Source organism: Streptomyces sp. NPDC085931, assembly GCF_044540565.1.
Lineage (GTDB): Bacteria > Actinomycetota > Actinomycetes > Streptomycetales > Streptomycetaceae > Streptomyces.
This window is the reverse complement of sequence record NZ_JBITSK010000016.1, coordinates 1-111,983: the sequence shown is the minus strand read 5'-3', so window position 1 is coordinate 111,983 and position 111,983 is coordinate 1. Positions and strand designations below refer to the sequence as shown.

The 111,983-nt window shown below is 74.2% G+C and carries 100 protein-coding genes and 4 pseudogenes (1 of these 104 running past the window's edge); 50 read left to right on the top strand and 54 right to left on the bottom strand.

All coding sequences use genetic code 11. The features are described from left to right. On the top strand, positions 1–1,708 hold the 3' portion of the coding sequence (locus ACIGAN_RS29330) for a hypothetical protein (protein ID WP_399862093.1). It extends 638 nt beyond the left edge of the window; 1,708 of the gene's 2,346 nt are visible here — the last part of the coding sequence; its start codon lies beyond the left edge, outside the window; the stop codon is at positions 1,706–1,708. 6 nt (positions 1,709–1,714) lie between these two features. Here ACIGAN_RS29330 and ACIGAN_RS29325 read toward each other — a convergent pair whose 3' ends face one another. The 4 genes from ACIGAN_RS29325 to ACIGAN_RS29310 form a co-directional block, all read right to left on the bottom strand. Further along, positions 1,715–4,159 carry a right-handed parallel beta-helix repeat-containing protein gene (locus tag ACIGAN_RS29325; protein WP_399862091.1) on the bottom strand — a complete coding sequence of 815 codons (2,445 nt, stop codon included), beginning with the start codon at positions 4,157–4,159 and terminating at the stop codon, positions 1,715–1,717. Between the two features lie 226 nt (positions 4,160–4,385). Beyond that, positions 4,386–4,991: an Rv1733c family protein gene (locus ACIGAN_RS29320; RefSeq protein WP_365740281.1), complete on the bottom strand. Its 606-nt coding sequence runs from the start codon at positions 4,989–4,991 to the stop codon at positions 4,386–4,388. A 205-nt stretch (positions 4,992–5,196) separates the two neighbouring features. Next, the gene (locus tag ACIGAN_RS29315) at positions 5,197–6,024 is read right to left on the bottom strand and encodes an MOSC domain-containing protein (RefSeq protein ID WP_399862089.1); all 828 of its coding nucleotides are present in this window, start codon (positions 6,022–6,024) and stop codon (positions 5,197–5,199) included. 43 nt (positions 6,025–6,067) lie between these two features. Then, a complete protein-coding gene (locus tag ACIGAN_RS29310) occupies positions 6,068–6,496 on the bottom strand; it encodes a DUF6643 family protein (protein WP_365094853.1) in 429 nt (142 codons plus the stop codon). Between the two features lie 265 nt (positions 6,497–6,761). Between ACIGAN_RS29310 and ACIGAN_RS29305 the strand changes: the two genes are divergently transcribed. Continuing rightward, positions 6,762–8,045: a TerD family protein gene (locus ACIGAN_RS29305; protein ID WP_399862183.1), complete on the top strand. Its 1,284-nt coding sequence runs from the start codon at positions 6,762–6,764 to the stop codon at positions 8,043–8,045. 13 nt (positions 8,046–8,058) lie between these two features. On the opposite strand, the gene ACIGAN_RS29300 is transcribed toward ACIGAN_RS29305, so the two are convergent. Then, entirely contained in the window at positions 8,059–9,252 is a 1,194-nt protein-coding gene (locus tag ACIGAN_RS29300) for a glycosyltransferase (protein ID WP_399862087.1), read from the bottom strand. 39 nt (positions 9,253–9,291) lie between these two features. Here ACIGAN_RS29300 and ACIGAN_RS29295 point away from each other — a divergent pair, with 39 nt between their 5' ends. Continuing rightward, positions 9,292–10,077, top strand: coding sequence for a glutamate racemase (locus tag ACIGAN_RS29295; protein ID WP_399862085.1), 786 nt, complete (start codon positions 9,292–9,294; stop codon positions 10,075–10,077). A 100-nt stretch (positions 10,078–10,177) separates the two neighbouring features. Beyond that, positions 10,178–10,732, top strand: a complete 555-nt coding sequence (locus tag ACIGAN_RS29290) for a hypothetical protein (RefSeq protein WP_399862084.1) — start codon at positions 10,178–10,180, stop codon at positions 10,730–10,732. A 77-nt stretch (positions 10,733–10,809) separates the two neighbouring features. Here the strand turns inward: ACIGAN_RS29290 and ACIGAN_RS29285 are convergent, their stop codons facing one another. Continuing rightward, positions 10,810–11,883 carry an O-antigen ligase family protein gene (locus tag ACIGAN_RS29285; protein WP_399862082.1) on the bottom strand — a complete coding sequence of 358 codons (1,074 nt, stop codon included), beginning with the start codon at positions 11,881–11,883 and terminating at the stop codon, positions 10,810–10,812. A 215-nt stretch (positions 11,884–12,098) separates the two neighbouring features. Between ACIGAN_RS29285 and lnt the strand changes: the two genes are divergently transcribed. From lnt to ACIGAN_RS29265, 4 genes are all read left to right on the top strand, one after another. Beyond that, entirely contained in the window at positions 12,099–13,706 is a 1,608-nt protein-coding gene (gene lnt, locus ACIGAN_RS29280) for an apolipoprotein N-acyltransferase (RefSeq protein WP_399862080.1), read from the top strand. A gap of 68 nt (positions 13,707–13,774) precedes the next feature. Beyond that, positions 13,775–14,254: an NUDIX hydrolase gene (locus tag ACIGAN_RS29275; protein ID WP_399862078.1), complete on the top strand. Its 480-nt coding sequence runs from the start codon at positions 13,775–13,777 to the stop codon at positions 14,252–14,254. A 54-nt stretch (positions 14,255–14,308) separates the two neighbouring features. Beyond that, positions 14,309–15,109, top strand: a complete 801-nt coding sequence (locus ACIGAN_RS29270) for a 3-hydroxybutyrate dehydrogenase (RefSeq protein WP_365094871.1) — start codon at positions 14,309–14,311, stop codon at positions 15,107–15,109. 68 nt (positions 15,110–15,177) lie between these two features. Beyond that, on the top strand, positions 15,178–17,121 hold the full coding sequence (locus ACIGAN_RS29265; RefSeq protein ID WP_365740291.1) for a helix-turn-helix domain-containing protein: 1,944 nt from the start codon (positions 15,178–15,180) through the stop codon (positions 17,119–17,121). 123 nt (positions 17,122–17,244) lie between these two features. On the opposite strand, the gene ACIGAN_RS29260 is transcribed toward ACIGAN_RS29265, so the two are convergent. The 6 genes from ACIGAN_RS29260 to ACIGAN_RS29235 all read right to left on the bottom strand — a co-directional run bounded on the left by ACIGAN_RS29260 (position 17,245) and on the right by ACIGAN_RS29235 (position 23,386). Further along, positions 17,245–18,633, bottom strand: coding sequence for an MFS transporter (locus ACIGAN_RS29260; RefSeq protein WP_399862075.1), 1,389 nt, complete (start codon positions 18,631–18,633; stop codon positions 17,245–17,247). A gap of 145 nt (positions 18,634–18,778) precedes the next feature. Next, positions 18,779–20,053, bottom strand: coding sequence for an ABC transporter ATP-binding protein (locus ACIGAN_RS29255; protein ID WP_399862073.1), 1,275 nt, complete (start codon positions 20,051–20,053; stop codon positions 18,779–18,781). Between the two features lie 5 nt (positions 20,054–20,058). Next, entirely contained in the window at positions 20,059–20,994 is a 936-nt protein-coding gene (gene modB / locus ACIGAN_RS29250) for a molybdate ABC transporter permease subunit (protein ID WP_399862071.1), read from the bottom strand. Further along, a complete protein-coding gene (gene modA / locus ACIGAN_RS29245; RefSeq protein WP_365740295.1) occupies positions 20,991–21,803 on the bottom strand; it encodes a molybdate ABC transporter substrate-binding protein in 813 nt (270 codons plus the stop codon). The genes modB and modA overlap by 4 nt, the downstream gene beginning before the upstream one ends. A 174-nt stretch (positions 21,804–21,977) precedes the next feature. Then, entirely contained in the window at positions 21,978–22,376 is a 399-nt protein-coding gene (locus ACIGAN_RS29240) for a TOBE domain-containing protein (RefSeq protein WP_365094888.1), read from the bottom strand. Between the two features lie 215 nt (positions 22,377–22,591). Then, complete coding sequence (locus ACIGAN_RS29235; protein WP_399862069.1) at positions 22,592–23,386, bottom strand: ribonuclease BN; 795 nt, start codon at positions 23,384–23,386, stop codon at positions 22,592–22,594. Positions 23,387–23,603: 217 nt separating this feature from the next. Here ACIGAN_RS29235 and ACIGAN_RS29230 point away from each other — a divergent pair, with 217 nt between their 5' ends. Then, positions 23,604–24,815 carry a glycoside hydrolase family 88 protein gene (locus ACIGAN_RS29230; RefSeq protein ID WP_399862067.1) on the top strand — a complete coding sequence of 404 codons (1,212 nt, stop codon included), beginning with the start codon at positions 23,604–23,606 and terminating at the stop codon, positions 24,813–24,815. Between the two features lie 15 nt (positions 24,816–24,830). Here the strand turns inward: ACIGAN_RS29230 and ACIGAN_RS29225 are convergent, their stop codons facing one another. Together ACIGAN_RS29225 and ACIGAN_RS29220 are read right to left on the bottom strand one after the other, a co-directional pair. After that, a complete protein-coding gene (locus tag ACIGAN_RS29225) occupies positions 24,831–26,108 on the bottom strand; it encodes an alginate lyase family protein (RefSeq protein WP_399862065.1) in 1,278 nt (425 codons plus the stop codon). A gap of 161 nt (positions 26,109–26,269) precedes the next feature. Continuing rightward, positions 26,270–27,946 carry an NAD-dependent malic enzyme gene (locus ACIGAN_RS29220; protein WP_399862063.1) on the bottom strand — a complete coding sequence of 559 codons (1,677 nt, stop codon included), beginning with the start codon at positions 27,944–27,946 and terminating at the stop codon, positions 26,270–26,272. A gap of 170 nt (positions 27,947–28,116) precedes the next feature. On the opposite strand from ACIGAN_RS29220, the gene ACIGAN_RS29215 reads away from it, so the two are divergent. Further along, positions 28,117–28,587, top strand: a complete 471-nt coding sequence (locus tag ACIGAN_RS29215; protein ID WP_365740299.1) for a DUF6069 family protein — start codon at positions 28,117–28,119, stop codon at positions 28,585–28,587. 398 nt (positions 28,588–28,985) lie between these two features. Here the strand turns inward: ACIGAN_RS29215 and ACIGAN_RS29210 are convergent, their stop codons facing one another. From ACIGAN_RS29210 to paaI, 3 genes are all read right to left on the bottom strand, one after another. Continuing rightward, positions 28,986–30,734: an enoyl-CoA hydratase-related protein gene (locus ACIGAN_RS29210; RefSeq protein WP_399862060.1), complete on the bottom strand. Its 1,749-nt coding sequence runs from the start codon at positions 30,732–30,734 to the stop codon at positions 28,986–28,988. Between the two features lie 150 nt (positions 30,735–30,884). After that, positions 30,885–32,237, bottom strand: coding sequence for a phenylacetate--CoA ligase PaaK (gene paaK, locus ACIGAN_RS29205; RefSeq protein WP_399862058.1), 1,353 nt, complete (start codon positions 32,235–32,237; stop codon positions 30,885–30,887). Next, on the bottom strand, positions 32,234–32,623 hold the full coding sequence (gene paaI / locus ACIGAN_RS29200) for a hydroxyphenylacetyl-CoA thioesterase PaaI (protein ID WP_365094934.1): 390 nt from the start codon (positions 32,621–32,623) through the stop codon (positions 32,234–32,236). The genes paaK and paaI overlap by 4 nt, the downstream gene beginning before the upstream one ends. 213 nt (positions 32,624–32,836) lie before the next feature. Here paaI and paaA point away from each other — a divergent pair, with 213 nt between their 5' ends. The 8 genes from paaA to ACIGAN_RS29160 all read left to right on the top strand — a co-directional run bounded on the left by paaA (position 32,837) and on the right by ACIGAN_RS29160 (position 40,119). Then, positions 32,837–33,823 carry a 1,2-phenylacetyl-CoA epoxidase subunit PaaA gene (paaA, locus tag ACIGAN_RS29195; protein ID WP_399862056.1) on the top strand — a complete coding sequence of 329 codons (987 nt, stop codon included), beginning with the start codon at positions 32,837–32,839 and terminating at the stop codon, positions 33,821–33,823. Continuing rightward, entirely contained in the window at positions 33,820–34,113 is a 294-nt protein-coding gene (paaB, locus tag ACIGAN_RS29190) for a 1,2-phenylacetyl-CoA epoxidase subunit PaaB (RefSeq protein ID WP_094051976.1), read from the top strand. The genes paaA and paaB overlap by 4 nt, the downstream gene beginning before the upstream one ends. Before the next feature lie 10 nt (positions 34,114–34,123). Continuing rightward, a complete protein-coding gene (gene paaC, locus ACIGAN_RS29185; RefSeq protein WP_365740303.1) occupies positions 34,124–34,951 on the top strand; it encodes a 1,2-phenylacetyl-CoA epoxidase subunit PaaC in 828 nt (275 codons plus the stop codon). Continuing rightward, positions 34,945–35,460 carry a 1,2-phenylacetyl-CoA epoxidase subunit PaaD gene (gene paaD, locus ACIGAN_RS29180; RefSeq protein WP_399862053.1) on the top strand — a complete coding sequence of 172 codons (516 nt, stop codon included), beginning with the start codon at positions 34,945–34,947 and terminating at the stop codon, positions 35,458–35,460. Before paaC ends, paaD begins: the two co-directional genes overlap by 7 nt. Further along, entirely contained in the window at positions 35,460–36,575 is a 1,116-nt protein-coding gene (gene paaE, locus ACIGAN_RS29175; protein ID WP_365740305.1) for a 1,2-phenylacetyl-CoA epoxidase subunit PaaE, read from the top strand. The genes paaD and paaE overlap by 1 nt, the downstream gene beginning before the upstream one ends. A gap of 134 nt (positions 36,576–36,709) precedes the next feature. After that, the gene (locus ACIGAN_RS29170; protein WP_399862051.1) at positions 36,710–38,677 is read left to right on the top strand and encodes a heavy metal translocating P-type ATPase; all 1,968 of its coding nucleotides are present in this window, start codon (positions 36,710–36,712) and stop codon (positions 38,675–38,677) included. Between the two features lie 257 nt (positions 38,678–38,934). Beyond that, positions 38,935–39,582, top strand: a complete 648-nt coding sequence (locus ACIGAN_RS29165; RefSeq protein ID WP_399862049.1) for a maltokinase N-terminal cap-like domain-containing protein — start codon at positions 38,935–38,937, stop codon at positions 39,580–39,582. 135 nt (positions 39,583–39,717) lie between these two features. Continuing rightward, positions 39,718–40,119, top strand: a complete 402-nt coding sequence (locus ACIGAN_RS29160) for an SseB family protein (RefSeq protein ID WP_365740308.1) — start codon at positions 39,718–39,720, stop codon at positions 40,117–40,119. A gap of 33 nt (positions 40,120–40,152) precedes the next feature. On the opposite strand, the gene ACIGAN_RS29155 is transcribed toward ACIGAN_RS29160, so the two are convergent. The 5 genes from ACIGAN_RS29155 to ACIGAN_RS29135 are packed head-to-tail and all read right to left on the bottom strand — an operon-like array spanning position 40,153 to position 44,791. Continuing rightward, positions 40,153–40,542 carry a MarR family winged helix-turn-helix transcriptional regulator gene (locus ACIGAN_RS29155; RefSeq protein WP_365098416.1) on the bottom strand — a complete coding sequence of 130 codons (390 nt, stop codon included), beginning with the start codon at positions 40,540–40,542 and terminating at the stop codon, positions 40,153–40,155. Between the two features lie 55 nt (positions 40,543–40,597). Further along, entirely contained in the window at positions 40,598–41,647 is a 1,050-nt protein-coding gene (locus ACIGAN_RS29150; RefSeq protein ID WP_399862046.1) for a LacI family DNA-binding transcriptional regulator, read from the bottom strand. Continuing rightward, on the bottom strand, positions 41,644–42,552 hold the full coding sequence (locus ACIGAN_RS29145; RefSeq protein ID WP_399862044.1) for a carbohydrate ABC transporter permease: 909 nt from the start codon (positions 42,550–42,552) through the stop codon (positions 41,644–41,646). The genes ACIGAN_RS29150 and ACIGAN_RS29145 overlap by 4 nt, the downstream gene beginning before the upstream one ends. Continuing rightward, complete coding sequence (locus ACIGAN_RS29140) at positions 42,549–43,475, bottom strand: carbohydrate ABC transporter permease (RefSeq protein WP_365740311.1); 927 nt, start codon at positions 43,473–43,475, stop codon at positions 42,549–42,551. Before ACIGAN_RS29140 ends, ACIGAN_RS29145 begins: the two co-directional genes overlap by 4 nt. Next, the gene (locus ACIGAN_RS29135; protein WP_365740312.1) at positions 43,472–44,791 is read right to left on the bottom strand and encodes an ABC transporter substrate-binding protein; all 1,320 of its coding nucleotides are present in this window, start codon (positions 44,789–44,791) and stop codon (positions 43,472–43,474) included. The genes ACIGAN_RS29140 and ACIGAN_RS29135 overlap by 4 nt, the downstream gene beginning before the upstream one ends. Before the next feature lie 184 nt (positions 44,792–44,975). Here ACIGAN_RS29135 and ACIGAN_RS29130 point away from each other — a divergent pair, with 184 nt between their 5' ends. The 8 genes from ACIGAN_RS29130 (at position 44,976) to aspA (ending at position 55,088) form a co-directional block, all read left to right on the top strand. Further along, entirely contained in the window at positions 44,976–46,997 is a 2,022-nt protein-coding gene (locus tag ACIGAN_RS29130; protein ID WP_399862042.1) for a beta-galactosidase, read from the top strand. A 110-nt stretch (positions 46,998–47,107) separates the two neighbouring features. Next, positions 47,108–48,667, top strand: a complete 1,560-nt coding sequence (locus tag ACIGAN_RS29125; protein ID WP_399862040.1) for an arabinogalactan endo-beta-1,4-galactanase — start codon at positions 47,108–47,110, stop codon at positions 48,665–48,667. Positions 48,668–48,876: 209 nt separating this feature from the next. Then, positions 48,877–49,134, top strand: coding sequence for an ArsR/SmtB family transcription factor (locus ACIGAN_RS29120; protein WP_365098402.1), 258 nt, complete (start codon positions 48,877–48,879; stop codon positions 49,132–49,134). Positions 49,135–49,324: 190 nt separating this feature from the next. Continuing rightward, complete coding sequence (locus ACIGAN_RS29115) at positions 49,325–50,161, top strand: undecaprenyl-diphosphate phosphatase (protein WP_399862038.1); 837 nt, start codon at positions 49,325–49,327, stop codon at positions 50,159–50,161. A gap of 180 nt (positions 50,162–50,341) precedes the next feature. Further along, positions 50,342–51,055 (top strand): FadR/GntR family transcriptional regulator, encoded by a 714-nt coding sequence (locus tag ACIGAN_RS29110; RefSeq protein WP_399862181.1) that lies wholly within the window; start codon positions 50,342–50,344, stop codon positions 51,053–51,055. Further along, positions 51,052–52,494 carry an amino acid permease gene (locus ACIGAN_RS29105; RefSeq protein ID WP_399862036.1) on the top strand — a complete coding sequence of 481 codons (1,443 nt, stop codon included), beginning with the start codon at positions 51,052–51,054 and terminating at the stop codon, positions 52,492–52,494. Before ACIGAN_RS29110 ends, ACIGAN_RS29105 begins: the two co-directional genes overlap by 4 nt. A 32-nt stretch (positions 52,495–52,526) precedes the next feature. Continuing rightward, positions 52,527–53,543: an asparaginase gene (locus tag ACIGAN_RS29100; RefSeq protein WP_399862034.1), complete on the top strand. Its 1,017-nt coding sequence runs from the start codon at positions 52,527–52,529 to the stop codon at positions 53,541–53,543. Between the two features lie 123 nt (positions 53,544–53,666). Beyond that, positions 53,667–55,088: an aspartate ammonia-lyase gene (gene aspA, locus ACIGAN_RS29095; RefSeq protein WP_399862032.1), complete on the top strand. Its 1,422-nt coding sequence runs from the start codon at positions 53,667–53,669 to the stop codon at positions 55,086–55,088. A gap of 49 nt (positions 55,089–55,137) precedes the next feature. Here the strand turns inward: aspA and ACIGAN_RS29090 are convergent, their stop codons facing one another. Continuing rightward, positions 55,138–56,439, bottom strand: a complete 1,302-nt coding sequence (locus ACIGAN_RS29090; protein ID WP_399862179.1) for an MFS transporter — start codon at positions 56,437–56,439, stop codon at positions 55,138–55,140. A gap of 306 nt (positions 56,440–56,745) precedes the next feature. Between ACIGAN_RS29090 and ACIGAN_RS29085 the strand changes: the two genes are divergently transcribed. The 3 genes from ACIGAN_RS29085 (at position 56,746) to ACIGAN_RS29075 (ending at position 60,595) form a co-directional block, all read left to right on the top strand. Further along, positions 56,746–57,678 (top strand): glutaminase, encoded by a 933-nt coding sequence (locus ACIGAN_RS29085; RefSeq protein WP_365740318.1) that lies wholly within the window; start codon positions 56,746–56,748, stop codon positions 57,676–57,678. Between the two features lie 164 nt (positions 57,679–57,842). Continuing rightward, complete coding sequence (gene mptB, locus ACIGAN_RS29080) at positions 57,843–59,237, top strand: polyprenol phosphomannose-dependent alpha 1,6 mannosyltransferase MptB (protein WP_399862177.1); 1,395 nt, start codon at positions 57,843–57,845, stop codon at positions 59,235–59,237. After that, on the top strand, positions 59,234–60,595 hold the full coding sequence (locus tag ACIGAN_RS29075) for a glycosyltransferase 87 family protein (protein ID WP_399862030.1): 1,362 nt from the start codon (positions 59,234–59,236) through the stop codon (positions 60,593–60,595). Before mptB ends, ACIGAN_RS29075 begins: the two co-directional genes overlap by 4 nt. 83 nt (positions 60,596–60,678) lie before the next feature. On the opposite strand, the pseudogene ACIGAN_RS29070 reads toward ACIGAN_RS29075, so the two are convergent. The 4 genes and pseudogenes from ACIGAN_RS29070 to ACIGAN_RS29055 all read right to left on the bottom strand — a co-directional run. After that, positions 60,679–61,443: pseudogene (locus ACIGAN_RS29070) on the bottom strand (D-alanyl-D-alanine carboxypeptidase family protein); the annotation flags it as partial. Between the two features lie 159 nt (positions 61,444–61,602). Continuing rightward, positions 61,603–62,745 (bottom strand): transcription termination factor Rho, encoded by a 1,143-nt coding sequence (gene rho / locus ACIGAN_RS29065; RefSeq protein WP_399862028.1) that lies wholly within the window; start codon positions 62,743–62,745, stop codon positions 61,603–61,605. Between the two features lie 256 nt (positions 62,746–63,001). Beyond that, positions 63,002–63,829: a class I SAM-dependent methyltransferase gene (locus ACIGAN_RS29060; RefSeq protein WP_399862026.1), complete on the bottom strand. Its 828-nt coding sequence runs from the start codon at positions 63,827–63,829 to the stop codon at positions 63,002–63,004. Positions 63,830–63,957: 128 nt separating this feature from the next. Next, on the bottom strand, positions 63,958–64,356 hold the full coding sequence (locus tag ACIGAN_RS29055; RefSeq protein WP_365098384.1) for a nuclear transport factor 2 family protein: 399 nt from the start codon (positions 64,354–64,356) through the stop codon (positions 63,958–63,960). Positions 64,357–64,425: 69 nt separating this feature from the next. Here ACIGAN_RS29055 and ACIGAN_RS29050 point away from each other — a divergent pair, with 69 nt between their 5' ends. Both ACIGAN_RS29050 and ACIGAN_RS29045 read left to right on the top strand, forming a co-directional pair. Then, positions 64,426–65,025, top strand: coding sequence for a PadR family transcriptional regulator (locus ACIGAN_RS29050; RefSeq protein WP_399862024.1), 600 nt, complete (start codon positions 64,426–64,428; stop codon positions 65,023–65,025). 35 nt (positions 65,026–65,060) lie between these two features. Then, positions 65,061–65,834 (top strand): class I SAM-dependent methyltransferase, encoded by a 774-nt coding sequence (locus ACIGAN_RS29045; RefSeq protein ID WP_365740323.1) that lies wholly within the window; start codon positions 65,061–65,063, stop codon positions 65,832–65,834. Here ACIGAN_RS29045 and ACIGAN_RS29040 read toward each other — a convergent pair. Further along, positions 65,800–66,621, bottom strand: coding sequence for an alpha/beta fold hydrolase (locus ACIGAN_RS29040; protein ID WP_365740324.1), 822 nt, complete (start codon positions 66,619–66,621; stop codon positions 65,800–65,802). The genes ACIGAN_RS29045 and ACIGAN_RS29040 overlap by 35 nt on opposite strands. Before the next feature lie 32 nt (positions 66,622–66,653). Then, entirely contained in the window at positions 66,654–67,487 is an 834-nt protein-coding gene (locus ACIGAN_RS29035; protein ID WP_399862022.1) for an alpha/beta hydrolase, read from the bottom strand. 157 nt (positions 67,488–67,644) lie between these two features. Here ACIGAN_RS29035 and ACIGAN_RS29030 point away from each other — a divergent pair, with 157 nt between their 5' ends. Next, positions 67,645–68,604, top strand: a complete 960-nt coding sequence (locus tag ACIGAN_RS29030; protein WP_399862020.1) for a helix-turn-helix domain-containing protein — start codon at positions 67,645–67,647, stop codon at positions 68,602–68,604. Here ACIGAN_RS29030 and ACIGAN_RS29025 read toward each other — a convergent pair. The 3 genes from ACIGAN_RS29025 to ACIGAN_RS29015 all read right to left on the bottom strand — a co-directional run bounded on the left by ACIGAN_RS29025 (position 68,540) and on the right by ACIGAN_RS29015 (position 72,077). Continuing rightward, entirely contained in the window at positions 68,540–69,343 is an 804-nt protein-coding gene (locus ACIGAN_RS29025; RefSeq protein WP_399862018.1) for a GntR family transcriptional regulator, read from the bottom strand. The two genes, ACIGAN_RS29030 and ACIGAN_RS29025, sit on opposite strands and share 65 nt — an antisense overlap. A gap of 367 nt (positions 69,344–69,710) precedes the next feature. Then, on the bottom strand, positions 69,711–70,943 hold the full coding sequence (locus ACIGAN_RS29020) for a serine hydrolase domain-containing protein (protein WP_399862175.1): 1,233 nt from the start codon (positions 70,941–70,943) through the stop codon (positions 69,711–69,713). A gap of 165 nt (positions 70,944–71,108) precedes the next feature. Continuing rightward, positions 71,109–72,077, bottom strand: coding sequence for an acetylxylan esterase (locus ACIGAN_RS29015; RefSeq protein WP_399862016.1), 969 nt, complete (start codon positions 72,075–72,077; stop codon positions 71,109–71,111). A 381-nt stretch (positions 72,078–72,458) separates the two neighbouring features. On the opposite strand from ACIGAN_RS29015, the gene ACIGAN_RS29010 reads away from it, so the two are divergent. Then, positions 72,459–73,076, top strand: a complete 618-nt coding sequence (locus ACIGAN_RS29010; protein WP_399862014.1) for a hypothetical protein — start codon at positions 72,459–72,461, stop codon at positions 73,074–73,076. 159 nt (positions 73,077–73,235) lie between these two features. Here ACIGAN_RS29010 and ACIGAN_RS29005 read toward each other — a convergent pair whose 3' ends face one another. The 3 genes from ACIGAN_RS29005 to ACIGAN_RS28995 all read right to left on the bottom strand — a co-directional run bounded on the left by ACIGAN_RS29005 (position 73,236) and on the right by ACIGAN_RS28995 (position 75,172). Beyond that, positions 73,236–73,976, bottom strand: a complete 741-nt coding sequence (locus ACIGAN_RS29005) for a ferredoxin reductase (RefSeq protein ID WP_365740348.1) — start codon at positions 73,974–73,976, stop codon at positions 73,236–73,238. A 55-nt stretch (positions 73,977–74,031) separates the two neighbouring features. Further along, positions 74,032–74,637 carry a sulfite oxidase-like oxidoreductase gene (locus tag ACIGAN_RS29000; protein ID WP_365740330.1) on the bottom strand — a complete coding sequence of 202 codons (606 nt, stop codon included), beginning with the start codon at positions 74,635–74,637 and terminating at the stop codon, positions 74,032–74,034. Between the two features lie 97 nt (positions 74,638–74,734). Then, a complete protein-coding gene (locus ACIGAN_RS28995) occupies positions 74,735–75,172 on the bottom strand; it encodes a MarR family winged helix-turn-helix transcriptional regulator (protein ID WP_399862011.1) in 438 nt (145 codons plus the stop codon). A gap of 265 nt (positions 75,173–75,437) precedes the next feature. Here ACIGAN_RS28995 and ACIGAN_RS28990 point away from each other — a divergent pair, with 265 nt between their 5' ends. Continuing rightward, positions 75,438–76,241 (top strand): putative protein N(5)-glutamine methyltransferase, encoded by an 804-nt coding sequence (locus ACIGAN_RS28990; protein WP_399862009.1) that lies wholly within the window; start codon positions 75,438–75,440, stop codon positions 76,239–76,241. 58 nt (positions 76,242–76,299) lie between these two features. Here the strand turns inward: ACIGAN_RS28990 and ACIGAN_RS28985 are convergent, their stop codons facing one another. Next, positions 76,300–78,378, bottom strand: a complete 2,079-nt coding sequence (locus ACIGAN_RS28985) for a SpoIIE family protein phosphatase (protein WP_365098358.1) — start codon at positions 78,376–78,378, stop codon at positions 76,300–76,302. Between the two features lie 253 nt (positions 78,379–78,631). Between ACIGAN_RS28985 and ACIGAN_RS28980 the strand changes: the two genes are divergently transcribed. From ACIGAN_RS28980 to ACIGAN_RS28970, 3 genes are all read left to right on the top strand, one after another. After that, positions 78,632–79,003, top strand: coding sequence for a hypothetical protein (locus tag ACIGAN_RS28980; RefSeq protein WP_365098422.1), 372 nt, complete (start codon positions 78,632–78,634; stop codon positions 79,001–79,003). Between the two features lie 171 nt (positions 79,004–79,174). Further along, positions 79,175–81,190 carry an oxidoreductase gene (locus ACIGAN_RS28975; RefSeq protein ID WP_399862007.1) on the top strand — a complete coding sequence of 672 codons (2,016 nt, stop codon included), beginning with the start codon at positions 79,175–79,177 and terminating at the stop codon, positions 81,188–81,190. 28 nt (positions 81,191–81,218) lie between these two features. Further along, positions 81,219–81,779, top strand: coding sequence for a PadR family transcriptional regulator (locus tag ACIGAN_RS28970; protein ID WP_365098354.1), 561 nt, complete (start codon positions 81,219–81,221; stop codon positions 81,777–81,779). Between the two features lie 277 nt (positions 81,780–82,056). Here the strand turns inward: ACIGAN_RS28970 and ACIGAN_RS28965 are convergent, their stop codons facing one another. Together ACIGAN_RS28965 and ACIGAN_RS28960 are read right to left on the bottom strand one after the other, a co-directional pair. Continuing rightward, positions 82,057–82,596, bottom strand: a complete 540-nt coding sequence (locus ACIGAN_RS28965; protein WP_365098352.1) for a hypothetical protein — start codon at positions 82,594–82,596, stop codon at positions 82,057–82,059. 189 nt (positions 82,597–82,785) lie between these two features. Continuing rightward, positions 82,786–83,763, bottom strand: coding sequence for a fibronectin type III domain-containing protein (locus tag ACIGAN_RS28960; protein ID WP_399862004.1), 978 nt, complete (start codon positions 83,761–83,763; stop codon positions 82,786–82,788). Between the two features lie 398 nt (positions 83,764–84,161). On the opposite strand from ACIGAN_RS28960, the gene ACIGAN_RS28955 reads away from it, so the two are divergent. Next, positions 84,162–84,860, top strand: coding sequence for a glycoside hydrolase family 75 protein (locus ACIGAN_RS28955; protein ID WP_399862002.1), 699 nt, complete (start codon positions 84,162–84,164; stop codon positions 84,858–84,860). Between the two features lie 72 nt (positions 84,861–84,932). Here ACIGAN_RS28955 and ACIGAN_RS28950 read toward each other — a convergent pair whose 3' ends face one another. From ACIGAN_RS28950 to dhaK, 3 genes are read right to left on the bottom strand one after another with little or no spacing between them, the layout of a single operon-like run. Beyond that, positions 84,933–85,343, bottom strand: a complete 411-nt coding sequence (locus ACIGAN_RS28950) for a PTS-dependent dihydroxyacetone kinase phosphotransferase subunit DhaM (RefSeq protein WP_365740337.1) — start codon at positions 85,341–85,343, stop codon at positions 84,933–84,935. Further along, positions 85,336–85,935 carry a dihydroxyacetone kinase subunit DhaL gene (gene dhaL / locus ACIGAN_RS28945; protein ID WP_399862000.1) on the bottom strand — a complete coding sequence of 200 codons (600 nt, stop codon included), beginning with the start codon at positions 85,933–85,935 and terminating at the stop codon, positions 85,336–85,338. Before dhaL ends, ACIGAN_RS28950 begins: the two co-directional genes overlap by 8 nt. A 46-nt stretch (positions 85,936–85,981) precedes the next feature. Continuing rightward, positions 85,982–86,974, bottom strand: a complete 993-nt coding sequence (dhaK, locus tag ACIGAN_RS28940) for a dihydroxyacetone kinase subunit DhaK (protein WP_365098342.1) — start codon at positions 86,972–86,974, stop codon at positions 85,982–85,984. 112 nt (positions 86,975–87,086) lie between these two features. On the opposite strand from dhaK, the gene ACIGAN_RS28935 reads away from it, so the two are divergent. Then, positions 87,087–87,989, top strand: a complete 903-nt coding sequence (locus ACIGAN_RS28935; RefSeq protein ID WP_399861998.1) for a bifunctional helix-turn-helix transcriptional regulator/GNAT family N-acetyltransferase — start codon at positions 87,087–87,089, stop codon at positions 87,987–87,989. 31 nt (positions 87,990–88,020) lie between these two features. Here ACIGAN_RS28935 and ACIGAN_RS28930 read toward each other — a convergent pair. After that, a pseudogene (locus ACIGAN_RS28930) lies at positions 88,021–88,692 on the bottom strand (hypothetical protein); the annotation flags it as partial. Between the two features lie 2 nt (positions 88,693–88,694). Next, positions 88,695–88,898: pseudogene (locus tag ACIGAN_RS28925) on the bottom strand (glycosyltransferase); the annotation flags it as partial. A gap of 122 nt (positions 88,899–89,020) precedes the next feature. Between ACIGAN_RS28925 and ACIGAN_RS28920 the strand changes: the two are divergent. Together ACIGAN_RS28920 and ACIGAN_RS28915 are read left to right on the top strand one after the other, a co-directional pair. Then, complete coding sequence (locus ACIGAN_RS28920) at positions 89,021–89,752, top strand: response regulator transcription factor (RefSeq protein ID WP_399861996.1); 732 nt, start codon at positions 89,021–89,023, stop codon at positions 89,750–89,752. Then, complete coding sequence (locus ACIGAN_RS28915; protein ID WP_399861994.1) at positions 89,749–90,861, top strand: sensor histidine kinase; 1,113 nt, start codon at positions 89,749–89,751, stop codon at positions 90,859–90,861. The genes ACIGAN_RS28920 and ACIGAN_RS28915 overlap by 4 nt, the downstream gene beginning before the upstream one ends. 204 nt (positions 90,862–91,065) lie before the next feature. On the opposite strand, the pseudogene ACIGAN_RS28910 reads toward ACIGAN_RS28915, so the two are convergent. From ACIGAN_RS28910 to ACIGAN_RS28895, 4 genes and pseudogenes are all read right to left on the bottom strand, one after another. Continuing rightward, a pseudogene (locus tag ACIGAN_RS28910) lies at positions 91,066–92,066 on the bottom strand (NAD-dependent epimerase/dehydratase family protein). Positions 92,067–92,166: 100 nt separating this feature from the next. Beyond that, the gene (locus ACIGAN_RS28905) at positions 92,167–92,541 is read right to left on the bottom strand and encodes a fluoride efflux transporter FluC (RefSeq protein WP_399861992.1); all 375 of its coding nucleotides are present in this window, start codon (positions 92,539–92,541) and stop codon (positions 92,167–92,169) included. Next, the gene (locus tag ACIGAN_RS28900; protein ID WP_399861990.1) at positions 92,538–93,038 is read right to left on the bottom strand and encodes a fluoride efflux transporter FluC; all 501 of its coding nucleotides are present in this window, start codon (positions 93,036–93,038) and stop codon (positions 92,538–92,540) included. The genes ACIGAN_RS28905 and ACIGAN_RS28900 overlap by 4 nt, the downstream gene beginning before the upstream one ends. A gap of 330 nt (positions 93,039–93,368) precedes the next feature. Next, a complete protein-coding gene (locus ACIGAN_RS28895; RefSeq protein WP_399861988.1) occupies positions 93,369–93,962 on the bottom strand; it encodes a hypothetical protein in 594 nt (197 codons plus the stop codon). Between the two features lie 127 nt (positions 93,963–94,089). Here ACIGAN_RS28895 and ACIGAN_RS28890 point away from each other — a divergent pair, with 127 nt between their 5' ends. The 5 genes from ACIGAN_RS28890 (at position 94,090) to ACIGAN_RS28870 (ending at position 99,862) form a co-directional block, all read left to right on the top strand. Then, a complete protein-coding gene (locus tag ACIGAN_RS28890; RefSeq protein ID WP_399861986.1) occupies positions 94,090–94,686 on the top strand; it encodes a TetR/AcrR family transcriptional regulator in 597 nt (198 codons plus the stop codon). 147 nt (positions 94,687–94,833) lie between these two features. Continuing rightward, entirely contained in the window at positions 94,834–95,508 is a 675-nt protein-coding gene (locus ACIGAN_RS28885) for a helix-turn-helix domain-containing protein (RefSeq protein ID WP_365744549.1), read from the top strand. 338 nt (positions 95,509–95,846) lie between these two features. After that, positions 95,847–96,446, top strand: a complete 600-nt coding sequence (locus ACIGAN_RS28880; RefSeq protein WP_399861984.1) for an Rv1733c family protein — start codon at positions 95,847–95,849, stop codon at positions 96,444–96,446. 142 nt (positions 96,447–96,588) lie between these two features. Next, the gene (locus tag ACIGAN_RS28875; RefSeq protein WP_399861982.1) at positions 96,589–97,467 is read left to right on the top strand and encodes a universal stress protein; all 879 of its coding nucleotides are present in this window, start codon (positions 96,589–96,591) and stop codon (positions 97,465–97,467) included. Between the two features lie 13 nt (positions 97,468–97,480). Further along, positions 97,481–99,862, top strand: a complete 2,382-nt coding sequence (locus ACIGAN_RS28870) for a glycoside hydrolase family 65 protein (protein ID WP_399861980.1) — start codon at positions 97,481–97,483, stop codon at positions 99,860–99,862. Positions 99,863–100,054: 192 nt separating this feature from the next. Here the strand turns inward: ACIGAN_RS28870 and ACIGAN_RS28865 are convergent, their stop codons facing one another. The 3 genes from ACIGAN_RS28865 to ctaD form a co-directional block, all read right to left on the bottom strand. After that, complete coding sequence (locus tag ACIGAN_RS28865; protein ID WP_399861978.1) at positions 100,055–100,780, bottom strand: SDR family NAD(P)-dependent oxidoreductase; 726 nt, start codon at positions 100,778–100,780, stop codon at positions 100,055–100,057. A 64-nt stretch (positions 100,781–100,844) separates the two neighbouring features. After that, positions 100,845–101,219 carry a hypothetical protein gene (locus tag ACIGAN_RS28860; protein WP_399861976.1) on the bottom strand — a complete coding sequence of 125 codons (375 nt, stop codon included), beginning with the start codon at positions 101,217–101,219 and terminating at the stop codon, positions 100,845–100,847. Continuing rightward, entirely contained in the window at positions 101,216–102,850 is a 1,635-nt protein-coding gene (gene ctaD, locus ACIGAN_RS28855) for an aa3-type cytochrome oxidase subunit I (RefSeq protein ID WP_399861974.1), read from the bottom strand. The genes ACIGAN_RS28860 and ctaD overlap by 4 nt, the downstream gene beginning before the upstream one ends. 324 nt (positions 102,851–103,174) lie before the next feature. Here ctaD and ACIGAN_RS28850 point away from each other — a divergent pair, with 324 nt between their 5' ends. Continuing rightward, positions 103,175–104,269, top strand: coding sequence for a carboxylate-amine ligase (locus tag ACIGAN_RS28850; protein ID WP_365744540.1), 1,095 nt, complete (start codon positions 103,175–103,177; stop codon positions 104,267–104,269). A 21-nt stretch (positions 104,270–104,290) separates the two neighbouring features. On the opposite strand, the gene ACIGAN_RS28845 is transcribed toward ACIGAN_RS28850, so the two are convergent. After that, positions 104,291–104,641, bottom strand: coding sequence for a hypothetical protein (locus ACIGAN_RS28845; protein WP_365099029.1), 351 nt, complete (start codon positions 104,639–104,641; stop codon positions 104,291–104,293). Positions 104,642–104,915: 274 nt separating this feature from the next. Here ACIGAN_RS28845 and ACIGAN_RS28840 point away from each other — a divergent pair, with 274 nt between their 5' ends. Then, the gene (locus tag ACIGAN_RS28840) at positions 104,916–106,172 is read left to right on the top strand and encodes a PP2C family protein-serine/threonine phosphatase (protein WP_399861972.1); all 1,257 of its coding nucleotides are present in this window, start codon (positions 104,916–104,918) and stop codon (positions 106,170–106,172) included. Here ACIGAN_RS28840 and ACIGAN_RS28835 read toward each other — a convergent pair. After that, positions 106,148–106,642, bottom strand: a complete 495-nt coding sequence (locus tag ACIGAN_RS28835; RefSeq protein ID WP_399861970.1) for a DUF6174 domain-containing protein — start codon at positions 106,640–106,642, stop codon at positions 106,148–106,150. The genes ACIGAN_RS28840 and ACIGAN_RS28835 overlap by 25 nt on opposite strands. 90 nt (positions 106,643–106,732) lie before the next feature. Beyond that, positions 106,733–107,962, bottom strand: coding sequence for an acyl-CoA dehydrogenase family protein (locus ACIGAN_RS28830; RefSeq protein WP_399861968.1), 1,230 nt, complete (start codon positions 107,960–107,962; stop codon positions 106,733–106,735). A 258-nt stretch (positions 107,963–108,220) separates the two neighbouring features. On the opposite strand from ACIGAN_RS28830, the gene ACIGAN_RS28825 reads away from it, so the two are divergent. Together ACIGAN_RS28825 and ACIGAN_RS28820 are read left to right on the top strand one after the other, a co-directional pair. Then, complete coding sequence (locus ACIGAN_RS28825; RefSeq protein WP_399861966.1) at positions 108,221–109,384, top strand: winged helix DNA-binding domain-containing protein; 1,164 nt, start codon at positions 108,221–108,223, stop codon at positions 109,382–109,384. A 100-nt stretch (positions 109,385–109,484) separates the two neighbouring features. Beyond that, a complete protein-coding gene (locus ACIGAN_RS28820) occupies positions 109,485–111,182 on the top strand; it encodes a RecQ family ATP-dependent DNA helicase (protein WP_399861964.1) in 1,698 nt (565 codons plus the stop codon). 142 nt (positions 111,183–111,324) lie between these two features. On the opposite strand, the gene ACIGAN_RS28815 is transcribed toward ACIGAN_RS28820, so the two are convergent. Next, positions 111,325–111,780: a hypothetical protein gene (locus ACIGAN_RS28815; RefSeq protein ID WP_399861962.1), complete on the bottom strand. Its 456-nt coding sequence runs from the start codon at positions 111,778–111,780 to the stop codon at positions 111,325–111,327. Positions 111,781–111,983 lie beyond the last annotated feature (203 nt).

The following is a 111,983-nucleotide window of genomic DNA, read 5'->3' as shown; positions in this document are numbered from 1 at the left end:
CACCTGGAGCGACTACGAGTCCCAGCAGCCGATCGCCCGCGACCCCGAGCCCGACGAGGACCCCGGACCGACCGCGCTCGGCCGTCCCGGGTTCTGGTACGGGCGCCGGCTGGTGGCCCGGCTGCGCGCCGCGCACACCGCCGCCGGACTGCTGACCGTCGCCGCGGCGGTCGCCGGCGCCGCCGCCCGCCGGGACCGCGCACCCGGCGGACCGGCCGTCCTGGACACCCTCGGCGTGCTGCTGCAGGCGTCCCTCGCGGCCTGCGCGGCCGCCGTCGTCTGGGTGGTGTGCCGCCGGGGCCGCAGCGAGAAGCGCATCGACCGGGAACTCGACGAGCGGTACGTACGGCGCCTGCCGGCCATCGCCCTCGTCCTGCTCGCCCTCACCCTGCTGTACGCGGGGTGGGACCGCCCGGGCTGGGAGTCGGGCGGCCGGCTGCCGGGCGACACCGCCTTCGGGGGGATCGTCCTGGTGCAGGGCCTGCTCGTGGTGGTCCTCGCGGTCGTCGCCCACACCCTGCACCGCACCGACCCCGACCGGCGGGCCGTGCTGCGGGGCCTGGGCGGACCGGCCGTCGCCATGCTGGCCTGCGCCCTCGGCGGCGTGATGTCCGGCGGCGTCGCGCAGCGCGTCTCCGACTGGCTGGACGGCACCGGGGCGTCGCTCGACGGGCCGCCGGTCCTGCTGACCTGGCAGGCGTCCGTGATCCCGCCCCTGCTGGTGGTGCTGCTGGCACTCTTCGCCTGGCTGGCCCACCGGGCCTGGACCCTCGCCCGCGCCGAGCGCGACGCGGTGGCCCGCGACTACCCGGAGGAGACCCTGGACCGGGCCCGCACCCGCCGGATCGCCTCCACCCGCGCCATGGCCTCCCTCACCGACCGGGGACCCCGGATCGTCGCCGTCACCTCCGGCGTCACCCTGCTGCTCGGCGCCGGCGCCCTCGTGGGCGCGCTCGCCACCGACGAAACCCCCGGCGAGGCGGCCCGGGGCACCACCCCCCTCCTCCACGGCGCCGCCGAGACCTCCCAGGCCCTCGGCTCCTGGCTGATCGGACTCGGCTTCATACTCTTCGTCACCTGGGGCCGCCGCGCCTACAAGGACGCCGCCGCCCGCCGCACCATCGGCATCCTGTGGGACGTCGGCACCTTCTGGCCGCGCGCCGCCCACCCCTTCGCCCCGCCCTGCTACGCCGAGCGCGCCGTGCCCGACCTGACCTGGCGGATGGCGACCTGGACCCGCGCCACCGGCGGACGGCTGGTCATCTCCGGGCACTCCCAGGGCAGCGTCCTCGCCGCCGCCGCGGCCTGGCAGCTCGCCCCGTCCGCCCGCAGACGCGTCGCCCTGCTCACCTACGGCTCCCCGCTGGAGCGCCTCTACGGCCGCTGGTTCCCGGCGCACTTCGGGCCCGCCGCGCTCAGCGCCCTGCACCGCGAGGTCGACTGCTGGCGCAACCTGTACCGGCTCACCGACCCCATCGGCGGCCCGATGCGCCTGCCCGGCGACCGCGGCCCCCAGGTCGACCACCCGCCCCTGAAGGACCCCCTCGCCTACGGCCGCACCGAGCTGCTGCCGCTGCCCGCGCCGATCCTCGGCCACTCCGACTACCAGGCGGACCCGGTGTTCGCCGAGGAACGGGGCACGCTGCTGGCCCGGCTGCGGCCCGGGGTGCCCGCGCCCCGCGACACACCCGAGCCGCCCGCCGCGTAGCCGCTCTCAGCGCAGTTCGGGGAGGTCCTCGGCGTACAGCAGCGTCAGGTCGTCCGTGCTCGGCTCGGCGAGCTGGGCGACCCGGCTCGCGTGCCGCTCCACCATCGCCTCGAACGTCTGCCGCGCCGTACGGCCGTTGCCGAACGCCGGGCCCTTAGGGAGCCGCGTGAAGTACGTCCGCAACGCCTCCGCCGCGCCCGGCGCCAGCCGGTACTCGTGCTCCTCGGCCTGCTGCTCCACGATCCGCAGCAGGTCCTCGGGGCCGTAGTCGCTGAAGGTGATGGTCCGTGAGAAGCGGGACGCCACACCGGGGTTGACCGACAGGAAGCGCTCCATCTCCGCCGTGTAGCCGGCGACGATCACCACGACGGCGTCCCGGTGGTCCTCCATCAGCTTCACCAGCGTGTCGATGGCCTCCTTGCCGAAGTCGCGGCCCGCGTCCTCCGGGGACAGCGCGTACGCCTCGTCGATGAACAGCACGCCGCCGCGCGCCTTCTCGAACGCCTCCTGCGTGCGGATCGCGGTCGAGCCGATGTGCTCGCCGACCAGGTCGACCCGGGACACCTCCACCAGGTGACCCTTCTCCAGCACCCCAAGGGAGGCGAGGATCTCGCCGTACAGCCGCGCGACCGTGGTCTTGCCGGTGCCGGGGGAGCCGGTGAAGACCAGGTGCCGCTTGACCGACGCCGCCTTCAGGCCCGCCTCCTGCCGCCGCCGGCCGACCTCGATCATGTCGGTGAGGGCGCGCACCTCCCGCTTGACGCTCTCCAGGCCCACCAGCGCGTCGAGTTCACCGAGGACGTCCTTGGAGCTGCGGGCCGGCGGCGCGGGCTCCGCGACCGCGATCGGCGCGGAGGGCTCCGGTTCCGTGCGCTGCCCCGGGACCGCGCCCAGCAGCCCGGCGGAGGGGCTCACCGTCTGCACCGCCGTCTCCGGCGCCGCCGCGGGCGCCCGCAGCCCGGCGCTCTCGTCGCTGGTGCAGTCCTCCACGACGGGCCCCGTCCCGGACGCCGCGTCAGCGCCGCCGTCCGCGAACTCGTAGCCCCCGCGCGCGCACCGCTCCGTACGGCACTTGCGCAGCGTCGTGCGGCTGCCGTCGATCACGTGGAAGCCGTAGCCGCCGCTGCCCGTCACCCGGCAGTTCAGGAAACTGCCGCGGCCTCCGGCCGAGACGTAGACGCCCGCCTCCGCCGGGGAGTCGACCGTGCAGCGCTCCACCGTCGGGTCGGCGCCCTTGGTGACGATCACGCCGGTCTGGGTGCCGTCGATCGTGCAGTTGCTGAGCGTGCCGCCGCTGCCGTGGTCGCGGAACCAGGCGCCCGTCGCCGCGTCGCGGATCCGGCAGTCGTCGAGCTGAGCGGTCGCGCCGTCGCTCACCGACACGGCCGTGTTGCGCACCTGCGCCAGGTCGCTGTCCACGACGTCCGCCCGCGAACCCCGGTCGAGCACGAACAGGGCGTCGGGCACGTCGTGCACCCGGCAGGAGTCCAGGACGGCGGTGGCGCCGTCGCTGACCCACACCGCCGGGTAGTCGCCCGTGCTGTCGAAGATCTCGCACTGGTTGGCGTCCACGCGCGTGCCCGGGTCCCACACCGACAGGCCGTTGCGCCCGAACTGCCGCACCGTCGTGCGCGTCAGCGTGAGCACGGAACGCGAGCGCAGGTCGACCGCGTTCTCCGGGATGTCGTGGATGCGGCAGTCGGCGAGCGTGAGCACGGCGTCCGTGTCGAGCGTGACCCCGTCGGCCGTCGTGCGGTGCACATCGCAGTCGGTGAGGTGCGCGGTGGCACGGCCGGTGATGTGCACGCCGCTGCCCCGCACCTCGTAGATCTCGCAGCCCACCGCCTCCAGCGCCGAGTTCTCCCCGGTCGCCGACAGGCCGGAGCCGGAGGCGTGGTGCACCGTGCAGCGCTCCAGCCGGGGGTGGGCGCCGCCGCGCACCGCCACGCCCGCCTGGCCGGCCGCGACGACCTCGCACTCCTCGAACACCCCGCCCGCGCCGTCCACCACGGCGATGCCGACGCCCGCCGGATTGTCGACCGCGCAGCGCCGCACCGTGGGCCGGGCACTGCCGCGCACCTCGATCCCGGCCGCCGACCGCGTCACCACCCGCACGTCCCGCAGCTCCGGGGTGCCCTCCTCCACCAGCACGGCCGGGGAGGCCGCGTCCTGGCCCTCCACGAGCAGGTCCTGCACCACGGCCGAGGCGCGTACGGTCAGCGGCACCCCGTCCACGGGCGCGATCCGCACCGAGCCGGGCGCGTTCTCCGGGCCGCGCAGGGTCACCGCCCGCTGGACGACGAGGTTCTCCCGGTAGGTGCCGGGGGCGACGGTGAGGACGTCGCCGTCGGCCGCGGCCTCCAGGGCGGCGGCGAGCGATGCGTACTCACCCGTGCGGCGCCGCCACCGCGACGTGCCGGTGTGCGTCACCTGGACCGTGCCCTGTGCCATGGTGTAGCTGTGCCCCCACCTCGGTCGTACTGATGGCTCGTTCGCCCTCGGGGCGGGCCGGGCGGTGCCGGGACCGCGGCGGCACCCGGCCCGGCGGGCCGGTCGCGCGCGGCGTCGACACCCGGCGCGCCCCTCCTGCTCGCTCGCACGCGGGTTGTGCCGAACGGTTCGGCCGGACCACCGTAGCGTGCGCGCGGGCGGTGGGTTGACCAGAGGCGGAAGGCCGTCAGCTGCCGGTGCCCGTCCTGCCCCAGTCCGGGCCCGCCTTCTGCCATGCCCGGTCCCAACGGGCGTACCGGCGGCGGACCATGCGCCAGACGATCAGCCGTCGGCCGCCCTCGACGAGGCCGCCCGCCAGCAGGGCCGCGCCGAAGCCGGCGAGGACCGCGTGCGTCGACGCCGTGGCGGAGTCCAGCGGGCGGGCCACCATCCGGCCGTGCCGGTCGGTCCATATCCGGAACTCGTCGCCCGGCCGCGGGTTCTTCAGGGCCGCCAGCACCGGGCCCTGGTGGGCGGTGCCGTCCGGAGCGGTCCAGCCGGCGAGGACGCGCGTGCGCGCATCCCGGCCGGTGGACGTCTCGGGGTCGGCGTCCAGCGGGGAGCGGCCCAGCTCGCGGACCACCGTGGCCGTCACCAGGCGGCGCGCGTGGTGCTGCTCGCGGACGGAACGCTGCAGGGCGTCCTGCGCGGCGCCGCCGACGAGGACGCCGGCCAGCGGGGCGGCTGCCAGGACGAGCAGCAGGGCGGCCAGCGCCAGCCAGGCCTCGGCCAGATCGGTCGCGCGGCACAGCGGGTTGCGCCGCCAGCGCCAGAGTCCGCTGATCGCTCGCACCGCCCGCACCCCCTTCCCGCTCTGTGATAGCCCCCCGCGGAGCCGTCCGCGCGCGGAATCCGCCGAGAGAGAGCGACATCACCTCTCCGCGGCCGCCATCGACGTCCCCCACCACGCCAACGCCCGGTCCGGCGGCGCGGTTCCCGCCCCGGCGACCGTGCCCGCCCCCGCGGCTGCCGTGTCCGGGCCGGCGGTCGCCGCCGCGCTAGTCGAGGATCGTGACGGGGTCTCCGACCCGGATCGTGCCCCGGGTCAGCGGCACCAGGTTCTGCCCGAAGACCAGCTTCCCCTCCCGCCGCCGGTGCCGCCCCAGGCTGTGCAGAGGCTCACGGCCGCGCTCGCTCGTGCCCTGGTCGGTGGTGGTCACCACGCAGCGGCCGCACGGCTTGGCGACACGGAAGGCCACCTCCCCGACGGCCACCCGCGACCAGTGGTCCTCGGCCCAGGCGTCGGTGCCCGCCACGACCACGTTGGGCCGGAACCGGTCCATGGGCAGCGGCCCCTCGTCCGCGTGGTCCCCTTGTGCGATCAGGGTGTTGAGGGCGTCGAGCGAGGCCGTCGTGGTGAGCAGCAGGGGGAAGCCGTCGGCGAAGGAGACCGTCTCGCCGGGCCGGGCGTACTGCGGGTCGACCGGCCGGCGCGTGGCCGGGTCGTCCAGGTACACCAGGCGCGCGCCGATGCCCAGGTAGTCGCTCCACCAGGTGTGCGCCGCCTCGCCCTCCGCCGGGACCGCGTCGACCTTGTCGCGGAAGATCTGCACCGGCACCGTGCCGATCGACCGGGGCACGGGGACCGTCAGCGGTTTTCTGCCGGGCGCGGACACCCGGACGCCGCCGTCCGGCAGGAGCGCGGCGGCGGCCAGGGCGAGGCGTGGCTGCTGGCGCTGCGTGACGGCCTTTCCCGCGTCGTCGACGAGCAGCCAGCGCCGGTCTCCGGCCAGCCCCCAGGGCTCCACGGCGGCCTCCCGGGGCGCGAGGCCCCGGACCGCCTTGACCGGATGGACGTGAATCGCGTGCAGGTGTGCGTTCCCCATGGGGCCATCGTGCCAGCCGGCGCCGACGGCCCCCGGGTGCGGCTCAGTACCCGCGGTACTGCTGGTTGTTGTACGGGTCCTGGTAGGGAGCCGGGGCCGGCCGGGGGGCCGCGGGGCGCATCGCCTCGTAGCCCGCGGGTGCCGCCGGGCGGGGCTGCTGCGGCTGGGGGCCGGGGTAGCCGCGCGGAGCGGTGGCCTGCTGCGGGATGTACGCCGCGGGCGCCTGCTGGAGCGGGGCCGGCTGCTGGGCCTGCGGATAGCCGTAGGAGGGCTGGGAGGGTGCCGCCGGCAGCGCGGGAAGCGCCGACGGGAGGGCGGGCAGATGGCTGCCCGGCATGTCGTACTGGGCGGGGACCCGGATCGGGGCGATCTGCGGGGTGCCCCGCTCGGCGACGAGCTTGTCGTAGATCGGGGTGTCCGGGAAGGAGGCGGAGTAGTAGCCGCCGCCATAGGTGGAGCGGGGGGAGGTCATGGCACATAAGTTAAGCCCACGATGTGCTGGTTGGGGAGACCGATAAGAGGGTTGTTTTCCGTGCCCGCAGTGACCTGGGATCCCCAATCCGAGCGAATTCGGCAAAAAGGGGCACCGAACCTGTTCTTGATCGTGTAAAGGCCGAGTTCCGGGCGGGTTACCGGCGGTTGGCCATCGGTCTTCCGGCGGCCGGCGCATGGGCGTACGCGTCCGGGAGGAATAGGTTGTGCCGACGAGACCGGACGAGATGGGGGCGGACATGCACATGCTGAAAGGGTCGAACACGCAGGTGCCCACGGCGGCGCTGCGCGTGGAAGTGGGCTGGCGCGGCGGACCGGGCGTGCCGGACGCCGACGCCTCCGCTCTGCTGCTCGTCGCGGGAAAGGTCCGCTCCGACGCGGACTTCGTCTTCTACAACCAGCCCGCCCACTCCTCCGGAGCGATCCGGCACGAGGGCAAGCGCGACGCCGCCGGCCGCATCACCGACACGCTCCTGGTCGATCTCGCGCGCATGGAGCCGGCGGTGGAGACGGTCGTCCTCGCCGCCTCCGCCGACGGAGGCACGTTCGGGCAGGTCCCGGACCTGTACATCGAGGTGCGGGACGCCCGGGACACACCGGTCGCGCGCTTCGAGAACCCGGGCGCCACCACCGAAACCGCCTTCGTGCTCGGCGAGTTCTACCGTCGCCAGGGCGCCTGGAAGTTCCGCGCCGTCGGGCAGGGCTACAGCAGCGGCCTCGAAGGCCTGGCCACGGACTACGGCATCACGGTCGACGAACCGCAGCGCACGGCCACGGCACCCGCCGCCGCTCCGGCGCCTCCCGCCGCTGCGGCGTACACCCGCCCGCCGGTGACGCCCCCGGTGGCTCCGCCCGCGCCCGCCGCGCCCCCTGCGGCACCGCCGGCCCCCGTCCGCCTCACCAAGGTCACGCTCACCAAGGCGGCCCCCTCCGTCTCGCTCACCAAGCAGGGCGGCACCTCGGGCGCGCTGCACGTGAACCTCAACTGGGAGGTCCGCAAGCAGTTCTCGGGCTGGAGCAGCAAGTTCGGGCGCCCGACCGCGATGCACTCCGACCTCGACCTCGACCTGTGCGCGCTGTACGAACTCACCGACGGCAGCAAGGGCGTCGTGCAGGCGCTCGGCAACGCCTTCGGGTCGCTGCACCAGCCCCCGTACATCCACCTCGACGGCGACGACCGCACCGGAGCGGTGGCCTCCGGCGAGAACCTCACCGTCAACCTCGACCACAAGCACGTCTTCCGGCGCATCCTCGTCTTCGTCACCATCTACGAGGGCGCCCGGTCCTTCGCCGACCTGAACGCGACGGTCACCCTGCGGCCGCAGCACGGGGCGCCCATCGAGTTCTCCCTCGACGAGTGCACGGTCCCCTCCCTCGTGTGCGCCCTGGCGCTGATCACCAACACGGGTGGTGACCTGCTCGTCCAGCGCGAGGCGCGGTACCTGGTGCCCGAGCGCGGCGTGAGCCCCCAGCGCACCGTCGACTACGCCTACGGGTGGGGCATGAACTGGACCCCCGGCAGGAAGTGACCCGCGACGGCCGTCAGCCCTCGTCGGGCACGGCCTCCGGGCGCGCGTAGGTGCGGCCCTTCCAGGCCGCACCGCGCCCCCGGTAGTGCTGCACGGCCGAGTCGACCGTCATCAGCAGGTACAGGAACGCGGTGAACGGCAGCAGCGGCGCGAGCCACGGCGGCTGCCGGTAGTAGCGGAGCATCGGCAGGTACGTCCCCGCCATGACGAGCCAGGCGAGCCCGCCGGTGACCACTGCCGCCCCCTCGCCCGCGGCCGGCCCCGCGAGCACGGCCGCGGGCGGCACCAGATAGACGAGGACAAGACCGGCCACCGTCCCGGCCAGCAGCAGCGGGTGGTGGCGCAGCTGGGCGTAGGCGCTGCGCGAGACCATCCGCCACAGGTCGCCCAGACGCGGATACGGCCGCACGCTGTGCACCCGGTCGGCGAGCCCCAGCCAGACGCGGCCGCCGGCGCGCTTGACGGCCCGTGCGAGGGCCACGTCGTCGATCACGGCGTGCCGGATGGCGTCCGGGATCCGTGCCCGCTCGGCGGTCCCGGCCCGCAGCAGCACACAGCCCCCGGCCGCGGCCGCGGTCCGGGTCCCGGCCCCGGCGATCCGCCGGAACGGGTAGAGCTGCGCGAAGAAGTAGACGAAGGCGGGCACCACGAACCGCTCCCACACGCTCTCCACCCGCAGCCGCGCCATCTGCGAGACGACGTCGAAGCCCCCCGCGCGGGCCGCCGCCACCAGCTCCCGCAGACTGTCCGGCGCGTGCGCGATGTCGGCGTCCGTCAGCAGCAGGTACTCCGGGTCACGCGCGCGTGCCAGGCCGATGCCGTGGCGCACCGCCCACAGCTTGCCGGTCCAGCCGGGCGGCGGTTCGCCCGGCGAGGACACGGTCAGCGCCAGCCCTCCGAGCCGGTTCGCCAGGTCCCGCGCGAGATCGCCGGTGCCGTCCGTGCTGCCGTCGTCGACGAGGAAGACCTCGGCGCGACCGGGATAGTCCTGCAGCAGCAGGGACGGCAGCGCGGCGGGCAGCACCGCCGCCTCGTCGCGGGCCGGGACGACGACACACACCGACGGCCAGGAGTCCGGCTCCCGGCGCGGCGGCAGCCGCACGTCCGTGCGCCAGAAGAAGCCCTGGCCGAGCAGCAGCCACAGCCAGGCGAGAAGCGACACAGCGGCAATCCAGACAAGGGCGCTCACGCGCGCAGTCTGCCCCACGGCAGCGGCCGCGGACCGCTCATCGTCTATCGTGATCGGGTGAAGATCGCGCTCATGGACTCCGGTATCGGTCTGCTGGCGGCCACCGCCGCGGTTCGGCGGCTGCGACCCGACGCCGATCTCGTGCTCTCCCTGGACCCCGACGGCATGCCGTGGGGACCGCGCACCCCGCAGGACCTGACCGAGCGCGCCCTCGCCGTCGCCGAGGCGGCCGCCGCGCGCCGCCCCGACGCCCTGATCGTCGGCTGCAACACCGCGACCGTGCACGCCCTCACCGCCCTGCGCGCCCGCCTCGAACCGGAGCTCCCGGTCATCGGCACCGTCCCGGCGATCAAGCCCGCCGCGGCCGGCGGCGGACACCTCGCCATCTGGGCCACCCCCGCCACCACCGGCAGCCCCTACCAGCGGGCCCTGATCCGCGACTTCGCCGAGGGCGTGCCCGTCACCGAAGTGCCCTGCTGGGGGCTGGCCGAGGCCGTGGAGCACGCCGACCAGACGGCGATCGACGCCGCCGTGGCCGCGGCCGCCGCGCTGACCCCCGAAGACGTGACCACCGTCGTCCTCGGCTGCACCCACTACGAACTGGTCGCCGAGCGCATCCGTGCCGCCGTGCAGCGCCCCGGCCGCCCGCCGCTCGTGCTGCACGGCTCCGCGGGTGCCGTGGCCGCCCAGGCGCTGCGTCGGCTCGGCGCGCAGCCCGCGCCGGGGGCCACGCCGCACGGCGCGCTGACCGTGCTGCTCAGCGGACGCGAGGGCGCGCTGCCCGCGCCCGCCCTGGCCTACGCCGAGGGGCGGCTGCTGCAGGCGGTCACCCCGGCGGGCTGACGCCCCACGCGGGACACCAGGACCGGGGGGCCGCCCACCCGGCCCAGTCACGCTCCGCCACCAGGTACCAGCGCAGCGAAAGCTGAGTACCCTCAAAGACATGAGGGACCACCGCCACGGCGAGAACGCCCCCCACGTGCCTCCTGAGGTCTGGACCGGCCGGGCCACCAACCGGGTCCAGTGGCTGCTGGCGCTCGTGGGCGCCGCCTGCATGGCGCTCGGCATCGCGCTGGCCGTCGACTCGGCGTGGACCTCCGGCGCGGCCCCGCTCGTCATGGCCGTCGTCGGCTGCATCGCCGCCGGGCTGCTGGTCCTCTTCGGGACCCTCGCCTTCGTCCACGTCGCCCTGCGGGTGGACGAGGACCACCTGGAAGTGCGCTGCGGCCACATCGGCGTGCCCCGCCGCCGTATCCCCCTCTCCCATGTGGCGGGCGCCACCTACACCTCGCACGTCACGCCCCGCCACTGGGGCGGCTGGGGCTACCGGTGGCGGCCCGAGAAGGGCACCGCGGTGGTGGTGCGACGGGGCGAGGGCGTCGTGCTGGAGCTGTGGGACGGACACACCTTCACGATCACCGTGGACGACGCGGAGGCGGCCGTACAGGTGATCAAGGCGCGGCTGCGGCCCGGGAAGCCCGGGGCTCCCGCCCACTAGGACCTGTCTGACCATTCCGGCCGTCGCCCGGAGGCAGGCGGGAATGGTCGGACAGGCCCTGGACGTCACTTCCCGGGTCACCACGCGGGAGCCCGCCCGGTGTCCCGCGGGTGCGGATCCGCCGAGCGGGCCGGTTGCTCGTCGGCGAGCGGGCGGGCCGTGGCCAGGCCGGCCAGCAGACCGGCCCCCACCGACACCGCCGTGAAGCTCAGCGCGTTGCCGATCGCGGCGATGGCCGCGACCCCGGTCAGGGCCGCGCCCGCGGTCAGCGCCACCGGGGTCGGACGCGGACCGCGCCACAGCGCGTACATCATCCAGCCGAACGCCGCCACCAGCAGGACCAGCCCGATCAGGCCCTGCTCGGCCGCCTGCTGCAGGGGCGCCGAGTGCGGCTTGCCGTCGGCCAGCAGGGAGGGGGCGGAGGCCGGGCTCAGTTCCCCGAAGCGGCCCGGCCCCGCGCCCAGGGCGCCGTTCTCGCGCAGCAGGTGCCAGGCGTCCTGCCACAGCCGGACCCGGTGCGGCGTCAGCCGTTCCTCCAGGGCGGCGGTCAGCCCGCCCGGCACGGCCCCCGCGGCGATCGCCCAGGTCAGGCTCGTCACCACCGCGGCCACCGCGGCCAGCAGGGCGAGACCGGCCCCGCGGTGCCGGGTGCGGCCGGCCGCCAGCGAGCACAGCAGCACCGCGGTACACGCCACACAGCCGGTGGCCGAACCGAGCGCCGCCGCCAGCACCGCGGTCCCGGCGGCCAGCAGACGCAGCGCGAACCGCGCGGCCGGCCCGGAAGCGGCCCAGGCCGCGCAGCACGCGGCACCGGCCGACAGGGTCAGCACGGCGGCGGTGGCCCCCGCGTGGCCCAGGGGCGTGGCGATCTGCGGTCCCGGAGCCAGGTGCGGAACGGCCAGCGTCAGCCCGGCACCGGCCAGCGCGCCGGCGCACGGCGCCGCCACCGGCAGCAGGGCCCCGCCGATCCGGCCCGCGGCGTAGCCGGCCGCCACGGCCAGCACCGCGAGGAGAACGCCCTCCGGCCGGCCGTCGTGCGCCGCCGCCGTGATCAGGGACCATCCGGCGCAGGCCCCCAGCACCACGACGCCCGTCGCGTCGGAAACGATTCTTCTGCCGCCGTCCCCGTCCGGCCCGGACGCGGACGCCATCCCGCCTCGACCCACCCCGCCCCGCCCCCGCACCAGTCGCCCCCGACCTGTGAAGACCCCGCTCACCGGGGCCGGCCGCCGGCCGCACGGCCGAGGCTTCGGCACACCGTAACGGCTGGTGGAGGTTTTGGGGATGTGTCGTGACGAAATGAGCGGCGGGGCCGTGCTGCCGACCGCGCTGTCGACGCGCGGGCGACCCGACTTAGACTCCGGGAGTGACCGTCACCGCAACCTCCGTCGACGAGTCGGACCAGCTGGAACCGCGGACCGCGCCCCGGGCGCGGGACCGGGCCCGGCGACTCGTTCCGGCCGCCGCAGCCGCGCTCGCCGGCCTGCTCCTCTACGTCAGCTTCCCGCCCCGCACCCTGTGGTGGCTGGCTCCGCCGGCCTTCGCGGTCCTCGGCTGGGTGCTGCGCGGCCGTGGCTGGAAGGCGGGGCTCGGCCTCGGCTACCTCTTCGGCCTCGGCTTCCTGCTGCCGCTGCTGGTGTGGACCGGAGTGGAGGTGGGGCCGGGCCCCTGGCTCGCCCTGGTGGCCATCGAGGCGGTCTTCGTCGCCCTGGTCGGCGCGGGGATCGCGGCCGTGTCGAAGCTGCCCGGCGCGCCCGTGTGGGCGGCCGCCGTGTGGATCGCCGGTGAGGCGGCCCGCGCGCGTGCGCCCTTCAACGGCTTCCCCTGGGGCAAGATCGCGTTCGGCCAGGCGGACGGGGTGTTCCTCCCGCTCGCCGCGGTGGGCGGCACTCCGGTGCTCGGGTTCGCCGTCGTCCTGTGCGGATTCGGGCTCCACGAAGCCGTGCGTCTGGGCCTCGCGAGGCGGACCACCGGCGTCCTGCGGCCCGCGGCGGCCGCCGTCGCCGCGCTGAGCGTGGGCGTGCCCGTCCTCGGGGCGTTCGCCGCCCGCCCGCTGGTCAGCGACAAGGCCGAGGACGGCAGCGTCACCGTCGCGGTGATCCAGGGCAACGTCCCGCGCGCGGGACTCGGCTTCAACGCCCAGCGGCGGGCCGTGCTCGACTACCACGCGCGCGAGACCGAGCGCCTGGCCGCCGAGGTGAAGGCCGGCAAGGTGCCCCGGCCCGACTTCGTGCTGTGGCCGGAGAACTCCTCCGACATCGACCCCTTCACCAACCCCGACGCCCGCACGGTGATCGACGCGGCGGCCCGGGCCGTCGGCGTGCCGATCTCCGTCGGCGGCGTCGTGGAACGCGACGGCAAGCTGTACAACGAGCAGATCCTGTGGGATCCCGCCAAGGGCCCCGTCGACACCTACGACAAGCGCCAGATCCAGCCGTTCGGCGAGTACCTCCCGCTGCGCTCGCTCATCGGCGCGATCAACCCGGACTGGACGGCCATGGTCCGCCAGGACTTCAGCCGGGGCACCGAGCCGGGCGTGTTCACCATGGCCGGCGCCGAGGTCGGCCTCGTCACCTGCTACGAGGCCGCCTTCGACTGGGCGGTGCGCTCCGAGGTCACCGACGGCGCCCAGATGATCTCCGTGCCGAGCAACAACGCCACCTTCGACCGCAGCGAGATGACGTACCAGCAGCTCGCCATGTCCCGCGTCCGCGCGGTCGAGCACAGCCGGACCGTGGCCGTGCCGGTGACCAGCGGGGTCAGCGCCTTCATCCTGCCGGACGGGCGGATCACGCAGCGGACCGGCATGTTCATGGCCGACTCGCTGGTGCAGAAGGTGCCGCTGCGCTCCTCGCAGACCCCGGCCACCCGGCTCGGCGTCCTGCCGGAGATCGCGCTCGTGCTCGTCGCGGCCGGCGGACTGGGCTGGGCGGTGGGCGCGGGCCTGCGCCGGCGACGCGCCGGTGACGTGTAGCTATACACCGCCCGCACACCGCGGGAATCCGGCCGGGGCGCCCCGACCGGCCCCTTAGGGTCGTGACCATGGCCACTCCTGACTTCATCCGCACGCTCCGCGCCTCCGCGGGTCACCAGCTGCTCTGGCTCCCCGGGGTCACCGCCCTCGTCTTCGACGACGAGGGCAGAGTGCTGCTGAACCGCCGGGCCGACACGCGCCGGTGGTCCGTGATCGGCGGCATCCCGGACCCGGGGGAGCAACCGGCGGCCTGCGCCGTGCGCGAGGTCTACGAGGAGACGGCCGTGCGCTGCGTCGCCGAACGGATCGTCCTCGTCCAGGCCATGGAACCGGTCACCTACGGCAACGGCGACGTCTGCCAGTACATGGACATCACCTTCCGCTGCCGTGCCGTCGGCGGTGAGGCCCGGGTCAACGACGACGAGTCGCTGGACGTGGCCTGGTTCGACATCGACGCCCTGCCCGAGCTGAACGAGTTCGGCCTGCTGCGGATCAAGCAGGCGCTGGCAGACGCCCCCACATGGTTCGACCCCACTGGTTCCAGCTGAACTGTGGGGCGTGACCACATGGGTCGTGCGTGTGGCCCTGCCTAGGGTCGAGACATGACCGCGCCCCGTGTCCTCCCGGCTCCCCACGCCAGTCCGCTCGACCTCGGCGGCCGCACCGCGCTCGTCACCGGTGCCGCAGGCGGCATCGGCCGCGCCTGCGCGCTGCGGCTCGCCGCCGCCGGCGCCAAGGTGAGAGCCGTCGACCGGGACGCCGCCGGCCTGGAGGCGCTCGCCGCGCAGGGCCACGGCCTCGCGGGCACCGTGGAACCGCACGTGCTCGACCTGACCGACCTGGACGCCGCCGAGCAGGCCGCCGCCGGCACCGACGTCCTGGTCAACAACGCCGGACTGCAGCTCGTGCGCCCCCTCCAGGACTTCCCGCCCGACGTCTTCCACACGGTGCTCACCGTCATGCTGGAGGCGCCGTTCCGGCTCATCCGCGGCGCCCTGCCCCACATGTACGGGCAGCAGTGGGGCCGCATCGTGAACGTGTCGTCCGTCCACGGGCTGCGCGCCTCCGCCTACAAAGCGGCCTATGTGGCCGCCAAACACGGCCTGGAAGGACTGTCCAAGACCACCGCCCTCGAAGGCGCCCCCCACGGTGTCACCTCCAACTGTGTGAACCCCGCCTATGTGCGCACCCCCCTGGTCGAACGCCAGATCGCCGACCAGGCACGCGCCCACGGCATCCCCGAGGAGCGCGTCCTGTCCGAGGTGCTGCTCCAGGACAGCGCCGTGAAGCGGCTCATCGAACCGGAGGAGGTCGCCGAGGCCGTGGCCTACCTGTGCTCCCCCCAGGCCTCCTACATGACCGGCGCCTCACTCGTCCTCGACGGCGGCTGGACCGCCCACTGAACGCCGGGCCGCCCGGCAGTTGTCCACAGGCCTGACGGGACGGCCGGGTCATGGTGAATCCTGTGAGCATGTCCAGCGATCACGTGCAGCAAGCCGAGCGCTCCGCCGGCCCCGGACAGCGGCCGGCGAGTGCCGAGACGCCGTATCTGGAGCTCCTGGCCCGGGGCGCGTCCGCCGACGCCTACGAGCAGCCGGTGCTGCTCGCGCGCGCCGAAGGGCGGCCCGCCGAGTGGATCGCGGCGCTCCAGCGGGCCAAGCCGCTCGCCCTGCGCGTCCGCGCCGAGCTGGAGGGCCGGCGCCGTCGCGAGGCCGAGCTGTCCGCGCTGTTCGAGACCGCCCACGACCTCGCCGGGCTGCGCGACCTGGACGCCGTGCTGCAGGCGATCGTCCAGCGCGCCCGCTCCCTGCTGGGCACGGACGTCGCGTACCTCAGTCTGAACGACCCGGTCCGGGGCGACACCTACATGCGTGTCACCGAGGGCTCGGTCGCCGCCCGCTTCCAGCAGCTGCGGCTCGGCATGGGGGAGGGCCTCGGCGGTCTCGTCGCCCAGACGGCACGCCCCTACGTCACCGACGACTACTTCAAGGACGACCGCTTCCAGCACACCCTCACCATCGACGCGGGCGTGCGCGACGAGGGGCTCGTCGCGATCCTGGGCGTGCCCCTCACGCTGGGGCACCACGTCATCGGCGTGCTGTTCGCGGCGGACCGCCGGGCCCGGGTCTTCGAGCGGGAGCAGATCGCCCTGCTCGGCTCCTTCGCCGCCCTGGCCGCGGCCGCCATCGACACCGCCAACCTGCTCGCCGAGACCCGGTCCGCCCTCGCCGGCCTGGAGCGGGCCAACGAGATCATCCGGGACCGCAGCGGCGTCATCGAGCGCGCCTCCGACGTGCACGACCGGCTCGCGGAGCTGGTCCTGCGCGGCGGCGGGGTGCACGACGTGGCGGCCGCGGTCTCCCAGGTCCTCGACGGCACGGTCGAGTTCACCGAGGCCGCCGCGGCACCGGCCGGGGCCCTGGAGGCGTCCCGCGCGGAGGGGCACGCGGTACGCCACGAGGACGACTGGATCGCGGCCGTGGCCGCCGGCGGCGAACTGCTGGGCGCGCTGGTACTGCGCGGCCACCCGGGCCTCGACCCCGTCGACCAGCGCACGCTGGAGCGGGCCGCCATGGTCACGTCCCTGCTGCTCCTGGCCCGCCGCTCCGCCGCCGAGGCCGAACAGCGCGTGCGCGGGGAACTGCTGGACGACCTGCTCGACGCGCGCGACCGCGACCCGCGCGTGCTGCGGGAACGCGCGGCCCGCCTCGACGCCGACCTCGACGCCGTCCACGTGGTGCTGGCCGCACGGCTGGAGGGCGGCGGCGCCGACGCCGGCGAGGAGGCCGACGTCCGCAGACGCCTGGCGGCCGCGGCGTCCCACCTCGCGGCCACCCGGCACGGCCTCGCCGCCGCCCGGGACGGCGGCACGGTCCTGCTGCTGCCGCTCCACCCCGGCGCCACCGCCACCGACCTGGCCCGCGACGCCGCCCGCCGGCTGGGCGCGGCGGTCCGCGCCCCGGTCACCGTGGGTGCCTCCGCGCCCGCCGAGGGCCTCGCCACCCGTCCGGACGCGGTGGCCACGGCCTACGGGGAGGCCCGCCGCTGCCTCGACGCGCTGCGCCTGCTCGGCCGCACCGGGGACGGGGCCGCCGCCGAGGACTTCGGCTTCCTGGGGCTGCTGCTGGCCGGCGACCGGGACATCCCGGGCTTCGTCGACCGCACCATCGGCCAGGTCGTGGCGTACGACCGGCGCCGCGGTACGGAGCTGTTGCGCACGCTGGACGCGTACTTCGCCTGCGGCATGAGCCCGGCGCGCACCAAGGACGCCCTGCACGTCCACGTGAACACGGTGGCCCAGCGCCTGGAGCGCGTCGGCCGGCTCCTCGGCGACGACTGGCAGAGCCCGGCCCGTGCCCTGGAGATCCAGCTGGCGCTGCGCCTGCACCGACTGTCGGCACCCGCACCGCACTGACCCCGCCGCGCTCCCGGTCGGTCCTCTCCCACGCCCACACCCGGTGGGACTGACGGCACCCCCGGCACAGCACCGGCCCCCGTACGCCTGGGCGTACGGGGGCCGGCGGGAGCCACCTGGCTCTCACAGAGCCCGGGCGTCGTCCCTCGGGACGGCCGCCGCCGGCTCCGCCTCGGCCGGCGGGGCGACGTCGGCCAGGTCCCGGTGGCGGGTCTCCTTGGCCGCCACGATCGCGACGACCGTGAGCGCGGCCGCGGCGATGACGTACAGGGCGATCGGTGTGGAGCTGCCGTAGTCCGACAGCAGCGCGGTGGCGATCAGCGGCGCCGGCGCGCCGGCCGCCACGGAGGCGAACTGGGCGCCGATGGACGCCCCGGAGTAGCGCATCCGCGTCGCGAACATCTCGGAGAAGAACGCGGCCTGCGGCGCGTACATCGCCCCGTGCAGCACCAGTCCGACGGTCACGGCGAGTAGCAGGTTGCCGAAGCCGCCGGTGTCGATCAGCGCGAAGAAGGGGAACATCCACAGCCCGACCCCGACCGCGCCCACCAGGTACACGGGCCGGCGGCCGATCCGGTCGGAGAGCGCGCCCCACGCCGGGATCACCGCGAAGTGCACGGCCGAGGCGATCAGCACCGCGTTGAGGGCGGTCTGCTTGGAGACGCCGGCCGAGGTGGTGGCGTAGACGAGGATGAACGCGGTGATCACGTAGTAGCTGATGTTCTCCGCCATGCGCGCGCCCATCGCGACCAGGACGTCACGCCAGTGGTGGCGCAGCACGGCGACGAGCGGCAGCTTCTCCGCCTCCGCGTCCCGGGCCGCGCTGCGGGCCTCGGCCTGCGCCAGCGCCTGCTTGAACACGGGCGATTCGTCGACGGACAGACGAATCCACAGACCGACGACGACCAGCACACCGGAGAGCAGGAACGGGATCCGCCAGCCCCAGCCGGTGAACGCCGCGTCCGACAGCACGGCGGTCAGCAGGGACAGCACACCGGTGGCGAGGAGCTGGCCCGCCGGTGCGCCGGTCTGCGGCCAGGAGGCCCAGAAGCCGCGCCGCCGCGCGTCCCCGTGCTCCGACACCAGCAGCACCGCGCCGCCCCACTCACCGCCCAGCGCGAACCCCTGCACCAGCCGGAGCACGGTGAGCAGGACCGGCGCGGCGGTGCCGATGGTGGCGTGGGTCGGCAGCAGGCCGATCGCGAAGGTCGCCCCACCCATCAGCAGCAGGCTGAGCACCAGCAGCTTCTTGCGCCCGAGCCGGTCGCCGTAGTGCCCGAACACCAGGGCGCCCAGGGGCCGGGCGGCGAAGCCGACGGCGTACGTCAGGAAGGACAGCAGCGTGCCGACGAGCGGGTCGGAGTCGGGGAAGAACAGCTTGTTGAACACCAGCGCGGCGGCGGAGCCGTAGAGGAAGAAGTCGTACCACTCGATGGTGGTGCCGATGAGGGACGCGGCGACGATGCGCTTGAGGTTGCTCGGCGTCGGGGGAGCGGATGCTGCGGAGGCCATGTGCGCCACTTCCTCGTGTGCGGTGGGGACGGGTACCTGTCGGCACACCGTAGAAACCCGCAGGTCAGGCGCACATGTGGTGAGACACCATAGTTCAGGTCATGGCTATGCGTCAGACCACCATGTCTGCCCGTCGTTCGCCCGGTCAGACGGGATAGGCGTGGGTCTGTGCCGCCTTCACCGTTGCCCAGACCTCGGCGCCGGGGTGCAGGTCGAGTTCGGCCGCGGCGACCGTGGTGAGGTCGGCGGTGAGGGGGAGTTCGCCGGTGAGGTCGGCGCGGATCTGGTCGCCGTGGGTCTCCAGGCCGGCGACCTCGCAGCGCCAGAGGTTGCGGGCGCTGGAGCCGGTGGGGCGGCTGCGGTGGAGGGTCACCGCGCCGGGCGGGAACGCCACGAAGACCGGGCCGGACAGCAGCTCCGTGGTGGTGAGGGACGGGCCGTCGGCGAGCCGGACGGTGTGGCCGTCGGCCTCGCCCCGGTACAGGTTGAGGCCGACCAGTTGCGCGATGTAGTCCGTGCGCGGGTGGCGGGCGATGTCGGACGGGGTGCCTTCCTGGACGACCCGGCCGTGCTCGACGACGACCAGGCGGTCGGCCAGCACCATGGCGTCCAGCGGGTCGTGCGTGACCAGGACGGCGACGGCCTCGAAGTCGGCCAGGTGCCGCCGCAGCTGGGCACGCACCTCCAGGCGCGTACGGGCGTCCAGGGCGGCCAGGGGCTCGTCGAGGAGCAGCAGGCGGGGACGCGTCGCCAGGGCGCGGGCCAGGGCGACGCGCTGGGCCTGGCCCCCGGAGAGCCTGCGCGGTCTGGCACCCGCGTGGTCGGCGAGCCCCAGCCGGTCGAGCCACGCGGCGGCCTGTGCGCGGGCCTCCGCCTTCGTCGCGCCCCGGCAGCGGGGGCCGAAGGCGACGTTGTCGAGGGCGCTGAGGTGGGGGAAGAGCAGATAGTCCTGGAAGACGACGCCGACCGGGCGGGACTCCGGCGGCACCCGGTCCAGATCCCTGCCGTCCAGCCGCAGACGGCCTCCGGTGAGCGGGGTCAGGCCGGCGAGGGCGCGCAGGGCGGTGGTCTTGCCGGCGCCGTTCGGGCCGAGCAGGGCGACCACCTCACCGGGTGCGACGGTCAGGGCCACGTCGAGGCGGAAAGGGCCGCGGTCCACGACGAGATGCGCGTCCAGCCCGTCCGCGCCGGACCCGGCACGGACGCCGGGATCCTGCGCCTCGACCGTGCGGCTCTTGGCCGTGTGGTCCTCGTCCGCGTGGCCCCGGACCGTGTGGCTCTGGACCGTGTGGCCCTCGTCTGTGCGGTCTTCGTCGGTGCGGTTCTCGACCGTACGGCCCTCGTCCGGCCGGCTGTCGCGGCGGTCGCCGCTGCTCCGGTCGTAGCGGCTGTCGCGGCTGTTCATGCGGCTCTCGCTCATGTCGGTCACCCCGCGCTCATCCAGCGGTCCCGCAGCCCGGCCAGCACCGCGATCGACACCGCCAGCAGCACCAGGCTCAGGGCGATCGCGGCCTCCGGGTCGTTCTGCAGGGCCAGGTAGACGGCCAGCGGCATGGTCTGTGTGCGGCCGGGGAAGTTGCCGGCGAAGGTGATGGTCGCCCCGAACTCGCCCAGCGCCCGCGCCCAGGCCAGCACCGCCCCGGCCGCGATGCCCGGGGCGATCAGCGGCAGCGTGACCCGGCGGAACGCGGTGAAACGGGAGGCGCCCAGGGTCGTGGCGGCCTCCTCGTAGCGCGGATCGGCCGCCCGCAGGGTGCCCTCCACGCTGATGACGAGGAACGGCATCGCCACGAACGCCTCGGCGACGACGACTCCCGCCGTGGTGAAGGGCAGGGTGATGCCGAACCACGCGTCCAGCCACCGCCCGACGATGCCGTTGCGCCCGAGGGCCATCAGCAGGGCCACGCCCCCGACGACGGGCGGCAGGACGAGGGGCAGCGTGACGAGGGCCCGGACGATCCCGCGGCCGGGGAAGTCGACCCGGGCCAGCAGCCAGGCCAGCGGCACGCCGATCAGCAGGCTCACCGCGGTCGCCGCCGTCGCGCAGACCAGGGACAGCCGCAGGGCCTGCCACACCGCGGCACTGGTCAGCTGCTCGGGCAGGCCCTGCCACGGTGTGCGGACGAGCAGGGCGAGCAGCGGGACGGTCAGGAACGCCACGCCGATCAGCGCGGGGAGGAGCAGCGGCAGCGGGACGCCGGTCCGCGCCCGCGGGCGCCGCGGCCCACCCCGGAGGGCGTCGGCCGTGGCGCCGGGCTTGCCGGTCGGCGTGCCGGGCTTGTCGGCCGTGGCGCCGCGCTTGCCGGTCGGCGTGCCGGGCCCGCCGGTCGAGGCGCCGGGGCTGTCGGTCGGGCCGGTCACGGCGTGCGGAACCCGGCCTCGCTCAGGACGCGGCGGCCCTCGGCGGAGCGCACCAGCGCGATGAACGCCTCGGCGGCTCCGGCGTTGGGCGCGTCCTTGAGCAGGGCGATCGGGTAGTCGTTGACGGCGTCGGCGGACTCGGGGAACTCCACGCCCTCCACCTTGTCACCCGCCGCGCGCACATCCGTCTTGTAGACGACGGCCGCGTCGGCCTCTTTCAGCTCGACCTTCGTCAGGGCGGCCTTCACGTCCTGCTCGTAGGAGACGGGGGTGAGCTTCAGCCCGGCGGTGTCGAGGGCCTTGCGCGCGGCGGCGCCGCACGGCACCTCCTGGGCGCACAGCACGACCTTCAGGCCCTTGGCGGTGAGGTCCTTCAGGGAGGAGATCCCCTCCGGGTTGCCCGGGAGGGTGGCGATCTCCAGCTCGTTGCGCACGAAGGTGGCGGGTGTGCCGGAGACGTCCCCGGCGTCCGTGACGATCTTCATGGTCTTGGGGCTGGCCGCGGCGAACACGTCCGCCGGGGCGCCGCCGGTGATGCTCGCGGCGAGGGAGTCGCTGCCGCCGAAGCTGAAGGTGACCTTCGCGCCGGGGTGTTCCCGCTCGAACCGCTTGCCGAGGTCGGTGAAGCTGTCCTGCAGCGAGGCCGCGGCGAAGACGGTCACCTCGCCGGACACCCTGCCCGGCGACTCACCGGAGGCGGGGGAGCCCGAGGTGTCCGACCCGGACGGCGAGCACGCGCTCAGGGCGAGCAGGGCGACGGTTCCGGCCGCCGCGGTGCGGAGCGGACGGCGGCGCGCGGTACGGATCATCTCGGGTGCACTCCCTCTGCGTACTCTCGGGTGACGCGGCCGCACCCCCGGTGCGGTGGGCGTGCATGCGTACGTCGATGATAGTGCCGCAGCTGCCAGGGAGATGTCTCCTGTGGGTTCGCATGAGCGGGGGAAGTGCTCCGCTCGGCTGGTATGTGCGTTCGTACGGGTGTCTCACGCCCGGTCGATGTGCACGTTCGTCGACTTCACCCGGGCCGTGGCTTCCATGCCGACCTCCAGCCCCAGTTCCTCCACGGCCTCCCGGGTCAGCAGCGACACCAGGCGGTGCGGTCCGGCCTGGATCTCCACCTGCGCGGCGACGTCGCCGAGCTTGACGGCGGTGACGATGCCGGGGAAGGCGTTGCGCGCGGAGGTGTACGGGGCGGCGTCCTCGTCGGCGCCGCCGCTGCGGGCGAGTTCCACGGAGAAGGCGGCCAGGTCCCGGCCGTCGATCAGGCGCCGCCCGCCCTCGTCCCGATGGGTCGCGACCCGCCCGGCGTCCGCCCAGCGCCGCGCGGTGTCGGGGCTCACGCCGAGGAGCCGTGCGGCCTGGCCGATCGTGTAGGACTGCATGGGCGCCAAGATAGGCGATCGGCCCGGGCCCCACCCGATCGGTCCTGGTCTGCACAGGCAGGCCGACCACGCCCGAGCAGCCGTCACGTCAGGCCCGGCCCTCAGGGCTCGGCCGGTCGGAGGTCGGCCGTCAGGGTTCGGTCGTCGGAGCTCGGTCGTAGGAGTTCGGCCGTCAGGGTTCGGTCGTCGGGGCTCGGCCCGCCAGAGTTCGGCCGTCAGGGCTCGGACGTCCGCGCCCGCCCGTGATGGTCCAGGATCCAGCGTCCCAGCAGGGCCCCGCCGAAGAACACGTAGCCCACGCCGATGAGCCAGGACTCCACGACGAGGACGACGCCGACCGCCCCGTAGCTGATCGCGTTGGTGACGATGAGCGGCGTGAACACGAAGTGGGAGAACGTGCGCAGGCCCACCAGGCCCGCCATCGTGGCCACCGCCCCGGGAAGCAGTGCGCTCCAGCGGACCTGCCCGCCCAGCAGGAAGCGCTGCCCCCACCAGAAGAACAGCACACCGGACGCCGCGCTCAGCGCGATCCGCTGCGGCCCGGACACCAGGCTGCGCGTCTGCACCTCCTGGTACAGGTACACCGTCATGGCGATCATCCACACCGCCTGGCGCCAGACGCGGTGCCACGGTCCGGCCGCCAGGCCCCAGATGCGCTCGTAACCGTTCTGCACGCTCCCCGCGAACGCCACGCCGAAGACGGCGAGCGCGACGCCGCCGAGCACGCTGGTGGTGCCGATGACCTCGCGGGGAGGGCTGACGATGTCCGTCAGCACCCGTGCGGACCGCCCGGACAGCCCCATGCCGTCGGCCAGCCACGAGGCGAAGCCGCCGCGCCCGAGCGGGTCGGCGGCGGCCACCACGATCAGCAGCGGTGCCAGCGTGACGAGCGCGAGGGTGGCGAACCCCATGGCCCGGTGCATCAACTCCACGTCGCGGCCCCGCCGGACGAGGGTGTGGGCCCCGAGCCGGTGCCACCCGTTGTGCACCCCGCGTCTGGTGGGGCTCATTCCGCGTCCGCCTCCGGATGCGCTCGCTCTCGTCAGGTCCTCGACATCGTTGACCGTTCCAGGTCGTGGCAAACGCGATAAAAGGTGCGGCCGACCGGGCGGCGACCAGGTGGCTGTTCATCATCATGAACATTGCTCACGTGGGTGTACAGCGGCGTCCTCACCATGCGACGCTCGGTCAACTCCGTTTCCCCGCCCACCCGTTGGAGGGATCTGCATGAGTGTTTCCCGGCGTACCGTGCTGGCGACGGCGGCCGGTGCCGCGGCGACGGGGGCGGCGGCCGCACCCGCAGCCGCCGCACCGGTGCCCGCCCAGCGGACACTGCGCGCGGCCGCCGACTACGCGGTCGAGAAACTGCGCGCCGTCGCCCCGGCCGTGACGGCCTTCCCGGTCGGCACGAAGTTCGAGAAGTGGGTCCACTCCCAGAACGGTGACTGGGTCGGGGGCTTCTGGCCGGGCACGCTGTGGATGGCGTGGCTGCACAGCGGCGACGACACCTTCCGCGCCCAGGCCCTCACCTCCGCGCGGAAGCTGGCCCCGCGCCAGTACGACACCACGACGCACGATCTCGGCTTCCTCTTCTACCCGTCCTGGGTCACGGCCTGGCGGCTGACGGGCGACGAGACGTGGCGCGCGGGAGCCCTGCGGGCGGCCGACTCCCTCATCCAGCGGTACAACCCGCGCGGCCGGTTCATCAGGGCGTGGGGCGCGCTGGGCGAGCCCCGGAACGCCGGCCGCGTCATCGTCGACACGATGATGAACCTCGACCTGCTGGCGTTCGCGAGCAGCCAGACCGGAGACGGCAGGTACCTGGACATCGCCGTCGAACACGCGAGGACGACCCGGCGGGTCTTCCCGCGCGCGGACGGGTCGACCCCGCACGTCTACGACTTCGACCCGGCCACCGGCGCACCGATCGGCCCGAACACCGTGCAGGGGTACAGCCCCGCCTCGTGCTGGTCGCGCGGGCAGGCCTGGGGACTGTACGGCTTCACCACCATGTACCGCAGGACCGGCGACCGCGCGTTCCTGGACACCGCCCGCAGTCTCGCCGACTACGTCGTCGGGGCGCTGACCCCGGACCACGTCCCGGTGTGGGACTACCGGGCCCCGCAGCAGCCGCACGACATCAAGGACGCGTCGGCCGGCGCGATCACGGCCTGCGGCCTGATCGACCTGGCGGCGGCCACCGGCAGGCCCGCCTACCGCGAGGTGGCGCTGCGGCTGCTCACCGCGCTGTCCGAGACGTGCCTGACGAGGAACTCGGCCCGCGCCGAGGCGGTCGTGGCCCGCTGCACCCGCAACCGCCCGGCCGAGGACGGCGTCGAGATCTCCCTCCCGTACGCCGACTACTACCTGCTGGAGGGCATCCTGCGGGTGCTGCGGCCGCGGGATGTCGACCGGGCGATCGACCTCTCCACCGTCTGACCGGGGCGGGTGCGGTCAGCCCGCGATGGAGTCCAGCTGTTCCGCCGCCGGGCGCAGCGCCCACAGATCGCCGCCCGGCGGCTCCTGCAGGAGCGGCACGGCGCGCCGGGCCCGCGGGTCACCGGCGTCGGCGGCCGCGTGGACGACGTCGGTCGCCGCGAACCGCCGGAAGTCGAGCTCCGGATGCGGCCAGGCGCTCGCCCCCGTCGCGGCCGGCAGCAGGTAGTCCACCGCCTTGAACAGGCTCTGCCCCTGCGGGCCCTCGTAGGCCCAGAGGTTCACCCCGACGTTGCGGCCGACGGCGGCCAGTCGTGTGTGGGCGACCAGCGTGAAGGCCGAGTAGTGCCAGCTCCTGGTGCGGGCCAGCTCCTGGGGCTGGCTGCCGTCGGGCGCGATCTGGGGCGCGATGCGCTTGCTCCGCGCCTCCAGCACCGTCCGGCGGGCCAGTTCCTCGTCACCGGTGGCGTGGGCCAGGGCGGCGACCTGCAGATCGTGGAAGGTCCCGTGATTGTTGGTGGCGGCGGCTTCCTGCCTGCCGAAGTCGCTGGTGCGCAGCCAGTCCAGGAAGGCGGTGTTCCAGGCGGTCATGCCGGCGCGGTCCCGCGCGGTCCAGCCCGGCGCGCCGGTCGCCAGCAGGGTGAGCGCGTCGAGGACGCTGGTGTACGACTGCGAGAAGTCGATGATGCCGATGGCCCGGCCGTCGTACTTGCACGGGATGAACTGCGCGTGCCGCAGGTGCGGGTTCATCCGGGTCGCCGGATCGAGGAACCAGGTGCGCAGCACCTGGCCCGCCTTCAGCGCGTACCGCTTCTCGCCCGTGTAGTACCAGGCCAGGGAGAGGTCGTAGGCCGAGTCGAAGGTCTTCTCGACGTCCTGGCGGTCGGTGCCGGTGTCGACCTCGGGGTTGCGTTCGCCGTCGCGCTGCACGTACGGGCAGCCCCACGGGTTCTCCGCGGACGGAGCCGTGGTGGGCCACCAGTACGGAGCCTGGCTGAGGTAGTCGTGGACGTCGCCGCTGGGGGCGGGCCGCGGCTTGTCCACGACGGTCCAGGGGCCCTGGCCGAGCCACCGGTCGGCGCGTGCCCGCAACGCCTGGACGGCGCGCCGGAGCGCGGGATCGCCGTGCTCCAGGCGCAGCTTCGTCCGGTGCAGCCGGGCGCCGTCCAGGACGGTGGTGTCGGGGACGCCGGAGCCGTGCCGTGCCGCGCCGTGCGCCGAGGCGGCGGGGAGGGCTCCCGCGAGGAGCGCGGTGAGGGTCAGCAGCAGAACGACCGGACGCAATCGTGCCTTCATGGGCCAGCCACCTCGACTAGTCACGTACGTGAATGACGTTCAGGACTATGGAGCTGGCGTGAGCATGCCACGCGACGGCCGGAGGTGGAAGGTCCCGGTACCGCCCCGCGCGGCAGCGGCCCATCGCCTCGGCCGACTGAAGCAGAGCCGACCCGCGGCGCTCAGTCCGCGTAGCGGGGTGTCCACTGGGTGCGGGTGATCGCCTCGCGCAGTTCCTCCTCCGTCGCCCGCGGGGCCACCCCGTCCTCCACGGCGGCCAGGGCCGCGGCCAGGGCGATCTCGCGGGCGGAGTCGCGCATCCCGGCTAGCGGAGGCAGCAGCGGCACCGGGCCCTCGACGCCGTCGGCCGCCCGCACGGCGCACCGCGCCACCGCCCGGGCGGCGGCCACGAGCATGCGGTCGGTGACGCGCGTGGCCCGGCTCGCCGTCACCGCCAGACCCATGGCCGGGAAGACGTACACGTTGTTCGACTGCGCCACCGGCACCTCGTGCCCGTCGACGGTGAGCGGCGGGAAGGGCGAGCCGGTGGCGATCAGCGCCCGGCCGTCCGTCCAGCGGGTGAGGTCGGCGGGCTCCGCCTCGGAGTGGGACGTGGGGTTGGACAGCGGGAAGACGACGGGCCGTTCGCAGGTGGCGGCCAGCTGCCGCACGATCTCCTCGGTGAAGGCGCCGTGCGCCGTCGACAGGCCGATCAGCGCGGTCGGCTCGACCCGGCGCACCGCTTCGGCGAGGCCGGTGCCGTCCCAGTCGGCGACCTCGCGGTCGTCCCGGGCGAACACCCGTTGCTGCGGGGACAGTTCGGAGCGGGACGACACCAGCAGCCCGTCCACGTCGAGGATCCAGAACCGGGCCGTGGCCTCGTCCTCCGTCAGCCCGTCGTCGATCATCGCGGTGCGGATCATCTCGGCGACGCCGATCGCCGCCGACCCCGCCCCGAGGATCACCAGCCGCTGCTCGGTCAGTGGCGTGCCGGCCACGTCCGCCGCGGTGGACAGCGCCCCGAGCGTGACGGCCGCCGTGCCCTGGATGTCGTCGTTGAACGTCAGCAGCCGGTCCCGGTAGCGCTCCAGGATCGGATACGCGTGGGCCGTGGCGAAGTCCTCCCACTGCAGCAGCGTCCCGGGCAGCTCCGCCTCGACCGCCGACACGAACGCCTCGATCATCTCGTCGTACTCGGCGCCCGTCAGCCGGCGGTCCCGGCGGCCCAGGTAGCGGGGGTTCGCGAGCAGGTCCTCGTTGTCCGTCCCGACGTCCAGCAGGATCGGCAGCGTGCGGGCCGGGTGGATGCCGCCGATCGCCGTGTAGAGGCTGAGCTTGCCGATGGGGATGCCCATGCCGCCGACGCCCTGGTCGCCGAGTCCGAGGATGCGCTGCCCGTCGGTGACGACGACGACGTCCACGTCCTGGTTGCCGTGCGGGCGGTTGCGCAGGATGTCACGGAAGCGGTGCCGGTCCTCCCAGGTGAGGAACAGCCCGCGCGGCCGGCGGTAGATCTCGCTGAACCGCCGGCAGGCCTCGCCCACCGTCGGCGTGTAGACGACCGGCAGCAGCTCCTCCAGACGCTCGGTCACCAGGCGGTAGAAGAGGACCTCGTTGGTGTCCTGCAACTGCCGCAGGTAGATGTGCCGGTTCAAGGGCTTGTCGTAGCCGCGGAACGCCTCGTAGGCGCGGGCGACCTGTTCGTCCAGGGTCTCCACGGCGGGCGGCAGCAGCCCGTCGAGACCGAGCGCCGCGCGTTCGTCGCGGGTGAAGGCGGTGCCCTTGTTGACCAGCGGGTCGGCCAGGGCCGTGACGGCGGGAGTCGTGGTGGGGCGGGGGTGGTTCGTCGGCTGTTCCATGCAGTGACGCCTTCCCGCGCCGGGCGGGTTCGCGCGGGTGAGGTGTGCCATCCGGACCAACGCCTCGTCGAAGAAAGTCCCCGCGACACCGATGAGTTCCGCCGCGCACCGCGGTCCATCTCTGCGAAAGGCGCACCCGGCGCCCTCAACGCCCCCCAGGAGACAGTGACATGAGTGCCACGACCCCGCAGACCCGGACCGTCCCGGCCCCGTCCCGGACCGTCACCGGCTTCCTCTCCGCACGTCCCGTCTGGCTGGCCGGCGTGCTGGCGACCCTGGCCGGCGCCGTCGTGACGGAGGCCTTCGCGCTCCTGGCCCGGGCGGCGGGCGTCCCGATGGAGGCGGCGAGCCCCGGGGCCACCGAGGCCGCCGAAATCCCGGTCGGCGGGTTCTTCGGCGGCGTCGTGTTCTGGTCGGTCGCCGGGATCGTCCTGGCGGTGGCGCTCGCCCGCTGGGCCCGCAGGCCCGCCCGCACCTTCACGGTGACCACCGTCGCCCTCACCGTGCTCTCCCTCGCCGGCCCCGCCGTGGCCCCGCACACGGCCGTGTCCACGCAGGTCGTGCTGGCCGTGTCCCACGTGGTGGCCGCCGCGGTGATCATCCCGCTGCTGGCCCGCCGGCTCTCCGGCGTCCGGCGGTGACACCCGCGGCCCCTCGATCCGCACGGGCCCGACACCGCCCCGTCGTCCTCCGTACCCGCCCGACACCGGCCCGTCGAACCCCGCTTCGGCCGTCGTACTCCGCATCGGCCCGACATCGGCCCGACGAACCGCCCGCACCGGCCCCGCATCCGCCCGACACCGGCCCGTCGAACCCTGCTCCGGCCCGTCACACTCCGCAGCAGCCGACATCAGCCCGCCGAACACCCCGCACCGGCCCCGCACCGGCCCCGCACCGGCCCCGCACCGGCCCCGCACCGGCCCGTCGCACTCCGCGACGGGCCGTCGTCATGGCCGGCGACACGCGGCGCGCGCGCCCGCCCGGGCGTGGGGGACCGGCCGGACGAGGACGCCCGCGCCCGTCGGCAGCGGACGCGCGCTCAAGCCGTGACGACGGCCGCCGCCGGCGAAGGTGCGCCTTCGCCGGGGAGCCCGCGTACGAAAGCCGAGCGCAGCGCGTGGTACGGGGACTCCGGGTCGAAGAACGCGGCGCGCATGCGGGCGAGTTCGGTCCGCCGGTACTCGGCGAGGGGCCGCTGCAGCTCGTCCGCGTGCCGTGCCGTGGTCTTGGCCGTGATCCGGCGCGCGAGGTCCGGGTCGGCGGCCACCTCGGCGGCCAGCCGCTCGACCTCCGCGGTGAACTCCCCGGGAAGCACCGGCACCAGACGGTCCACCAGGCCCATCCGCTCCGCCGTCGCCGCGCTCACCGGCAGTGCCTCGCTCGTCAGCCGCTCGGCCGTCTCGGCGCCCACCCGGCGCGGCAGCGAGTACGTCCAGAACTCCGAGCCGTACACGCCCAGGTTCCCGTAGTGCGGGTCGAGGACAGCGCCCGTGCGGCACCAGACCTCGTCGGCGGCCAGCGCGAGCATCACGCCGCCGGCCGCCGCGTTGCCGCCGACGGCCGCCACCACCACCCGGTCGGTGGTGCGCAGCACGGCCTCGACCAGGTCGTTCATGGCGAGGAGGTTGGACCAGGACTCGCCCGCCGGGTCGCCGGAGGCCTCGATGACGTGCAGGTGGCTGCCGTTGGCGAAGAGGTCGCGGGCTCCGCCGAGCACCAGCACCGAGGTGGGGCGGGTGAGCGCGTACCGGTAGGCGGCGAGCAGTCGGCGGCAGTGCGTGGTGCTCATCGCACCGCCCGGGAAGGAGAAGGACAGGAAGCCGACGGCGCCGCGCTGCCGGTAGCGGATGTCGGCCCACGTGGTGCGGCCGGGGGGCAGTTCGAGGGGAACGGCGATCTCCGGCAGCCAGTACGGGCGGTCCTGCGAGCCCGGCATGCCCGGACCGCTGTCGGGCGGCGCCGGGAAGCCGGAGAGCACCGAGGCCGCCGGGCGGCGGAACGGGGCCGGATCGCCCGAGCTCCTGCGGGAGCGCAGTTCCGGGATCCACACCGCGCCGTCCCGGGTGGCCCGGCAGAGCGCGCCGGACCGGGTCGCCAGCAACTCCCCGGGCTCGCCGCGCAACCGGTCCTCCGGGTGCCCGCCGTGCAGGTACACCTCCCGGCCGCACAGCTCGTCCAGGACGCCCGGCTGCGAGTCGCCCCCGCGCAGCTTGCGCAGCACCGTCCGGGTGTCGTCGTTGTCCCAGTCGATCCGCCGCTGCTCCGGGCGGAAGGAGTCGCGCCACACCACGCGGATGCCGGGGTCGCTCTGCGGCCGGGGCTTGAACGACCCCTCCGCGAAGCGCCGCACCGCGAGCAGCACCGCGGCCGCGGCGGCGTCGGACAGCTCGTTGCGGAACACGTCGCTCTTGGCGGCCTGCGGCACCGGGAAGGCCGCGTCCGCCCAGATGTCACCCGCGTCCGGGGCGGCCTCGGCCTGGAGCACCGTCACGCCCCACTCGGACGCGCCCTCGTCGATCGCCCAGTCCAGCGGCGACGGGCCCCGGTCACCGGGCGGTCCCGGGCGCACCAGGAGACAGGTGTGTTCCCGCCACACGTCCTCGGGGAGGGCCGGCGCCGGCATCGGCGCGACGATCAGTTCCGGACGCCTCTCGCGCACGGCGGCGCGGACCGCGTCGGCCCCGTGCGCGGCGAGGGCGACGTCCACCCGGTGTCCCTGGTCCGAAAGCTCGGCGTACAGACGCCGGGACAGGCTGTGGAACGTGCTGGCGACGAGCAAGATGTCCATGACACGGCATGGTCGCCGGTCCGGGCAGGGCCACGAAGGACCACGTCGGCGTTTCGCCCCGCTTGTCCGCTTACGGCCGGTAGGGCCCTGCTTTGTCCGCCTGTCAGGTGGCCGTATCCGGGGCACCCGTCCCGTCCGCCGCGCCCCCGGTCAGTCCTCGCGCAGGTCCTTCACCCGGCGGAGCTTGCCCAGGGAGCGTTCCAGGGTCTCCGGTTCGACGATCGCCACCTCGGCCGAGACGCCGACCCCGTCCTTGACGGCCTGCGCGATCGCCCGGACCGCCGCCTCCCGCTGGGCGGGGCCGGTGCCGGGGCGGCTCTCGACCCGCACGGTCATGTGGTCCAGCCGGCCCCGCCGGGTGAGCTGGATCTGGAAGTGCGGGGCGACGCCGGGGGTGCGCAGCACGATCTCCTCGATCTGACTCGGGAAGACGTTCACCCCGCGCAGGATGATCATGTCGTCGCAGCGGCCGGTGATCTTCTGGATGCGGCGGAACGCCGGCCGGGCCGTGCCGGGCAGCAGCCGGGTCAGATCGCGGGTGCGGTAGCGGACGACCGGCAGTGCCTCCTTGGTCAGGGAGGTGAAGACCAGCTCGCCCTCCTCGCCCTCGGGCAGCACCTCGCCCGTGATCGGGTCGACGACCTCGGGGTAGAAGTGGTCCTCCCACACGTGCAGGCCGTCCTTGGTCTCCACGCACTCCTGCGCGACGCCCGGGCCGATCACCTCCGACAGGCCGTATATGTCGACGGCGTGGAGGTCCATCCGCTCCTCGATCTCGCGGCGCATCTCCTCCGTCCACGGCTCGGCCCCGAAGATGCCCACGCGCAGGCTGCTGGTGCGCGGGTCGACGCCCTGCCGCTCGAACTCGTCGAGCAGCGTGAGCATGTAGGACGGGGTGACCATGATGATCTCGGGCCGGAAGTCCTGGATGATCTGCACCTGACGGGCCGTCATGCCGCCGGAGGCGGGGATCACCGTGCAGCCGGCCCGCTCGGCGCCGTAGTGCGCGCCGAGTCCGCCGGTGAACAGCCCGTAGCCGTAGGAGATGTGCACCTTGTGGCCGGGGCGGCCGCCGGCCGCCCGGATCGAGCGGGCCATCAGGTCCGACCACATCGACAGGTCGTTCTCCGTGTAGCCGACCACCGTGGGGCGGCCGGTGGTGCCGCTGGAGGCGTGCACGCGCCGCACCCGGTCCATCGGGACCGCGAACATGCCGAACGGGTAGGTGTCCCTCAGGTCGGCCTTGGTGGTGAAGGGGAAGCGGGCCAGGTCCTCCAGGGAGCGGCAGTCCTCGGGCGTGACCCCGGCCGCGTCGAACTTCTCGCGGTACGCCTCCACGTTCTCGTAGGCGTGCCGCAGGCTCCGGCGCAGCCGGTCGAGCTGGAGCTCGCGCAGCTGCTCGCGGGTCAGGCGCTCGGCGTCGTCCAGCAGGTCGTGGGGGAGGGGCTCGCCCAGCCGCCGCCCGGTCGCGCTGTCCGTCGTGGTCCCCGTCTGGCTGGTCATGCCGGCTCCTTCGACCTCGTGCTCCTGATGCTGCGGCTGCGGCCCCGGAACTCCGCTATCACCTCGTCGCCGCGCCGGACGCTCACGTCGTACAGACCGCTGCGGCCGTAGCGGGTGCGCTCCTCCGCCCGCGCCACGAGGACGTCGCCCTCGTGGGCCGGCGCCACGAAGGTGATGTCGGCCCCGGCCGCGACCGTCATCGGGCCGTGGCTGTTGCAGGCGCAGGCGAAGGCGCTGTCGGCGAGCAGGAAGACGTACCCGCCGTGGGCGATGCCGTGCCCGTTCACCATGGACCGGGTCACGGTCATGCGCAGCACGGCCGTCCCCTCGCCCTGCTCCAGCAGCTCGATGCCCAGCCCGCGGGAGGCCTCGTCCGCGGCGAACATCGCCTCCGCGGCCGGTGTCGCGTCAGCGGTATGGCTCACTTCTCGCACCACCTTGTAGCCCGACCGAACATTCGGTTAGCTTCGGTGCCGCCAAGTAATCAATTCGCCTCGGCGCCTGTCAAGAGCCGGGGCGTCGGCGGCCGGGGTCTTACCAAGGCGCGGCGCCTTGTCATACCATGGACCGAACGAATGGTCGGTTGGGAAGTGGGACGGATGGACACGACACACTCCAGCTCCCCGGGGGCGGACGGCACCGAGCCGGTTCTCCAGCGGCACTTCGACGCGACGATCGCGCGGGACCAGCGGATCGAGCCGCGCGACTGGATGCCGGAGGGCTACCGGAAGACCCTGATCCGCCAGATCGCGCAGCACGCGCACTCGGAGATCATCGGCATGCAGCCGGAGGGCGAGTGGATCACACGCGCCCCGTCGCTGCGCCGCAAGGCCATCCTCTTCGCCAAGGTCCAGGACGAGGCCGGGCACGGGCTGTACCTGTACTCGGCGGCGGAGACCCTCGGTGCCGACCGCGCCGATCTGACCGAGCGGCTCATCGAGGGCCGCCAGAAGTACTCGTCGATCTTCAACTACCCGACGCTGAGCTTCGCGGACGTCGGCGTGATCGGCTGGTTCGTGGACGGCGCCGCGATCTGCAACCAGGTGCCGCTGTGCCGCTCCTCCTACGGGCCCTACGCGCGCGCCATGGTGCGGATCTGCAAGGAGGAGTCCTTCCACCAACGGCAGGGCTACGAGCTGCTGATGACGATGATGCGCGGCACACCGGAGCAGCGCGAGATGGTGCAGGACGCGGTGAACCGCTGGTGGTGGCCGTCGCTGATGATGTTCGGCCCGCCCGACGACGCCTCGCCCAACTCCGCGCAGTCCATGGCCTGGAAGATCAAGCGGCACAGCAACGACGAACTGCGCCAGCGCTTCGTCGACATGACCGTCCCGCAGGCCGAGAAGCTCGGCGTGACGCTCCCGGACCCGGAGCTGCGCTGGAACGAGGAGCGGGGCCACCACGACTTCGGCACGCCCGACTGGGACGAGCTGATGCGGGTCATCAAGGGCGACGGACCGTGCAACGAGCAGCGCGTGACCCGGCGCCGCACGGCCCACGAGGAGGGCGCCTGGGTGCGCGAGGCGGCCACCGCCCACGCCGCCAAGCAGGCGCGTCGCGAGCGGAAGGGAGCGGTGGCATGACCGCCGGCAAGCAGGACTGGCCGCTGTACGAGGTGTTCGTGCGCGGCAAGCGCGGCCTGAACCACGTCCACGTGGGCTCGCTGCACGCGGCCGACGACCGCATGGCGCTCACCCACGCCCGCGACCTCTACACCCGCCGCAACGAGGGCGTGTCCATCTGGGTCGTGCGCTCCGAGCACATCGCCGCCTCCACGCGCGACGAGAAGGACCCCTTCTTCGAGCCCAGCGCCGACAAGGTCTACCGCCACCCGACCTTCTACGACATCCCCGACGACGTCCCGCACATCTGAAGGAGAGGGCATGAGCGACGACCACGTCTACCTGACCCTCGCCGAGGGACACGAGGACGACACCCGCTGGGCCTACGGCACCGGCTTCGAGGACCCCCTGCACGGCGTCGACACCACCGTCCCGGACGGTGTCGACCCCCGTGAACTGGCCGAGCTCTGCGTCACGCTGGCCGACGACGCCCTGGTGGCGGCCCAGCGGCTCGCCGAGTGGACCACCCGCGCCCCCGAGCTGGAGGAGGAGGTGGCGCTGGCCAACATCGGGCTCGACCTGCTCGGCCAGGCCCGCCTGCTGTACTCCCGCGCAGGCCAGGTCGACGGCTCCGGCCGCGACGAGGACGCCTACGCCTACTTCCGTGACGCCGCCGACTTCCGCAACGTGCGGCTGACCGAACTGCCCAACGGCGACTTCGCGTTCTCCGTCGTCCGCCTGCTGGTGTTCTCCAGCTGGCGCCTCGCCCACTTCGAGCGGCTCACCGCGCACCGCGACCCGGTCCTCGCGGCGATCGCCGCCAAGGGCGTCAAGGAGCTGGCCTACCACCGCCAGTACGCCGCCGAGTGGGCCGTGCGGCTCGGCGACGGCACCGAGGAGTCGCACCGGCGGATGCGCAAGGCGCAGGAGCAGATCGCCCCCTACCTGGGCGAGTTGTTCACGGCGTACGACGTGCGGGACGAGGTCGTCGCGGTCCTGCGGCAGGTCACCGAGGCGGCCGGACTGCCCATGCCGGTCTACCGCCCGCTGCCCGGCTCCGGCCGCTCGGGCGAGCACACCGAGCATCTGGCGCCGCTGCTGGCCGAGTTGCAGAGCGTGGCCCGGGCCCATCCGGAGGCGACATGGTGACCACGCTCCTGGACGCGCGGCGGGCCCGGCGGATCGCCGAGCAGGTGCCCGACCCCGAACTGCCCATGCTCACCCTGGCCGACCTCGGGGTGCTGCGGGAGGTGTCCCTCACCGAGGACGGCACGGTCGTCGCGAGCCTGACCCCCACCTACTCGGGCTGCCCCGCCATGGCGGAGATGCGCGCCGGGGTGGCCGCCCGGCTGCGGGACGCCGGCTACGCGCGCGTGGAGATCCGCACCGTCCTGGACCCGCCGTGGACCAGCGACTGGATCACGGACGAGGGCCGGCGCAAGCTCACCGAGCACGGCATCGCCCCGCCCGGTGCCGCGCCCGCGCGTGCCGCCGGACCGGTGCCGCTCGTGCTGTCGCCGACCCGCCGCACGGTGCCCTGCCCCCGCTGCGGCAGCGCCGACACCGAGGAGACCTCCCGCTTCGCCGCCACGTCCTGCAAGGCCCTGTGGCGCTGCCTCGCCTGCCGCGAGCCGTTCGAGTACGTCAAGGAGATCTGATGGAGGACCTGATGGAGCCGGCCCCCGCCCCGGCGGCCCGCACGCGTGCCCGCCGACGCCCGGTCTTCCACCCCCTGCGGGTCGCCGCCGTGCAGCCGCTGTGCGAGGACGCGGCCGCCGTCAGCTTCGACATCCCCGCCGAACTGGCCGAGGAGTTCGCCTTCGCACCCGGCCAGTCGCTCACCCTGCGGCGCGAGATCGACGGCCGCGACGAGCGCCGCTCCTACTCCATCTGCTCACCCGCCGGCACGGCCCCGCGTATCGGCGTCCGGGTCGTCCCGGGCGGCCTGTTCTCCTCCTGGCTGGTGCACGAGGTGCGCCCCGGCGACACCGTCGAGGTGATGGCCCCCACCGGCGCCTTCACCCCCGACCTCACCACGCCCGGCCACCACGTGCTCGTCGCGGCCGGTTCCGGCATCACCCCCATGGTCTCCATCGCCGAGTCCGTCCTGGCCGCCGACTCCCGCTCCCGCGTCACCCTCCTCTACGGCAACCGCCGCACGGGCACGGTGATGTTCGCCGACGAACTGGCCGACCTGAAGGACCTGTACCCGACCCGCTTCCAGCTCGCCCACGTCCTGTCCCGCGAGCCTCGCGAGGCGGAGGTGCTCTCCGGCCGTCTCGACGCCGAGCGGCTCGCGGCGCTGATCGGCGCGCTGGTCGACGTGGAGTTTGCCGACCACTGGTGGCTGTGCGGCCCCCACGGCATGGTCCGCTCCGCCCAGCAGGTCCTGTCCGGCCTCGGCGTTCCCGCCGACCGCGTCCACCAGGAGCTCTTCTACGCCGACGACGAGCCGGTGCGCGAGGTCGTGCACACGGAGACAGGCCCCTCCGGCCCGGTCAGCCAGGTCACCATCACCCTGGACGGCCGCTCCACCACCTCCGCCCTGCCCCGCGAACGGACCCTCCTCGAAGGCGCCCAGCAGACCCGCCCGGACCTGCCCTTCGCCTGCAAGGGCGGGGTGTGCGGCACCTGCCGGGCCCTGGTCACCGACGGCAAGGCCGACATGCGCCGCAACTTCGCCCTCGAACCGTCCGAGGTCGACGCGGGCTACGTGCTCACCTGCCAGACGTACCCGGTGTCCGAGACGCTGACGGTGGACTTCGACACCTGAGCCCGGCCCGTCCCGGTCCGTTCCGGTCCGTCCGGGGAGCCGGAACCCGGGGGCTCCATATGAAGGCATGAATGAGTCTTCATGTGTTCCTGTATGGTGAGGGGCGCTGCCGCGCCCCCGCCAGAAGGATCCCGATGACCTCCACCCTCACGCCGCGACCGGTCGACCGGGCGAGCACCGCCCGTCCCGGGCCCGTACCCCGGCGGCGCACCCGTGTCCTCGCCCTCCCCGAAGCGCGCTGGGCCGCCGCCGCCCTGGGCTTCTTCCTGCTCGCGCTCCCTCTCCAGCTGTCCGGCGCTCCCGCCTGGGCATGGGGCCCGCTGTACGCGCTGGCGTACGCCACGGGCGGCTGGGAGCCGGGCTGGGAAGGGCTGAAGGCCCTGCGGGAACGCACCCTCGACGTCGACCTGCTGATGGTCGTCGCCGCCCTGGGCGCGGCGTCGATCGGGCAGGTGATGGACGGTGCGCTGCTCATCGTCATCTTCGCCACCTCCGGCGCGCTGGAGGCCCTGGCCACCGCCCGCACCGCCGACTCCGTCCGCGGCCTGCTCGACCTGGCCCCCGCCACCGCCACCCGGCTGGCCCCCGACGGCAGTGAACAGACCGTGCCCGTCGAGGAACTGGCGGTCGGCGACACCGTGCTCGTACGCCCGGGGGAGCGGATCGGCGCCGACGGCCTGGTCCTGGACGGGGTGAGCGAGGCCGACCAGGCCACCATCACCGGCGAACCGCTCCCGGTGCCCAAGGGCCGCGGCGACGAGGTCTTCGCGGGAACCCTCAACGGCACCGGCGCCCTGCGCGTCCGCGTCGGACGCGACGCGTCCGACTCGGTGATCGCCCGGATCGTCCGCATGGTGCAGGAGGCGTCCGAGACCAAGGCCCCCACCCAGCTGTTCATCGAGAAGGTCGAACAGCGCTACTCCCTGGGCATGGTGGCCGCGACACTCGCCGTCTTCCTGGTGCCGCTCGCCTTCGGCGCGCAGCTCACCGACGCGCTGCTGCGCGCCATGACCTTCATGATCGTGGCCTCGCCCTGCGCGGTCGTACTGGCCACCATGCCGCCCCTGCTCTCCGCCATCGCCAACGCCGGACGGCACGGCGTGCTGGTCAAGTCGGCCGTGGTGATGGAGCGGATCGGCCAGGTGGACGCGGTCGCGCTGGACAAGACCGGCACGCTGACCGAGGGCAGTCCCCGTGTCACCGACGTCCGGCCGCTGCCCGGTTCCGGCCTGTCCGAGGACGAGGTGCTGACCCTCGCGGCGGCCGCCGAGCGGCCGAGCGAACATCCGCTGGCCCGGGCCGTCGTGGACGCGGCCCGCGAGCGCGGCCTCACCCTGCCCGACGCCACGGACTTCACGTCCGCGCCCGGTGTCGGCGTGACCGCCGTCGTCGCCGGCCGGGCCGTCGCGGTCGGCGCCCCGGCCCGGCTGCTGGACGACATCCCGGGTCCGGCCGCCGCACTGGAGGAGTCCGGCCGCACCGCCGTCCTGGTCGTCGTCGACGGCGCGCCCGCCGGGCTCCTCGGCATCGCCGACCGGCTGCGCCCCGACGCGGCCGGAACGGTCGCCTCCCTGACCCGGCTCACCGGCACCGCCCCGGTGCTGCTCACCGGCGACAATCCGCGGGCCGCCGCGCACCTGGCCGCCGAGGCCGGCGTCGACGACGTGCGCGCCGGGCTGCTGCCCCAGGACAAGCTGGCCGCCGTCCAGGAGCTGACGGGCGCGGGCCGCAAGGTGCTGGTCGTCGGGGACGGTGTCAACGACGCCCCCGCCCTGGCCGCCGCCCACACCGGCATCGCCATGGGCCGGGCCGGCTCCGACCTGGCCCTGGAGACCGCCGACGCCGTGATCGTCCGCGACGAGCTCGCCGCGGTGCCCGCCACCATCGCCCTCTCCCGCCGTGCCCGCAGACTGGTCGTGCAGAATCTCGTCATCGCCGGGGTGTTCATCGCCGGCCTCGTCGTCTGGGACCTCGCCGGCGACCTGCCACTGCCGCTCGGCGTCGCCGGCCACGAGGGGTCCACGGTCCTCGTGGGACTGAACGGCCTGCGGCTGCTGCGCGAGGGCGCCTGGCGACGGGCGGTCACCGAGGGCCGGGCCTGACCGGCGACCACCGCCGGCGCACCGGCTGCGCACGCTCAGCGCATCGGCGGCGGACCGCCCGCACGCGTGCAGGGCGTGGGGCAGGCTCGGGGGCCATCCGGTCGCCGGAGGCGAACAGCGCCGTCTCCCGGGCTGCCGGGCTGGTGTGCCGGGCTGCCGCGACGCGGTCCCCGGCCCCCGGCCCCGGGCCCCGGGCCGCCGACCCGGCACGGCGTAACCTCGAGGCCTCATCGGACCGACGGAAGGGAACCCGCGGCATGGCCGTCATCCACCGGACCACACTCGCTCCGACCAAGCTGGAACTGCTCGCCGCCTGGCTGCCCTCCCGCCCCTGGTACCGCGCCGGCGCGGCCGGACCGCGGCCGGCCAAGGCCGGCGGTTTCCGCCTGGACGACCCGCAGGGCGAGGTCGGCATCGAGTTCATCATCGTCACCGACGCCGACGGCCCCCGGCCCCCGGCCTACCTCGTGCCGCTCACCTACCGCGGCGCCCCGCTCCAGGGGGCCGAAGACGCCCTCGTGGGCACCATGGAGCACGGCGTGCTCGGGCGGCGCTGGGCCTACGACGGCTGCCACGACCCCGTCCTCCTCGCGCAGCTGCCGGCCCTGATCGAAGGACGGGCACGGGCGCAGGACCAGAACGTCAGCGACCTCCCCGACGACGACGTCACCGTCTCCCGCACCGGCGACGGCCCCTTGCCCAGGAACTTCACCACCGTCGACGACCGCGACGGCACCCGTCTTGTCTCGCCCGACGGACCGGTGCTGCGCCTGCACCGGCTCCTGGAGCCCGCCCCGGACGGCCGGCCCGCCACCGCCGGGGGAGCGACGGGCCACCTCGCCGGCTCCTGGACGCTCCCGGACGGCGCCCGGGTGCGCGGGCTGCTCGCCTCGCTGCACGACTGAGCCCCGCTGCCGCCCGCGAACCGACCCGCGGGACAAGGGTTGCCCCGGGCCGGTTCGGGTACGCGAGCAGGACCGCACCCGGGGCGGATCATGTCCCGGGTGGGCCGCACGACCGCCGCTATCAGGGAATCTGCCATGGAGACACCCGCAAACGACCCCACGCCCACGCCCGCCCAGCGGGCTCTGGACGTCCTCGCCGAGAACACGGAGGACACGGCGGCTCTGGACGCGCTCGCCAACAGCGACGTGCTCATCCCCGTGCCCGATGACGCGGACGACTCCGACGCCGCCAACCCCTCGGCGGTGGCACTGCCCGTGCTGGAGCAGCCGGGCGGCGAGCCGGTGGTGCCCGTGTTCACCTCGGAGGTGGAGATGGCCGGACTGCTGCCGTTCGTCTCCCGCTACCGTCTGGTGCCCCTCGGCGCCCTCGCCGCGCAGTGGCCGGCCGACGACTTGTCGCTCACCATCGACGGCAGCTCGGACCACCGGCTGACCCTCACCTCGGAAGGAGTGCGCACCCTGCTGGCACGCCCGTAGGCCGGCCGGTCCTCCGTCCGGGCCCGGGGCGTGTTACTCGCCCAGGGTCCGGGCCAGAGCCGCCCGCTGCAGGGGCAGCACCTCGGCGTGCAGGTCACGGCCCTTGGGCGTGAGGGCGACCCAGACGCCGCGCCGGTCCTCCTCGCACACCGACCGCGTCACCAGCCCGTCCTTCTCCAGCCGGGCGATCAGCCGCGACAGCGCGCTCTGGCTGAGATGCACCCGGCCGACCAGGTTCTGCACCCGGCACTGGTCGCCCTCCTCGGGCCCGGCCGTGGCGAGCATGTCCAGGACTTCGAAGTCGGAGGCGCCCAGACCGTGCGGATGCAGCGCCCGGTCGATCTCGCACATCGTGCGCGCGTGCGCCGACAGGATGTCCCGCCACCGTTCCTCGAGCCGCACACCAGCCGTTTTCACCGCCATACGGGAACGGTAACACCGGCGCGGCGTTCCATGAGCGCGCATGGAGCGGGGTCTGTCACACCGAGGCGGCGGACCGGGTCGACTCCCGCGTCACCAGTTCCGTCGGCAGGATCACCGCCGCCGGGTCCTCGCCGCCGATCTGCGCCAGCAGCACCCGCACCATCTCGGCGCTGATCCGGTCCCACGGCTGGCGGATGGTCGTCAGCTCCGGGCTGGAGGCGAGCGCCGCGGGGGAGTCGTCGAAACCGCCGACCGCGACGTCCTGCGGCACCCGTCGGCCCGCCCGCTGCAGTGCCGTCAGCACGCCCTGCGCCATGAGGTCCGAGGCGACGAACACCGCGTCCATGTCCGGGGCCTGCGCCAGCAGCCGTTCGCCGCCCGCCTCGCCGCTGGCCCGGCTGTAGTCACCGGAGACGACCAGCCCCTCGTCGAACCGCAGCCCCGCCTCGGCCAGCACCTCCTGGTACCCGGCGAGGCGCTCCACCCCGCCGGGCGTGTCCAGCGGGCCGGTCACCATGCCCACCCGGCGCCGCCCCAGCGAGAGCAGATGGCGCACCATGTCCCGGGCGCCGTCCCGGTCGTCGGCGGCCACGTAACTCACCTTCGAGCCCAGCCCGATCGGCTTGCCGCACGCGACCAGTGGCACCCCCGCCGCGCGCAGCTCGTCGGCGACCGGATCCCCGGAGTGGCTGGAGACCAGCAGCACCCCGTCCACGTGCCCGGCGGTGATGTACCGGGTGATGCGCCGCCGTTCGTCCTCGGTGCCCGCCAGCATCAGCAGCAGCGGGATGTCGTGCGCGGCGAGCGCCTGGGTGCAGCCGCGCAGCAGGACGTTGAAGTTCGGGTCCTCGAAGAACCGCTCCTGCGGTTCGGTGAGCAGGAAGCCGACCGAGTCCGACCGGCCGGTGATCAGTGAGCGGGCGTGCCGGTTGACGACGTAACCGGTCCTGCGGATGGCCGCGTTGACCGCCTCCTGCGCGGCCGGGCTGACGTAGTGGCCGCCGTTGAGCACACGTGAGACGGTGCCGCGCGAGACCCCCGCCTCGCGCGCCACGTCGTGGATCGTGGGCGGCCTGCGCCTGCCCCCCGCAGCGTTCATGGTCATGACTTTACGGCTCCGGAGAGCAGATCCAGACTCCAGAACCGCTGGACGACCAGGAAGAGGGCGACCAGCGGCAGCACCGCCAGGAACGCGCCCGTGATCACCAGTGTGTACAGCGCGGGGGTGTTGGCGCCCTGCTCCAGCAACGTGAACAGCCCCAGCGTGATCGGGAACTTCTCGTCGTCGCTGAGCATGATGTACGGCAGCAGGAAGTTGTTCCAGATCGCCACGAACTGGAAGAGGAACACGGTCACCAGGCCGGGGATCATCATCGGCAACGCGATCCGCGTGAAGATCCGCCACTCGCCCGCCCCGTCCATCCGCCCGGCCTCCACCACATCGGCCGGCACCGCCGCCGCGGCGTAGATCCGCGCCAGGTAGACGCCGTACGGCGAGAGGATCTGCGGCAGCAGGACCGACAGGTACGAGTCCGTGAGGTCGGCCTCGGCCAGCAGCAGATACTGCGGGACGGCGAGGATCACCGGCGGCATCAGCACGCCCGCGAGCAGCACGTTGAACAGCGTCTCGCGGCCCCGGAAGCGGTAGACCGCCAGCGCGTGGCCGCTGATCGCCGACACGCACGTCGACAGCAGGGCGCCGAGGCCGGCGTACAGGGCGGAGTTGCCCATCCACTGCCAGTAGACGCCGTCGCGGTAGGCGTTCAGGTCCCGGACGTTGTCCGCGAAGCCCGTGCCCGGCAGGAAGGTGAACGTGGAGAACAGCTCCCGCCCCGACTTGGTCGCCGCGATGACCACCCAGGCCACCGGCAGCAGGCAGTAGAGGGCGCCCAGCAGCAGGGTCAACGTGGGGAGCAGGGCGATGCGGCGGCGCGGCGGCGGGCGGTGCCGGTCCGTGCCGGGCGTGCTGCCCGCCACCGGCTCGGTCCGGGGTGCGGCAAGGGAGCTCATCGGGCTGCCTCCTGCTTCTGACGGCGGTTCGCGGCTCGCAGGAAGCCGAAGGACAGCAGGAGCGTGGCGACGGCGATGATCACGGCCTGCGCCGCGGCGCCGTGGATGTCGCCCTCGCCGAAGGCGTCCCGGTACACCTTCATCAACGGACTCCACGTCGTGGACACGGAGTTGGTGAGCGGCTTGAGGGTGGTGGGCTCGTTGAACACCTGGAGCGTCGCGATGATCGAGAAGAAGAACGTCAGCACCAGCGACGGCGCCACCATCGGGATCTTGATCCGCAGGGCGGTCTGCAGCGGGGTGGCGCCGTCCAGCTTCGCCGCCTCGTACACCTCCGCCGGGATGGCCCGGAGCGAGGTGTAGATGACGATCATGTTGAAGCCGGTGCCGCCCCACACCGCGATGTTCGACAGCGCCAGGTACAGCGGCCCGCCGTCCAGCAGGTCCGGCTGCGGCAGGCCCAGCCGGTCGAGCACGAAGTAGAAGGGGCTGACGTCCGGCAGGTACAAGAAGCCCCACAGCAGCGCGGCGACGACCCCGGGGACGGCGTACGGCAGGAAGATCGCGAGCCGGGTGAAGGGCGCGAGCCGCACCTTCTCCGAGTCGAGCATCAGCGCGAAGAGCAGGGCCAGGCCCAGCATCACCGGGACGACGACGCAGCCGTAGCCCAGCACGCGCAGGGTGCCGTCGAGCAGTTCGCCGTCGGAGAGGGCGTCGGTGTAGTTCTCCAGGCCGGCCCACACCTCCGTGCGGGCGCCGGAGCCCAGGCCGAGGCCGGAGACGCGCACCTTGCGGAAGCTGAGGTGGAGCGCGTAGCCGATGGGCAGGGCGAAGAACAGTGCGAAGAGGATCGCCGCGGGGAGGAGGAAGCCGTACGGAGCCCTTCTGACGCCGTACGGCCGCCGGCGTGCCGTGCTGTTCACTCCGCGACCTCGAAGCCCTGCTTCTTCATGTCGGCGACGGTGTCGGCCTGCATCTTCCTCAGCGCGGCGCCGAAGTCCGACTTGTTCTTGGCGGCGGCGCCGAAGGCGTCCTTGAAGGTGGTGTAGGCGACGTTGACGTTCGGGCCCCAGGCGGAGGGCGCGGTGGTCTCCGCGATGTCGGCGGCCTTGGTGTAGAAGTCGGCCTGCTGGGAGAAGTAGGCCGGGGGCTTGAGGAAGGCGCCGCTGGTCTGGGCGTTGGTGGCGGCCGGGTAGATGCCGCTCTCCTTGGCCAGCGCGTTCAGGGCGGCCCGGTCGGTGTTCAGCCAGGCGGCGAACTTCGCGGCGGCCTCGCGGTGGCCGGAGTCGGTGGTGACGGCGGTGGAGGAGCCGCCCCAGCTGCCGGTGCGGTTCTCGCTCCCCGGCCACTGGGGGAGCGGGGCCATGGCCCACTTGCCCTTGGTGTCGGGGGCGGCGGTGGTGAGGGTGCCCGGGGCCCACACCGCGCTGACCCAGGCGATCTGCTGGCCGGTGTTGAGCGCCTTGTTCCAGGAGGGGGTGTACATCGGCTGGTTGTCGATGGCGCCCTCCGCCACCAGGCCGCCCCAGAACTTCGCGACCTTCCGCGTCGCCGCGTCGTCGATCGCGACCTTCCACCGGTCGCCCGAGGTGGTCCACCACCGGGCGCCCGCCTGCTGGGCGAGGCCCGCGAAGAGGCCGGAGTCGTTGGCGGAGAAGGTGGTGAGGTCCTTGTCGGGGGCCGCCTTCTTGAGCGCGCGGGCCGTCTGCGCGAACTCGTCCCAGGTCGTCGGCACGCTCAGGCCGTACTTCTCGAACAGGTCCTCGCGGTAGTAGAACATCATCGGCCCGATGTCCTGCGGAACCGCGTAGACCGCGTCCGTGCCCAGGGTCGTCTGCTGCCAGACGCCGTCGGCGAAGCTGTCCTTCGCCCCGGCCACGTCCTCGGAGATGTCCGCGAGGGCGTCGTTGCTCACCAGCGTGGGCAGCGCCTGGTACTCGGCCTGCACCAGGTCGGGCGCCTTGCCCGCCTTGTGCGCGGTGAGGATCTTGGTGACCAGGGTGTCGCCGGAGGCCTGCTTCTTCACCGTGACGGTGATCCGGTCCTTCCTGCCCGGCCCCTTGTTCCACAGGTCGACGACCTTGTCCATGCCGGGCGTCCAGGTCCAGTACGTCAGCGAGACCGGACCCGACTCGGTCCCGCTGTCCCCCGACCCCGTGCCGCAGGCGGTGAGGGCGGTGGCGCCGAGCGCGAGGGCGACGGCGGATGTCACGAGGCGACGGCGCGTCGTGTACGGCATGGATCTCTCCCCTGACCTGGGGTCCTCGCCTGCTGCGAAGACCTGCCATGCTTCTGTGAGCGTTCACAGTAGAGAAACATCCCGGACACTTGTCAATGGTTGTTGCTGTGCGGTTATGTTGGCCTCCGCACCGCTCCCTTGTGTGTGCACGTTCCCAATCGATCGACCGACCGGGAGACCATCCATGCCGGACACCACCCCCAGGGGCCTCACCAGGCTCGCCTTCGGTGGGGACTACAACCCCGAGCAGTGGCCGGAAAGCGTCTGGCAGGAGGACGTCCGGCTGATGCGCGAGGCCGGCGTCACCCTGGTGAGCGTCGGGATCTTCTCCTGGGCCCTGCTGGAACCCGAGCCCGGCACCTACGACTTCGGCTGGCTGGACCGGGTGCTGGACCTGCTCCACGAGCACGGCGTCCGCGTCGACCTCGGCACCCCCACGGCCGTCCCGCCCGTCTGGTTCTACCGGGCCCACCCCGAGGCGCTGCCCGTCACCGCCGAGGGGGTGCGCTACGAGTTCGGCTCCCGCGCGGCCATCTGCCACAGCAACGCCGACTACCGCGCCGCCGCCGCGGCCATCACCACCCGGCTCGCCGAGCGCTACGCCGACCACCCGGCCCTGGCTCTGTGGCACGTCCACAACGAGTACGGCGTCCCCGTCTCGGCCTGCTACTGCGACTCCTGCGCCGCCCACTTCCGCCGCTGGCTGGCGACCACGTACGGCACGGTCGAGGCGGTCAACGAGGCCTGGGGAACGGCCTTCTGGGGTCAGCGCTACACCGGCTTCGAGCAGATCAACCCGCCCCGGCTCACCCCGGCGGTCGTCAACCCCGCCCAGGCGCTGGACTACAAGCGGTTCGCCGACGCCACCATGCGCGAGAACTTCGTGGCGGAGCGGGACATCCTGCACCGTCTCGCCCCGGGCGTCCCGGTCACCACCAACTTCATGACGGCCCTGAGCCAGTGCGACTCCGTCGACTACTGGGCCTGGGGCCGCGAGGTCGACCTCGTCACCAACGACCACTACCTCATCACCGACGGCCGCCGCACCCACGTCAACCTCGCCATGGCCGCCGACCTCACCCGCTCCGTCGCGGGCGGCGCCCCCTGGCTGCTGCTGGAGCACTCCACCTCGGGCGTCAACTGGCAGCCCCGCAACCCCGCCAAGGCCCCCGGCCAGATGGCCCGCAACTCCCTGGCGCACGTAGCGCGCGGCTCCGAGGGCGCCATGTTCTTCCAGTGGCGCCAGTCCCGGCGCGGCGCCGAGAAGTTCCACTCGGCGATGGTCCCGCACGGTGGCACCGACACCCGCGTGTGGCGCGAGGTCGTCGAACTCGGCGCTTCCGTGGGCGCGTTGAGCGAGATCCGCGGCACCCGCACCGAGGCCGACGTGGCCGTCCTGTGGGACTGGCACTCCTGGTGGGCGCAGACCCTCGACTGGCGCCCCAGCGTCGACCACGACGCCCGCGAGCGCGCCGACGCCTTCTACGAGGCCCTCTACGACCGTCACCTCACCGTCGACTTCGCCCACCCGGAAGCCGACTTGTCGAGATATCCCCTGGTCGTCGTCCCCGCCCTGTACTTGATGACGGAGGCGGCCGGGCGCAACCTGACGGCGTACGTGGAGGGCGGCGGCACACTGGCCGTGTCGTACTTCTCCGGCATCGTCGACGAGCACGACGCCGTCCACGCGGGGCCCTACCCGGGCCCGCTGCGGGACGTCCTCGGCCTCACGATCGAGGAGTTTGCCCCGCTGCTGCCGGGCGAACGCGTACGGATCACCGGCCCCGACGGGACCGAACTGGGTGCCGACGTGTGGACCGAGTTCGTGGTGCCCCGCGGCGCCGGCACGGTCCTGACCTACGCCGACGGCCCGGCCGCCGGACTGCCCGCCGTCACCCGGCACCGCCTGGGCCGGGGCACCGCCTGGTACGTCTCCACCCGGCTCGGCGCCGACGGCCTCGACACGCTGCTCGGCATGGCGGGCGAGGACGCCGGGCTCGCCCCGCGCGCCGATCTGCCCCGGGACGTCGAAGTGGTCCGCCGCACCGGGGCGTCCGGCACCTATCTGTTCGCCGTCAACCACACCGCCGCGGACGCCAAGGTGCCCCTGGAGACCACGGGCACCGAGCTGCTCACCGGCGAACGCGCCGCCGGCCGCCTGGCGGTCCCCGCAGGAGCCGTCCGGGTCGTCCGGCTCGACGGCTGAACCGGCTCCCTCCGCCCGCGCGTGCCACGAGCCGCGGGCGGAGGGGCTCTCCCGCCCGCCGCGGGCGGGAGGCACTCCCCAACCCCACGTCGAAGGGACGACGGACGACGATGTTCCATCCCAGACGCACCCTGAGAGCCCTGCTGCCGCCGCTCGCGGCCGGGCTCGCCCTCACCGCCCTGCCCGCCACCTCCGCCCACGCCGCGAGCACGCTGACCAACGGCGGCTTCGAAGCCGACGGCGCGGGCGCCTCCGTACCGGCCGGCTGGTCCGAGTACGGCGACACCGGCGCCTCGTTCACCGAGTCCGGCGGTCACGGCGGCAGCCACCGCCTGAGCCACTGGGCCGCCGGCGCCTACAAGGTCGAGACGTACCAGTACCTGTCCGGTCTGACCAACGGCTCCTACAAGCTCACCGCCTGGGTGCGTTCGGGCGGGGGACAGAAGTCGGCGTACATAGCGCTCAAGAACTGCGGCGGCGCCGAGCAGCGCACGGACCTGCCGGTCTCGGCGGTCGGGTGGATCCGCATCGTCGTGCCGGTCACGGTGACGAGCAACCAGTGCACGATCAGCGTCAACAGTGACGCGAACGCGGGCAACTGGATCAACGTGGACGACCTGACGTTCGCGCCGGGCACGTCGGGCACGTCGATCAAGGGTGCCGACATCTCGTCCCTGGTGAAGAGCGAGGCCAGGGGCGGCGTCTACCGCAGCGCCTCCGGAACCGCCGGCGACGCCCTGTCCCTGCTGAAGTCGAACGGCATGAACTACGCCCGCCTCAAGGTGTGGGTCGACCCGGCCGACGGCTACAACGACAAGGCCCGTGTCCTGGCCGCGGCCAAGCGCGTCAAGGCACAGGGCATGAAGCTGCTGGTGGACTTCCACTACTCCGACTTCTGGGCCGACCCGGGCCGGCAGGACAAGCCCGCCGCGTGGGCCGGGCACTCCTACAGCCAGCTGAAGACGGACGTGTACCGGCACACGTACGACGTGCTGAACGCCCTGAAGGCGCAGGGCACCACCGCCGACATGGTCCAGGTCGGCAACGAGATCAACGGCGGCATGCTGTGGAACGAGGGCTCCACCGCCGACTGGACGCAGCTCGCCGGTCTGCTCAACTCCGGCTACGACGCCGTCAAGGCGGTCAGCTCCGGCACCACGGTGGCCCTGCACCTCGCCGAGGGCGGTGACCTGGAAGGCACCCGCTGGTGGTTCGACAGCGCACGCTCCCACGGCGTGCGGTTCGACGCGATCGGCCTGTCCTACTACGGCTACTGGCACGGCACCCTGGCCGACTTCCAGACGACCCTGGACGACGCGGCCACCCGCTACGGCAAACCGGTGTTCGTCGCCGAGACGGCCTACCCGTTCCGCCTGGACAGCGACGACGCCCACGAGAACATCATCGACACCGCCGGCGAACTGGTCCCGGGCTATCCGGCGAGCGTGACCGGCCAGACCCGGTGGATGAACGACGTGGCGAGCATCGTGGAGGCCGTACCCAACGACCGCGGCCTCGGCGTCTTCTACTGGGAGGCGACCTGGACCGCCGTGGCGGGCAACGGCTGGGACCCGACCGACGCGTCCTCCGGCAACGCCTGGGAGAACCAGGCCCTGTTCGGCTACGACGACCGGGCGCTCACGTCGATGTCCTGGTTCCGCCACCGCTGAACCGGCGGGGGAGGGGCCCGGACCGCGCGCCGTGCCCCTCCCTCTCCCCGCCCCTACGCCCCGACCGAACTGCTGCTGGACACACGGCAGTTCGGCCCGGGCGGTGCGGTATCGGTCACGCCCCGCCGAGTCCCGGACACGGCCGCGTCGAGTGCGGGACAGTGGGAAGACGCGGTGCAGAGGACGACGCCGCGAGGCAGGGGCACGTCATGCTGAGGACTCCCACGGACGAGACGCGGCTGCGCATTCTGGCCTGGCTGAGGGAACCCGGTCCCGCCGCCGACGGGATCACCGCGGACGCCGTCGCCGAGCGCTTCGCGCTGCCGCTCCCGGTGGCCGCCACTCATCTGCGGCTGCTGGAGGCGACCGGCATGCTGCGCGCCGGCCGGTCCGCAGGCCGCGTGTGCTACCACCGCGACGACATGCGGATCGCCGAGGTCGCCCGCATGTTCGAGAAGGGCTGGTAGGGGCCCACGGGTAAGGAGTGGGTGTGAACCGCCGGGGCGGTCACGGCGCGCTCGACGCTGCCGTACGGGAGGAAGCGGCGGGGGAGAGGGCGTTCGCCGGGCCGGTGCTCCCTCGCGGGTGAGATCTCCTCTCGCCCGGGTGTAGTACGACTGGGCCCTCGCTCCCGCCCCCCGAGCAGAACTGGATCCCATGAGCGCCATCACCGTCGGTCAGGCCGTCGTCCTCGGAGCCGTCGAAGGGGTGACCGAGTTCCTGCCGGTCTCCTCCACCGGGCACCTGAAGATCGTCGAAGGGCTCATGGGCATCCCCGTGGGCGACGACGCGGTGGTCGGGTTCTCGGCCGTCATCCAGGTCGGCGCGATCGCCGCGGTGCTCGTGTACTTCTTCCGGGACATCGTGCGGATCGTCTCGGCCTGGGGGCGGGGACTGCGCCACCGCGAGGAGCGCCACCACCGCGACTACAAGTTCGCCTGGTGGGTCGTCTGCGCCACGATCCCGATCGTCGCCGTGGGCCTCGCCGCCAAGCCGCTCGTCGAGGGCCCGCTCGCCTCGCTGTGGGTGGTGGCCGGCTCCCTGATCGTCGGCAGCGGCGTGATGTGGGCGGCGGACCAGACGGGCCGGCACAAGCGCGGCGAGGACGACACCTCCTTCAAGGACGCCATGCTGGTCGGCGGCTCCCAGGTCCTCGCCCTGCTCTTCCCGGGCTTCTCCCGCTCCGGCGCCACCATGTCCACGGCGCTGATCCTCGACCTGGACCGCGTCGCCGCCACCCGGCTCTCCTTCTTCCTCGGCATCCCCGCGCTCACCGGTGCCGGCCTCTACGAACTCAAGGACGCCCTGGGCAGCGGGGTGGGCGCGATGCCACTGGCCGTGGGCACGACCGTCTCGTTCGTCGTGGCGTACGCCTCCATCGCCTGGCTGCTGCGGTTCGTCGCCAAGCACTCCTTCAACGCCTTCGTGATCTACCGGATCGTGGTGGGAGTGCTGCTGTCCGGGCTGCTCGGAGCGGGTGTGCTGCACGGCTGAGCGGTCCGCCGGGAGGCGCCGCCGGCCGGCTGTCCGCGGCGTCATCGTGGCTCGTCGCGCGGCTCACCGGGTCCCTGTGCGGCGGCCCCTTGACAGCCGCCTCCCGCCGCCCCGAGTATCTCTCCCGTGAACCTGTCAGACAGCCGGACAGCCGGACAGCCCGTGCGCCGCGTCAGTGCCATGGAAGCGGTGCTGGCGCACCTGCGCGGCGCCATCGAACGGGGCGAGTACGCCATCGGCGACAAGCTCCCCTCCGAGGCGGAGCTCTGCCGCACCCTCGAGGTCTCCCGGCCGGTGCTGCGCGAGGCGCTGCGGGCGCTGCAGACGATGGGCCTGACCGTGTCCCGGACCGGCAAGGGGACCTTCGTCGTGGCCAGCACCGTGGAGGACCCCACCTTCGGCGACTACGCGGCCAGCGACCTGCTGGAGGTGCGCCGCCACGTCGAGATCCCGGTCGCCGGGTACGCGGCCCGGCGCCGCACCCCGGAGAACCTCGACCACCTGGCGCACCTGCTGGACCGGATGGAGCGGGAGACCGACACCACGGCCTGGGTCGCCATGGACACGCTGTTCCACCTCGCCGTGGCGGAGGCCGCCCAGAACCCGGTGTTCCGCCGGGTCATCGAGGAGATCCGGGACGCGCTGGCCCGCCAGTCCGCCTTCCTCAACGAGCTCGGCGGCCGCCGCGAGCAGTCCAACCGCGAGCACCGGGCGATCGTCGAGGCGCTGATCGACGGCTCCGAGAACGACGCGGTGGAGGCCATGGCCCACCATCTCGACCGCGTCGAGACGACCCTCACCGACATCGTGCGTCCCCCGCGCACGGAGAGCGGCCCGGACACCCCTGCGCACATCAGCACCCAAACCCCTACGGAAGGCGGACCCGAGGCGTGAGCGAGCAGTCCCTGCACGACGGCGTGCAGAAACGTTCCGGCCATGTCGACGCCGGAGACGCGGGCTACAGCAAGTCCCTGAAGTCCCGGCACGTCAACATGATCGCCATCGGCGGCGCCATCGGCACCGGCCTCTTCCTGGGCGCCGGCGGCCGCCTCGCCGACGCCGGACCCTCCCTCTTCATCGCCTACGCGGTCTGCGGCCTGTTCGCCTTCCTCGTCGTCCGGGCCCTCGGCGAACTCGTGCTCTACCGCCCCTCCTCCGGCGCCTTCGTCTCGTACGCCCGCGAGTTCATGGGGGAGAAAGGCGCCTACACCGCCGGCTGGATGTACTTCCTCAACTGGGCGACCACCGGCATCGCCGACATCACCGCCGTCGCCACCTACACGCACTACTGGGGCATGTTCTCCGACATCCCCCAGTGGGTGATCGCCCTGATCGCGCTGGCGGTCGTGCTCACCGTGAACCTGATCTCGGTGAAGATCTTCGGCGAGCTGGAGTTCTGGTTCGCGATCGTCAAGGTCGGCGCACTCGTCGTCTTCCTGTGCATCGGCATCTTCCTGCTCGTCACCCAGCACCCCGTCGACGGCCACACCCCGGGCCCGTCCCTGATCGGCGACAACGGCGGCGTCTTCCCGCACGGCCTGCTGCCCATGCTGCTGATCATCCAGGGCGTCGTCTTCGCCTACGCCTCCGTCGAACTGGTCGGCGTCGCGGCCGGGGAGACCGAGAACCCCGAGAAGATCATGCCCAAGGCGATCAACTCGATCATGTGGCGCGTCGGCCTGTTCTACGTCGGCTCGGTCGTCCTGCTGTCGATGCTGCTGCCCTGGAACAGGTACACGGCCGGGGAGAGCCCCTTCGTCACGGTGCTGTCCAACATCGGCGTCCCCGCGGCCGGCGGCGTGATGAACCTCGTCGTCCTCACCGCCGCGATGTCCTCCCTGAACTCCGGCCTGTACTCCACCGGCCGCATCCTGCGCTCCATGGCCATGGCCGGCTCCGCGCCCAGGTTCACCTCCGTGATGAGCCGCAGCCAGGTCCCCTACGGCGGCATCCTGCTCACCAGCGGCATCTGCGTCCTGGGCGTCGGCCTCAACTTCGTCGTGCCCGCCGAGGCGTTCGAGATCGTGCTGAACTTCGCCGCGATCGGCATCCTCGCCACCTGGGGCATGATCATGGTCTGCCACCTCCTCTTCTGGCAGAAGACCCGCACGGGCGAGCTCACCCGCCCCGGCTACCGGCTGCCGGGCTCCCCCTGGACCGAGATCGTGACGCTGGCGTTCCTCGCCTCCGTCCTGGTCCTCATGTACGCCGACGGCGGCGCGGGACGCACCACCGTGCTGTGCCTGCCGCTGATCGTCGGGGCCCTGGTCGCCGGATGGTTCGGCATCCGCGGCCGTATCGCACGCAAGTCCACCACCGGAGCCGGCGCGTGACCCACGCGCCGCTCCCAGAGAAGCAGGCAGTGATGCACAGCAGTTCCCTCGCGGCCGCACCCCTGGTCCGTGAACCCGTCCACGCCCCCGTCGCCCACCTCATACGCGGCGGAATCGTCGAAGGCACGCACTACGGCTCCGTCGTCGTCCTCGGCGCCGACGGAGAGGTCCAGCTCCAGATCGGAGACATCGAGGCCGCCTTCTACCCCCGCTCCGCGATCAAGCCCGTCCAGGCCGTGGCCATGGCCCGGGCCGGACTCCCGCTCCACGGTGAGCTGCTGTCGCTGACCGCGGCCAGCCACTCCGGCGAGGAACGCCACCTCGCCGGCGCCCGGCGCATCCTGGAACTCGCCGGGCTCACCGAGGACCACCTGCGCAACGTCCCGGACATGCCGTTCGACCCGGCCGTCCGGGACGCCTGGGTGCGCGAGGGCCGGCCGCCCTCCCGGCTCGCCCAGAACTGCTCCGGCAAGCACGCGGCCATGCTCTACACCTGCGCCCTCAACGGCTGGCCGCTGGAGAACTACCTCGACCCGGCCCACCCCCTCCAGCAGGCCATCGCCGAGATCGTCGAGGACCTCACCGGGCAGCGGATCGCCCGGGTCACCGTCGACGGCTGCGGCGCGCCCCTGTTCGCCCTCTCCCTGCACGGCCTGGCCCGCGTCACCGCCCGGATCGTCACGGCCGCGCCGGGGACGCCCGAGGCGCGGGTCGCCGACGCGATGCGCGAGCACGCGGAGATGGCCTCCGGCTCCGGCCGGGACGTCGCCGCGCTGATGCGGGCCGTGCCGGGGCTGCTGTCCAAGGACGGCTTCGAGGGGGTGCAGGTCGCCGCGCTGCCCGACGGGCGGGCCGTCGCGGTGAAGATCGCGGACGGCGCGAACCGGGCGCGGGTGCCGGTGACCGCCGCCGCGTTGGCCCGGGCGGGCGTGGACCCGGAGCTGCTCACCGCGTTCGCGGGCGAGCCGCTGCTCGGGGGCGGGCGGGAGGTCGGGCGGGTGCGGCCCGTTCGCTCGCTGGAGCCGGTCGCCGGTGCGGCCCGTGCCTGACGACGTGCCGCGTTCTCCCGTCCGGCGGCTGCGGGCCGCATGGGGCCGGTCGCGCAGTTCCCCGCGCCCCTGACGGGCGCGCACCCACCCTCCGTCACACGCAGAAAGAGGACCCTCACCATCATGACCGCCGCCACCCGCTCCGAGCACGACCTGCTCGGTGACCGTGACGTTCCCGCCGACGCCTACTGGGGTGTGCACACCCTGCGGGCCACGGAGAACTTCCCCATCACGGGGACGCCGATCTCCGCCTACCCGCACCTCATCGACGCCCTGGCCGCCGTGAAGGAGGCCGCGGCCCTCGCCAACGAGGAACTCGGGCTGCTGGCGCCGGAGAAGGCCGCCGCGATCGTCGCGGCCTGCCGGGAGATCCGCGCGGGCGGGCTGCACGACCAGTTCGTGGTCGACGTCGTCCAGGGCGGCGCCGGCACCTCCACCAACATGAACGCCAACGAGGTCGTGGCCAACCGGGCGCTGGAACTGCTGGGTCACGCCAAGGGCGAGTACCGGTACCTGCACCCCAACGAGGACGTCAACCTCGGCCAGTCCACCAACGACGTCTACCCGACCGCGGTCAAGATCGCGACCGTGTTCGCGGTGCGCGGGCTGCTGGACGCGATGTCGGTGCTGCAGGACGCGTTCGCCCACAAGGCCGTCGAGTTCCGCGACGTGCTCAAGATGGGCCGTACGCAGTTGCAGGACGCGGTGCCGATGACGCTCGGCCAGGAGTTCTCCGCGTACGCCGTCATGCTGGACGAGGACCGGTCCCGGCTCGCCGAGGCCGTCGAGCTGGTGCATGAGATCAACCTCGGCGCCACGGCCATCGGCACGGGCCTCAACGCCCCCGCCGGATACGCCGAGTCGGCCCGGCGGCACCTGTCCGAGATCACCGGCCTGCCGTTGGTGACCGCGGCCAACCTGGTCGAGGCGACCCAGGACTGCGGCGCGTTCGTGCAGATGTCGGGCGTGCTCAAGCGCATCGCGGTCAAGCTGTCCAAGAGCTGCAACGACCTGCGGCTGCTGTCCTCGGGGCCGCGGGCCGGCCTGGGCGAGATCAACCTGCCGCCCGTGCAGGCCGGTTCGTCGATCATGCCGGGCAAGGTGAACCCGGTGATCCCCGAGGTGGTCAACCAGGTCGCCTTCGAGGTGATCGGCAACGACGTCACCATCACCATGGCCGCGGAGGCCGGGCAGCTCCAGCTGAACGCGTTCGAGCCGATCATCCTGCACTCCCTGTCGGAGTCGATCACCCACCTCAGGGCGGCGTGCCTGACGCTCGCGGAGCGCTGCGTGTGGGGCATCACCGCCAACACCGAGGCGCTGCGTGCCACGGTCGAGAACTCCATCGGCCTCGTCACCGCCCTCAACCCGCACATCGGCTACACGGCCGCGACCGACATCGCCAAGGAAGCCCTCGCGACGGGCCGGGGCGTGGCCGAACTGGTGCTGGAGAAGGGCCTGTTGCCCGCCGAGACGCTGGCGGACCTGCTGCGTCCGGAGGTCCTGGCGGGCAGCGGGCCCGAGGAACGTCCGGCCGCGGTCTGAGCGGAACCGCCCCGGCCCCCGGCGTCACTCACCGTCCCGGACCGGGCGGTCAGCCCCCGGTCGCGTCCGGCCGCGGCCGGGCCGGCAGTGTCCGTCCCAGGCGGGCGAGCGGGGACAGCGCCATCAGCGCCGGGGACAGCAGCAGGCCCACGGCCGTCAGAAGGAGGCCGGTGCGCAGTCCCCACCGCTCGACGAGCAACCCCCCGAGCAGCGAGCCCAGCGGAGCCGTGCCCATGCCCACGAACGTGATCGTCGCCGCCACCCGCGCCTGCATCGCGTCGGGGGTGAGGGCCTGCCGCACGGACATGGTGGTGACGTTCACCACCTGACCGCAGGCGCCGAACAGGAGGTTGACCGCCACGAGCGCGGGGACCGTCACCGCGGCGGGGCCGTGCAGCGCGGGCACCCACAGCATCACGACGTCGCCGAGTGCCGCCGCGGACACGAGCACCGGGCCGTGACCGAACCGGCCCGGCAGCCGGGCGGCGAGCAGCGAGCCCAGAAGCGCGCCCGGCCCCGTCGCGGCGAGTGCCAGCCCCACGGCGGTGCCCGGCAGCTGCAACTCCCGCGGCAGGAAGAGCAGATAGACGGTCATCAGGGCCGCGAAGGAGAACTGGAAGGCGGCCGAGGCGAGACCCACCGCCCGCAGCGCGGGGTCGCGGACGACGAAGCGGACGCCCTCCCTGATCCGCCGCCGCATCCGGGGCGGACGCCCGCGCCGCCCGGGTACCGCTTCGCGGCGGCGGATCCGCCGGACCGACAGGAACGACAGCGCGAAGAACAGCGCGCCGCACGCCACGGCGACCGGTGCCGACAGCAGGGACACCAGTGCCCCGCCCAGCGCGGGGCCGCCCATCTGGGCGGCGGACCGGCTGCCCTCCAGGGCGCTGTTGCCCCGCAGCAGCTGATCGCGCCTCACCAGCCGTACCAGCGACGTCTGGTACGCCACGTCGAAGAACACGGACAGGGCCCCGACGGTGAACGCGACCACGAGCAGGACGGGCAGCCCGAGCGCGCCGAGGAGGCCGGCCAGGGCGGCCGCGCCCAGCACCACGGCCCGGCCGGCGTCCGCCAGCGCCATCACCGTGCGGGTCCGCCACCGGTCCACCCACGCGCCGACGAAGAGCGAGAGCAGCAGGAGGGGTGCCTGCCCCACCGCGCGCAGGAGGCCCAGCCGGCCGGCGTCGGCGTGCAGCGCCAGCACCGCGATCAGGGGCAGCGCCACCAGGCAGGCGTGCTCGCCCAGTTGGGAGACGGTCTGGCCCGTCCAGAGCCTGCGGAAGTCGGCGTCCCGCCCCAGGCCGGGCGGAGCGGCGGATCCGCCACCGCGGGCATCGGACGGGTCGGGCAGGGCGGCGGAATGGCCACCGCGGGCATCGGACGGCACGGGCACCTCAGGGATCGCCGAGGACGGAGCCCGCCGCGGCGGCCGCACAGGGCGTACCGGCGCAGCCGGGCGGAAGACGGCTCGCTGTGCCACGCGTCAGGGGCGGCACGCGATGACAGGCCGGTGACGGCCACGGCGTCAACGCGCGCTCGGACGACCGACCATGCTCAGCTCCTCCGGGATCACTCGCTGCCCGCACGGTAGCCCCCGGCGCCCGGGGGCGGCAACGCGACAAGGACCCGTGCGCGCAGGTACCGCGACGGAGGGAGAATGGTGATCATGACGCCGTCGACCACCTTCCAGCCGGTCCTGGAGCGCATCGCCGAGGAGATCGAGCGGACCCCCGGCCGCGGCCGGGCCGCCGACTACATCCCGGCGCTCGCGGCCTGCGACCCGCGCAGCTTCGGCATGGCCGTCGCCGAACTCGACGGCACCGTGTACGGGGTGGGGGACTGGCGGCAGCCGTTCTCGGCCCAGTCCATCACCAAGGTCTTCACCCTCGCCCTGGACCTCGCCCGGGAGGGCGACGCCCTGTGGGAGCACGTGGGCCGCGAGCCGTCCGGCAACCCGTTCAACTCCCTGGTCCAGCTGGAGTACGAGAACGGCATCCCGCGCAACCCGTTCATCAACGCCGGCGCGCTCGTCGTCACCGACCGGCTGCACACCCGTACCGGCGACGCGTCGGGGGAACTGCTGGGCTTCCTGCGCGCGGAGAGCGGCAACCCGGAGCTGACCTTCGACAAGGAGGTCGCCGCCTCCGAGTCCGCCCACGGCGACCGCAACGCCGCGCTCGGCCACTTCATGGCGTCGTACGGCAACATCGACAACCCGGTGCCGGTCCTGCTCGAACAGTACTTCCGCCAGTGCTCGGTCTCGGCGTCCTGCGCCGACCTCGCCCTCGCCACGACGTTCCTGGCCCGGCACGGCATCCGGGCCGACGGCACCCGGCTGCTCACCCGCAGCCAGGCCAAGCAGGTCAACGCGATCATGCTGACCTGCGGCACGTACGACGCGGCGGGCGACTTCGCCTACCGCGTCGGCCTGCCCGGCAAGAGCGGTGTGGGCGGCGGCATCATCGCGGTCGTCCCGGGCCGCTGCACCCTCTGCGTGTGGAGCCCGGGCCTGGACGAGCGCGGCAACTCGGTGGCGGGCGTGGCGGCACTGGACAGATTCACGACGCTGACGGGCCTGTCGGTGTTCTGACCCGGTCACACCGCTTGCCCCGGACTCACCTCGCGCCCGGACACCCCTCGTCCCCGGTCACCCCCCGGTCCTGATCACCGTCCGGTCACACCCCGGCCGCGCCCCGGAGGGACCCGCGTCGCCGGACCGCCACCCCGCGTTGCCACGCTGCCCGCGTGTTGGCCATGGCTTTCCCCGTCGATCTCCGCCGCTGCCAGATACTCGGTCTGGCCGGAACCGCCTGCCTCGCCCTGGGCGGTGCGACCGCCGGGGCCCTGCCCGTACGGGACGTCCTCCACCCGGCCTCCGCCCAGGCCGCCCTCGGGCTGGTCGGCGCGTACTTCGGTGTCGTGCTGCTCATCGCGGCCTGGGCGCTGCTGGGCCCCCTGGTCCGCGGTCCCCGGCCGCCCGCCCCGCGCGCCCTGCTGCTCGTCCTCGCCACCTGGGCGGCCCCGCTGCTGGCGGCCCCGCCGCTGTTCAGCCGGGACGTGTACAGCTACCTCGCCCAGGGGGCCATGGTCGAGGCGCACCTGGACGTGTACGCGCACGGACCGTCCCGGCTCGGCGGGCCGCTCGCCGGCGAGGTCGCCCCGCTCTGGCGGCACACCGGCGCCCCGTACGGCCCGGTGTTCCTCGCCGTGGCCGCGGCCCTGTCCGGTCTGACCCGCGGGGAACTGCCCGCCGGGCTCGTCGGGATGCGGCTGGTCGCGCTCGCCGGGGTGGCCCTGATGGCGGCCGCTCTGCCCCGCCTCGCCCGGCACAGCGGCGCCGACCCGTCCGCCGCGCTGTGGCTGGGCGCCCTTAACCCACTGGTCCTGCTGCACCTGGTCGCCGGCGCGCACAATGACGCCGTCATGCTGGGCCTGCTGGGCGTCGGGCTGGTCGCCGCGCTCGGCCGGTGGCCGGTTCTGGGCGCCGTCCTCGTGACGCTCGCCGCGCTGGTCAAGGCGCCCGCCGTGCTCGGCCTGGCCGCCGTCGTCGTCCTGCAGATCCGCGCGGGACGCGGCGCCGCGAAGGCCCTCACGGTCACCGCCGCGGCCGCGGCGGGGACGACCGTCGCCGCCACGGCGGCGGCCGGCACCGGCTACGGCTGGATCGGTGCCCTCGACACCCCGGCGTCACCGCAGAACTGGGCCCCGACCACCCTGCTCGGCCGGGCCAGCCGCGCCGGCCTGGAGCACCTCGGCAGTGACCTCGCCCCCCTGGCGATCCCCGTCTGGCACACCCTCGGCATCCTGGCCGCCGTGGCCGCGATCGCGGTGATCTGGCTCCGGCTGCGGCCACGGCCGGTGTACGCGCTCGGCCTGAGCCTGGTGGCGGTGGCCGTGCTCGGCCCGGCGATCCGCCCCTGGTACGCCCTGTGGGGCCTGTTCCTCATCGCCGCCGCCGCGCCCGGCGGCGCCGTCCGTCACCGCACGGCCGCCGTGACCGGCGTGCTCGCGCTGTGCGTCCTGCCCAGCGGCGGCCCGGCGGACACCGGTCAGCTGCTGCTGGCCGTCTCCGGCGGTGCGCTCGCGCTCGTCGTGCTGTGGCAGGCCCACCAGGCCCGGCTCGCCCCGGTGCCGGGACGCGCCGCGTGACCGCGTTCCCGCCGCGCACCGACCGCGGCCGGCTGCTGCTGGTGTGCGCCCTCGCCACGGCGGTCACGGTCTTCACCGCGACCGTGCCCCTGCTGCGCGACTGGTTCGACCTGCGCGTCTACCACGGCAGCGTCGACGCCTGGATCCACCACGGCGGCCGGATCTACGACTACCGCGTGCCGGGCACGACGTACGGCTTCACCTATCCGCCGTTCGCCGCGGTCGCCATGCTGCCGATGGCGCTGCTGGACCTGCGCACCGCGATCGCCGCCGCCCTGCTGCTCGACCTGGCGGCCCTCGCCCTGGTCCTGCGCCTGCTGGCGGGCCCGGCACGGCGGCGGCTCGGCTGGTTCGGCTGGGCGCTGCTCGTGTGCCTGCTCGCGCTGTTCGAACCGCTGCGGGACACCGTCAGCTTCGGCCAGGTGAACGTCCTGCTGCTGGCCCTCGTCCTCGTCGACGCGGCGCTGCTGGCGAGCGGACGCGGCCGGTTCGCGGGCGCCGGCATCGGGCTCGCCGCGGCGGTCAAGCTCACGCCGGCGCTGTTCATCGGGCTGCTGCTGGTGGCCCGGCGGTGGCGGGCCGCCGCGGTCGCCACGGCCGTCGCCCTCACCGCCACGGCCGTGGCCGCCCTGGTGGATCCGGACGCCTCGCGCTTCTACTGGACCGAGGCGCTGTGGGACACCGGCCGGGTGGGCCGGTCCGCCTACGTCTCGAACCAGTCCCTGCAGGGCGTCCTGGCCCGGCTGGGCGCACCGGACCGTGCGGTGTGGGCGGTGGCCGTCCTGCTGGTCCTCGGCGTGTGGGCCGTGCGGGCCCGCCGTGCCGTGGCGGCAGGTGACTGGACAACCGCGTTCGCCTTGACGGGCCTCGCCGCCTGCCTCGTCAGCCCCATCACCTGGGTGCACCACCTGGTCTGGCTGCTGCCGTCCTTCGCCGTGCTGCTGCGGGCCGGGCACGTCCGTGTCGCGGGCGCCCTGTACGCGGTGCTGTGCACCAGCGTCGTCTGGCTGTGGGTCGACGACGCGTCCGGCGTCGACGGGTTCCTGGGCGGCAACCTCTACGCCTGGATCACGCTCGGCCTGCTGCTGTGGCTGCCGGCCGGTCAGCTCCGTCCGGGCCTGCGCACGGGGAGCCGCAGCACCAGCACCACGACCGAGGCGCCCAGCCCGGCCGCTCCGGCGACCAGCCCGGCCTCCGTCCAGACGGACCCCGGTTCCCTCGGCACGGTCGCCGCGGCCGCGGGCACGGCCGTCACCTCCGTGCGCGCGGGCGGACGCGGCACCACCAGCGAACCCACCGGCTCGACCCTCGCGGCCGAGCCGAAGCCCCAGTCGAGCAGCGACCGGGCCTCCTCGTAGACGGCGGAGGCGCCGCCCTCCTGAGGGTTCATCACCGTCACGACGAGGGTGCGGCCGTCCCGGCGTGCCGCCGCGACGAGGGTGCTGCCGGCCTTGCTGGTGTAGCCGTTCTTGATGCCGATCAGACCGGGGTACGGTTTGACTCCCTGGGCGCCGCTCAGCAGCCGGTTGGTGTTGCGGATCGGGTAGGACCAGCGGCCGCCGCCGGGGAACCTCGCCTCGACCGTGGCGCAGTACCGCGCGAAGTCCGGGTTGCGCAGCCCCACCGCGCCGAACACGGCCAGGTCGAACGCCGACGACACCTGGCCCGGGGCGTCGTAGCCGTCCGGCGACACCACGCGTGTGTCGAACGCGCCGAGGGAGCGCGCCTTGGACTGCATCCGCTCCGCGGTGACCCGCCAGCCGCCGTTGAGCTCGGCCAGGACGTGCACGGCGTCGTTGCCGGAGTTGAGGAAGACACCGCGCCACAGGTCGGCGACCCGGTACGTCCGCCCCTCCGCGACCCCGACCAGGCTGCTGCCCGACCCGATGCCGCGCAGTTCCTGCGCGCGGACCGTGTGCCGGATGCCGGCCGGCAGGGACGGCAGCACCGTGAGGGCGAACAGGGTCTTCAGCGTGCTGGCCGGCGGGAGCCTGCGGTGCGCGTTGCGGGCGGCGAGCACCTCACCGGTGCGGGCGTCGGCCACCAGCCAGGACAGGGCGGAGACCTTGGGCAGGCGGGGCGTCGCGGCGCGCGGGCGGACGTGCAGACCGGGCCGGTGCAGCAGCGAGGGGTGCGGGGCCGCCGCCCGCGGCCCGGCCGGCGCGGTGGGCTCCGCGCCGCCGGGGTCGGCCGCGGCGGCGGGCATCACGACGAGGAGCCCCGCCACACAGAGCGCGCCGGCCGACACGGCCACCCGGGAAGAGAATCCGATGATCATACGATCAACGTAGAAACGGTCGGGCCGCGCGCGGTGACGACGGGGCCGAGACCCGCCCGCGAGCACCCGGATGCCGCACGGGCCGGGTCAGTCCGACGGCAGGGTCGGCTGGACGCGGCGCAGGAACGTCGCGTTGTCCGGCGTTTCGCGCAGGCGGTCCAGGAGGGTGTCCAGGGCGCCCTGGCCGCCGCGGTTCCGCAGTACCCGGCGCAGGCCGTGCAGGGCCGCCAACTCGTGCGCGGGCAGCAGGAGTTCTTCGCGACGGGTGCCGGAGGGGGTGATGTCGACGGCCGGGAAGACCCGGCGGGAGGCCGGTTCGCGGCTCAGTCGGAGCTCCATGTTGCCGGTGCCCTTCAGCTCCTCGAAGTAGTAGTCGTCGGCCCGGGAGCCGGTCTCCACCAGGGCGGTCGCGAGGATCGTCAGGGAGCCGCCCTCCTCGGCGCTGCGGGCGGCGCCGAAGAACCGCTTGGGCCCGGCCGTCGCCGCCGCGTCGACGCCGCCGGTGAGGACGCGGCCACCGGATGCGGCCGCGTTGTTGTGCGCCCGGCACAGCCGGGTCAGCGAGTCGAGGAGGAGGACGACGTCCTCGCCGGCCTCGACGCGCCGCTTGGCCCGCTCGATGACGAGTTCGGCCAGCGCGATGTGCTCCCGGGCGCCGCGGTCGAAGGTGGAGGCGTACACCTCGCCGCGCACGGAGCGCCGCATGTCGGTGACCTCCTCGGGCCGCTCGTCGAGCAGCAGCACCATCAGCCGGCACTCGGGGTGGTTGCCGGCGACGGCCGCCGCGAGCTGCTGGAGGAGGACGGTCTTGCCGGTCTTGGGCGGGGCCACGAGGAGCCCGCGCTGGCCCTTGCCGACCGGTGCGATCAGGTCGACGACCCGTCCGGCCATGCCGGCCGCGGGGTGTTCGAGACGCAGCCGCCGGTGCGGGTGCAGCGGCGTCAGGTCCCGGAAGTGGCGGCGCCCGCGCAGTGCGGCGGGGCCGGCGCCGTCGACCCGTTCGACCTCCGTCAGGCCGCCCCGCTCGCCGCGTACGCCCTCCACGAAGTCGCCCTTGCGCAGGCCGTGCCGGCGGATGAGGGCGGGGGAGACCGCGGGATCGGCGGGTGTGGGCAGGAGGCCGTCGCCGCGCAGGTGCCCCTTCCCGTTCGGGTCGATGTCGAGGACGCCGGCGGCGGTCCGGGGCGCCGGCCGCTGCGCGGTGGGCGGATTGTCGAGTGTGATGGTCATGGTGGGGTGTCCTTCCGGGGACGGAAACGGCATGAGGCATGCGAAGGGGAGGGAGGTGGCCGCGAGGGGAGGGCCGTGGGGCACGACTCCGTGCGGCGGGGAACAGCACCTCGAGTACGACGGAACACGTCGTGGTGCCGGAGAATCGAAGAGGTGTCGCGAAGGGAACTGGCACCGGCGCCCGCAAAAGGGGGCAAGCACACGTGCTGTTTCGGACGTTACCACGCCGACCGGCGCGAGGAGAACGGAATACGCCTCAGCGCATGGCCAGCAGCCCGTACAGCAGCGGGATCCGCGGCTCGGGCAGCCGCCACCAGCCGGAGTCCGCGCGGACCATGTGCGGCCAGCGCGGCCAGGGAAGTTCGTCGCCTTCGCGCAGGCGGCGCACGGTGAGTCCCGCATCCGTCAACGCGGTGACGACCTCGCCCATTCCGTGCGTCCACTCGTAGCTGTCCGTGGCGCCCTCGACGGCGGGGCCGTCCGTGTACGTGTGGGTCGCGTCGCGGTGCACGGGACCGCCGCCGCCCAGGTAGTCGTGGCGCAGCAGCAGCTCGGGGCCCTCACCGGGTGCGGGTTTCGGGCCGAGGGAGTTGAGCAGGGGGTGGAACTCGACGACGTAGAGCCGGCCGCCCGGCCGCAGGAGGCGGCCGACGACGGCCGCCCAGCGGTCCAGGTCGGGCAGGTAGCACAGGGCGCCCTTGCCGGTGTACACGACGTCGAACCGCCGTCCGTCCAGGGCCGCGACGGCGTCGTACACATTGGCCCGGACGTAGGTCACGTCGGCCCCGGCCCGGGCCGCGATGCCGGTCGCGGCGGCCACGGACTCGGCGGAGAAGTCGAGTCCGACGGCCCGGGCCCCGCGCCGGGCGAAGGCGATCGTCTCCGTGCCCAGATGGCATTGCAGATGGAGCACGTCACGGCCGGCCAGCTCGCCGAGGTCCTCCCACTCGAAGGGGGCGAACCAGCGCTCGGGGTCGAGGTCCGAGTCGAGGCCGTAGAACCGGCTGGCGAGGTGGACGGGCGTGCGGGCGTCCCAGTTGGCCTGGTTGGCCCGCATCAGCCGGTCGTGCTCGGCGGACGTCATGAGGACATCCAACCGCGAACGGGCCCGGGACGGCGGCGGAACGCGCGAAACGGGCCGGGAGGCAGCCGCGCGCGCGGCACGGCCCGCCCGGGTCCGGCGCGCCGCCCCCCACGTGCCGCTGCCGTGCCTCACACGGCGCGGGACCTGGCCTCCTCCGCGATCCGCTCGAACTGCTCTCCCATGGCCGCCGCGAGCGCCTGGGCCGCCGACAGGGGGCGCACCATGACCGTGAACTCGTCGATGAGCCCGTCGTCGTCGACGTGGATGAAGTCGCAGCCCTCGATCGCCCGGTCGCCCACCCGCGCGGTGAACACCAGGGCGTGGTCACGGCCGCCCACGTCGTTGATCTCGCGCACGTAGCGGAAGTCCTCGAAGACGCCGGAGACGGCACGCAGGATCGCCCCCGTGATCGCCTTGCCGGTGTACGGCTTGAACACCACCGGGCTGGTGAAGACGACGTCCGGCGCGAGCAGCGCCTCGGCGGCGTCCAGGTCGAGCGCCTCGACCGCCTCACGGAAAGCCTGCATCGCAACCGCCTTAGTCAACTAGTTGAATAGGTGCGGAGCAGAATAATCAACCGTTGATACGGTGTCCACATGTCTCTCAAGTACGCCGTCCTGGCCGCTCTCCTGGAGGGCGAGGCGTCGGGCTACGAGCTGTCGAAGGTGTTCGACGTGTCGCTGGCCAACTTCTGGGCGGCGACGCCCCAGCAGCTCTACCGGGAGCTGGAGCGCCTGGCCGGCGAGGGCCTGATCCGGGCCCGCGTCGTCCGGCAGGAGCGGCGGCCCGACAAGCGCATGTTCACGCTGACCGAGGAGGGCCGCCGGGACCTGGACACGTTCGCCGCCACCCCGCCGCGGCGGCCCACCGCGATCCGCGACGAACTGCTCATCAAGATCCAGGCGATGGACGGGGCCGACCCCGCGGCCACCCGCGCCCTGATCGAGGAGCGCGAGGCGTGGGCGCGCGGCAAGCTGGCCCGCTACCGCCGCGTCCGCGAACGCCTCCTGGCCGGCCGCGACGAGGAGGAGTACCTGAGGGAGGCCGACCGGGTGGGCCCGTACCTCACCCTGCTGGCGGGCATCGCCCTGGAGGAGGAGAACATCCGCTGGTGCGCGCGCGTGCGGGCGGTCCTGGACCAGCGCGCCCCCAGGGAGGAACGGCAGCGCCCTCCGGCTCAGGAGAGCACGCGATAGGCCCGGTGCGTGACCCGGGCCCGTAGGCTGAGCCGATGTTCAGCCCCGAAGGCCCCCGTGTGCGCGAGCTGGCCGTCCAGGCCCTGTCGTCCGTCGAACGCGGCTACGACCTCCTCGCGCCGAAGTTCGACCACACGCCCTTCCGGACGCCCGACGCGGTGCTCGACGCCGTCGAGGCGGCGCTGCGCCCGATGGGGCCCTTCGGCACCGGGCTCGACCTGTGCTGCGGCACCGGCGCCGGGGCCGGCGTGCTGACGCGGCTGTGCCGGGAGCACGTCGTCGGGGCCGACTTCAGCGGCGGCATGCTCGACGTCGCGCGGGAGCGCGTCCGGCCCGGCCGGCCGCGGGTCTCCTGGGTGCGGGCCGACGCCCGGGCGCTGCCGTTCGGACCCGCCTTCGACCTGGTGGTGAGCTTCGGGGCCTTCGGCCACTTCCTGCCCCGCGAACTGCCCGGCCTGTTCACGCAGGTCCGTGCCGTGCTGCGGCCGGGCGGCCGCTTCGCGTTCCCGCTGGTCGCCCCGCCCCGCCCGGGCAGCCGCGGCTACTGGGCGCTGCTCGGCTTCGACACGGCGATGCGGGTGCGCAACGCGCTGTGGCGGCCGCCGTTCGTCATGTACTACCGCGCGTTCCGGCTCGGCGACGTACGGCGGGAACTCGCCCGGGCCGGCTTCCGGGTGGAGCTGTACGCCCTGCCGGAGTTCGGGCGGCGACGCGACGGCAGCCCGCGGGTGCGTCTCGTCGTGGCCCGGACCCCGGACGGGCCGGCCGGGACGGTCAGCCGCGGACGAACGCGAGCAGATCCTCGTTGAACGCCTTCTCGAAGTCGCCCACCAGGCCGTGCGGGGCGCCCTCGTAGACCTTCAGCGTCGCGTCCTTCACCAGCTGCGCGGTCCGCTTCGCCGAAGCGGCGATCGGCACGATCTGGTCGTCGTCACCGTGCGCGACGAGCGTCGGCACGTCGATCCGCGACAGATCCTCGGTGAAGTCGGTCTCCGAGAACTGGGCGACGCAGTCGTAGGCGCCCTTCAGGCCCGCCTGCATGCTCCACGTCCAGAACGCCCGCCGCACGCCCTCCGACACCGCCGCGCCGGGCCGGTTGAAGCCGTAGAAGCTCTCGCTCAGCTCCCAGTAGAACTGCGAGCGGTCCGTCTCCACGGCCGCGCGGATGCCGTCGAAGGCGTCCTTCGGCGTGCCGTCCGGGTTGTCGTCGGTGCGCAGCATCAGCGGCGGCACCGCGCCCAGCAGCACGGCCTTGGAGACCCGGCCGGTGCCGTGCCGCCCGATGTACCGGGCCACCTCGCCGCCGCCGGTCGAATGGCCCACCAGCACCGCGTCACGGAGGTCCAGCGACTCGATCAGCTCGGCCAGGTCGTCGGCGTACCGGTCCATGTGGTTGCCCTGCCACGGCTGGCCGGAGCGGCCGTGGCCGCGGCGGTCGTGGGCGATCGCGCGGAACCCGTGCTCGGCGACCAGGCGCGCCTGCCGGTCCCACGCGTCGGCGTTGAGCGGCCAGCCGTGGCTGAACACCACGGGGCGGCCCTCGCCCCAGTCCTTGTAGTAGATCTCGGTTCCGTCGGACGTGGTGAACCTGCTCATGGGGGAGTCCTCTCCGGGATGGCGGCGCGAGATCAGACGAAACGCCGTACGAACGCCAGGGCGGTGTCCGCGACCTCCCGCCAGCCGTGGTCGATGGTCAGGGCGTGGCCCCGGTCCTTCATCTCGATGATCTCCGTGATCCCGGGATTGCGCCGCTGGCGCCGGTAGGCGGCGCGGGTCAGCGCCCACGGCACGGTGTGGTCCTTCTCGCCGGAGACGATCAGCAGCGGGCCCCGCCCGGGGTTGCCGGTGTCGACCTTCGCCTCCGTCCACGGGTTGATGTTCGCCGTGGCCGCCTGGAACAGCGGCGCGCCCGGCGCCGGCACGGCGAACCTGTCGTAGAGCTCCCGTGCCTCCTCCTCGCTCACCGCGTTGGCGAAGGAGTAGCGGAACTGGGCGTAGGTGAGGGGCACGGCCCGCTTGCGGTTGGCCGGGTCGGTGAGCACCGGGGCCGCCGCGCGCAGCGACGACACCGGCAGCGGCAGCACGCCCCGGAACGGCGCGGGGTCGATGGCCACCGACGCCGCGGACAGGCCCCGCCCGGCGAGCATCTGGGTGAGCAGTCCGCCGAACGAGTGACCGATGATCGCCGGCTTGCGTTTCAGCCCGCCGATCAGCCCGGCCAGATGGTCGGCGACCTGCCCGACCGTCTGGCCGGCGAAGACCTCGGGACGCCGGTTGGCCTCCTCGACGGTGCCGGGGTCGCCGGGCCAGGACAGCGGGACGGGGATGTAACCGGCCCGGTCGAAGTGGTCGGCCCAGCGGTCCCAGCTGCTCGCCAGCAGCCACAGCCCGTGGACGAGGACGACGGGCGTGCGGTCGGCGGCGTTGGCCCGCTCGATCAACTGCTCGTCCTGCGTGGTCATGCGGTCGTCCCCCCTGGAATGGCCGAGATCCGTCACGGACGTCCCGCAAGCGCGTACGGAGCGTCCACCTCGGGCCGATACTGGCAGCGGACGCGGCCGCCGGATCGGCTCTCGGTGCCCGGTCCTGGTCCGACCGTGCCAGGGGGAGAGGGCGCAGATGCTGCTGCTGGACACCGAGGAGGTGCCCGCGGACGAGCGGGTGGAGGCCTTCCGCGCCGCCCTGCTGAGCGCGTCCGTGCCCTCACTGGTCGGCATGGAGGAGGACGGGGAGCGGGTGTTCGCCCGCATGGAGTGCTGGCGGTTCGGCGACCTCGTGCTGTTCGCCAGCCGGTCGTCGGGCTGGTCGGTGAGCCGCAGTCCCCGCTTCCTGCGGCTCGAGGGCCCGCCGATGGTCTCCCTGTCCCTCCAGGCCCACGGCACCGGCCGCTTCGGCCAGTCGGGCCGGCGGGACCTGGTCGCCCCGGGCGAGCTGATGCTCAACGACCTGACCATCCCCTACGACTTCGCCTGGTCCGGCAGCGGCGCCGCCCGGTCCCTCCAGGTGCCCTACGACCTGCTCGCCGTGCCGCCCGGCATCGTCCGCCGCGGCGCCGGACGGCTGCGGGCCAGTCCGCTGTACGACCTCGTCCGCGACCATCTCGCCCGGGTCCACGCCGACGCCGACGCCCTCGCCGGCGACCCGGGCGCCGCCGCCCTCGGCACGGCCACCGTGGAACTGGTGCGCGCGCTGATCACCTCGGCCTCCGGAGTGGACGCCCACGCCCGGCCGGCGGCGGCCGAGGCCCTGCTCCCGCTGGTCCTCGCCTACGCCCGGGCCCATCTGACCGAACCGGACCTGACGCCCGCCCGCATCGCCCACGCCCACAACATCTCCGTGCGCGCGCTGTACCGCCTGTGCGCGCGGGCGGGGCTGAGCCTGGAGCAGTGGATCATCGAGCAGCGGCTGGAGGGCGCCCGCTCCACCCTGCTGTCCCCGGCGGGGCGCACCCGGACCGTGGCGTCGGTGGCCCGCGCCTGGGGCTTCACCGACCCCAGCCACTTCACCCGCCGCTTCAGGGCCGCGTACGGCGTGACGCCCCGGCGGCTGCGGGCCGCGCCGTCCGGCCCGGCAGGGTGAACTCGTAGACCAGCGCGTCCTGCTGGGCGTCCACGACGAGGTCGGTGATCTCCAGCGGGCGTGCGTACTGGTCGTGCACCTGCCGGGTGACCCGCACCGACGGCGTGCTCGGCAGCGGCGTGATGGCGTCGCGGTGGTGCAGGGTCAGACCGGCCCGGCGCATCCAGTCGTAGGCCCGGCGCAGTTGCGCGGCGGCGGTGCCGTCGGCCCGGTCCCGGTAGCGGGCCAGCTCCTCCACCTCCGCGAGGGCCACGGCGGAGAACGACGTGACGGCGGTCCGCAGGCCGCGCCCGTCGGCGGTCGCGTACCGGTAGCGGTGGATGAGCGTGGGGCGGCCGGGAGCCAGGCCGAGGGCCTCGGCGTGCTCCGGCGGGGGAGGCTCCCAGGTGACGGTGGCACGGGCGACGGTGCCCGGCGTCGCGGTCCCGGCGCCGACCGGGAACGTGAGGGCCGCCGGGGCCCCGGTCGGCGTGCCGGGCAGGGTGGCGTGGCTGCCGCGCCGGTCGGTGGCGACGAGGCCCTCGCGGCGCAACAACTCCAGCGCCTGCCGTACGGTCTCCCTGCTGACCCCGAAGTGCCCGGCCAGCCGCCGCTCGCCGGGCAGTCGTTCACCGGGCGGGATCGTGCCGTCGCGCAGCTCGCCGAGCAGTTCCGTCGCGATCCGCCGGTACAGGGGCTCTCCGGGATCTTCGGTCTCTCCTTCGGTCGCCGGGTGTCCGGGCGGGGTGGTGCGGGCCATGCCGCGCCTCCTGTTGGTGACGTGCGGTAGCCGTGCGGGCTCGGTGCGCCACCAGATCTAGCATTGGTCTAAACCAGTAGGGAAGGGTGGCCGGGCGGTTCGGCCGAAACCGGCTGCCGCGGGGCCGGTCCCCGGGCCGGCAGGCGGGCTGGCCGGGTGTGCGGCGCCGCGTTGTGCCGAGGACCGGGCCGGCAGGCGGATCGGCCGGGTGTGCGGCGCCGCGTTGTGCCGAGGACCGGGCCGGCAGGCGGATCGGCCGGGTGTGCGGCGCCGCGTTGTGCCGAGGGCGGCGAAGGGGGCGGTTCCGCTCGGTCCGCCGCTTCGGCACCCCCGGCGGCGCGGCGCGCCCGGCTCTCCGGCGCGGGCGCTACAGCGCGCTGTACAGCGCCCGGACCAGCGCCATCTTCCGTGGGTCGTCGGCGATGTGCGGCCCCATCCGGTTCATGACGTACCCCAGCGACACCTCCGCCTCCGGATCGGCGAGCCCGCAGGAGCCGCCGAAGCCGTCGTGTCCGAAAGCGCGCGGGTTCGGTCCGTAGGAGCCGTTGGGGCCGCTCAGCCAGAGCCCGAGTCCCACCTCCGTCTCGGCCGGGAACCCGGCGCCGAGGACCAGGTCCCGGCAGCTGCCCTGCCCCTCGCGCACCCGCTCGGCAGCCTCCGGGGAGAGCACGCGGCGGCCCCCGTACGAGCCGCGCCCGGCGAAGACGCCGTACAGCTCGGCGACCGCCCGCGCGGTGCCGTGCCCGTTCGCCGCGGGGATCTCGGCGGCCCGCCAGCCGGGCGAGTTGGCCGCGGCCGCGGCCACCGGCGGATTCGTCAGGGCGGCGATGGCCGCCGGCGCCAACTGGGCGAAGACGGCGGCCTGCGCGCTGCTCTGTCCGGCCGCCGGCTGGACGAGCTCGGCCACCCGGTCCGCGTCCTGCTCCGGCAGGCCGATACGGAAGTCGATGCCGAGCGGCCGGGTCACCTCCCGTTCCAGGAAGGCCCCCGGGCGCAGCCCCGAGACCCGGCGCACCACCTCGCCGACCAAGTGACCGTAGGTCAGCGCGTGATAGCCGGACCGGGTGCCCGGCTCCCACCACGGCTCCGTCGCCGCGAGCCGCTGTGTCGTCAGCTCCCAGTCGCAGAGCTGCTCCAGCGAGTGCGGCTCCCTGAGCCCGGCCAGTCCGGCCCGGTGGGACAGCAGGTGCCGTACGAGGACCTTCTCCTTGCCCGCGGCGGCGAACTCGGGCCAGTACACGGCCACCGGCGCGTCCAGGTCGAGCAGCCCCCGGTCGGCGAGGAGGTGCGCGCACAGCGCCACCGGCCCCTTGGTCGTGGACCAGACGTTGACCAGCGTGTCCCGCTCCCAGGGGCGGGTGCGCGCCCCGTCGGCCCAGCCGCCCCACAGGTCGACCACGATCCTGCCGCCGACGGTGACGGCCACCGCGGCACCCAGTTCGTCCCGCTCCCGGAAGTTCTCCTCGAAGGCCTCACGCACCGCCGTGAAACGCGGATCGCAATGACCGTGCACCCGTGCCCCGCGGGCGCGTGCACGGTCGCCGGGTGCCGCGTCACCGTCACCGCCCGGCGCGGGCTCGGACGCCCCGTGCGCGGACACCCCGTGCGTGGACACCTCGTTCGCGGACGCCTCGTGCTCGGACATGGGCCCCACCCCTTCGCCGGTCGTGTCCTGGCCCGGACCGCGGCGACACGCGGCCCGGGCGGGAAGAACGTACCGACCGGTCGGACCGAAGGGGAAGGCCGCCGGCGGGGAACGGCCGGATCAGATGTGCGCGCGCATCCAGCGCAGCTTGGCCGCCTCCTGGAAGGGGCCGCCGCCCTCGTGGTCGTTGAAGTCGTACACCTCGATCGCCTTGTCCTCGTGGCCATAGGCGTTGAACGCCGCGAAGACGGTCGACGGCGGGCAGGTCTGGTCCTCCAGGGCGGCCGAGAAGAGGGCGGGGGCCCGGCCGCGGGCGGCGAAGTGGACGCCGTCGAAGTAGGAGAGCGTGCGCAGGGCCTCCTGGGTCCGGCCGCGGTGCGTCTTGAGGTAGAGGCCGATCTCCCGGTACGGGTGCCGGTCCGTGAGGGTGGCCGCGCGCGGGAAGTCGCACAAGAACGGCACGTCCGGTGCGATGCCCGCCAGGTCCGGCACCAGGCCGCCGACCGCTATCGTGATGCCGCCGCCCTGGCTGGCGCCCACCGCCACCGTGCGCGCGGCGTCCGTCAGCGGGTGCGCGCGGGCGGCCTCGATCGCACGGACGGCGTCCGTGTAGACGCGGCGGTAGTAGTAGTTCTCCGGGGCGTCGATGCCGCGGGTCATGAAACCGGGGTAGGCGGGTGCGCCGCCCACCGGGTCCGCCGTGCCGCCGCCCGCGCCCCAGGCGCTGCCCTGGCCGCGGGTGTCCATCACGAAGTGCGCACGGCCGGTGGACGCCCACAGCAGATGCTCGTGCGGCAGTCCGCGCCCGCCGCCGTAGCCGATGAACTCCACGACCAGCGGCAGCGGGCCGTCCGCAGCCGCCGGGAGGGTCAGCCAGCCCTTGACCGGATGCCCGCCGAAGCCGGCGAACGTCACGTCGAGGACCCGCACGGTGGACAGGCCCGTGTCGACCGGTTCGAAGCGGGCGTCCAGGTCGTGCTCGCGCGCCTCCTGAAGCGTCTTGGACCAGAACGCGTCGAAGTCCTCCGGCTCGCCCGACGCGCTGCGGTACGCGCGGAGTTCGTCGAGAGGAAGGTCGAACAGGGCCATGCGGGACCGCCTTTGCTGAGGAACCGATGCGGAGACAGCGCGGATCACCCTACGGCGGTGGTCGGAGGACTGACCAGGTGTCCGCCGGACGCGCCCGGTGCGGACATGGCCGCCCGGACGCGGCTCCCACTGGTCAGGGCGTTCCGTGCCGGGCCCGTGCGGCCATGCCGGGCGGAGCCCCGGACGCGGGTGGTCGGGTCACCGAACGGTTGGCGCCGCCGCCCGGCTGCCTGGTGCCGCCTCGGGAACGCCCCGCGTCGCGTCAGGGACGGCGCTGCGTCAACTCCGGTTCCGTGCGGGCCAACGCGCGTTCCCCTTCGGTCGGCCGACGCCGCGGGGCGACCCGGTGCGACGCCGCGGGGCGACCCGGCTGACCACACCGTGCGCGAGCAGCACGAGCAGCACCGCACCGCCCGCGGCACACAGGCCCGTGGCCAGGGCGTGCAGCCGGACGGCGTTGCCGTCGACCGGCGGCGGCACGTTCCGGCCGTGCGCGTCGAGCCGGACTCCACGACGTCGCCCTGCCGGGTGCCCGCGGGAACCCGGGCGGTCGCGGTACGGGCGCCCTTGCCCGGCCCCGCCCAGCGCACGGTCGTGCGGTGGGCGCGCTCCCCGCCGGACCGCACCGACGGCAGGGAGCGGTTCCGCTCGCCGATCGCCTCGGCCCGCCCGACATGCCGCTCGGCGCGCTGCCGCAGGGACACGGCCCGTGCCCCGCCGTGGGTCCACCGGGCGGCCGCCGTTCCCGCCAAGGGAGCGCCCACGGGGATCAGGACGGCGACCATCAGCGCGGTCCACGCCTCGACGACGTCCGACCGGCGCCGCAGCGGACAGCGCCGTCGGCGCCGGCCGCGCACCCGGGGGTTCGCATGCCGACCCGGCCTCCTCGCCGTCGCCGGGCCGGGCCGTCCCCGCACCCGCCCGCGGGACCCGGTACGCACCCCGCTGCCCGGCGTTTGCCCACCGCGCGTCCGTGCGGTGCGCCGGCTGCGCCGCTGATCCAGGTCGCGGGAGGCCGCAGGGCCAACCGGGCCGCCGGGCCGTCGGTGCCGGCGCGCGGGAGCGCGGGAGTGCGGGAGCGACGGCGTCACGCGTATCGCGCCCCACCGGCTGGACGCCCGGCCGCCCCACGACGAGACGCCGGCGCCGCTCGGGGTGTCAGCCGAAGCGTTCGATTCTGATGCGGTCCACCGGTTGACCCGCCGTCACCAGCAGCCGAGAGGCGTGCTCGGCGAAGGAGTTGGAGCCGCACACATAGGCCTCCCACCCACCGGGGGGCGGCGAGGCCAGGAGCGGCGCCACATGTGCGGCCGCCATACGTCCCACCGGCACACCCGCCGGCGCGCTCCGGGTGAACACGGGTGTCGTCTCGGCGCCCAACTCCCGGGCAAAGATGAGCTCCTCGGGGCTGCGCGCGGAGACCAGCAGGCGCAGCGGCACGCTCAGGTTCCGCGCCCGGTGGTGGCGGACCATCGACATCAGCGGCACCACACCGGACCCGGCGCCGAGCAGCAGCGCGGGCCGGTCGCCCGGCCAGGCGAAGAAGCCGCTCACCGGACCCCGCACCTCGACCCGGTCACCGACCCGGGCGACGGTGTGGAACCAGCCCGACACCTCACCGCCCTCGACGTGGTCCAAGGTGAGTTCGACGTGCCCGGAGTCGTCCGGCGCGGACGCGATGGAGTAGTGGCGCTGCGCCACATAGCCGTCCTCGGCGGTCAGCCGCACCATCAGGTGCTGTCCGGGCAGATGACCGGGCCAGCCGGGCACGGCGAACCGGAAGGTGGCGGCGCGCGGCGTCTCCCGGCGGATCTCGGTGAGCGTGGCGGTCCGCCACGTGGAGGCGGCCTGCTCGCTGACGGCGATGCGCCCGGGAACCGCGAATGGCGTGGGCGGCACGAAGGCCGGCGCCGAGGCGGGCGCGGGGGCCGGCCGGGAGGCCGGCTCGACGGTCTCAGTCACCGGTGTACCTCTGCTCCTCCCACGGGTTGCCCCGCTCGTGGTAGCCGTTCTGCTCCCAGAAGCCGGGCTCGTCGTGGTCGAGGATCCGCAGGCCCGCGATCCACTTGGCGCTCTTCCAGAAGTACAGGTGCGGCACCAGCAGCCGCGCCGGGCCGCCGTGCTCCGGGGCGAGCGGCCGCCCGTCGTACTCCCAGGCGATCCAGGCGCGCCCGCCGGTCAGGTCGGCGAGGGGGAGGCTGGTGGTGTAGCCGGTGTGCGCGTAGGCCACGGCATGGGTCGCCGACTCCCGCGGGCGGACCGCGTCCAGGAAGGCGTCCAGGGACACGCCCGAGAACCGCACCCCGAACTTCGACCAGCCGGTCACACAGTGGATGGCGCCCTCGTAGGCCGACGGCGGCAGCCGGTGGGCCTCCTCCCAGTCCCAGGTGCGCGGCGCGTCGACCAGCCCGTCGACGCGGAAGGTCCAGTCGGCGGGCGCGAGGTCCGGGGTGACCTCGGCGGACAGCACGGGCCAGTCGTCGCGGGCGTCGTACTGCCCGGGCGGCAGGGCGGGGCCGGAGCCGCGCGGGCGCCCGGTGAAGCCTCGGGTGATGTGCATCGGGTGGTGCCTCCGGGCCGGCCGGCGGTGCCCCCGTCGGGTCCGTCGGGTCCGGTGTCGTCTGTGCTTGCGTGGTCAACCGTACGTGCGGTGCGTCCTAGTCCCGCGGCCCGGGGCCGGATCCCGTGTTGTAGCGCACCAGGTACGCGGCGAACCGGGCCAGATCCTCCTCCGGCCAGTGCGCCAGCCGCTCCCGGAAGGCCGCCCGGCGGCTCTCGGTGACCCGGGCCAGGACGCGCCGCCCGGCCGGTGTCGGCTCCAGCACCTGGACGCGGTGGTCCCGGGGGTCGGGGCGGCGCCCGACGAGCCCGGCGCGTTCCAGCGCGGCCACCTGACGGCTGACCGTGGACTTGTCCAGGGCGTAGTGGGCGGCCAGGTCGGTGGCCCGGCACCCGCCGCTCTCCGCCAGGTGTCCCAGCAGCGTGTACGACACCAGCGACAGCTCGGGGTGCAGCCGCCCGGCCGCGGCACGCGCCCGGCGGGCGAAGACCGTCAGCTCCCGCTGGATGGTCTCCACGGCCTCGGCTGGCTGCACGGGGACCTCCCTCACGGTGCTGCCGTCTCCGCCTCCCATGGTCGCACGACGGTTGCACCCCCCAACCACCTGGCGGCGTACCGGGCGGCCGGCCCGTCGGGTAGGGTTCCGTCCGGCTGCGGACGGACCCAGCCGTCGAGGACCGGGGAGGTGAGACCCATTACCGCTGTGTCAGCTCGGGTGCTCCCCCCTCGACGTGGCGCGGATCGCCGGCCCTGGGCGACCGCCGGAGCGCCCTTCGGTTCCCGAAAGGCTCTGGGCTTCCATGCCGTCTTCTCCCACCGTCCCGCCCTCCCCGTCGTCGTCCCGTGACGCCCTGATCGCCGCCCTGCGCGCGGCGGGCTGCGTCTTCGCCGAGGACGAGGCCGACCTGATCCTCGCCACCGCCCGTACCCCGGCCGAGGCCGCCGCCATGGCCGAACGCCGCGCCGCCGGGCTGCCCCTCGAACATGTTGTCGGCTGGGCCGAGTTCCGCGGGCTGCGCATCACCGTCGCCCCGGGCGTCTTCGTGCCGCGCCGCCGCACCGAGTTCCTGGTGGAGCGGGCCCTGGCGCAGGCACCCGGCGCACGTGTCGTCGTGGACCTGTGCTGCGGCTCGGGCGCCGTGGGCGCCGCCCTGGCAGCCGGGCTCGGACCCGTCGAGCTGCACGCCGCGGACATCGACCCGGCCGCCGTGCGCTGCGCCCGCGCCAACGTCGCCGCCGCCGGGGGACACGTCCACCAGGGCGACCTGTTCGAGGCGCTGCCCGCTCGGCTGCGCGGCCGCGTCGACATCCTCGCGGCCAACGTGCCGTACGTCCCGAGCGACGAGATCGGCCTGCTGCCGCAGGAGGCCCGGGACCACGAGCCGCTGGTCGCCCTCGACGGCGGCACGGACGGCCTCGACGTGCTGCGCAGGGTCGCGGCCGGGGCGCCCCGCTGGCTGGCCCCGGGCGGCTGCGTCCTGGTGGAGACGAGCCGGCACCAGGCGCCGGCGGCGGTCGCCGCGTTCGAGCGCGCCGGGCTGGCGGTCCGGCCGGCCGTCTCGCAGGAGCTGTGCGCCCATGTGGTGATCGGTGTGCGGCTCTAGGGTCACGTGATCGGCGTGCGGCTCTAGGGCCGCGTGACCGGCGTGCGGCCCCGAGGCCTCAGCCCGGGGCCGTCGCCCGCGCGATCAGCAGCGCCACGTCGTCGAAGGTGTCCGGCTCGTGCAGGGTCCGCAGCAGCAGTTCGCAGACCTCCTCCAGCGGCCGGTCCGGCCCGTCCAGCAGCGACAGGAGCGTGCCGAGCCGGTCGTCGAGCGGGTCGCGCCGGGTCTCGACCAGTCCGTCGGTGTAGAACACCAGCAGGTCACCGGGGTCCAGGTCGACGGTGGTGGTGGAGAAGGCGACACCGCCGACACCGAGCGGCACCCCGGTGGGCAGGTCGAGCAGCTGCGCCGGCCGGCCGGCCCGGACGCGGACCGGCGGAAGATGCCCGGCGTTGGCGATCCGGCACTCCCGCCGGCGCGGGTCGTGGACGGCGTAGACGCAGGTGGCGATGGCCTGGTCGAGTCCGGCGGTGATTTTGTCGAGGTGCTCCAGGAGCACGTTCGGGTCGAGGTCCAGGGAGGCCAGCGTGTTGGTCGCCGTCCGCAGCCGTCCCATGGCCGCCGCGGCCGGGATGCCGCTGCCCATCACGTCACCGACGACCAGCGCGGTCTTGTCGTCCTCCAGGGGGATCACGTCGAACCAGTCGCCGCCGACCTCGCTCGTGGCCCCGGCGGGCTGGTACCGGGAGGCCACCTCCAGCCCGCCCGTGACCCGGGGATGGCTGGGCAGCAGGCTGCGCTGAAGGGTGAGCGCGGTGTCGCGGGCGCTCTGGTACCAGCGCGCGTTGTCGATCTGCACGGCGGCCCGGGCGGCCAGTTCGCGCGCCAGCAGCAGGTCGTCCTCGGTGAACGGCAGCGGGTTGCGGGTGCGTTTGAGGTCCAGGGCGCCCAGCACCTCGCCGCGCGCGATCAGCGGCACCGCCAGGTAGGAGTGCACCCCGGCCCGGCCCAGCAGTTCGGCCGCCTCGGGGGAGCGGGCGATGTGCACCAGGTCCTCGTCCTTGACCTCCGGCAGCATCACCGGGCTCGCCGTGCGCACACATCGGGTGACCAGCCGGTCGGGGGCGTAGCGGGCCACCTGACCGGGCGGGTCGGCCGCCTCCAGCGCCTCGGCGGAGTCGTAGCCCTGGACGGCGAGCGCCCGGATCACCGCCGACTCGGTGGGCCCGAGGGTGGACTGCCGGCCCTGCACCACGGCGTCCAGAAGGTCCACGGCCGCGACGTCGGCGAGTTCCGGCACGGCCACCTCGGCCAGCTCGTGCGCCGTGTGGTCCAGATCCAGCGTGGTGCCGATCCGCCCCGAGGCGTCCGCGATCAGCGCCAGCCGCCGCCGGGCCGCCTCGGCCTCGATGGCCGCCCGGTACTGCTCGGTGACGTCGACGATCGAGACGGCCACGCCCAGCACGGTCCCGAAGGCGTTCTCCAGCCGGTACAGCGAGACCGACCAGGCGTGGTCCTGGTGCGGATCGGCCGGGGTGCGCCCGATCGTGGACCGGTCGACGACCGGCGCGCCCGTCTCCAGCACGCGCCGCGTCGCGGCCTCCAGCGCGTCGACGTCCATCCCGGGCACCACCTCGCGCGGGGTGCGCCCCAGGTGCTCCTCGGCCGGGAGGCCGTTGATCTCCTCCAGCGCCTTGTTGACGGAGACGTAGCGCAGCTCGGTGTCCAGCACCGCCAGCCCGATCGGGGACTGCGCGATCATCCGCGTCGACAGCGCCACCTCGCGCTCCAGCCGGTGCACGGTCGACTGGTCGGCGCACAGCCCCAGCGCGTAGACGTCCCCCTGGTCGTCGAGCAGCCGCATGTTGCGGAACTCCACCAGCCGGGTGGTGCCGTCCTTGCGGCGGATGGGGAACGCCCCGGCCCAGCTCTGCCCGGTGCCCATGACGTCCGAGAACAGCTTGACCACGAGGTCGACGTGCTGCTCGTGGACCATGATCCGCGCGGCGTACTGCCCGAGCGCCTCGCGCGCCTCGTAGCCGAACAGCTCCTCGGCCTGCGGGCTCCACAGCACGATGCGGCCCTCGGCGTCCAGGACCACCGAGGCCACGCGCAGGACGTCGAGCAGGCCGCTCGGCCGCACCGAACCGCGCAGCGGCTCCTCGGCCCCGGCTTCGGGAGACCCGGCTGCACTCATCCCACGCCCCGCCTTCGCCGTTCCTCGCGGCACGCCGTCACGATGCCGACACCCCAGTTCTACCGCGCGGAGCCGTCCGTGCGAGGCCCCTTCCGTCACCTTCCACCATCTCCCACCGGGGCGCGTGCCGCCCTGCCGAGGCCGCCCTGCTGAGGCCGCCCCGCCGCCGGTAGTGCTCGGCGGACGGTGGTGCTTTGCTGGGACAGGGGCGGAAACGGCTCACGCGGCCACGTAAGGAGCGATCACGATGGCGATGAACCACGAGCGACCGCATCCCCACTCGGTGTCGGTGGAGATCAGCGGGTGCAGCAAGCACGACGCCCGGATCGTGTTCGACACGCTGTGCGCCTGCTTCGAGTCCGACCGGTGCGCCGACGACGTCCCGGAGGAACTGCACGAGACCCGCCCGACCGTCTGGCTCGGCACCTTCGACGTCGCCGACACGCACGAGGGGGCGCATCCGCAGGCCCGGCTGTCGTCCCCGGTCGAGGCGGACCTGCACGGCGGGTACTGGGCGATCGAGCGGCTGCGCACGACTCTGGACTCGGTGTTCGACGTGCACGACCTGAGCACGGTCTCCGGCGACCAGGAGAAGGAACTGCACGTCCGCCTGCGCAGCCGGTGACACACGGCGGTGGCGTGCCCGCCGCCGTCCCGCTCCACCCCTTCGGCAAGCTGGCCCTCAAGACCCCTGCTCACAGTCCTGCTGTGCCCTCCATCACCTTGTGCAACTAGTTGCATAAACCGGCGGTAGTCCTCTACAACTACGGGGACGACACCGCGCACGGAGGGCCCGATGAGCCGTTACCCGCACCTGCTGAGCCCCCTCGACCTGGGCTTCACCACCCTGCCCAACCGGGTCCTCATGGGCTCGATGCACGTGGGCCTGGAGGAGGCCGAGGGCGGCTTCGCGCGCATGGCCGCCTTCTATGCCGCCCGCGCCCGCGGCGGCGTGGGCCTGATCGTCACCGGCGGCATCGCCCCCAACGACGAGGGACGGCCCTACGAGGGCGGCGCCAAGCTGACCACCGAGGCGGAGGCCGAGCAGCACCGCGTCATCACCGACGCCGTGCACCGCGAGGGCGGGCGGATCGCGATGCAGATCCTGCACTTCGGCCGCTACGCCTACCACCGCGACCTGGTCGCGCCCAGCCCGCTGCAGGCGCCCATCAGCCCCTACCCGCCCCGCGAGCTCACCGACGCCGACGTCGAGCGGACCATCGACGACTACGTCCGTGCCGCCCGCCTCGCCCGGCAGGCCGGCTACGACGGCGTCGAGATCATGGGCTCCGAGGGCTACCTCATCAACGAGTTCATCGCGCTCCAGACCAACCGGCGCACCGACCGCTGGGGCGGCTCGTACGAGAACCGCACCCGCTTCCCGCTGGAGATCGTCCGCCGGGTGCGCGAGGCGGTCGGCGACGACTTCATCGTCATCTACCGCCTCTCCATGCTCGACCTCGTCCCCGGCGGCTCCACGCTCGACGAGGTGATCACCCTCGCCAAGGCCGTCGAGGACGCCGGTGCGACGATCATCAACACCGGCATCGGCTGGCACGAGGCCCGCATCCCCACCATCGCGACCTCCGTGCCGCGCGGCGCCTACACCTGGGTCACCCGGCGGCTGATGGGCGAGGTGTCCGTCCCGCTCGTCACCACCAACCGCATCAACACCCCCGAGCTCGCCGAGGAGTTGCTCGCCGAGGGCGCCGCCGACATGGTGTCGATGGCCCGGCCGATGCTCGCCGACCCCGACTTCGTCACCAAGGCCGAGGCCGGCCGCCCCGAGGCGATCAACACCTGCATCGGCTGCAACCAGGCCTGCCTCGACCACACCTTCAGCGGCCTGATCACCTCCTGCCTGGTCAACCCGCGCGCCTGCCACGAGACCGAGCTGGTGCTCTCCCCGACCCGGCTGCGCAAGCGCGTCGCGGTCGTCGGAGCCGGTCCGGCCGGACTCGCCTGCGCGGTCTCGGCCGCCGAGCGCGGGCACGAGGTGACGCTGTTCGACGCGGCGGGCGAGATCGGCGGGCAGCTCAACGTCGCCCGCAAGGTGCCCGGCAAGCAGGAGTTCGACGAGACACTGCGCTACTTCCGCACCCAGCTCGACCGGCACGGCGTCGACGTCCGGCTGAACACCCTCGTCACGGCCGCGGACGTCGACGGCTTCGACGAGGTCGTCGTCGCCACCGGCGTCACCCCCCGCACCCCCGACATCCCGGGCATCGACCACCCGAGCGTCCTCGGCTACCTCGACGTCCTGCGCGACGGCGCCCCCGTCGGTGACCGGGTCGCGATCCTCGGCGCGGGCGGCATCGGCTTCGACGTCGCCGAGTTCCTCACCGACGGCGGCGACAAGGCCCACGAGGACCCGGCGACGTACTTCCGTCAGTGGGGCGTCGACATGGACTACCGCGGCCCCGGCGGACTCGCCGCGCCCGAGCGGCCCGCCCCGCCGCGCACCGTCCACCTGCTCCAGCGCAAGACCTCCAAGGTCGGCGCCGGCCTCGGCAAGACCACCGGCTGGATCCACCGCACCGAGCTCAAGCACCGCGGCGTCACCATGGTCCCGGGCGTGCGCTACGACCGCATCGACGACGCCGGACTGCACGTCACCGTCGGCGAGGAGAGCACGGTGCTCCAGGTCGACACGATCGTGCTGTGCACCGGCCAGGAGCCGCGCCGCGGGCTCTACGAGGAGCTGATCGCGGCCGGGCGCGGCGCGCACCTCATCGGCGGGGCCGACGTGGCCGCGGAACTGGACGCCAAGCGCGCCATCAAGCAGGGCACCGAGGTGGCGGCCGCCCTGTAGTACGGGAACACGTCCCTAGGATGAGGCCATGTCACTCCCGCACGCGATCCTCACCGCCCTGCTGGAAAAGCCGTCGTCCGGGCTGGAGCTGACCCGCCGGTTCGACCGGTCGATCGGCTACTTCTGGTCGGCTACGCACCAGCAGATCTATCGCGAGCTCGGGAAACTGGAGGCCGACGGCCTCATCCGGGCCCTGCCCTCCGAGCAGCCGGCCCGCGGGCAGAAGAAGAGCTACGAGGTGCTGCCCAAGGGCCGGGCCGAGCTGGCCCGCTGGACCGCCGCCTCCCAGGACCCCAAGCCGCACCGCGACACGCTGCTGCTGCGGCTCAGGGCGGCGGCCGTCGTCGGCACCGCCGGTCTCGAGGCCGATCTGCACCGCCATCTGGAGCTGCACGAGCGGCAGTTGGCGGAGTACCGGGAGATCGAGAAGCGCGACTTCCCGCCCGGCCGGGACGGCACCGAGGACCGGCTGCGGCACCTGGTGCTGCGGGCGGGCATCGACCTGGAGACCTTCTGGACCCAGTGGCTCAGGCGCGCCCTCGCGGACTTCGCCGAACTGCCGGACCCCGAGCCGACCCGCCCGGTCTGACGGACGGCGACAACTGCCCTGACGGCGACCGGCGACCGGCGACCGACAACCGGGGACCGGCGGCCGGGGATCGGCGACCGACAACCGGGCGACCGGCGTCCGCCACCGGTGACCGACAACCGGGGACCGGCGGCCGGGGATCGGTGACCGACAACCGCGCGACCGGCGTCCGCCACCGGTGACCGACAACCGGCGACCGGTGACGCGGCGAGCGGGACATGACGGCGGCCCGCCCGGCCGGAGCGCTTCGACCGGGCGGGCCACCGTCCGCACCGGATCAGAGCCGGTGCGGCCTGTTGCGCCGGCGCAGGTACCAGGCCGTCGCGAGGAGACCGGAACCGACCAGCGTGCCGCCCGCCACCAGCGTGACGGTCCCGTAGTCCGTCGACGACCCGCCGACCCCGCCCATGACGCCGCGGGACGGCGACACCGAGGGGGACGCGGTCCGCGTGGGGGTGGCGGCGGGGGAGACGACGACGGACTGCGTGCCCGCGGTGGTGCCGTCCGAGCAGATGACGATGACGGTGTACGTGCCCGCCGTGACGCCGGACCAGGCGGCGGACTGGCTGGTCGACGTGCCCGACAGGGTCACCTGCCGCCCCTGCGCGAAACTGCCCTGACTGCTGGTGAGGAGCGAGGCGGTGCCCCAGCTGCCGTTGATCTGGGTGCACGAACTGGTCGTGACCGACACCGTGGAACCCGTGGTGCTCACGGAGATGCCCGGGCCCGCCGACGCCGGCACCGCCGCCAGAGCGAGGGGCAGCGCGGCGGCGGCCACGGTCAGGCCGGAGCGGGAGACTATCGATGAGTTGCGCATGTGGACTGCCCTCCGGCGGCACGGTCGGCGGTACATCCCTAGCGCCGCCGAGGGTCGGGAACGCCCGTGCTGCCTCAGGGTCAGCCAAAGCGCCACGGGTCCCCGCCGCACGCCGGACGCCGCCGTGCAGGTGACGCCGTCCCGCCCGGGGCCCGTGCCCCCGCCCCGGGCCCGTGTCCCCGCCCCGGGTCAGCGCCCCGCGCCCGTCGTCACCGTCCGCTTCGCCGAGAAGCCGCCCCAGGTGCCGTCCGGCAGCATCGCCCGGATGCGGACGCGATGGGTGACCCCGCTGTCCCGCCCCACGTAGAAGCTGTACGTCGCCCGGCCGCGGGGCGGGTTCCCGCCGAACACGAGGGACGTGGCCGCCCGGCCGTCCAGCTCGACCTGGTACTGGGTGACCACGCCGTCCACCCGGGGCGGCACCCAGCTCAGGTCGATGTGGTAGGCCCCGTCCGCGTGGCGGCTGGTCGCCCGGAAACCGGTGGGCGCCGTGGCGCGGCCGTCGTCGCGGCCCGGGGTGGTGAGGCGGACGGCGGCACTGGCGGGGGAGGCGTTGCCGGCCGCGTCCCGGGCCCGGACGGTGAACACATAGGCCGTGCCGGGCCGCAGCCCCGTGACGACGGTGGCCGTCTGGTCCCCGCCCACACTGTGGATCTTCGTGCCCCCCTGGTGGATGTCGTACGACACCACGTCCCGGTCGTCCGTCGAGGCGGACCACGACAGCTGGGCGGCCCGGCTCCCGGCCGGGCGCCCGCGGGGCGCCGTGGGACGGGTCGGCGCCGAGCGGTCGTCCGCGGCTGCCGCCGGTGTCCTCGCCCGCACCTCCCGGCTGGGCGGCCCGAGCCGCCCGTCGGCGTCCCGCGCCCGCACCGTGAAGACGTACAGCGTGGACGGCCGCAGCCTGGTGACATCCACCATGTGCTGCGAGCCCGGCACCTCCTTGACCTTCGTGGTGCCGCGATACACCTCGTAACGGTCCGCCCGCTCGGTCGCGTTCCACATGACGTGCACGCTGGAGGCGCTGCCCGCGGCCGCGGTGACGCCGGACGGGGCGCCGGGCGGGGCGCCGGCGTCGCCCTCGCCGGTACCGGCCCAGCCGCAGGAGACGAGGAGCGCGGCCGTCGCGCCGAGGGCTGCGCAGCGTCGGAGAAGGACAAGGGGTCGCACGAGACAGCCTCCCGGGGCGGCACTCGGGAACGGTCCGTAATGGTCCGGACCAATATGGCGTGAGTGACGCGATCACATCAAGAGGGCGGGTGGGAGCGGCGCCGCCGGGCCGGGGCGTGCGCGACCACCCGGCGCGGTTTCGTATGCTGAAGGTCCTCACGGCCGAACACCTGGCGGACACCAGGGAGTTCGGGCCTGTCGCGCGGACCGCTGTCGTCGCAGATGCCGCGTTGGCGCCGGTGGCCGGGCGGCCCGGGTCTCACACGGACTCAGGCCCCCGGCCCCTCCGGCCGGTTGAGCGCGTGCACCGTCCGGCCCCCCAGCAGTGGCCCGCCGGCCGCACCGGGGCCAGATTGGGCCGAGTGCCCGTCAGGTCCCCGAGGAGAGGCTCCCGTACCGTGCGTGTCCAGTCGCTCTCGCTGGCCGCGGCCAGCGCCGCCCTGCTCGCCCCCACGACAGCCCCCACCCCGCCGCCGGCCCCGCACGGCGACCGGCCCGCGGTGACGCGCGAGGGCACGGTGACCGCCGCCGACCTGCTGGCCGAGGTGCGCGACTGCGCTGTCGTCTCGCGCGGCCGCTACCGCAGCGACCACGGAGCCCCCGCCACCATCCCGGTCTGCGGCACCGGCGACGCCGTGTACTGGAAGGCCGACATGGACATCGACTGCGACGGCCGTCCCGGCCCCCGCTGCAACCGCCGCACCGACCCCTACTTCGCCCCCAGCACCGCCTTCGCGCAGTCCGACGGCCGGCCCCTGAGCGCCGAGCGCCTGCCGTTCATCGTCGTGCCCGCGCCGAGCCGTGTCTGGGACTACCGGGACCACGGCGTCCGCGGAGGATCCGTCGTGGCCGTGGTCCACCGGGACCGGGTGCAGTACGCGGTGGTCGGCGACACCGGCCCGCAGCACATCATCGGCGAGGCGTCCTACGCCACCGCCGAGGCCCTCGGCATCCGCCCGGACCCGCACGGCGGCGGCGTGCCCTCGGGCGTCACCTACATCGTCTTCAAGAACACCCGCGTGTCCCCCATCGAGGACCACGCGGCCGCCGTGGCGGTGGGGGAGCGTGCGGCCAGGCGGTTCGTGGGCGCCCGCTGAGAGGTGACCGGGCGTCGGGGAGACGCCCGGCCGGGCCCCGCGGCGTCCGGCGGACCCGGCCGGGCCCCGTCCTCACACCTTGCGGTACGTGTACGCCTCCGCGGCGGCCGCCTCCACCGCCGCCAGATCGGCCCCGGTGGAGGCCGTCACGACCGCGGCCACGGCTCCCTCCACGAACGGGGCGTCCACCAGCCGTGTGCCCTCGGGGAGTTCGTCGCCCTCCGCGAGCAGCGCCTTCACGGTCAGCACCGCGCTGCCCAGATCCGTCAGGACGGCGACGCCGGCCCCCCGGTCCACCGAGGCGGCCGCCGCGGCGATCAGCTCCGCGCTCGTGCCGAGCCCGCCGCCCTCCGTGCCGCCCGCCGGGGCGACCGGCACCGCCGTGCCGCCGCCCGCGAGCCCCTGCGCCAGCGCGGCGACCGAGGCGGCCACCTCCGCGCTGTGCGACACCAGCACGATGCCCACCAGCCGCTCGTCACTCACCGGCGGCCTCCGCGAGAGCGGCGATCAGCAGCGCCGACGACGTGGCGCCGGGGTCCTGGTGGCCGATGCTGCGCTCACCCAGGTAACTCGCCCGGCCCTTGCGCGCCTGCAGGGGCGTCGTCGCGACGGCGCCCTCCTCCGCGGCCGCGCGGGCGGCCGCGAACGACTCACCGAGCGCGTCCACCGCGGGCACCAGCGCGTCGATCATGGTCTTGTCACCCGGCGCGGCCCCGCCGAGCGTGCGGACCGCGTCCACCCCGGTCCGCAGCGCCTCGGCCAGCTGCTCCGCGCTGACCTCGGCCTCGTCCCCGAGCGCCTTGCCCGCCCGGCGCAGCAGCGTGCCGTAGAGCGGCCCGGAGGCGCCGCCGACCGTGGAGATGAGCCGGCGTCCGGCCAGCGTCAGGACCCCGCCGGGCGTGCCGGGGGCCTCCTTGTCCAGGGCGTCCTTCACCGCCTGGAACCCGCGCTGGAGGTTGCTGCCGTGGTCGGCGTCCCCGATGGGGGAGTCGAGGGCGGTGAGCCGTTCCGCCTCGCGGTCGACCAACGCGGCGGTCGCCGTCATCCAACGGCGGAAGAAATCGGCGTCGAGCACTGGATCTCCTTGCCTGGTAGGTACGTGGTCCGCCATCCCCGGTCCGTCACACGCCCCAGCGCAGGCCCGGCGTCTTCACCGGCGCGTCCCACAGCCGCAGCAGCTCCTCGTCGACCTGGCACAGGGTGAGCGAGGCGCCCGCCATGTCGAGGGAGGTGACGTAGTTGCCGACCAGGACGCGGGCCACGGCGATGCCGCGCTCCGCGAGCACCCGGTGCACCTCGGCGTTGAACCCGTACAGCTCCAGCAGGGGCGTCGCGCCCATGCCGTTGACGAGCACCAGCACGGGGTTGCGCGGCCGCAAGTCCTCCACCACGGCCTCGACGGCGGCCTCGGCGATCTCGCCCGCGGTCATCATCGCCCGCCGCTCCCGGCCGGGCTCGCCGTGGATGCCGATGCCCAACTCCAGCTCACCCGGCGGCAGATCGAAGGTCGGGCTGCCCTTGGCCGGGGTGCTGCAGGCGCTCAGCGCGACACCGAAGCTGCGGGAGTTCTCGTTGACCTGCCGGGCGATGGCCTCCACCCGCTCCAGCGGCATGCCCTCCTCGGCGGCGGCGCCCGCGATCTTCTCCACGAAGAGCGTCGCGCCGGTGCCGCGCCGGCCCGCCGTGTAGAGACTGTCGGTCACCGCCACGTCATCGTTGACCAGGACCTTGGCGACCTGGATGCCCTCGTCCTCGGCCAGCTCGGCGGCCATGTCGAAGTTGAGGACGTCACCGGTGTAGTTCTTCACGATGAACAGCACCCCGGCCCCGCTGTCCACGGCGGCCGCCGCGCGCAGCATCTGGTCGGGCACGGGAGACGTGAACACCTCACCCGGGCAGGCCGCGGACAGCATGCCGGGACCGACGAATCCGCCGTGCAGCGGCTCGTGCCCCGACCCTCCGCCCGAGACCAGCCCCACTTTCCCGGGGACAGGAGCGTCCCGTCGCACGATCACCCGGTTCTCCACGTCCACGGTCAGGTCCGGGTGCGCCGCCGCCAGGCCGCGCAGCGCGTCCGCGACCACGGTCTCCGGGACGTTGATCAGCATCTTCACGGGTACCTCCTGGTGAGAGCAGGTGTGCCTCGACTCATCCTTGCACGCATGCCCGGAGGCGTCCCCCGGCACCGCGTTGCCGCGGCCGTCATCGTCTGACTGAGGTCAGACGATGACGGCGGAGCACGTGGCACAGGTACGGCGGTTCAACCGCACGGTCGCCGAGCGGGTGGGCGTGCTGCACGAGCACTACCTGGGCGCCGCGCGCCCCTACGGGCAGGCCCGGCTGCTCTGGCAGATCGGCGACGGGCGCACCCACGACGTCCGCGGCCTCCGCGACCGGCTCGGCCTCGACTCCGGTTACGTGAGCCGCCTGCTGCGGGCCCTCGAACGCGACGGTCTCGTCGTCGTCGAGCCGCACCCGCGCGACCGGCGGGTGCGCACCGTGCGGCTCACCGGCGCCGGACGCGCGGAGCGCGCCCTCCTCGACGCGCGCAGCGACGCACTCGCCGCCTCGCTGCTCGCCCCGCTCGACGCCCGGCAGCGGGACCGGCTGGCCTCCGCCATGGCCACGGTCGAGCGGCTGCTGACCGCAGCGGTCGTCTCCCTGGAGGTCCTCGACCCCGGCCACCCGGACGCCGCGCACTGCCTGCGCGCCTACGCCGCCGAGCTGGCGCGGCTCTTCGACGGAGGTTTCGACCCTGCCCGGAGCCTGCTGCCCGACCCGGGCGAACTGCGGCCGCCCCACGGCCTGTTCCTCGTCGCCCGGCTGCACGGCGAGCCGGTGGGGTGCGCCGGCCTGAAGCTGCCGGCCGGCGCCCCGGCCGAGATCAAACGGGTGTGGGTCCGCCCCGACACACGGGGCCTCGGCCTCGCCCGCCGCCTGCTGGCCGAACTGGAGGAACGCGCCGCCCGGCACGGCAGCGAGCTGGTACGGCTCGACACCAACAAGGCCCTGGAAGCGGCCACGCGCCTCTACCGCGACAGCGGCTACACCGAGGTCCCCGCCTTCAACGACGAGCCCTACGCCCACCACTGGTTCGAGAAGCGGCATACCGAGCGGCCGGAGCGGTGAACGGGCCGCTCCCAGAACCACCGTCGCGCCCTCACCACCCGGTGCGCAGCAGATGCTCCAGGAGCAGCGCGAGCAGGGCCTGCGCCACGAGCCAGGCGCGGGGACGGGGCAGGAGCGCGCAGGCCGGGACCAGCCACAGCACGAAGGGCAGCCAGATGCGTTCCGTCTCCGCCGTGCTCATGTCGGACAGGTCCGCCACCAGCAGGGCGGCGAAGGCGGCCGACACCAGGACGGCGAGGCGTGCCGCCGCACCGCCGGCCCGGCCGGGCAGCGCACCCCGGGGCCGCCGCCGGAACAGCACGGCGGCCGTGCGCCGCAGGCCCGCCACGGTGGCCGGGCCGGTGACGAGCACCGTGCAGGCCAGGTTCGCCCACACCCAGTAGCCGTACGGGCGGACGCCGCCCGCGCCCTGGTGGTAGCGCGTGACCAGCAGCCGGTAGGCCTCCCACCAGTCGAACCCGGCGACGGTGAACGCCGCGGGCACCACCGCCACTCCGGCGATCAGCGGCAGCAGCACCGGACGCTCCCGGATCCCCGGCCGCCCGAGCAGCAGCACCGCGGCCGCGATCAACGCGACGAGCGTGAGGCCGTACGACAGGTAGCAGGTCAGCCCGAACAGCACCCCGGACGCCCCCGCCCACCCCGGGGAGCGCCCGGTGACCGCCAGCGCCAGCAGCGCCACCGCCCACGCCGCCACAGCCGCGAGCAGGCGGCGCCGAAGCCGCGCCGGGGCTCGGCCACGACCGTCGCCCCGAGCGCGCGGGCGACCTGGGCCGAGCCGTCGGTGGAACCGTTGTCGACGACGAGTGCGCGCCAGCCCTCCGGGATCCGGCCGAGCACCCAGGGCAGGGCCTCGGCCTCGTTCAGGCAGGGCAGCACCACGTCGACGTCCGAAGGTGTCGTCGTCACGGTTTCACCCTACGAACGCGAAACGGGCACAACGGACGACCGCTCCTTACGAAACCCGGACGTCGAAGGCCCGGGCGCCGCCCGGTGCCCCGCCGGCGGCGGCGCGGTGCCAGGCTGGGGGCATGCAGCAGCCGTACGAGCCCGCAGGGGCGGGCGAGGGGTCCTCGCGGATCCTCGTCGTGGACGACGATCCGACCGTCGCCGAGGTCGTCGCCGGATACCTGGACCGCGCCGGCTACGTGGTCGACCGCGCCGAAGACGGTCCGACCGCCCTCGCCCGTGCCGCCGCGCACCGGCCCGACCTGGTCGTGCTCGACCTCATGCTGCCGGGCATGGACGGCCTGGAGGTGTGCCGGCGCATCCGCGGGCAGGGTCCCGTGCCGGTCATCATGCTCACCGCGCGCGGCGACGAGGACCACCGCATCCTGGGCCTGGAGGTCGGCGCCGACGACTACGTCACCAAGCCCTTCAGCCCGCGCGAACTCGTCCTGCGCGTGGAGTCCGTGCTGCGCCGCAGCAGGCCCGCCGCCCCGGCGCAGCCGCTCACGGCGGATGGTCTGACCGTCGACCCGACGGCCCGCCGCGCCACCAAGAACGGTGGCGAACTGGCGCTGACGCTCCGGGAGTTCGATCTGCTGTCCTTCTTCCTGCGTCATCCGGGGCGGGCGTTCGGGCGTGAGGACCTGATGCGCGAGGTGTGGGGCTGGGACTTCGGCGACCTGTCGACCGTCACGGTCCACGTGCGCCGTCTGCGCGGCAAGGTCGAGGACGACCCCGCCCGGCCCCGTCTGATCCGGACCGTGTGGGGCGTGGGCTACCGCTTCGACCCGTCCGGCGCGGAGGACGGGTCGTGAACGACACCCTGCTGATCGCCCTGTACGCCTTCGCCGGGGCCGCCGTCACCGGGCTGGCCGGCGCGGGGCTGCTGCGCCTGATCCGGCACCGGTCGCTGACCGCCTCGCTCACCGTGGTCGCGGCGGTCGGGGTCGTCGCGATGCTCGCCGGCACGCTCGCCGTCGCCTGGGCGATGTTCCTGTCCCCGCACGACCTGAGCGTCGTGACGACCGTGGTCGCCATGGCGGCCGCCGTCTCCCTGGCCACCGCGCTGCTGCTGGGCCGCTGGGTCGTCGCCCGCAGCCGCGCGCTGGCCGTGGCCGCGCGCTCCTTCGGCGACGGCGGGGACTTCACCGCACCCGACGGGCCGACGACCGCCGAACTGGAGTCCCTGAGCCGCGAACTGGCCGCCACCAGCGCCCGCCTGGCCGAGTCCCGGCAGCGGGAGCGGGCCCTGGAGACCTCCCGGCGCGAACTCGTCGCCTGGATCTCGCACGACCTGCGCACCCCGCTGGCCGGGCTGCGGGCCATGGCCGAGGCCCTGGAGGACGGCGTCGCCGCCGACCCCGACCGCTATCTGCGGCAGATGCGCACCGAGGTCGAACGGCTCGACGGCATGGTCGGCGACCTCTTCGAGCTCTCCCGCATCCACGCCGGCACGCTGCCGCTGGCGTCCACCCGGATGTCGCTGTACGACCTGGTCGGCGACGCGCTGGCGGGAGCCGACCCGCTCGCCCGGGAGCACGGGGTGCGCCTGGTGGGGGGCCGGATCGAGCCGGTGCCGGTGGAGGTGGACGGCAGGGAGATGAGCCGCGTCCTGGGCAACCTGCTGGTCAACGCCATCCGCCGGACCCCGGCCGACGGCACGGTCGCGATCGCCGCCGAGCGGTCCGCCGACGGCGTCGTGGTGTCGGTGTCGGACGGCTGCGGCGGCATCCCCGAGGAGGATCTGCCGCGCGTCTTCGACACCGGCTGGCGCGGCACCCACGCCCGTACGCCCCCGGCGGGCGCGGGCCTCGGCCTCGCCATCGTGCGCGGGATCGTGGAGGCCCACCAGGGCCGGGCCACCGTACGCAACATCCCCGGCGGCTGCCGCTTCGAGGTACTGCTGCCCACCGCCACCTCCTGACCCGGGCCGTGGCGGAGAAGGCCGCCCGACGACTCCCGGCGCCGGCACCCCGCCGCGCCACGGCACGCCGCGCCGCCGCCCGGGTGCCCGCCGCGCCGTTGCCCGGGTGCACGCCGTGCCGTTGCCCGGGTGCACGCCGTGCGGTGCGAAGTGCCGGTGCGCCTTCGAGTCGCGGCCCCCGCCCGCCCCCGCCCCGCCCGGCCGCTACGCCCCGCGCATCCCGGCCCGCGCGAACTCCGCCATGCCCGTGGCGAAGTCGACCTCCGGCCGCCATCCCAGCTCGCGCCGCAGCCGGGAGGAGTCGGCGGTGATGTGCCGTACGTCGCCGAGCCGGAACTCGCCAGTGACGGACGGCTCGGGGCCACCGCACGCGGCGGCCAGGGCCCGGGCCAGCTCGCCGACGGTGTGCGGTTCGCCGCTGCCGGTGTTGTACGCGGTGAGCAGCCCCGGCGCGGACGGGGCCTCCAGCGCCACCGCGCTGGCCGCCGCCACGTCCCGGACGTGCGCGAAGTCCCGCCGCTGGCGCCCGTCCTCGAAGACGCGCGGTGCCTCGTCCCGGGCGAGCGCCGAGCGGAAGAAGGAGGCGACACCCGCGTACGGGGTGTCGCGGGGCATCCCCGGCCCGTACACGTTGTGGTAGCGCAGCGACACGCCGAGCCTCCTGTGCAGCGGGCCCAGGCCGCGGCCAGGTGCTCCTGGGCGAGCTTGGTCGCCGCGTACACGTTGCGCGGGTCGGCCGGGGCGTCCTCGCCGACCGGACCGGGGGGTAGGTCCCGCCCGCACTCCGGGCAGGAGGGCTCGAACCGCCCCGCCTCCAGGTCGGCGACGCCCCGCGGCCCCGGCCGTACCGCCCCGTGGCGCGGGCACACGTACCGGCCCTCCCCGTAGACGACCATCGACCCGGCCGGCAGCAGACGCCCGACGCCGGCCTCCGCCATGGCGGCGAGCAGCACGGCCGTTCCCAGGTCGTTGCGCGAGACGTACGCGGCCGCGTCGGCGACCCCGTCCCCGAGCCCGACCATCGCGGCCTGATGGCACACGGCGTCCACCTCGGCCAGGGCGCCGCGCACCGCCCGCGGATCCCGCACGTCGCAGGCGGGATCCTGCCGCACGTCGAACACGACCGCCTCGTGCCCCCGCTGCCGCAGGGCGCCGACCACATGGGACCCGATGAACCCGGCACCGCCGGTGACCAGTACACGCATACGGTCACGCTAGGCACGCACCGCCCCCGAGCCCGGGGTCAGGCCCGTACGTCACGACTCCGTATGGCGGAACCGTACGCCGCCACGAGCCGGGGGCCGCCTACCCGAGCAGGGCTCGGGCCGCGGCTCCGCCGAGGAACGCGGCGGCCAGTCCGGCGACGACGCTGACGAGCACGTTGGCCGCGGCGATCCGCCCCGCGCCCCTCTCGGCCAGGGCGACGGTCTCGAAGGAGAACGTGGAGTAGGTGCTCAGCGTCGCGCACAGCCCGGGCCCGACCAGGTGGTACAGGGCGGGCGGCACGGTGGTGGCGGTCGCGGCACCGGTGAGAAAGCCGAGCACGGCACAGGCGGACAGGTTGACCACCAACGTCCCCCAGGGGAACAGCCCGTCGTGCCGGGCCCGGACGGCCCGGTCGGTCAGATAGCGCAGGGGCGCGCCGACCAGGGCACCGAGGACGACCATCAGCCAGTTCACGCCCGGCCCCCCGTCCGCGCCGGCCGCGGCAGGGCGAGCAACCGGGTGAGCGCGGCCCCGGCCCACACGGCGAACAGGGCGGCCGCGAGGGTGGCGGCGAGGTAGAGCAGGGCGGTTCCGGGCCGGTGGCCGGCGAAGAGACCGCGGGCGTCGACGGCGTAGGTGGAGAACGTCGTGTAGCCGCCGAGGACGCCCGTGCCGAGGAAGGGCCGCACGAGGGGGTGGGCGGTGGTGCGCTCGGTGATCAGCACCATCAGCACACCCATGGCGGCGCTGCCGGTGACGTTGATCCAGAAGGTCGTCCAGGGGAAGGTCCCCGGGACGGCCGGCCACAGCAGGGTGGCGCCGTAGCGGGCGCAGGCGCCGATCACGCCGCCGGCCATGACGGCGGCGAGCACCCCGGCCTGCCGGCCGGCGGCGACAGCTCGGCGGCCGGGACGTCGGGCGGTTTCGGGGCGGCCGGGACGTCCGGCGGCTTCGGGGCGGTCGGGCTGCACGGCGTTCAGGCTCCTACCTGATCGGCTCGGACCGCGTGCGGGCACGCGGAGGGGTCAGGTAGGGACCGTTGGCGGCCGGCACGACCGCGGTCGGGTACGGCGGGCCCCACCGCCGTGCTGCCACCCGGCCCGGGCCCCGCTGGGGTTCCGGCGCGGCGGCAGCGCGCCCATTTTACCGGCCGCCCCGGGGCGGCCGGTGGCCGGGTGCCGGGGCGCTTCAGGACACCGGTGTGCGGGCGCTGCGGCCCGGACCTGCGTGACGCCCGGCCCGCCCCCGGCCGGCCCAGGGACAGGACCAGAGGGCCGGAGGGTGGCCAGGCAGTCACGTGCTCAGACCGTGCCGCCCGCGGCCCCGTCGGCCCGGCCCAGGCGCAGCAGGCGGAGCGCGGAGGCGAGGAAGAAGACCCCGCCGAGGAAGGCGTAGCCGGCCAGGGCGGTGAGGGAGGCGTCCTCCTGCGCGGCCTGTGCGACGAAGGACCCGCCGGCGAGCGTGGAGATGGCGCCGCTGGCGATCATCGGCCACTGCCCGCCCATGCCGCGCCGCAGCACACCGACGATCAGCTGGACGAGCCCCGCGGTGATCGCCCAGGCGCCCCAGACGCGCAGCACGGCGGGGATGCCGGAGAAGCAGGCGGTCAGCAGCGCCGCGGTGGTGAGGGAGCTCAGCACGATGTTCGCCTGGAGTCCGCGCACCGGCCCCCCGCCCGGCCTGGCCGACCTCAGGTCGGCGACCGCGCAGGCCACGTCGAACAAGGGGTAGATCACCAGCAGTGTCGCGCTGAGGGGGCCCAGGGAGCGCGCGGAGCCGAACAGCAGGACGGCCCAGACGGCGGCGAAGGCGAACCGCAGCAGATACAGGCGGCGCAGTGCCGCGAGGGAGTCCGTCCCGGGAACGGTGACGGGAGTGACGACGGAGCCGCACATGGAGGGCCCCTTTCTCGGAAGAAGGCGGGGATGAGGGAGAACGTTCGGTCTTCCTGCATCAAAGGCGGCCGGGCGGCGTGCTGTCAAGACCGAACGTTCTCCCTCACCGGCTGGTACGGTGACGTCCATGAGCGCGCGCACAGAAGGCGGGAGCACCTCCGAGGCGCGGTCGCGGCTGCTCGGCACGGCGACCCGGATCTTCTACGCCGAGGGGATCCACTCCGTCGGCGTGGACCGGATCATCGCCGAGGCCCAGGTCACCCGCGCCACGCTGTACCGGCACTTCAAGGGCAAGGAGGAGCTGATCCTGGCCTACCTCCGCCAGGCCGACGAGGGCATCCAGGGGCAGGTGGCGGCCATCCGGGGGCAAGGCCTGCCGGCGGCCGACACGGTCCGCGCCGTCGGCCGGTTCATCACCGACGGCATCCGCTCCCCGGGTTTCCGCGGGTGCGCCTTCCTGAACGCGGCGGCCGAGTACCCCGACCCCGCGCACCCGGTCCACCAGGCCGTGCTGGCCCACCGGCAGTGGTTCCTGGAAACGGCCACGGACCTGCTGGCGCAGGCCGGCTGCGCGCCCCCCGACGCGGCGGGCCGCCACTTCGTCATGCTCCGGGACGGCGCCATGGCGGCCGGCTGCCTCTTCGACCCCGCGCTGATCTCCGAGACCTTCCTGCGCGGCGTCGACGACCTCCTGCGCACGGGCACGGCTCCCGCCCCACGCTAGGGCCTGTCGGCGTCCGGCCGGAACGGAGTCCTCCGGGGCAAGCGCGGAGCGCCGATCCGCGCGAAGCTGGAACCGAACCGCGGCGACACCGGGCGGAACGCCCACACCGGTGCGCTCAGGCGGCCCGACGAAAAAGAGGTGACTGCCATGACCGAAGGGGCCTCGTCCCATGCTGCGGGAGGCCGCACCCGAGGCGATCTCGGGCGGCGGATCACCCAGCGGCGCACGGAACTCGGCCTGTCCCGCCAGGAGACGGCCACGCGCGCCGGCATGGCACCGGCCTATCTCCAGTACCTGGAGGAGCGGCCGACCGCCGACCCGGGCGCCGGCACCCTGCTCCGGCTGGCCGGCGCGCTGCGGACCACCGTTTGGCATCTGACCGGGGGCGACACCGAGCTGCCGCCCGGACTCGGCCGCGCCGCCCGGACCCCCCGGTTCACGGAACTGACCGAGGCGGAGTGCCGCGCCCTGCTCGCCACGCACGGAGTGGGGCGGCTCGCCGTACCGGCGGACGCCGGGCCGCTCGTCGTGCCGGTCAACTACCAGGTCGCGGACGGCGCGATCGTCTTCCGCACCCAGCCCGGCGCCACGCCCGCCGAGGCGGACGGTCACCAGGTCGCCTTCGAGGTCGACCGCATCGACGAGGCGTTCAGCGAGGGCTGGAGCGTGCTGGTGCGCGGCCCCGCGCGGGCCGTGACCGACCCGGACGAGGCGTCCCGGCTCGACGAGCAGGCCTACACCACGCCCTGGGCGGGCGGCCCGCGCGACCTCTGGCTGCGCATCGAGCCCGTCGCCGTCACCGGGCGCCGGATCACGGTCTGACCGGACCGCCGACACCGCTCGCGACGACCGCCCTGAACGACGGGCGTGCCCCGCGTCCGCCCCCTGGCCGGGTTGCTCCGCGTCCGCCTGTTGGCCGGGTTGCTCCGCGTCCGCCTCTTGGCCGGGTTGCCCCGCGTCCGTCCCGTGGCCGGGTTGCCCCGCGTCCGCCCCCTGGCCGGGCTGCCCCGCGTCCGTCCCGCATCGACCCGTCTCTGGCGCGAGTCGCCCCGCGACCTCCCTATCGCCCCGCGCCCCCTCCGCGCCCTCCGCCCCGCACAGGAGGTCCATCCGGCCCGGGCGGCGCAGACTGGAAGCACTCCCGTGAGGGGGGAGGCGTGATGACGCAGACGCCACGCAGGAACGCGGCCCGGGTGCGGTGGTGGCGATGGCGGAGCAATCCGCTCCGCCGGCGCAGCGACCGCGTCGAGGCCTGGATCGTGCTCCTCAGTTGGTGCCTCGCCGTGCTGTGCGGGGCGCTCGCCGCCCCCGTGGCGGCCGGGGCCGTCCGCGACGCGCTCGCCGCCGAGCGCGCGCAGGCGCGTCCCGTGTCCGCCGTGCTGACCGAGCGGGCACCGAGAACCCCGCCCGCGACGTCGGACGGCTCGGGCGGCGACACCGTGTGGGCCACGGTGCGCTGGACGGCACCGGACGGCACTGGACGCACGGGACGGGCCGAGGCCGAGCCGGCCGCCGTGGCGGGAACGCGGGTGACGGTGTGGACCGACCGCGCCGGCGCGCTGGTCGAGGCGCCCCTCTCCGCGACGGAGGCGCAGTTCCAGGCGGTGGGCACCGGCGTCCTCGCCGGAGCCGGTGCCGCCGCGGCCGTCTGGGCCTGCGGACGGCTCGCGCGCCGGCGCCTCGACCGGCTGCGGCTGGAGCGGTGGGACGCGGAGTGGGCCCGGGTCGGGCCGCAGTGGAGGAGACGTATGACCGGCTGACCGGAACCGCCGTGGCTGCTGTGGCCGAGGCCCCTACGGTGCACTGCGCGCTCCAGCCCGGGGTGCGACCGTGGAAGCAGCTGCCGGAGCGCGGAGGGGGGACACGGACCCGGTACGGCCCGAGCACGAGGCGGTGGGAACGGTGACGACGGAACTGCCCCTGGTCGTGGGCGTCGACGGCTCGGACGGCAGCATGCCGGCGGTCGACTGGGCGGCGGACGAGGCCGCCCTGCACGGTCTGCCGCTGCGGCTCGTGCACGGCTCCCTCTGGGAGCGCTACGAGACCCTCGCCCCGTCCGCCGGCCCGCCCCGCCCCCCGGGCCGGGCCATGGCCGACCACATCGTCGCCTGCGCGGCGGAGCGCGCCGCACGGCGCCACCCGGGTGTGCCGGTGACCACCGGCGTGCTCCTCGCCGACGCGGCGGACGCCCTCCTGCACGAGGGCAACAACGCCACCGCCCTGATCACCGGATCCCGCGGCCGCGGCGGTCTCGGGCCGCTCCTGCTCGGTTCCGTGGCGCTGGCCGTCGCGGCGCGCGCGCACTGCCCGGTGATCGTGGTGCGCGGCGGCGCCGCGCCGGCCGGCCCCCACGACCGGGTCCTGCTCGGCGCCGGGGACCCCGCCACCGGCGCGGAAGCGGCGCGCTTCGCCTTCCGCGAGGCCGAGGACCACGGCTGCCTCCTGGACGCCGTCCGGGCCTGGCGCTGCCCCGCACGCGAGGCCGCCGGCGCGGACACGCTCGCCGAGGCGCCCGGGCGCGACCACGAGCTGCGGGCCCGCGCCGAACTCGACGCGCTGCTGAGGGACCTCACGGCCGAGCACCCGGGCGCCCGGACGCACCGCACGACGGTGGAGGGCCCGGCCGGCACGGTGCTCGTGCACCGTTCGGCCGTGGCCCGCCTGGTGATCGTCGGAGCCCGGCGCCGGCAGGGCCACTGCGGGCTCCAGCTCGGCCGGGCGGCCCACACCCTGCTGCACCACGCCGGGTGCCCGGTCGCCGTCGTTCCCCAGCGCGTCTAGGAGGACCCGGCCCGTGACGGACCGCATCTGGCAGTACGAGGGATACCTCCCCGCCGAGGAGCGGCTGCGGGAGTCGCTGTGCACCCTGGGCAACGGCCGCTTCGCCACCCGCGGCGCCCTGCCCGAGTGCGCGGCCGACGACGTGCACTACCCGGGCACCTACGCGGCCGGCTGCTACAACCGGCTGGTCTCCGAGGTCGCGGGACGCCGCGTCGAGAACGAGGACCTGGTCAACCTGCCCAACTGGCTGCCCCTGCGCTTCCGGCTCCCGGGCGGCCGGTGGCTCTCCCCGGACACGGCGACCGTGCTGGACCACCGGATGACCCTCCACCTCGACGAGGGACTGCTGGAGCGCCGCACCCGCTACGCCCTCGGCGCCGGACGCGTCCTCGCCGTGCGGCAGCGGCGGCTGGTGCACATGGCCGACCCGCATCTCGCGGCGCTGCGCACCGAGTTCACCGCAGAGGGCCTCACCGGCGCGCTGGAGGTGGAAGCCGCGCTCGACGGGACGGTCACCAACGCCGGAGTGCCGCGCTACCGCGACCTGGACGGCCGTCACCTGACCCACGCGCAGACCGGGACCGCCGGGCCGGACACCGTGTGGCTGCGCTGCCGGACCCGCACCTCCGGCATCCGGGTCGGCATGGCCGCCCGGCTGACCGCCACCGAGCCCGTCACGGCCCCGCCCGAACCCGCACGGGCCGTCCAGCGCCTCACCCTGCCCCTGGCCCCGGGCCGCACCGTCACCGTCGACAAGACCGTCGCCCTGCACACCTCGCACGACCCGGCGATCAGCGACCCGCTGCAGGCCGCCGTCGAACGGGTGGGCGCGGCGGAGGAGTTCGGCCGGCTGCTCGCCTCCCACCGCACCGCCTGGGCCCAGTTGTGGCGGCGCGCCGAGCTCGACGTGCCGGGGGAGCCCGGCCGCATCCTGCGCCTGCACCTCTTCCACGTGCTGCAGACGCTCTCCCCGCACACCGCGGAGCTGGACGTGGGGGTACCGGCCCGCGGACTGCACGGCGAGGCCTACCGGGGGCACGTCTTCTGGGACGAGCTGTTCGTCCTGCCCTACCTCAACCTGCACTTCCCGGAGGTGTCCCGCGCCCTGCTCCACTACCGCCACCGGCGTCTGGAACGGGCCTGCGCGGCGGCGCGGGCCGTCGGCCGGCGCGGCGCGCTGTATCCCTGGCAGAGCGGCAGCGACGGACGCGAGGAGACCCAGCAGCTGCATCTCAACCCCCGCTCGGGCCGCTGGCTGCCCGACCACACCCACCTGCAGCACCACGTCGGCTCGGCGATCGCGTACAACGTCTGGCAGTACTGCGAGGCCGGCGGCGACGCCGAGTTCCTGCACACCAAGGGCGCGGAGATGCTGCTGCAGATCGCGCGCTTCTGGGCCGACTCGGCGACCTGGGACGCGGCCCTGGGACGGCACCGCATCCGCGGGGTCGTCGGTCCGGACAAGTACCACGAGGCCTACCCGGGCGCCGAACGGCCCGGCCTGGACGACAACGCCTACACCAACGTCACGGCGGCCTGGGTGCTCACCCGCGCCCTGGACGTGCTGCGCACCCTGCCCGAACCCCGCCGCCGTGAACTCGTCGAGCGCATCGCCCTGGACGCCGGCGAACCCGAGCGCTGGGAGGACGTCTCCCGCACCCTGCACGTGCCCTTCCACGACGGGGTCATCAGCCAGTTCGAGGGCTACGGCGACCTCGCGGAACTCGACTGGGACGACTACCGCGAGCGCTACGGCGACATCCGCCGCCTGGACCGGATCCTGGAGGCCGAGGGCGACTCCGCCAACCGCTACAAGGCGTCCAAACAGGCCGACGTGCTGATGCTCGGCCACCTGTTCTCACCGGCCGAACTGCAGGGGCTGTTCCGGCACTTGGGATACCGGCTGGAGGAGGAGACCTGGCGGCGAACCGTCGACCACTACCTGGCCCGCACCAGCCACGGCTCCACCCTCTCCGGCCTGGTCCACGGCTGGGTCCTGGCCCGGTGCCGGCGGGCCGAGGCGTGGACGTTCTGCCAGGAGGCGCTGCGCGGTGACATCGCCGAGCTCCAGGGCGGCACCACCGGCGAGGGCATCCACCTGGGCGCCGTGGCCGGCACCCTCGACCTGGTCCAGCGGGGACTGACGGGCCTGGAGACCCGCGCCGGCGCCCTGTGGCTGGACCCGGTACCCCTGCCGGAGCTGTCCTCGTACGGGTTCTCCCTCGCCTACCAGGGCCACTGGGGCATCCGGCTGCGCCTCACCAGCGGGCAGCTGGAGATCTCCGTACCCCCTTCCGATCTGCCACCGATCGACATCGAACTGCCCGACCGGGCGATCGGCGTACAAGCGGGGGAGACGGCCCGTCTGCTCCTCACGGACGGGCACGGCACCTGACGGAGCGGCCTCGTCGCCGCGTCCTCCGTTCCGCGCCGCACGGCCAAATCCGGTTGCGGGGCCGACGCGGGCGTTCCCAGGGTGAGTTCACTCCGACGGGATCCCGGGCGCGACCGGGACACCGGGCGCCGCCCTGACGGCCCGGCAGCCGGCTCCGGCGTTCCCGGGACCCGCCGGGGCCTGGCGCCGGCGTCAGAGCGCGGTGCCCGTCTCCTCCGCCAGCGTCCGCACCAGCCGGTCCTGGAAGGCCTGGTCGTGGACCGCGGCGTGCGGCTCCCGCCGCTCGCCGTGGTACCAGTAGCCGCCGGTCGTCAGGGCCTCGGGCTCGTCGCTCGTGGCCAGCCACTCCTGGGTGCGGTGGCCGAGTTCGAGGTCGTCCGGTGCGCCCGGCCCGCCCATCTTCGTCGGCACCCACCCGGGATCCACCGCGTTGCTCGGCACGCCGGGACGCAACCGGGCCACGGCGGCCGCGAGCGTCGTGACGAACAGCTTGCTGTCGGCGTACGAACCGGCGCTGCCGCCCCGCCAGTCCACCCCGTCCAGGACGGGACGCCCGCCGAAGTGCGAGCCGCTGCTCAGGTACACCAGCCGGCCCACCCCGCGCAGCAGCGCCGTCAGCAGGTACGGGGCGACGACGTTCACCGGCATGACGGCCGGCCCCCGCCACACCCCGGCGTTGTGCACGACCGCGTCCAGCGGCGGCGCCTCGACGAGCTCGCCCGCGATCCGCCGCACGGCGTCCCGGTCGGTGAAGTCGCCGACGACGAGCTGCGCCCCCCGCTCGACGAGCGGGGCGAGTGCCCTCGCGCGCTCCTCGTTCCGGGCGTGCACCACCACGTCGTGTCCGGCCGTCAGCAGCGTCTGTGCCGCCGCCCGCCCCAGCCCGTCCGCGGAACCGGTCACCAGGATCCGACTCACGATCACACCGCCCCTTCGCCGCCCGAACCCCACTCCACTGTGCACCACCGTCCGGCAGGGCCGGTCAGCGGGCGAGCACCCCGGCCAGGGAACTCACCCAGGCACCGCACGCGAGGACCGCGCAGGCGGCCGCCGCGTGACGGCGCAGCAGGACGCGCCGGAGAGCGGCGTAACGGTCCTCGTACTCCGTGCGCAGCTCCTCGGCCCGGCGGACCGTGCCCAGCAGCAGCTGACGGCTGACGTCGAGCCGCAGCCGGACGTAGTGGCCGGTGAGTTCCTCCGCCTGAGCGCCGGTCAGCCACGGCAGCCGGCCGCACAGCTCCTCGGCCTCGCGGCGGATCTGCTCGTGATGGGCGTGCGCGAGCAGATAGCCCTCGGCCTCCGCGGCCAGCACGCCGGGCCGCTCCCCGTCCAGCGCGTCGTGGCCGCCGCGGGTCACGGCCGGTCGCCCTTGTGGCCCTCGGCCTCGAACACGTCCCGGCGCCCGGTGTTCTCCGCCTGGTCCAGGCTGGCCACGTCCGGATGGCGCAGGTCGAACGCGGGGGACTCGGAGCGGACCTTGGGCATGGTCAGGAAGTTGTGGCGCGGCGGCGGGCAGGAGGTGGCCCACTCCAGGGAACGCCCGTAGCCCCAGGGGTCGTCGACCTCCACCCGCTCGCCCTTCTGCGCGGTGCGCCACACGTTGTACAGGAAGGGCAGCGTCGACAGGCCGAGGAGGAACGCGCCGATCGAGGAGACGGTGTTGAGGGCGGTGAAGCCGTCGGCGGCGAGATAGTCCGCGTAACGGCGGGGCATGCCCTCGGCGCCCAGCCAGTGCTGCACCAGGAACGTGGTGTGGAAGCCGACGAACAGCGTCCAGAAGTGCACCTTCTCCAGGCGCTCGTTCAGCATGGTGCCGGTCATCTTCGGCCACCAGAAGCTGAATCCGCCGAACATCGCGAAGACGATGGTGCCGAAGAGCACGTAGTGGAAGTGGGCGACCACGAAATAGCTGTCGGTGACGTGCCAGTCGAGCGGCGGAGAACCCAGGATGACCCCGGTCAGGCCGCCGAAGAGGAAGGTGACCAGGAAGCCGGCCGCCCACAGCATGGGTGGCTCGAACGACAGCGAGCCCTTCCACATGGTGCCGATCCAGTTGAAGAACTTCACACCCGTCGGGACCGCGATCAGATACGTCATGAAGGAGAAGAACGGCAGCAGCACCGCGCCCGTGGCGAACATGTGGTGCGCCCACACCGTCACCGACAGCCCGGCGATGGCGATGGTGGCGCCGATCAGACCGGTGTAGCCGAAGATCGGCTTGCGCGCGAAGACGGGGATGATCTCGCTGATCACGCCGAAGAACGGCAGCGCCAGGATGTAGACCTCGGGATGGCCGAAGAACCAGAACAGGTGCTGCCACAGGACCGCGCCGCCGTTCTCGGGGTTGAACACCTGGGCGCCGAACCGCCGGTCCGCCTCCAGCACCAGCAGCGCGGCGGCCAGGACCGGGAAGGCCAGCAGCACCAGCACCGAGGTGAGCAGCACGTTCCAGGTGAAGATCGGCATCCGGAACATCGTCATGCCCGGGGCGCGCATGCAGATGATGGTGGTGATGAAGTTGACCGAGCCGAGGATGGTGCCGAAGCCGGACAGCGCCAGCCCCATGATCCACAGGTCCCCGCCGACGTAGGCGGTGCGCTCCCCGCCGCTGAGCGGCGTGTACGCGGTCCAGCCGAAGTCGGCGGCGCCCTGGGGGGTGAGGAAACTGCCGAGCACGATCAGGCCGCCGAACAGGAACAGCCAGTACGAGAGCATGTTCAGCCGGGGGAACGCCACGTCGGGGGAGCCGATCTGCAGCGGCATGACCGCGTTGGCGAAGCCGGCGAAGGTGGGCGTCGCGAACAGCAGCAGCATGATCGTGCCGTGCATCGTGAACGCCTGGTTGTACTGCTCGTTGGAGAGGATCTGCAGCCCCGGCCGCGCCAGCTCCGCCCTGATCGCCATGGCCAGCGCCCCTGCGATCAGGAAGAACAGGAACGACGTGATCAGGTACAGGTGCCCGATCTTCTTGTGGTCGGTGGTCGTCATCCAGGAGACGATCACCTGGCCCCTGCCGCGGCGTTCCGCCGCGGGTACCGGCGCAACGGGTTCGGTGTGTGTCGCCATCAGATCCTCGATCGGCAGCAGCGGTTTCGGTGACGGGCGCAGGGGGGAGTGCCCAGCCCGCAGGAACCTAGCCCTGCCGGTCCGGACGATCACCCGGTGTCGCGGCCCGTTGGGCCGAACGGCCTCCTTTCACCACCCCTGGGGGCGATGTCGGCCCTGTCGTGGTTTGCTCGGTATGGGCCGCGGCACTCGGTACGCCGGCGGGGTGGCCCGGCCCGGCCGGCCGGGCGGAACAGAGGGTGATCGATGACGACGATCGGCGTGGAAGAGGAGTACCTGCTGGTCGACCCGGTCACGGGCCTGCCGGTGCCGCACGCGGACAAGGTGCGCGCCGCGGCGGGACTGGGGCGTCTCGTGACGGACCAGGAGGTGCAGTACGAGCTGCTCCAGGCCCAGGTCGAGGTGGCCACACCGGTGTGCGCGACGCTGGAGGAGGCCGGAGGACATCTGCTGCGCCTGCGGCACGCCGTCGGCGTGGCCGCCGAGGAGCACGGCTGCCGGATCGCGGTCTGCGGCACCCCGCCGGTGCGCCACGGCCGGCCCGTCGCCGTGACGGACCAGGCCCGCTACCGCGCCATGGTGACGCAGGCGCCGCAACTGGTGGCGGAACAGCTCGTCAACGGCACGCACGTGCACGTCGCCGTGCCCGACCGGGAGGCGGGGGTGCAGGTCCTGAACCGGATCCGGCCCTGGCTGCCGGCGCTGACGGCCATGGCGGCGAACTCCCCGCTGTGGGACGGGCACGACACCGGGTTCGCCAGCTGGCGCACCGTGATCTTCAGCCGCTGGCCGGTCAGCGGCATCCCGCCGTACTTCCGTGACGCCGAGGACTACGACCGGCGCGTGGCCCGCCTGCAGCAGGCCGGTCTGATCTCCGACGCCGGTCAGCTGTACTGGCAGGCCCGCCTGTCGGCCACCTACCCGACGGTGGAGGTGCGGTGCCTGGACGTCCAGCTCCGGGCGGACGAGGCGGTCCTGCTCGCCGCCGTCATCCGGTCCCTGGTGGAGACCGCCCTGGCCGAGGCGGCCGACGGGGTGCCCGCGCCCGAACCCGCCCCGGAGCTGCTCCAGGCCGCCATGTGGCACGCCGCCCGGCACGGGCTGGAGGACACCCTGATCGCGCCCGACGGCACACCGCAGCGGGCCGGCGACATGCTGTACGAGCTCCTGCGGTACGTGGCTCCCGCTCTCGAGGCCTCCGGGGACGCCCGCCAGGTGACGTCCCTGCTGCACCGGCTGCTGCAGGACGGGACCGGCGCGGACCGGCAGCGTGCCGCCCTCGCCCAGGGCGGTCTCCGCGCGGTCACGGAACTGATCAGTGCCCAGAGCACCATGCCGTGACGGAGCGCCACAGGGGCGGGCTCATGCCGCGGCGGCGTACGCGGCGGCCACGGCCGTGTCGGTACGGGCGTGCACGACCAGCCGGGTGCCGTCGGTGTCGGCGTTCGCCTCCAGCACGCGGCGGGTGGGCGCGCTGCCGCTGGCGACCGACATCAGCACGCCCAGCCGGCTGCACAGGCGGTGGACGCGCAGGACGACGCTGACGGCGGCGCCCTGCGCGGCCGGCTCGTCCAGGACGACGACCACGGGGGCCGGCCGGTAGGCCTCCACCAGTGCGCTGATCTGCGTCAGGAGCGAGGCGCGCCCGCCGATGCCGGGATCGTCGTGGACCGTGATGACCAGTACTCCGTGATCGAGGGAATGCGACAGCAACACGGCCCTCGCGCCTCCGTTTCTTCCTTCGGCGGGTCGTTCCACCATGGAAGTACCCGGAGGCGGCCCCTTGAAGCCCGTCCTGACCAAGCGCTTCCAGCCTCGTTCCCGGCGCCCGGGTCCGTGCCACACGCCGTTTCGCGGGTAGCCGTCCTGTGCGGCGGAACGGAGGTGAGCGGTGATGCGGCGAAGCGTCGAGGGCGGGCGGAGCGGTCCGAGTGATACCGCGGCAGGGAGGGGCGAGGGCGCGCGGAGCGGCGAGGGCGGGCGGCGCATGCTCGCCGGTCTGCTGGAGGCCAGCCACCTCATGCCCGTCGAACTGCTCCCGGCCAAGGCGAACGCCTGCGCCCGCGCCGCTTCGTTCCGCCGGGTGCTGATCTACCTCGCCGATCTGCGGCGCCGGACCCTGTGCCTCCTCGCGGGGGACGAGGCGGCCGACGGCGGGCACGACAAGGAACTGCCCATCGAGGGGACCGTGGCCGGGCGGGCCTTCCAGTACTGCGACGTGCTGCCCGCCGCGCCCCCGGACGGTGACGTCTTCGACTGGTGGGTGCCGCTGCTGGACGGGACGGAACGCATCGGCCTGCTGCGGGTGAGCGCCGAGCACGACGACGCCGAGGCCCGCGCCGACATGGAGGCGCTCGCGGCGCTCGTCTCCCTGATCGTCGTCAGCAAGCAGGGCACCAGCGACACGCTGGCCAAGCTGACGCGGGCACGGCCGATGAGCGTGGCCGCCGAGATGCAGTGGAACCTCCTGCCGCCCCGCACCTACGCCGACGGGCGGGTGGCCGTCTCCGCGGCCCTGGAACCGGCCTACGACATCAGCGGCGACGTCTTCGAGTACGCCCTCGACGGGGACATCGTGCACCTGACGATCTTCGACGCCATGGGCCACGACACCGCCGCCGGGCTGTCCGGGGCGCTCGCCCTGGGAGCGTGCCGCAGCGCCCGCCGCCAGGGCGCCGATCTCCTCGCCAAGGCCGACGCCGTGGAAGCCGCCCTGGTCGAGCAGTACGACCACCGGCGCTACGTCACCGGTGTGCTGGCGACCCTCGACACGCGCACCGGGATCCTCCGGTGGGTCAACCGCGGTCACCATCCGCCGATCGTCATCCGTGGCAACCGCTGGACCACCCACCTCACGTGCCGCCCGGCCCACCCCATGGGCACCGAACTCGGGCTGCCGGGCACCGTCTGCCAGGAGCACCTCCAGCCCGGCGACCGCATCGTGCTGTACACCGACGGCATCACCGAGGCGCGCCGCGCCGGGGGCCGGGAGTTCGGCCTGGACCGTTTCACCGACTTCCTCATCCGCCACCACGCCGACGGCCTGCCCGTCCCGGAGACCCTGCGCCGGCTGATGCAGGCCGTCCTCGACTACCACGACGGTGAACTTCAGGACGACGCCACCGTCCTGATGTGCGAGTGGATCGGCCCGCGCCTGGAGCCGGCCCGCACGGCGGCGGAGCTGACCGGCCTGTCGTCCGACGGGCCGGGTGACGAGGATCAGCCCCGGCCGGCCGGGGCGTAGCCGCTGATGTCGTAGCGGGCCTCGTCGTCGACGGCGTTGGCGTCCTCGTCCAGGACGATCCGCACCGGATGCCCGTCGTCCGCGTGCTCGGCCTCGGCGGTGGCCGCACCGGCCCGGCGGGCCCGGTCCAGCTCGGCCAGGAGCTGCCCGAGGGTCGGCACCGCCCCGGGTGTGCCGGCGACCACGCGCCGGGCGGTGTCGTCGAGGCCGACCGCCTCGACCACGGCGCCGTCGCGGACCGACACCCGGTAGGCGCCGAGCAGGGTGCGCTCACCTCCGCTCGACCGGAACGTGTAGGAGTACGCGGCGGGCTCCTGCCAGGCCGTCCGGCCGGGGTCCTGCGGTCCCCGCGCGCTCCGGGCGTGCGGGGCGCCGCTCGTGCAGGCGGCGACCGCGCAGAGCAGGCCCGCGGCCAGGGCGGTACGGACGACGGTACGGGCGGCACGGACGGTACGAGACCCGGCGGTCATGGCGGCTGTCCCTTCGACGACGGCTACCGCTGTGACGCCGGACGCCGGGAGAACGTTCGCGCGGTGGCCCGGAGGTTCACCGGAGCCGTTTCAGACCGGAAGGACGAACGGCGGATGCGACCCGTTGAGGAAGTAGTCCCCGACGTCGCGCAGCCGGTGCGTCACGGGCTCGTACAGCGTGTGGGTGCGGGCGTTGCGCCAGAAGCGGTCGAAGCCCAGCCGCGCCGACGCCGAGCGGGCGCCGATGATGTCCAGGGCGCGGGCGGTGGACTCCTGGACGGCCCTGGACGCGGCGGCCTCGGCCATGGCGACGAGGACGGAGATCTCCGCGTACTCCTCGTAGGAGAGGTCCTCCCCGCGGTCCAGTCCGCACTGCACGGCGTCGCCCGCCTGACCGGCCAGAGCGGAAGCCGAGCGGGTCAGCACCGTGAGCTCCCCGTAGGCGGTCAGCACGTGCGGGTCCCGGGGCGATCCGGCCGGCCAGTCCGGGTGCCAGGGGGCGCGGCCGGCCCGGCTGTACTCGCGTGCCTCGGCGAGCACCCCCTCCGCCATGCCGAGCCGGATCTGCACCGACAGCAGCCGTCCCACCGGCGACAGCAGTCCGGTCCGCGGCGACAGCACGTCGTCGTCCGCCGCCAGGGAGCCCAGGAGGTCGGCGGTGGCGACCGGCACGGCGTCGAACTCCACGCTGCCGCCGGCCGCGAGCCGCTGGCCGAACGGATCGGCGTCACCGTCGATCACCACGCCCGGCCCCGCCGGATCGACCACCACGGCGAACGGCTCACCGGTGTCCGCCCGCACGGCCCGCACGGCCAGCCGGTCGGCGACCAGCACCCCCGCCGCATAGCTCTGCCGGCCGTTCAGCACCAGGCCCTGCGGGGTCCTGGCCAGGGCGGGCGCCGGTTCCTGGCGCGCCAGGCCACCGCCCCAGCACCACTGCTCGGCAGCGGTCCGCTGCTCCAGCGCGGTCGCGTGCGCGGGTTCGGCGAGGAAGCGGGCGCTCCACGACATGAAGTAGTGACAGCCGAGCAGTTGGCCGATCGCGCCGTCGGCCGCCGCTATCTCCCGGACCGCCGCGTACGCGGTCGGCCAGCCGGCGCCGCCGCCGTCGAGTCCGGCCGGTACGAGAAGGGCCAGCAGCCCCGACTCACGCAGCCGGGCCACCTCGTCGAACGGGGGCTTGCCCGCCTGGTCCCTGGCCACCGCGTCCGTCGCCAGGTCCTCCGCCGTCTCGCGGGCCACCCGGAGCCAGTGGTCCTGACCGGGCCCGGCCGGATCGGACTCCGCGTCGGATCCGGGCAGCGCGGGGGCAACGCCCATGGCAGGGGTCTCCTCAACTTCGGTGACACGGTGGGGGGCCGGGGCTCAACGACAGCGCGGACACCGGAAAGATGCGTAGGCCATGCGCATCATCCTGCGCAGTGCCGTCAGGCGCCGTCAATACTTTCCTAGTAATTCGATAGGGAACGTAGGGAAAGGCGGTGCCGGTCCGCCGGCGTCCCGTCGAGGTCAGCACCTGACCGCAAGGCCTGGCACGGTGAGCGGGAAAGCAGCCGTCCCGAAGGCACAGGTGTTCCGATGACCGTTCTCGACTCCCGGGCGCTCAACCGCGCCACCCTCGCCCGGCAGTTGCTCCTCGACCGCGCCGGGCTGCCGGTCCTCGACGCCGTCGCCCACCTCGGCGGCCTCCAGGCGCAGGAGCCGCAGGAGCCGTTCACCGGGCTCTGGTCGCGGCTGCGGGCGTTCGACCCGGCGGTGCTGTCGCGGCTGCTGACCGGGCGGCACGTGGTGCGGGCCCACCTCATGCGCCGCACCGTCCACCTCGTCACCGCCGACGATCTCCTGGCCTGGCGCGCGCGGCACGACGACATGCTGCGCGGCAAGGTCCTCGGCGTGTACCGCCGGGAGCTCGACGGGGTCGACCTCGGCGCGCTCGCGGCGGCCGGCCGGGCGGTCATGGCCGACGGCGAGCCCCGCTCGATGTCCGGCCTGGCCCGAGCCGTCGCCGGCCGATGGCCGGCGGTGGGGCCGCGGCCGCTCGGCGAGATGCTGGTCGCGGGCCTGCTCCCGACCGTGCAGCTGCCGCCGCGCGGGGTGTGGCGCACCAGGGCGGGCGCCCGGTACGCGCTGGCCGCCACCTGGCTGGGACGCGACATCGACCCGCCGGATCCCGACCCCTCCGACCCCGTGGGCCGGCAGCTGCTGCGGCGCTACCTCGCCGCGTACGGCCCCGCCGCCTCGGCCGACCTGCGCGCCTGGTGCGGGCTGACCGGCCTCCCGGCCGCCGTCTCGGCCCTGCGCGGGGAACTGGTCCGCTTCCGCGACGAACGCGGCCGGGAACTGCTCGACCTTCCGGACGCGCCGCGCCCCGACCCCGACACCCCGGCCCCGGTGCGGTTCCTGCCCGCCTTCGACAACGCCGTCCTCGGCTACCACGACCGCCGCCGGATCATCGACGACGCGCACCGCGGCCTGTCCGTCACCGGGGCCCGCTTCGTGCTGGTCGACGGGCGGGTCGCCGCGACCTGGACCGTCGAGGCGGACACCGTCCGGGTCAGCCCGCTGCGCCGCCTCACCCGGGCCGAACGGGCCGCCGTCACGGAGGAGGGGCACGCGCTGGCGTCCTTCCTCCGCGGCGACGGCGGCGCGGGTGGCGACGGCGGTGACGGCGGTGACGGCGGCGAGGGCGGCGAGGGCGGCGAGGGCGGTGACCGGGTGCGCGTCGGCGTCTTCCCCGGGTGACGCCGGCGCCGGATGGTACGCCCGCGGGCCGGCGGGTACCCAGAGGGCGCCGCGGGCGCGACATCCGGACGCGACCGCACGGAACAGCGAGGAGCCCGGCATGGGACGCGAGGAGCCGCGCACGGACCGCGCCGGACGGCTGCGGCAGACCGCCGCCGAGGTGTTCGGCTGGGACACCCTCCTGCCGGAGCAGCTCACCGCCATGGAATGGGTGCTCGCCGGCGAGGACACCCTCGTCGTCATGCCCACCGGCTCCGGCAAGTCCGCCGTCTACCAGGTGCCCGCCGTGCTGCTGTCCGGGCCGGTGGTGGTCGTCTCGCCGCTGCTGGCCCTCCAGCGCGACCAGATCGCGGGCCTGCCGGACGGCGACCGCGCACCCGGTGCCGTCGCCGTCAACTCCGACCTCGGCGCGGCCGGGACCGAGGAGGCGTGGGAGGCGGTGCGCCGCGGCGACGCCCGGCTGCTGTACCTGTCGCCCGAGCAACTGGCCAAGGACGAGGTGGTGGAGCGGCTGGCCGCGCTGCGCCCCGCCCTCTTCGTCGTCGACGAGGCCCAGTGCGTCTCCTCCTGGGGCCACGACTTCCGGCCCGACTACCTGCGCCTGGAGCAGGCCGTCCGGCGCGTGGGCGGCCCGCCCGTCCTGGCCCTGACCGCCACCGCCGCCGCGCCCGTGCGCCGGGAGATCGCCGAACGCCTCGGGATGCGCCGGCCACGCCTGCTGGTGACCGGCTTCGACCGGCCGAACATCACCCTGCGGGTGCGCCGTTTCCTGAGCGAGGACGAGCGGCGCCTGGCGGTCATTGAGCGGGCCGCCGCCGAACCCAAACCCGGCATCGTCTACGCCGGGACCCGCAAGGACAGCGAGTACTACGCCCGGGAGCTGGCCGCCCTGGGACTGTCCGCCGAGGCCTACCACGCCGGGCTGCGTGCCGCCGAACGCGAGCGGATCCACGACGCCTTCCTCTCCGGCACGGCCGACGTGGTGGTGGCGACCTCGGCGTTCGGCATGGGCATCGACAAGGAGGACGTACGGTTCGTCCTGCACGCGTCGCTGCCCGGTTCCCTCGACGCCTACTACCAGGAGATCGGCCGCTGCGGGAGGGACGGCCGGCCCGCCCTCGCCGTGCTGCACTACCGCTCCGAGGACACCGGCATGCGGTCGTACTTCGCGGGGCGCGCCCCCGGGCCCGAGGCGCTGGCGGACGTGGCGCACGCCGTGCACGAGCACCGGCGGGACCCGGCCGGCCTCGACGAACTGCGCGAGGACACGGGGCTGTCCAGGAACCGGGTCACCGCGGCGGTGAACCTGCTGGAGGAGGCCGACGCCGTCGCCACCGGCGAGGAGGGCGAGGTGCGCCCCGCCTCCGGCATGTCCCCGGAGCGGGCCGCCGAGGAGGCCGCGGACACGGCCCGGGCCCATCGCCGCGCCGAGCGGACCCGGGTCGAGATGGCCCGGGCGTACGCCGAGACCACCGGCTGCCGGCGGCGTTTCCTGCTCGGCTACTTCGGCGAGGACCACCCCGGCCGCTGCGGCAACTGCGACCTGTGCGACGCACAGCGCGACGAGGACGGACCCGGGGAGCGGCCCGTCCATCCGGCCGCCGCTCACTACCCGGTCGGCACCGAGGTCCGGCACGGGCAGTGGGGCGACGGCACCGTGCTCAGCGAGGACCAGGACCGCATCACCGTGTTCTTCGGGCGGGCCGGCTACCGCACGCTGGCCCTGGAGGCGGTGGCCGCTCAGGACGACCTGCTGTCCGTGCTGCGCAGACCCGGCGAGGACCGGTGGGCGGGCTGATCAACGGACGCCGGAACGGCGCGTCGACGCGGGCGGACGGCCCCTTCGCCGCCGGCCGCACGCAGGGGTCACGGGCCCGGGGTCGTCAGGGCGTGGCAGACGACGATGCCCGGCCGTGCGGGTGGGACCTCGTCCGCGGGTGCTATCGGGGGTGCTCCGCGGAGGGGGAACCGGACGGGAGGGCCGTGGCCGTGGGCAGTCCCACGGTCGCGCCCTCGACCTGCCGTACGCCGCCGTCCCCGGGCCGCTCGCCCGTGCCCGGGCGCGCGGCCAGTTGGGACCAGGCGCCGAGGGCGAGGGCCACGGCGGCGGCGGTGGCGACCATCCGCCCCGCCCGCCGGGTCTTGGCCCGCCGGTCCAGATCCCGCCAGGCCACCCGGATCCACGCATCCTCCGGCTGCCACAGGTCACCGACGGCGTAGGGGAGTTGGGGCTGCTGTCCGCCCGCCCGCTCCGTGGCGGAGGGCTCCTTGGGGGCCGAGGCGCGTATGGCGGACTCGCTGTCCGTGAGGAACCGCAGCCACACCTCGTCCGGCACCGAGGGGACGCCGTCCGGCTCGCCGGGCGTTCCCCGACCGCCTGTTCCTCCGGTGGTCACGTCCCGTCATCCCCTCTCCGGCCCTCGCGCCCGGCCCCGCGCCGCGCAAGATCAGTATGCCGTCCGGGCTCCGGGGCCGCATGGGGTGCGGGAGAGGGAGCGCCCCGCGGCCCTAGGCCGTGTCCGTAAAGTCCCGCCTGCCCCGCGACGCCTGGCACGCACTCTCGCCGCACCGAGCGAAGCCCCAAGTACATCCAGTACGC

Excerpts from the sequence above, each read along its gene's own strand:
- ACIGAN_RS29085 (WP_365740318.1), top strand. The coding sequence starts at position 56,746 with ATGGTGATCATGACGCCGTCGACCACCTTCCAGCCGGTCCTGGAGCGC.
- ACIGAN_RS29235 (WP_399862069.1), bottom strand. The coding sequence starts at position 23,386 with ATGAGCCCCACCAGACGCGGGGTGCACAACGGGTGGCACCGGCTCGGG.
- ACIGAN_RS29155 (WP_365098416.1), bottom strand. The coding sequence starts at position 40,542 with ATGGCGGTGAAAACGGCTGGTGTGCGGCTCGAGGAACGGTGGCGGGAC.
- ACIGAN_RS28890 (WP_399861986.1), top strand. The coding sequence starts at position 94,090 with ATGAGCGCGCGCACAGAAGGCGGGAGCACCTCCGAGGCGCGGTCGCGG.
- ACIGAN_RS29055 (WP_365098384.1), bottom strand. The coding sequence starts at position 64,356 with ATGCAGGCTTTCCGTGAGGCGGTCGAGGCGCTCGACCTGGACGCCGCC.
- ACIGAN_RS29170 (WP_399862051.1), top strand. The coding sequence starts at position 36,710 with ATGACCTCCACCCTCACGCCGCGACCGGTCGACCGGGCGAGCACCGCC.
- ACIGAN_RS29325 (WP_399862091.1), bottom strand. The coding sequence starts at position 4,159 with ATGGCACAGGGCACGGTCCAGGTGACGCACACCGGCACGTCGCGGTGG.
- ACIGAN_RS29260 (WP_399862075.1), bottom strand. The coding sequence starts at position 18,633 with ATGGCCTCCGCAGCATCCGCTCCCCCGACGCCGAGCAACCTCAAGCGC.
- ACIGAN_RS28825 (WP_399861966.1), top strand. The coding sequence starts at position 108,221 with ATGACCGTTCTCGACTCCCGGGCGCTCAACCGCGCCACCCTCGCCCGG.
- ACIGAN_RS29110 (WP_399862181.1), top strand. The coding sequence starts at position 50,342 with ATGGAAGCGGTGCTGGCGCACCTGCGCGGCGCCATCGAACGGGGCGAG.
- ACIGAN_RS29310 (WP_365094853.1), bottom strand. The coding sequence starts at position 6,496 with ATGACCTCCCCCCGCTCCACCTATGGCGGCGGCTACTACTCCGCCTCC.
- ACIGAN_RS29290 (WP_399862084.1), top strand. The coding sequence starts at position 10,178 with ATGAGGGACCACCGCCACGGCGAGAACGCCCCCCACGTGCCTCCTGAG.
- paaE (WP_365740305.1), top strand. The coding sequence starts at position 35,460 with ATGGAGGACCTGATGGAGCCGGCCCCCGCCCCGGCGGCCCGCACGCGT.
- ACIGAN_RS29100 (WP_399862034.1), top strand. The coding sequence starts at position 52,527 with ATGCACAGCAGTTCCCTCGCGGCCGCACCCCTGGTCCGTGAACCCGTC.
- modA (WP_365740295.1), bottom strand. The coding sequence starts at position 21,803 with ATGATCCGTACCGCGCGCCGCCGTCCGCTCCGCACCGCGGCGGCCGGA.
- ACIGAN_RS29275 (WP_399862078.1), top strand. The coding sequence starts at position 13,775 with ATGGCCACTCCTGACTTCATCCGCACGCTCCGCGCCTCCGCGGGTCAC.
- paaI (WP_365094934.1), bottom strand. The coding sequence starts at position 32,623 with ATGTTCGCCGCGGACGAGGCCTCCCGCGGGCTGGGCATCGAGCTGCTG.
- ACIGAN_RS29315 (WP_399862089.1), bottom strand. The coding sequence starts at position 6,024 with ATGGGGAACGCACACCTGCACGCGATTCACGTCCATCCGGTCAAGGCG.
- ACIGAN_RS29160 (WP_365740308.1), top strand. The coding sequence starts at position 39,718 with ATGGAGACACCCGCAAACGACCCCACGCCCACGCCCGCCCAGCGGGCT.
- ACIGAN_RS29125 (WP_399862040.1), top strand. The coding sequence starts at position 47,108 with ATGTTCCATCCCAGACGCACCCTGAGAGCCCTGCTGCCGCCGCTCGCG.
- ACIGAN_RS29255 (WP_399862073.1), bottom strand. The coding sequence starts at position 20,053 with ATGAGCGAGAGCCGCATGAACAGCCGCGACAGCCGCTACGACCGGAGC.
- paaB (WP_094051976.1), top strand. The coding sequence starts at position 33,820 with ATGACCGCCGGCAAGCAGGACTGGCCGCTGTACGAGGTGTTCGTGCGC.
- ACIGAN_RS29060 (WP_399862026.1), bottom strand. The coding sequence starts at position 63,829 with ATGACGTCCGCCGAGCACGACCGGCTGATGCGGGCCAACCAGGCCAAC.
- ACIGAN_RS29050 (WP_399862024.1), top strand. The coding sequence starts at position 64,426 with ATGTCTCTCAAGTACGCCGTCCTGGCCGCTCTCCTGGAGGGCGAGGCG.
- ACIGAN_RS28880 (WP_399861984.1), top strand. The coding sequence starts at position 95,847 with ATGACGCAGACGCCACGCAGGAACGCGGCCCGGGTGCGGTGGTGGCGA.
- ACIGAN_RS29015 (WP_399862016.1), bottom strand. The coding sequence starts at position 72,077 with ATGGCCCTGTTCGACCTTCCTCTCGACGAACTCCGCGCGTACCGCAGC.
- ACIGAN_RS28850 (WP_365744540.1), top strand. The coding sequence starts at position 103,175 with ATGACGACGATCGGCGTGGAAGAGGAGTACCTGCTGGTCGACCCGGTC.
- ACIGAN_RS28920 (WP_399861996.1), top strand. The coding sequence starts at position 89,021 with ATGCAGCAGCCGTACGAGCCCGCAGGGGCGGGCGAGGGGTCCTCGCGG.
- ctaD (WP_399861974.1), bottom strand. The coding sequence starts at position 102,850 with ATGACGACCACCGACCACAAGAAGATCGGGCACCTGTACCTGATCACG.
- ACIGAN_RS29240 (WP_365094888.1), bottom strand. The coding sequence starts at position 22,376 with ATGCAGTCCTACACGATCGGCCAGGCCGCACGGCTCCTCGGCGTGAGC.
- ACIGAN_RS28985 (WP_365098358.1), bottom strand. The coding sequence starts at position 78,378 with ATGAGTGCAGCCGGGTCTCCCGAAGCCGGGGCCGAGGAGCCGCTGCGC.
- ACIGAN_RS29305 (WP_399862183.1), top strand. The coding sequence starts at position 6,762 with ATGCTGAAAGGGTCGAACACGCAGGTGCCCACGGCGGCGCTGCGCGTG.
- ACIGAN_RS29145 (WP_399862044.1), bottom strand. The coding sequence starts at position 42,552 with ATGAGCTCCCTTGCCGCACCCCGGACCGAGCCGGTGGCGGGCAGCACG.
- ACIGAN_RS29130 (WP_399862042.1), top strand. The coding sequence starts at position 44,976 with ATGCCGGACACCACCCCCAGGGGCCTCACCAGGCTCGCCTTCGGTGGG.
- ACIGAN_RS29120 (WP_365098402.1), top strand. The coding sequence starts at position 48,877 with ATGCTGAGGACTCCCACGGACGAGACGCGGCTGCGCATTCTGGCCTGG.
- paaA (WP_399862056.1), top strand. The coding sequence starts at position 32,837 with ATGGACACGACACACTCCAGCTCCCCGGGGGCGGACGGCACCGAGCCG.
- ACIGAN_RS29045 (WP_365740323.1), top strand. The coding sequence starts at position 65,061 with ATGTTCAGCCCCGAAGGCCCCCGTGTGCGCGAGCTGGCCGTCCAGGCC.
- ACIGAN_RS29000 (WP_365740330.1), bottom strand. The coding sequence starts at position 74,637 with ATGCACATCACCCGAGGCTTCACCGGGCGCCCGCGCGGCTCCGGCCCC.
- ACIGAN_RS28840 (WP_399861972.1), top strand. The coding sequence starts at position 104,916 with ATGCTCGCCGGTCTGCTGGAGGCCAGCCACCTCATGCCCGTCGAACTG.
- rho (WP_399862028.1), bottom strand. The coding sequence starts at position 62,745 with ATGACCATCACACTCGACAATCCGCCCACCGCGCAGCGGCCGGCGCCC.
- ACIGAN_RS29265 (WP_365740291.1), top strand. The coding sequence starts at position 15,178 with ATGTCCAGCGATCACGTGCAGCAAGCCGAGCGCTCCGCCGGCCCCGGA.
- paaC (WP_365740303.1), top strand. The coding sequence starts at position 34,124 with ATGAGCGACGACCACGTCTACCTGACCCTCGCCGAGGGACACGAGGAC.
- aspA (WP_399862032.1), top strand. The coding sequence starts at position 53,667 with ATGACCGCCGCCACCCGCTCCGAGCACGACCTGCTCGGTGACCGTGAC.
- ACIGAN_RS29150 (WP_399862046.1), bottom strand. The coding sequence starts at position 41,647 with ATGACCATGAACGCTGCGGGGGGCAGGCGCAGGCCGCCCACGATCCAC.
- ACIGAN_RS29035 (WP_399862022.1), bottom strand. The coding sequence starts at position 67,487 with ATGACCACGCAGGACGAGCAGTTGATCGAGCGGGCCAACGCCGCCGAC.
- ACIGAN_RS28830 (WP_399861968.1), bottom strand. The coding sequence starts at position 107,962 with ATGGGCGTTGCCCCCGCGCTGCCCGGATCCGACGCGGAGTCCGATCCG.
- ACIGAN_RS28835 (WP_399861970.1), bottom strand. The coding sequence starts at position 106,642 with ATGACCGCCGGGTCTCGTACCGTCCGTGCCGCCCGTACCGTCGTCCGT.
- ACIGAN_RS29135 (WP_365740312.1), bottom strand. The coding sequence starts at position 44,791 with ATGCCGTACACGACGCGCCGTCGCCTCGTGACATCCGCCGTCGCCCTC.
- paaK (WP_399862058.1), bottom strand. The coding sequence starts at position 32,237 with ATGACCAGCCAGACGGGGACCACGACGGACAGCGCGACCGGGCGGCGG.
- ACIGAN_RS29165 (WP_399862049.1), top strand. The coding sequence starts at position 38,935 with ATGGCCGTCATCCACCGGACCACACTCGCTCCGACCAAGCTGGAACTG.
- mptB (WP_399862177.1), top strand. The coding sequence starts at position 57,843 with ATGGCTTTCCCCGTCGATCTCCGCCGCTGCCAGATACTCGGTCTGGCC.
- ACIGAN_RS28975 (WP_399862007.1), top strand. The coding sequence starts at position 79,175 with ATGAGCCGTTACCCGCACCTGCTGAGCCCCCTCGACCTGGGCTTCACC.
- ACIGAN_RS29030 (WP_399862020.1), top strand. The coding sequence starts at position 67,645 with ATGCTGCTGCTGGACACCGAGGAGGTGCCCGCGGACGAGCGGGTGGAG.
- ACIGAN_RS28935 (WP_399861998.1), top strand. The coding sequence starts at position 87,087 with ATGACGGCGGAGCACGTGGCACAGGTACGGCGGTTCAACCGCACGGTC.
- ACIGAN_RS28990 (WP_399862009.1), top strand. The coding sequence starts at position 75,438 with ATGCCGTCTTCTCCCACCGTCCCGCCCTCCCCGTCGTCGTCCCGTGAC.
- ACIGAN_RS28970 (WP_365098354.1), top strand. The coding sequence starts at position 81,219 with ATGTCACTCCCGCACGCGATCCTCACCGCCCTGCTGGAAAAGCCGTCG.
- ACIGAN_RS29040 (WP_365740324.1), bottom strand. The coding sequence starts at position 66,621 with ATGAGCAGGTTCACCACGTCCGACGGAACCGAGATCTACTACAAGGAC.
- ACIGAN_RS29270 (WP_365094871.1), top strand. The coding sequence starts at position 14,309 with ATGACCGCGCCCCGTGTCCTCCCGGCTCCCCACGCCAGTCCGCTCGAC.
- ACIGAN_RS28895 (WP_399861988.1), bottom strand. The coding sequence starts at position 93,962 with ATGTGCGGCTCCGTCGTCACTCCCGTCACCGTTCCCGGGACGGACTCC.
- ACIGAN_RS29230 (WP_399862067.1), top strand. The coding sequence starts at position 23,604 with ATGAGTGTTTCCCGGCGTACCGTGCTGGCGACGGCGGCCGGTGCCGCG.
- ACIGAN_RS29025 (WP_399862018.1), bottom strand. The coding sequence starts at position 69,343 with ATGGCCCGCACCACCCCGCCCGGACACCCGGCGACCGAAGGAGAGACC.
- ACIGAN_RS29220 (WP_399862063.1), bottom strand. The coding sequence starts at position 27,946 with ATGGAACAGCCGACGAACCACCCCCGCCCCACCACGACTCCCGCCGTC.
- ACIGAN_RS28885 (WP_365744549.1), top strand. The coding sequence starts at position 94,834 with ATGACCGAAGGGGCCTCGTCCCATGCTGCGGGAGGCCGCACCCGAGGC.
- ACIGAN_RS29225 (WP_399862065.1), bottom strand. The coding sequence starts at position 26,108 with ATGAAGGCACGATTGCGTCCGGTCGTTCTGCTGCTGACCCTCACCGCG.
- ACIGAN_RS29115 (WP_399862038.1), top strand. The coding sequence starts at position 49,325 with ATGAGCGCCATCACCGTCGGTCAGGCCGTCGTCCTCGGAGCCGTCGAA.
- ACIGAN_RS28965 (WP_365098352.1), bottom strand. The coding sequence starts at position 82,596 with ATGCGCAACTCATCGATAGTCTCCCGCTCCGGCCTGACCGTGGCCGCC.
- ACIGAN_RS28820 (WP_399861964.1), top strand. The coding sequence starts at position 109,485 with ATGGGACGCGAGGAGCCGCGCACGGACCGCGCCGGACGGCTGCGGCAG.
- ACIGAN_RS29215 (WP_365740299.1), top strand. The coding sequence starts at position 28,117 with ATGAGTGCCACGACCCCGCAGACCCGGACCGTCCCGGCCCCGTCCCGG.
- ACIGAN_RS28980 (WP_365098422.1), top strand. The coding sequence starts at position 78,632 with ATGAACCACGAGCGACCGCATCCCCACTCGGTGTCGGTGGAGATCAGC.
- ACIGAN_RS29285 (WP_399862082.1), bottom strand. The coding sequence starts at position 11,883 with ATGGCGTCCGCGTCCGGGCCGGACGGGGACGGCGGCAGAAGAATCGTT.
- paaD (WP_399862053.1), top strand. The coding sequence starts at position 34,945 with ATGGTGACCACGCTCCTGGACGCGCGGCGGGCCCGGCGGATCGCCGAG.
- ACIGAN_RS29210 (WP_399862060.1), bottom strand. The coding sequence starts at position 30,734 with ATGGACATCTTGCTCGTCGCCAGCACGTTCCACAGCCTGTCCCGGCGT.